General features: G+C 66.7%; 90 protein-coding genes (1 of these 90 cut by a window edge). 46 read left to right on the forward strand and 44 right to left on the reverse strand.

The window, feature by feature from the left end:
• From PMI12_RS06735 to PMI12_RS06750, 4 genes are all read right to left on the reverse strand, one after another.
• A protein-coding gene (locus PMI12_RS06735) for an efflux transporter outer membrane subunit (protein ID WP_007830432.1) crosses the window boundary here: on the reverse strand, positions 1 to 23 show its 5' end (the start). It extends 3,379 nt beyond the left edge of the window; 23 of the gene's 3,402 nt are visible here — the first part of the coding sequence; the start codon lies at positions 21 to 23; its stop codon lies off the left edge, out of view.
• The gene (locus PMI12_RS06740; protein WP_007830433.1) at positions 11 to 1,324 is read right to left on the reverse strand and encodes a hypothetical protein; all 1,314 of its coding nucleotides are present in this window, start codon (positions 1,322 to 1,324) and stop codon (positions 11 to 13) included. The genes PMI12_RS06735 and PMI12_RS06740 overlap by 13 nt, the downstream gene beginning before the upstream one ends.
• A gap of 37 nt (positions 1,325 to 1,361) precedes the next feature.
• Positions 1,362 to 2,546: an HlyD family efflux transporter periplasmic adaptor subunit gene (locus PMI12_RS06745; RefSeq protein ID WP_237726054.1), complete on the reverse strand. Its 1,185-nt coding sequence runs from the start codon at positions 2,544 to 2,546 to the stop codon at positions 1,362 to 1,364.
• Positions 2,547 to 3,201: 655 nt separating this feature from the next.
• The gene (locus PMI12_RS06750) at positions 3,202 to 9,225 is read right to left on the reverse strand and encodes an alpha-2-macroglobulin family protein (RefSeq protein WP_007830435.1); all 6,024 of its coding nucleotides are present in this window, start codon (positions 9,223 to 9,225) and stop codon (positions 3,202 to 3,204) included.
• 196 nt (positions 9,226 to 9,421) lie between these two features.
• On the opposite strand from PMI12_RS06750, the gene opgC reads away from it, so the two are divergent.
• Positions 9,422 to 10,564 carry an OpgC domain-containing protein gene (gene opgC / locus PMI12_RS06755; protein ID WP_007830436.1) on the forward strand — a complete coding sequence of 381 codons (1,143 nt, stop codon included), beginning with the start codon at positions 9,422 to 9,424 and terminating at the stop codon, positions 10,562 to 10,564.
• 106 nt (positions 10,565 to 10,670) lie between these two features.
• On the opposite strand, the gene PMI12_RS06760 is transcribed toward opgC, so the two are convergent.
• Genes PMI12_RS06760 through PMI12_RS06770 form a run of 3 tightly spaced genes read right to left on the reverse strand, consistent with a single transcriptional unit; the run spans position 10,671 to position 12,805 of the window.
• Complete coding sequence (locus tag PMI12_RS06760) at positions 10,671 to 11,402, reverse strand: SGNH/GDSL hydrolase family protein (RefSeq protein WP_007830437.1); 732 nt, start codon at positions 11,400 to 11,402, stop codon at positions 10,671 to 10,673.
• A 28-nt stretch (positions 11,403 to 11,430) separates the two neighbouring features.
• Positions 11,431 to 12,180 (reverse strand): anti-sigma factor, encoded by a 750-nt coding sequence (locus PMI12_RS06765; protein ID WP_007830438.1) that lies wholly within the window; start codon positions 12,178 to 12,180, stop codon positions 11,431 to 11,433.
• A gap of 31 nt (positions 12,181 to 12,211) precedes the next feature.
• The gene (locus PMI12_RS06770; RefSeq protein ID WP_007830439.1) at positions 12,212 to 12,805 is read right to left on the reverse strand and encodes an RNA polymerase sigma factor; all 594 of its coding nucleotides are present in this window, start codon (positions 12,803 to 12,805) and stop codon (positions 12,212 to 12,214) included.
• A gap of 142 nt (positions 12,806 to 12,947) precedes the next feature.
• Here PMI12_RS06770 and PMI12_RS06775 point away from each other — a divergent pair, with 142 nt between their 5' ends.
• Positions 12,948 to 13,487: a hypothetical protein gene (locus PMI12_RS06775; RefSeq protein WP_007830440.1), complete on the forward strand. Its 540-nt coding sequence runs from the start codon at positions 12,948 to 12,950 to the stop codon at positions 13,485 to 13,487.
• A gap of 39 nt (positions 13,488 to 13,526) precedes the next feature.
• The gene (locus PMI12_RS06780) at positions 13,527 to 14,837 is read left to right on the forward strand and encodes a hypothetical protein (RefSeq protein WP_007830441.1); all 1,311 of its coding nucleotides are present in this window, start codon (positions 13,527 to 13,529) and stop codon (positions 14,835 to 14,837) included.
• Between the two features lie 13 nt (positions 14,838 to 14,850).
• Here PMI12_RS06780 and PMI12_RS06785 read toward each other — a convergent pair whose 3' ends face one another.
• The 3 genes from PMI12_RS06785 to PMI12_RS29650 are packed head-to-tail and all read right to left on the reverse strand — an operon-like array spanning position 14,851 to position 17,924.
• Positions 14,851 to 16,320, reverse strand: coding sequence for a rhomboid family protein (locus tag PMI12_RS06785; RefSeq protein WP_042672965.1), 1,470 nt, complete (start codon positions 16,318 to 16,320; stop codon positions 14,851 to 14,853).
• Between the two features lie 19 nt (positions 16,321 to 16,339).
• Complete coding sequence (gene argH / locus PMI12_RS06790) at positions 16,340 to 17,737, reverse strand: argininosuccinate lyase (protein WP_007830443.1); 1,398 nt, start codon at positions 17,735 to 17,737, stop codon at positions 16,340 to 16,342.
• 31 nt (positions 17,738 to 17,768) lie between these two features.
• Positions 17,769 to 17,924, reverse strand: coding sequence for a hypothetical protein (locus tag PMI12_RS29650; RefSeq protein ID WP_235507842.1), 156 nt, complete (start codon positions 17,922 to 17,924; stop codon positions 17,769 to 17,771).
• Here PMI12_RS29650 and PMI12_RS06795 point away from each other — a divergent pair.
• The 3 genes from PMI12_RS06795 (at position 17,869) to PMI12_RS06805 (ending at position 20,973) form a co-directional block, all read left to right on the forward strand.
• Positions 17,869 to 18,867, forward strand: a complete 999-nt coding sequence (locus PMI12_RS06795; RefSeq protein ID WP_007830444.1) for a sensor histidine kinase — start codon at positions 17,869 to 17,871, stop codon at positions 18,865 to 18,867. The two genes, PMI12_RS29650 and PMI12_RS06795, sit on opposite strands and share 56 nt — an antisense overlap.
• 91 nt (positions 18,868 to 18,958) lie before the next feature.
• Positions 18,959 to 19,708 (forward strand): LytR/AlgR family response regulator transcription factor, encoded by a 750-nt coding sequence (locus tag PMI12_RS06800; RefSeq protein WP_007830445.1) that lies wholly within the window; start codon positions 18,959 to 18,961, stop codon positions 19,706 to 19,708.
• Positions 19,705 to 20,973: an AI-2E family transporter gene (locus PMI12_RS06805; protein ID WP_007830446.1), complete on the forward strand. Its 1,269-nt coding sequence runs from the start codon at positions 19,705 to 19,707 to the stop codon at positions 20,971 to 20,973. The genes PMI12_RS06800 and PMI12_RS06805 overlap by 4 nt, the downstream gene beginning before the upstream one ends.
• Positions 20,974 to 21,024: 51 nt before the next feature.
• Here the strand turns inward: PMI12_RS06805 and PMI12_RS06810 are convergent, their stop codons facing one another.
• Positions 21,025 to 21,549 carry a GNAT family N-acetyltransferase gene (locus tag PMI12_RS06810; RefSeq protein WP_042672967.1) on the reverse strand — a complete coding sequence of 175 codons (525 nt, stop codon included), beginning with the start codon at positions 21,547 to 21,549 and terminating at the stop codon, positions 21,025 to 21,027.
• Positions 21,550 to 21,597: 48 nt separating this feature from the next.
• On the opposite strand from PMI12_RS06810, the gene PMI12_RS06815 reads away from it, so the two are divergent.
• Entirely contained in the window at positions 21,598 to 22,521 is a 924-nt protein-coding gene (locus PMI12_RS06815; protein WP_042672968.1) for a LysR family transcriptional regulator, read from the forward strand.
• Positions 22,522 to 22,532: 11 nt separating this feature from the next.
• Here PMI12_RS06815 and PMI12_RS06820 read toward each other — a convergent pair whose 3' ends face one another.
• The 4 genes from PMI12_RS06820 to ppc all read right to left on the reverse strand — a co-directional run bounded on the left by PMI12_RS06820 (position 22,533) and on the right by ppc (position 27,815).
• Positions 22,533 to 23,780: an MFS transporter gene (locus PMI12_RS06820; protein WP_007830449.1), complete on the reverse strand. Its 1,248-nt coding sequence runs from the start codon at positions 23,778 to 23,780 to the stop codon at positions 22,533 to 22,535.
• A 177-nt stretch (positions 23,781 to 23,957) separates the two neighbouring features.
• On the reverse strand, positions 23,958 to 24,509 hold the full coding sequence (locus tag PMI12_RS06825; RefSeq protein ID WP_007830450.1) for a hypothetical protein: 552 nt from the start codon (positions 24,507 to 24,509) through the stop codon (positions 23,958 to 23,960).
• Positions 24,506 to 24,907, reverse strand: a complete 402-nt coding sequence (locus tag PMI12_RS06830) for a GFA family protein (protein WP_007830451.1) — start codon at positions 24,905 to 24,907, stop codon at positions 24,506 to 24,508. The genes PMI12_RS06825 and PMI12_RS06830 overlap by 4 nt, the downstream gene beginning before the upstream one ends.
• 64 nt (positions 24,908 to 24,971) lie before the next feature.
• Positions 24,972 to 27,815, reverse strand: coding sequence for a phosphoenolpyruvate carboxylase (gene ppc, locus PMI12_RS06835; protein WP_007830452.1), 2,844 nt, complete (start codon positions 27,813 to 27,815; stop codon positions 24,972 to 24,974).
• Positions 27,816 to 27,919: 104 nt separating this feature from the next.
• On the opposite strand from ppc, the gene hemC reads away from it, so the two are divergent.
• The 4 genes from hemC to PMI12_RS06855 all read left to right on the forward strand — a co-directional run bounded on the left by hemC (position 27,920) and on the right by PMI12_RS06855 (position 32,101).
• Complete coding sequence (hemC, locus tag PMI12_RS06840; RefSeq protein WP_007830453.1) at positions 27,920 to 28,825, forward strand: hydroxymethylbilane synthase; 906 nt, start codon at positions 27,920 to 27,922, stop codon at positions 28,823 to 28,825.
• A gap of 16 nt (positions 28,826 to 28,841) precedes the next feature.
• Positions 28,842 to 29,615, forward strand: coding sequence for a uroporphyrinogen-III synthase (locus PMI12_RS06845; protein ID WP_007830454.1), 774 nt, complete (start codon positions 28,842 to 28,844; stop codon positions 29,613 to 29,615).
• Positions 29,612 to 30,712, forward strand: a complete 1,101-nt coding sequence (locus tag PMI12_RS06850) for a uroporphyrinogen-III C-methyltransferase (protein WP_007830455.1) — start codon at positions 29,612 to 29,614, stop codon at positions 30,710 to 30,712. The genes PMI12_RS06845 and PMI12_RS06850 overlap by 4 nt, the downstream gene beginning before the upstream one ends.
• 105 nt (positions 30,713 to 30,817) lie before the next feature.
• Complete coding sequence (locus PMI12_RS06855) at positions 30,818 to 32,101, forward strand: heme biosynthesis protein HemY (protein WP_007830456.1); 1,284 nt, start codon at positions 30,818 to 30,820, stop codon at positions 32,099 to 32,101.
• A gap of 212 nt (positions 32,102 to 32,313) precedes the next feature.
• Here PMI12_RS06855 and PMI12_RS06860 read toward each other — a convergent pair whose 3' ends face one another.
• On the reverse strand, positions 32,314 to 35,520 hold the full coding sequence (locus tag PMI12_RS06860; RefSeq protein ID WP_007830457.1) for an Rne/Rng family ribonuclease: 3,207 nt from the start codon (positions 35,518 to 35,520) through the stop codon (positions 32,314 to 32,316).
• 550 nt (positions 35,521 to 36,070) lie between these two features.
• Between PMI12_RS06860 and PMI12_RS06865 the strand changes: the two genes are divergently transcribed.
• The 4 genes from PMI12_RS06865 to PMI12_RS06880 are packed head-to-tail and all read left to right on the forward strand — an operon-like array spanning position 36,071 to position 39,246.
• A complete protein-coding gene (locus tag PMI12_RS06865; RefSeq protein WP_007830458.1) occupies positions 36,071 to 37,183 on the forward strand; it encodes an RluA family pseudouridine synthase in 1,113 nt (370 codons plus the stop codon).
• Positions 37,176 to 37,847, forward strand: a complete 672-nt coding sequence (locus tag PMI12_RS06870) for an HAD family hydrolase (protein WP_007830459.1) — start codon at positions 37,176 to 37,178, stop codon at positions 37,845 to 37,847. Before PMI12_RS06865 ends, PMI12_RS06870 begins: the two co-directional genes overlap by 8 nt.
• Before the next feature lie 9 nt (positions 37,848 to 37,856).
• The gene (locus PMI12_RS06875; protein WP_007830460.1) at positions 37,857 to 38,228 is read left to right on the forward strand and encodes a Rieske (2Fe-2S) protein; all 372 of its coding nucleotides are present in this window, start codon (positions 37,857 to 37,859) and stop codon (positions 38,226 to 38,228) included.
• A gap of 1 nt (position 38,229) precedes the next feature.
• Positions 38,230 to 39,246, forward strand: a complete 1,017-nt coding sequence (locus tag PMI12_RS06880) for a S49 family peptidase (RefSeq protein ID WP_007830461.1) — start codon at positions 38,230 to 38,232, stop codon at positions 39,244 to 39,246.
• A gap of 4 nt (positions 39,247 to 39,250) precedes the next feature.
• Here PMI12_RS06880 and PMI12_RS06885 read toward each other — a convergent pair whose 3' ends face one another.
• From PMI12_RS06885 to PMI12_RS06895, 3 genes are read right to left on the reverse strand one after another with little or no spacing between them, the layout of a single operon-like run.
• Positions 39,251 to 40,405: an MFS transporter gene (locus PMI12_RS06885; protein ID WP_007830462.1), complete on the reverse strand. Its 1,155-nt coding sequence runs from the start codon at positions 40,403 to 40,405 to the stop codon at positions 39,251 to 39,253.
• Between the two features lie 2 nt (positions 40,406 to 40,407).
• Entirely contained in the window at positions 40,408 to 41,178 is a 771-nt protein-coding gene (locus tag PMI12_RS06890; protein ID WP_007830463.1) for an SAM-dependent methyltransferase, read from the reverse strand.
• Positions 41,175 to 41,756: a Maf family nucleotide pyrophosphatase gene (locus tag PMI12_RS06895; RefSeq protein ID WP_007830464.1), complete on the reverse strand. Its 582-nt coding sequence runs from the start codon at positions 41,754 to 41,756 to the stop codon at positions 41,175 to 41,177. The genes PMI12_RS06890 and PMI12_RS06895 overlap by 4 nt, the downstream gene beginning before the upstream one ends.
• An 82-nt stretch (positions 41,757 to 41,838) precedes the next feature.
• Here PMI12_RS06895 and PMI12_RS06900 point away from each other — a divergent pair, with 82 nt between their 5' ends.
• The 24 genes from PMI12_RS06900 to PMI12_RS07015 all read left to right on the forward strand — a co-directional run bounded on the left by PMI12_RS06900 (position 41,839) and on the right by PMI12_RS07015 (position 63,700).
• A complete protein-coding gene (locus PMI12_RS06900) occupies positions 41,839 to 42,396 on the forward strand; it encodes a YceD family protein (RefSeq protein ID WP_007830465.1) in 558 nt (185 codons plus the stop codon).
• 164 nt (positions 42,397 to 42,560) lie between these two features.
• Positions 42,561 to 42,743 carry a 50S ribosomal protein L32 gene (gene rpmF / locus PMI12_RS06905; RefSeq protein WP_007830466.1) on the forward strand — a complete coding sequence of 61 codons (183 nt, stop codon included), beginning with the start codon at positions 42,561 to 42,563 and terminating at the stop codon, positions 42,741 to 42,743.
• Positions 42,744 to 42,804: 61 nt separating this feature from the next.
• Positions 42,805 to 43,902, forward strand: a complete 1,098-nt coding sequence (plsX, locus tag PMI12_RS06910) for a phosphate acyltransferase PlsX (protein WP_081502619.1) — start codon at positions 42,805 to 42,807, stop codon at positions 43,900 to 43,902.
• On the forward strand, positions 43,902 to 44,882 hold the full coding sequence (locus tag PMI12_RS06915; protein ID WP_007830468.1) for a beta-ketoacyl-ACP synthase III: 981 nt from the start codon (positions 43,902 to 43,904) through the stop codon (positions 44,880 to 44,882). The genes plsX and PMI12_RS06915 overlap by 1 nt, the downstream gene beginning before the upstream one ends.
• 53 nt (positions 44,883 to 44,935) lie before the next feature.
• Entirely contained in the window at positions 44,936 to 45,889 is a 954-nt protein-coding gene (gene fabD / locus PMI12_RS06920; RefSeq protein WP_007830469.1) for an ACP S-malonyltransferase, read from the forward strand.
• A gap of 26 nt (positions 45,890 to 45,915) precedes the next feature.
• Complete coding sequence (fabG, locus tag PMI12_RS06925) at positions 45,916 to 46,659, forward strand: 3-oxoacyl-ACP reductase FabG (RefSeq protein ID WP_007830470.1); 744 nt, start codon at positions 45,916 to 45,918, stop codon at positions 46,657 to 46,659.
• A 98-nt stretch (positions 46,660 to 46,757) separates the two neighbouring features.
• Positions 46,758 to 46,997: an acyl carrier protein gene (gene acpP, locus PMI12_RS06930; RefSeq protein ID WP_007830471.1), complete on the forward strand. Its 240-nt coding sequence runs from the start codon at positions 46,758 to 46,760 to the stop codon at positions 46,995 to 46,997.
• A 99-nt stretch (positions 46,998 to 47,096) separates the two neighbouring features.
• Positions 47,097 to 48,341 carry a beta-ketoacyl-ACP synthase II gene (gene fabF / locus PMI12_RS06935; RefSeq protein ID WP_007830472.1) on the forward strand — a complete coding sequence of 415 codons (1,245 nt, stop codon included), beginning with the start codon at positions 47,097 to 47,099 and terminating at the stop codon, positions 48,339 to 48,341.
• 16 nt (positions 48,342 to 48,357) lie between these two features.
• A complete protein-coding gene (locus tag PMI12_RS06940; RefSeq protein ID WP_007830473.1) occupies positions 48,358 to 48,840 on the forward strand; it encodes a hypothetical protein in 483 nt (160 codons plus the stop codon).
• A gap of 10 nt (positions 48,841 to 48,850) precedes the next feature.
• Positions 48,851 to 49,525, forward strand: a complete 675-nt coding sequence (gene rpoE, locus PMI12_RS06945) for an RNA polymerase sigma factor RpoE (RefSeq protein ID WP_007830474.1) — start codon at positions 48,851 to 48,853, stop codon at positions 49,523 to 49,525.
• Positions 49,526 to 49,542: 17 nt separating this feature from the next.
• Positions 49,543 to 50,217, forward strand: a complete 675-nt coding sequence (locus PMI12_RS06950) for a sigma-E factor negative regulatory protein (protein WP_007830475.1) — start codon at positions 49,543 to 49,545, stop codon at positions 50,215 to 50,217.
• 29 nt (positions 50,218 to 50,246) lie between these two features.
• Positions 50,247 to 51,329, forward strand: coding sequence for a MucB/RseB C-terminal domain-containing protein (locus tag PMI12_RS06955; RefSeq protein WP_007830476.1), 1,083 nt, complete (start codon positions 50,247 to 50,249; stop codon positions 51,327 to 51,329).
• A 94-nt stretch (positions 51,330 to 51,423) separates the two neighbouring features.
• Complete coding sequence (locus PMI12_RS06960) at positions 51,424 to 52,905, forward strand: DegQ family serine endoprotease (protein WP_007830477.1); 1,482 nt, start codon at positions 51,424 to 51,426, stop codon at positions 52,903 to 52,905.
• A gap of 521 nt (positions 52,906 to 53,426) precedes the next feature.
• Positions 53,427 to 55,238, forward strand: coding sequence for a translation elongation factor 4 (gene lepA / locus PMI12_RS06965; RefSeq protein WP_007830478.1), 1,812 nt, complete (start codon positions 53,427 to 53,429; stop codon positions 55,236 to 55,238).
• A gap of 8 nt (positions 55,239 to 55,246) precedes the next feature.
• Positions 55,247 to 56,212: a signal peptidase I gene (lepB, locus tag PMI12_RS06970; RefSeq protein ID WP_007830479.1), complete on the forward strand. Its 966-nt coding sequence runs from the start codon at positions 55,247 to 55,249 to the stop codon at positions 56,210 to 56,212.
• Between the two features lie 34 nt (positions 56,213 to 56,246).
• A complete protein-coding gene (locus PMI12_RS06975; protein WP_007830480.1) occupies positions 56,247 to 56,615 on the forward strand; it encodes a DUF4845 domain-containing protein in 369 nt (122 codons plus the stop codon).
• 17 nt (positions 56,616 to 56,632) lie between these two features.
• Entirely contained in the window at positions 56,633 to 57,319 is a 687-nt protein-coding gene (gene rnc, locus PMI12_RS06980; RefSeq protein ID WP_007830481.1) for a ribonuclease III, read from the forward strand.
• Positions 57,320 to 57,326: 7 nt separating this feature from the next.
• On the forward strand, positions 57,327 to 58,292 hold the full coding sequence (gene era / locus PMI12_RS06985) for a GTPase Era (RefSeq protein WP_007830482.1): 966 nt from the start codon (positions 57,327 to 57,329) through the stop codon (positions 58,290 to 58,292).
• Between the two features lie 129 nt (positions 58,293 to 58,421).
• Positions 58,422 to 59,192: a DNA repair protein RecO gene (gene recO / locus PMI12_RS06990; RefSeq protein WP_007830483.1), complete on the forward strand. Its 771-nt coding sequence runs from the start codon at positions 58,422 to 58,424 to the stop codon at positions 59,190 to 59,192.
• Positions 59,189 to 59,965 carry a pyridoxine 5'-phosphate synthase gene (locus PMI12_RS06995; RefSeq protein WP_007830484.1) on the forward strand — a complete coding sequence of 259 codons (777 nt, stop codon included), beginning with the start codon at positions 59,189 to 59,191 and terminating at the stop codon, positions 59,963 to 59,965. The genes recO and PMI12_RS06995 overlap by 4 nt, the downstream gene beginning before the upstream one ends.
• Before the next feature lie 13 nt (positions 59,966 to 59,978).
• Entirely contained in the window at positions 59,979 to 60,371 is a 393-nt protein-coding gene (acpS, locus tag PMI12_RS07000) for a holo-ACP synthase (RefSeq protein WP_007830485.1), read from the forward strand.
• Positions 60,368 to 61,462, forward strand: coding sequence for a beta-N-acetylhexosaminidase (gene nagZ, locus PMI12_RS07005; protein ID WP_007830486.1), 1,095 nt, complete (start codon positions 60,368 to 60,370; stop codon positions 61,460 to 61,462). Before acpS ends, nagZ begins: the two co-directional genes overlap by 4 nt.
• 3 nt (positions 61,463 to 61,465) lie before the next feature.
• Positions 61,466 to 62,812 carry a galactosyl transferase GMA12/MNN10 family gene (locus tag PMI12_RS07010; RefSeq protein WP_007830487.1) on the forward strand — a complete coding sequence of 449 codons (1,347 nt, stop codon included), beginning with the start codon at positions 61,466 to 61,468 and terminating at the stop codon, positions 62,810 to 62,812.
• Between the two features lie 21 nt (positions 62,813 to 62,833).
• On the forward strand, positions 62,834 to 63,700 hold the full coding sequence (locus tag PMI12_RS07015) for a DUF7164 domain-containing protein (RefSeq protein WP_007830488.1): 867 nt from the start codon (positions 62,834 to 62,836) through the stop codon (positions 63,698 to 63,700).
• Between the two features lie 113 nt (positions 63,701 to 63,813).
• Here the strand turns inward: PMI12_RS07015 and PMI12_RS07020 are convergent, their stop codons facing one another.
• From PMI12_RS07020 to PMI12_RS07035, 4 genes are all read right to left on the reverse strand, one after another.
• Entirely contained in the window at positions 63,814 to 64,335 is a 522-nt protein-coding gene (locus PMI12_RS07020) for a M48 metallopeptidase family protein (protein WP_007830489.1), read from the reverse strand.
• A complete protein-coding gene (locus PMI12_RS07025; protein WP_007830490.1) occupies positions 64,332 to 65,609 on the reverse strand; it encodes an Hsp70 family protein in 1,278 nt (425 codons plus the stop codon). The genes PMI12_RS07020 and PMI12_RS07025 overlap by 4 nt, the downstream gene beginning before the upstream one ends.
• A complete protein-coding gene (gene lysS / locus PMI12_RS07030; protein WP_007830491.1) occupies positions 65,606 to 67,168 on the reverse strand; it encodes a lysine--tRNA ligase in 1,563 nt (520 codons plus the stop codon). Before lysS ends, PMI12_RS07025 begins: the two co-directional genes overlap by 4 nt.
• A gap of 123 nt (positions 67,169 to 67,291) precedes the next feature.
• Positions 67,292 to 67,936: an LON peptidase substrate-binding domain-containing protein gene (locus PMI12_RS07035; protein WP_007830492.1), complete on the reverse strand. Its 645-nt coding sequence runs from the start codon at positions 67,934 to 67,936 to the stop codon at positions 67,292 to 67,294.
• A gap of 49 nt (positions 67,937 to 67,985) precedes the next feature.
• Between PMI12_RS07035 and PMI12_RS07040 the strand changes: the two genes are divergently transcribed.
• Positions 67,986 to 68,546, forward strand: coding sequence for a YggT family protein (locus PMI12_RS07040; RefSeq protein ID WP_007830493.1), 561 nt, complete (start codon positions 67,986 to 67,988; stop codon positions 68,544 to 68,546).
• Between the two features lie 68 nt (positions 68,547 to 68,614).
• Here the strand turns inward: PMI12_RS07040 and accD are convergent, their stop codons facing one another.
• The 19 genes from accD to PMI12_RS07135 form a co-directional block, all read right to left on the reverse strand.
• Entirely contained in the window at positions 68,615 to 69,487 is an 873-nt protein-coding gene (accD, locus tag PMI12_RS07045; protein ID WP_007830494.1) for an acetyl-CoA carboxylase, carboxyltransferase subunit beta, read from the reverse strand.
• A 66-nt stretch (positions 69,488 to 69,553) separates the two neighbouring features.
• On the reverse strand, positions 69,554 to 70,399 hold the full coding sequence (gene trpA, locus PMI12_RS07050) for a tryptophan synthase subunit alpha (RefSeq protein ID WP_007830495.1): 846 nt from the start codon (positions 70,397 to 70,399) through the stop codon (positions 69,554 to 69,556).
• Positions 70,399 to 71,676 carry a tryptophan synthase subunit beta gene (gene trpB / locus PMI12_RS07055; protein ID WP_007830496.1) on the reverse strand — a complete coding sequence of 426 codons (1,278 nt, stop codon included), beginning with the start codon at positions 71,674 to 71,676 and terminating at the stop codon, positions 70,399 to 70,401. The genes trpA and trpB overlap by 1 nt, the downstream gene beginning before the upstream one ends.
• Positions 71,677 to 71,723: 47 nt before the next feature.
• Positions 71,724 to 72,416: a phosphoribosylanthranilate isomerase gene (locus tag PMI12_RS07060; RefSeq protein ID WP_007830497.1), complete on the reverse strand. Its 693-nt coding sequence runs from the start codon at positions 72,414 to 72,416 to the stop codon at positions 71,724 to 71,726.
• Positions 72,413 to 73,234: a tRNA pseudouridine(38-40) synthase TruA gene (truA, locus tag PMI12_RS07065; protein ID WP_007830498.1), complete on the reverse strand. Its 822-nt coding sequence runs from the start codon at positions 73,232 to 73,234 to the stop codon at positions 72,413 to 72,415. The genes PMI12_RS07060 and truA overlap by 4 nt, the downstream gene beginning before the upstream one ends.
• Positions 73,235 to 73,263: 29 nt before the next feature.
• On the reverse strand, positions 73,264 to 76,077 hold the full coding sequence (locus tag PMI12_RS07070) for a FimV/HubP family polar landmark protein (RefSeq protein WP_007830499.1): 2,814 nt from the start codon (positions 76,075 to 76,077) through the stop codon (positions 73,264 to 73,266).
• A gap of 169 nt (positions 76,078 to 76,246) precedes the next feature.
• A complete protein-coding gene (asd, locus tag PMI12_RS07075) occupies positions 76,247 to 77,392 on the reverse strand; it encodes an aspartate-semialdehyde dehydrogenase (RefSeq protein WP_007830500.1) in 1,146 nt (381 codons plus the stop codon).
• A 90-nt stretch (positions 77,393 to 77,482) separates the two neighbouring features.
• A complete protein-coding gene (gene leuB, locus PMI12_RS07080) occupies positions 77,483 to 78,571 on the reverse strand; it encodes a 3-isopropylmalate dehydrogenase (RefSeq protein ID WP_007830501.1) in 1,089 nt (362 codons plus the stop codon).
• A 43-nt stretch (positions 78,572 to 78,614) separates the two neighbouring features.
• On the reverse strand, positions 78,615 to 79,265 hold the full coding sequence (gene leuD, locus PMI12_RS07085) for a 3-isopropylmalate dehydratase small subunit (RefSeq protein WP_007830502.1): 651 nt from the start codon (positions 79,263 to 79,265) through the stop codon (positions 78,615 to 78,617).
• 16 nt (positions 79,266 to 79,281) lie between these two features.
• The gene (gene leuC, locus PMI12_RS07090; RefSeq protein WP_007830503.1) at positions 79,282 to 80,703 is read right to left on the reverse strand and encodes a 3-isopropylmalate dehydratase large subunit; all 1,422 of its coding nucleotides are present in this window, start codon (positions 80,701 to 80,703) and stop codon (positions 79,282 to 79,284) included.
• A gap of 45 nt (positions 80,704 to 80,748) precedes the next feature.
• Positions 80,749 to 81,702, reverse strand: a complete 954-nt coding sequence (locus PMI12_RS07095; protein ID WP_007830504.1) for a LysR substrate-binding domain-containing protein — start codon at positions 81,700 to 81,702, stop codon at positions 80,749 to 80,751.
• A 115-nt stretch (positions 81,703 to 81,817) separates the two neighbouring features.
• Positions 81,818 to 81,958, reverse strand: a complete 141-nt coding sequence (locus tag PMI12_RS07100; protein WP_007830505.1) for an entericidin A/B family lipoprotein — start codon at positions 81,956 to 81,958, stop codon at positions 81,818 to 81,820.
• 121 nt (positions 81,959 to 82,079) lie between these two features.
• Positions 82,080 to 83,390, reverse strand: coding sequence for a citrate synthase (gene gltA, locus PMI12_RS07105; protein WP_007830506.1), 1,311 nt, complete (start codon positions 83,388 to 83,390; stop codon positions 82,080 to 82,082).
• A 24-nt stretch (positions 83,391 to 83,414) separates the two neighbouring features.
• Positions 83,415 to 83,729 carry an FAD assembly factor SdhE gene (locus PMI12_RS07110; RefSeq protein ID WP_007830507.1) on the reverse strand — a complete coding sequence of 105 codons (315 nt, stop codon included), beginning with the start codon at positions 83,727 to 83,729 and terminating at the stop codon, positions 83,415 to 83,417.
• A gap of 23 nt (positions 83,730 to 83,752) precedes the next feature.
• Positions 83,753 to 84,454 (reverse strand): succinate dehydrogenase iron-sulfur subunit, encoded by a 702-nt coding sequence (locus PMI12_RS07115; protein WP_007830508.1) that lies wholly within the window; start codon positions 84,452 to 84,454, stop codon positions 83,753 to 83,755.
• Between the two features lie 16 nt (positions 84,455 to 84,470).
• Complete coding sequence (gene sdhA / locus PMI12_RS07120; RefSeq protein ID WP_007830509.1) at positions 84,471 to 86,279, reverse strand: succinate dehydrogenase flavoprotein subunit; 1,809 nt, start codon at positions 86,277 to 86,279, stop codon at positions 84,471 to 84,473.
• Positions 86,280 to 86,286: 7 nt separating this feature from the next.
• Positions 86,287 to 86,652 carry a succinate dehydrogenase, hydrophobic membrane anchor protein gene (gene sdhD, locus PMI12_RS07125; RefSeq protein WP_007830510.1) on the reverse strand — a complete coding sequence of 122 codons (366 nt, stop codon included), beginning with the start codon at positions 86,650 to 86,652 and terminating at the stop codon, positions 86,287 to 86,289.
• A gap of 13 nt (positions 86,653 to 86,665) precedes the next feature.
• Positions 86,666 to 87,112, reverse strand: coding sequence for a succinate dehydrogenase, cytochrome b556 subunit (gene sdhC / locus PMI12_RS07130; RefSeq protein WP_007830511.1), 447 nt, complete (start codon positions 87,110 to 87,112; stop codon positions 86,666 to 86,668).
• 233 nt (positions 87,113 to 87,345) lie between these two features.
• Complete coding sequence (locus PMI12_RS07135) at positions 87,346 to 88,104, reverse strand: GntR family transcriptional regulator (protein ID WP_007830512.1); 759 nt, start codon at positions 88,102 to 88,104, stop codon at positions 87,346 to 87,348.
• A gap of 185 nt (positions 88,105 to 88,289) precedes the next feature.
• Here PMI12_RS07135 and PMI12_RS07140 point away from each other — a divergent pair, with 185 nt between their 5' ends.
• The 5 genes from PMI12_RS07140 to PMI12_RS07160 all read left to right on the forward strand — a co-directional run bounded on the left by PMI12_RS07140 (position 88,290) and on the right by PMI12_RS07160 (position 94,321).
• Entirely contained in the window at positions 88,290 to 89,276 is a 987-nt protein-coding gene (locus PMI12_RS07140; RefSeq protein ID WP_007830514.1) for a malate dehydrogenase, read from the forward strand.
• A gap of 14 nt (positions 89,277 to 89,290) precedes the next feature.
• The gene (gene tam / locus PMI12_RS07145) at positions 89,291 to 90,079 is read left to right on the forward strand and encodes a trans-aconitate 2-methyltransferase (protein ID WP_007830515.1); all 789 of its coding nucleotides are present in this window, start codon (positions 89,291 to 89,293) and stop codon (positions 90,077 to 90,079) included.
• Positions 90,076 to 91,074: an HpcH/HpaI aldolase/citrate lyase family protein gene (locus tag PMI12_RS07150; RefSeq protein WP_007830516.1), complete on the forward strand. Its 999-nt coding sequence runs from the start codon at positions 90,076 to 90,078 to the stop codon at positions 91,072 to 91,074. Before tam ends, PMI12_RS07150 begins: the two co-directional genes overlap by 4 nt.
• A gap of 36 nt (positions 91,075 to 91,110) precedes the next feature.
• On the forward strand, positions 91,111 to 91,659 hold the full coding sequence (locus tag PMI12_RS07155) for a hypothetical protein (protein ID WP_007830517.1): 549 nt from the start codon (positions 91,111 to 91,113) through the stop codon (positions 91,657 to 91,659).
• A gap of 76 nt (positions 91,660 to 91,735) precedes the next feature.
• Positions 91,736 to 94,321, forward strand: coding sequence for a bifunctional aconitate hydratase 2/2-methylisocitrate dehydratase (locus tag PMI12_RS07160; RefSeq protein ID WP_007830518.1), 2,586 nt, complete (start codon positions 91,736 to 91,738; stop codon positions 94,319 to 94,321).
• A 74-nt stretch (positions 94,322 to 94,395) separates the two neighbouring features.
• Here PMI12_RS07160 and PMI12_RS07165 read toward each other — a convergent pair whose 3' ends face one another.
• Positions 94,396 to 95,256, reverse strand: a complete 861-nt coding sequence (locus PMI12_RS07165; RefSeq protein ID WP_007830520.1) for a hypothetical protein — start codon at positions 95,254 to 95,256, stop codon at positions 94,396 to 94,398.
• A gap of 20 nt (positions 95,257 to 95,276) precedes the next feature.
• Entirely contained in the window at positions 95,277 to 96,413 is a 1,137-nt protein-coding gene (locus tag PMI12_RS07170) for a DUF2827 domain-containing protein (RefSeq protein ID WP_007830522.1), read from the reverse strand.
• Between the two features lie 470 nt (positions 96,414 to 96,883).
• Here PMI12_RS07170 and PMI12_RS28020 point away from each other — a divergent pair.
• Positions 96,884 to 97,950: ESPR-type extended signal peptide-containing protein (locus tag PMI12_RS28020; RefSeq protein ID WP_272943556.1), on the forward strand; the 1,067-nt coding region annotated here is incomplete at its 3' end.

The following is a 97,950-nucleotide window of genomic DNA, read 5'->3' on the forward strand; positions in this document are numbered from 1 at the left end:
GGCGTGGCGATCAGGTGGGACATGATGGATTGGCTCCGGTTGCGGCGGTCTTGCCGGTGAATGGGTTGAAGCCGGTGGCGGCCAATGCGATCCACGCAGTGGCGCCCAGGTGCGGCCAGTGGTAGTAGAAGAAGTCGGCGCCCGCCGAGTCGGGCCCGATGGCCAGCCCGGTGGAGATGCGGGGAGCGGGGGTGGCGTAGTACAGGCCGTTGTCGGCGCGTTGCGACGCCAGCAGGCGCCACAGCGCTTCGGGCGCCGCGCCCTTGCGGGCCACCAGCGTGGCGGCGACCTGCGCGCTGCCTTCGGTCCAGATGCCGTCGGGGCTGCGCGAGAAGCCGTAGCCTTCGCCGAAGCGATGGTTCTTCTCCACCCATTCGAGCCCCCGCATCCAGCCGCAGGAACGGTCGGTAGCCGCCAGCAGCGGCCAGAGCTGGGCATCGAGCCCGGAGCCTTCGGTGGCGATGGTGGCGCCGTCTTCCTTGGTGCCGATGTTGAAGCGCTGCTCGGACGGGTTCCACATGCGGGTCACGAAATCGAGCGCGGTGCGCGCCTGCTGGGTCTCGGCCTCGCCTTGCCCGCCGGCGCGCGCCGCCCACGCAGCGACCACCGCGATATCGATGTTGTGCTCGGTCGACTTCCAGGTCTGGGGGCGCTGCTTGTTGTCCCAGCCGTACCAGCCGCCGTTGTAGCCGTCGGGGGCGTTCCGGGCGCGCGTGCGCTGCTCGATCCAGCCGAGCAGTTTTCGCGCGCTCGCCAGATAGGCTGGCGACGGTTCGGCCTGGTTCAGGTTCAACAGCAGCAGTGCGGCCCATGCCACGTTGCCCGTCGCGGTGCTCACCTGGTAGGCGTCGGCGATCCATTGCTTTTTGCCCGCATCCCAGTAGCCCGGCAGCGCGGCCTTGTCCTCCGTCATCGGCCCGGCGCGATAGGCGTTGCGCACGCGCCCGTCGGCCACGTTCGGGTCGCGCTCGAGCGCGCGGACGATCGCGTCGCCGATGCGCCTGGCCGAGCCCGCGTCGCCGCATGCCAGCAGCGCGATGCCGGCCAGTGCGTTGTCGTAGGTGAAGGCTGCGCCCGCCAGCGCGGGTTCCAGCGGTGGCGTGCCCTGGCCGCCTGCGGCGAGCCTGTAGCTGGCAAGGAAGAGGGGGCCGGACGCAGCGCCCTTCTGGTCTTCGGCCACCGCCCGTCGCAAACCCTCACAGCTTTGCTGTGCGAGCCGCTGCTGCGTGGCACCGGGTTGCTCGGCGAGCGCCGGCGGCGAGGCCAGCGCCGCCAGGGCGGCCGCGCAATGCGCCAGGGCCAGGCCGCGGGGGGAAAAACGCATGCTTGTCTTTCGATGCAGGGCAGTTCATTGCCTGTACTCAGGACCTGAGGCTGGCCGAGACCACCTTGCCGGGCGCGCACAGGTTGCTCTCGCCGGCGGACTGCGCCTTCGGCGGCTCGTTGCTGTCGATGCGCGCCACGGCGTAGATGGAGCCCTGCTCGGCAAAGGGGAAGGGCACGCTGTAGGTGCTCTGCAGCGCGTCCGATGCCACCGGCAGCAATTGCTCCACGCGCGCCGGCACCGATGCGACGGCCTGGCCGACCTTCACGTCAAGCACCGAACCGATGCTCAGCCGCTTGGCCAGCCGGGCCGGAAACACCGCCACCACGCCCAGCCGGCTGCAATCGGTGACGCGCACCAGCGACTGTCCCGCCGTGACGTACGCGCCTTCGGGCGCCAGCACGGTGTGGACCTGCCCCGGCTGGGTGGCCTTGATCTCGTAGGAGGACAGTTTCTCCACCCGCTGGCGCTCCTCTTCCTCGAGCGCCGCCACCTGCTTGAGTTGCTGGAGGATGGCGGTGCCGTCCTGCCGGGCACGGTCGACACTGTTGCGCAGCACGCCGCGCCGGCTCTCCAGCGTCTGGAACAGGCTGTTGCCGCCTGTTCCCACGAAGGCGCCCTGTCCGGCGCTCGCCACCGTCTGGGCCTGCCCGGCGAAGGCCTGTGCCGCCACCGCGGCGTTGGCACGCGCCGTGTTCAGCTGGGCCTCGGACGCGTTCATCACCTGCTCGCTGATCGCCCCCTGTTCCAGCAGCGCCTGGTTGGTGCGGACCTTGTTCTCCTGCTCCTCCACGACGCTCTGCGCCACGTCGCGCTGGCGCTGGGCGATCTGCCAGGCCTCCCAGGCCTGGGCCAGCGAGGCCTCGCGATGGACATTGGCCTCATGGCCGACGAACTTCATTTCCTGGCTGTCGGCCTTGAACTGGTTGCCGAGCTGCGCAAGCTGGCTCTGCAGCGCGAGGTGCTGCGATCTCAGGGTGGTCAGTAATTCCTGGCTGACGGTCGGATTGCGTACCGTGGCCACGACGGTGCCGGCTTCGACCGCATCGCGCGTGTGGACCACCATCCGGGTGACCACGCCGTTGATCGGCGAGGTGATCAGCCCTACCGGCGCCTGCAACACGGCCCGGGTGGCCTGCGAGGACAGCAGCGGCTGGATCAGCGTCTCGACCATCAGCCACAGCACGAACGCGAGCAGCCCGTAGCCCGCGAGCTTGGGCACGAAAGCGCCCCGCTGCCGGTGGCGGCCGGACGAGCCGGAAGGTCGGCGTGCCGAGGCGCGGGCATTGCGCCTTAGGGCGCGGGAAGGACGGAACGAACCGGTTTTCGAGACATGCATACCAACCTCTCGTGGCGACGGCGCACGCCGGAACGTCGGCGTACATCCATGGGATTGAAGAGACTGCCCGCGGCCCTCACGTGGCATGCTGCAGTGCAATATAAAGGTAGGGCAAAACCCGGATTTGGGCTGCTTCGAGGCGAAACAAAGTGTGCAAACTTCACATTTCAACCACAGCGCGAGTCAGGCCAAAGTCCTACAAAGGCGTCGGATTGCGCGCCGTTGACGATCAAAAGGCGCACAGGCATGCCGGCCGAGGCGGGGCCGGGCTTCTCAAGGGAATGCGCGGGGTGGCGGCGCCTAAAGACGCCGATGGGCGGCCCTTGCTCTTCCGCCATGCGGGATGGCGGGAGGCGAACCGGCGGGGTATTCAGTAACGATGCTGACCGCGGCCGCACAACCTGGCCAGGTTGCGCCGCTCGCCGATCCCCCCGCGCTGCGCTCGCCCGCGGCCGGGGCGAAACAGCCGGATGCGCCGCGGGGTGCGGAGCCGGCCGGGGCGACGAGGTAAGGAAGCCGGAAGAAGCGCGGTGGACCGCTACTTCGCCGCTTCCACCTTCACCCGCGCATTCGGCGTCTCGCCGAACATCTCGGGCGCGTACATCGCCTCGACGCGGCTCGGGGGCAATGCGAAGTCGCCGACGTTGTTCAGGCGCACCGTGTATTCCATCTTCACGACGCCCTTGGGCAGGTACTCGTAGTAGCTGCGGAAGGCCTCGAAGCTGCGCTCCTCGAATGCCGGCCAGCCGGAGCCGCTCTTCTTCTCGCCCTGCGTGGCGATCTGCGAATCGCGACCCAGACCGCTGCCGAGGATGGTGGCGCCGCCGGGGATCGGGTCGCTGATGACGACCCAGGTCATGTCGGTGCTGGCGTTGACCTCGATGCTCACGCGCAGCACGTCGCCGCGCGTGTACTTGCCGGCCACGGCCTGCTCGACCGGGGTGATGGTCTTCTTGAGCGCATAGCCGGCCGCGAACGGCGCCTTCAGCTGCACGGCCGCGATCGACTGCAGCGTGAGCCACGGCTTGCCGGTGCCCTGTTGCGTGACCAGCAGCGTGTCGCGCACGGGTGCACCCGACGGCGATGCAGCCCACGGCAGGAACATCGTGTTGTTCTTCAGGTTGCCCGGCGAGGCGGGCGCGCCGAAGAAGGTGGTCTGGTTGGGCGCGCCGGTGGTGTCGCTGGTCTTCACGCGCTCGACCTTGCTCCAGTCGACCTGCGCCTTCACCGCGCCGAGCGTGGCGGCGGTGACGCCGGCCACCGGGGTGCTCTCGAACACCTTGCTGAATTTCTCCAGCGCCAGCCCGCCCCACAGGTTGGCGGTGGTGGTGTGCCAGGCGCCGTTCTGCTGGCGGCCGATGAAGCCGTTGGCGAGCTTGCCGATGTCGTCCTTCCAGGCCGGGTCGTCCATCACGCTGAGCAGCAGGCGGGCGGTGTTGACGTCGCCGTTGGTCATCAGCCACCACCAGTAGTCGTCCTGCTCGGTGCTGAAGATCAGCTTGGTGCCCTGGTACGACAGGCGCGCCTTCAGCACGTTGTTGGCTTCGTCCAGGCGCTGCTGTCGCTGCGGCACGTCGTTCACGCGCTTGAGGATGTTGAGCCAGTCGATCACCGCGCCGGTGGGCCACTGGTTCGGCGCGATGGTGATGCTGCCGACCATGCTTCCCTTGGCCTTGCCGTAGCGCGAGAGCGCTTCGAGCGCGGCGAGCTTGCGCACGTCCAGGTCCTTGCGCGGGCTCCAGAACTCGCGCGTGATGCGGCCTTCGACGAACGCGATCAGGCCCGACTCCATCGGCGCGCGCACGTCGTCGGCGAGCGCAAAGGCGGGGTTGAGCTGCGCGGCCTCGTTCGTCGCCGCGAGCAGGTACGAGGTGAGGATGTCGCTGCCGCGGTTGGCCTCGCCGTCGCGCGGCGGGAAGTAGTTGGCCAAGCCGTCGCTGTCGAGGTACGTCGGCAGCTGGGCCAGCACGCTCTGCCACATCTTCGCGTCGCGCAGGCCGACCGACTTGCTGGTCTTCTGCTCGAGGCAAATGAAGGGGTAGTTCGCGAACCAGTCGCGCACGCCCGGCAGGCCCTCGGCCAGCTTGGGCTGCAGAGACAGCTTGAGGCCGCCGCGGCCGGGGAGGGCGTCGGCGGGCGGTGCCACGTCGAGCGTGAAGGGGCCATCGAGCTGCACCAGCGTGGCCTGCTGCACCGTGAGCGGCACCGACGGGATGATGCGCTGGCGCACCTTGAGCGCGTCGCGCGCGCCGCCGATGGTGTCCTTGGCCTCGATTTCCCACAGGATGGCTTCGGCGCGCGTCTGCGCGAGCTGCGCGGGCGCGGTAACGGTCCAGGCCACCTCGCGTGCTTCGCCGGCCGGGATGTCCACGGTCTGCGTCTCCAGCGTGAGCAGGGTGGCGCGCGGCGTGGCCTCGACCTTCATCGGCTTCTGCGTGGTGTTGCGCAAGGTGATCTGCGCGCGGAACTGGTCGTCCTCGCGCACCAGCGGCGGCAGGCCGCTGATGATCTGCAAATCCTGCGTGGCCTGGATGCTGGCCTGGCCGGTGCCGAACAGGCTGGCGCCCGAATCGGCCACGGCCACGATCTTGAAGGTGGTGAGCGCATCGTTCAGCGGCACCGTCACCACGGCCTGGCCATTGGCGTCGAGCACCACCTTCGGGTTCCACACGAGCAGGGTGTCGAGCAGTTCGCGCGTCTGGCCCTTGCCGCCGCCACCGCCTGCGGGCACGGCCTTGCGCCCGTAGTGGCGCCGGCCGACGATTTCCATCTGCGCGGTGGAGGTGCTCACGCCCCAGCTGCGCCGCTGCAGCATGGCGTTGAGCAGGTTCCAGCTGTCGTTGGGCATCAGCTCCAGCAGGGCCTGGTCGACCGCCGCAAGCGCCACTTCGGCGCCGGCGGCCGGCTTGCCGTCGGGCAGCTTGGCGCTGATGGTGACCTGCGCCTTGCTGCGGATCGGGTAGCTGGGCTTGTCGCTCGTGACGGTCACGTCGAGCTGGTGGGCGCGCGTGCCGACGCGGATCTCGGCCATGCCGAGGCGGTAGGCCGGCTTGCTCAGGTCGACCATGGCGGTCGGTGCCACGTATTCCTTGCCTTCGTACCAGAAGGCCGTCCACCACTCGCGCGGCGACTTGAAGCCCCAGGTGAAGAAGCTGTACCACGGCACTTCGCGCAGGCGGCCGCGCAGGGCGAGCACGCTCACGTAGGCGTTGGGCCCCCATTCGGGCTTGACCTGCAGGGTGACGGTCGGGTCCTTGCCGTCGAGCTGCACCACGTGCGTCTCGATGATGCCTTCGCGTTCCACTGCGACCAGCGCGGTCGCGAAGCGGAACGGGCTGCGCACCTGGAACTTGGCGACTTCGCCGGGCTGGTAGCTCTTCTTCTCGGGCAGCACGTCGATGCGGTCGTTGTCCTCGCCGCCGAACCAGAGCTCGCCCTGCTTGGTCACGTAGACCGAGCTCACGGCCTTGGCGTCGCGGCCTTCGCCGTCGGTGGCGCTGGCGATGAGTTCGACCTCGCCGGCTTCCTTCAGCTCCGACTCGCACAGCAGCAGGCCGCGCGCATCGCTCTTGCCGCTGCAGACGGTGCCGATGTCCTTGGTCTCGGTCTTGTTGTCGTAGGTGTAGAAGCCGCCCACCATGCGCTTGCGGCTGGTGGTGGTGATGCGCGCCACGGCGCGCACGTTGAGCGTCACGTTGGCCTGAGGCTTGCCCGAGAGGTCGAGCGCGAGCGCCTGGAACTTCAGCTTCTGCGCAGTGGAAACCCAGCCCTCGGTCTTGATGCCGGCGATGACGGAGGCCGGCCACAGCGTCTGCGTGCTGCGGATGGTCTGCACCTCGCCGTTCGGGTCGGCGTAGGTGGCCTCCAGCAGCAGCTCGCGTGCGGCCTTGACCTTCGGCACCTTGTCGATCGTGACCTTGCCGGCGCCGTCCTTGTTCAGCGTGAGGGGCAGCTTGTCTGCGATCACGCGGGTGTCGTTCACGCTGTTGAGGTCTTCCTCGCCCGAGCCGGCCTCGGCCGCGGCGCTGACTGCGGTGGCGGCCTCGCTGCCGTCCCCCTGCGCTGCGCGCGGCGGGTTGAAGCTGAAGGCGTCGTAGTCGGAGAAGCTCAGGCTCTTGCCGCGCACCATGGCCGACACGCGCACCGGCAGGTTGGCGGCGCCGCCGCCGGCCACGTAGTTGATCTGCACGTCGGTGGGCACGCTGGTGGCGGCCACCAGCGGCTTCTTGTCGGTGGGCGCGATGCGGCCTTCGAGCACGGGCAGGCGGAACTCCTCGACGCGGAACATGCCGGTGGAGAAGCTGCGGCCGTAGCCTTCGTCGCCATCGCTTTCGCCCTCGCCGTTGGCGTCCTTGCCGCCGCCGGTGCGCAGCATCACCTCGTACACGCCGAGCTTGGCGGCCGGCGGAATGGGGAATGTGTTCTCCGCGCTCAGGCCGCCGGTGGCGGTCTTGCGCCATTTCAGCGGCTGCGTGAAGCGCTGGCCACTGCCCACGTGGGTGATGACCAGCGTGTCGGGCCGGTTCTCGGGCAGGCCGAAGCCCTTGCTGGTCTGCGTGCGGATCAGGCTCTTCATCGACACCGTCTCGCCGGCGCGCAGCAGCGTGCGGTCGAAGATCGTGTGGGCGACGCGGTCGGCCTCGGCCTGCATGCTGGTCGGCACGTTGAAGCGCCAGGGCTCGATGCCGCGCTGCCAGTCGCTCCAGGTGAAGGCGAGATCTTCCACGCCCTTGTCGTCCTTGGCGCGGGCGCTGACGAACCAGGCCGCCGTGTCGTATTCGTTCGGACCGTTGCACGACGGCGCCTGCGGCGAGATGCCATTGAGCATGACCACGCCGTTGGCATCGGTGGTGCCGGTGGCCACGGCCTTGCCGTCGCAGCCCGACACACGCACATCGGCGCCGGCCACGACCTTGCCCTTGTCCAGCGTGGTGACCCAGGCCATCGAGTTCTCGCGGCCCAGCTTGAAGTGCACCGCCAGGTTGGTGGCCAGCGCGGTGGTGCGCACGTACATCGTGCGCCCGGCGTTGTAGCGCTCGTCGAGCAGCGCCTCACCCAGCTTCTGCGAGGCGATTTCGAGCACGTGGAAGCCCGGCGTCAGCGGGATGCCGATGACCTCGAAGGGGCGCGGATCGCCGCTGTCCGACTTGGGCATGTCCAGCGCCTTCACGCCCGACTGGCCCGCCAGCAGCGACAGCATGCGGGTCTGCAGCGTGGTGCGGTCGTCCTTGTCGATGACCGGGGGCAGCGGGCCCTTCACGTCCTTGCGGGCCTGTTCGCGCGAGATGGTGAAGCTGTCGTAGCGGCGCACCTTGCGGAACCACGCGATGATTTCCGCGTCGGTCTTCGGGTTCATGTCGCTCACCTTGCCGGGCGTGAGGGCATTCACCATCAGCTTCGGCTCCACGCGGCGCACGGTGACCGGCATCATGGCCGGGGTGTCGGGCTCGGCCAGGCGCTCGACCACGCCGAAGGGCGAGGCGGCGAACTTGGCCAGCGGCGGCATCGCGCCGGTCGCCACCTTCAGCGGAAAGCTGCCGGGCGAGGCCAGCGGGCGGCCCGAGGCGTCCTCGAACTTCGAGGGCAGCTCGATGCTGAACTGCGCGCTCTCGGCCAGCGGCGGGCCGAAGTACACGCCGTTGACCACGTCATCGTCGCTCTGCGTGCTGCCTTCGATCTGGGCCTTGACGGTCTCACCCTTGCCCTTGAGCTCGATCTGCGAAGCCAGTTTGCGCGTGACCGGCGCGTTGAAGGTCAGCTGCATCGGGCGCAGCGGCAGGCAGCCGGCCTGCGCGTTCTCGCGCTCGCAGGTGAACGACACGGCGAAGGGCTCGCGCACCTGGAAGTCGAAGCGGCGTTCCACGTTGTTGGGCACGCCCGAGGGCGTGGCCACGCCCTTGCCATAGACGATCTGCACCTTCGCACCGGGCGTCAGCGTGCGGTTGCATTGCATCGTGACGAAGCGCAGCGGGTCTTTCTCTGCCGCCTTGTCGCGGCCGAAGGCCTTGAGCAGGCCGGCGCGCTGATCGCCATCGAGCAGCTTGACCGGAATGCGCTCGCCCACGCCGTCGGCCGCGCACCAGACGTTCTGGCGCACGCTGTCGAGCGTGGCCGCGCCGTTGAGCTCCAGCATGAACATCTGCTGCTCGTCGATGCGGCTGTAGCTGCCCGGCATGTAGTTGCGCACGAACGGGCCGCCGGTGTTGAACTGGTAGCGCTCGGGTCCGGTGAGTTCGCCGGACGCGGGCTTGAAGGTGGGAATGCGGGTGACCGTGCAGCGCACGCCGGGCGGCAGGTCGTTCTCGAAGTCGTAGACCCAGGCCTTGGCGTCGGTCCAGCGGCCGGTACCCTTGGCGGCCTGCGCGTCGGTGCAACTCACCGCAAGCGGGGCAGGGGCCTTGGGGTCGCCGAAGTTGACGGCCGCCTGGTCGAACTTGGCGACGACCTGGCGCACGCGGGCGACTTCGCCTTGCGGCGTGAGGCTGGTTATCTGGAGGGCAAAGCCCGGGGCGGCCGCGAGGACACCGCCAGCCAGGAGCAATGTTGGAAAGAAACGATTCACTTTTTTGTATCTCCACCTGAAGGCAGCGCGCAGCGTATCCGATTTGCGCGACGGTTCGGGAGTGCCAACAGTCATAGGCCGTTGGCTTGATCGCCGGGCGCGGCGGGCCTTACGCGGGCTTTACGCCGGTCTTCTTACAATCGGGGCCGTCGTGCGTGCGCCGCGCGGACCGCCACCAAGACCTCGCCGCCGACCGATGAAACGCTACTGGGAAATAGACGCCTTGCGCGGGCTGATGCTCGTGCTGATGACCGTCACCCATCTGCCCACCCGCTTGACCGATCCGCTGGGCCAGCCCTTCGGTTTCGTCTCGGCCGCCGAGGGCTTCGTGCTGCTGTCGGCCTTCGTGGCCGGGCTGGTGTACAGCCGCATCGGCTACCTGCGCGGCGTCGACTCGATGCGCCAGGCCTTCTGGCGGCGCGTGGTGAAGGTCTACCTGTGCCAGGCGGCGATCCTGCTGTTCCTGTTCACGGTGATCGCGGCGGTGGGGCTGCACATCGACCAGCCAGCCGTGAAGAACCTGGTGTCGTACTACCTGGCGGAGCCGCGCGACGGCTTCCTGTTCGGGCTGCTGCTGATCTACGAGCCGGCGCTGCTCGACATCCTGCCGATGTACATCTTCTTCATGCTCATGAGTCCCTGGGTGCTGGCCTTTGCCATGCGCCACGGCTGGACGGGGGTGATGGTGGCGAGCGCGACCGTGTGGGCGGCGGCGCAGTTCGGGGTCAGCGAATGGATCTATGCATTGGCTGTGCGCTACCTGGACGTGCCGGTGCCGTTCCATGAGATGGGCGCGTTCAACACCTATGCGTGGCAGTTCCTGTGGTTCGCGGGTCTGTGCATCGGCGCCACGCGCAGCGGGCCGGAAGCCCGGCCCCTGCGTTTTCCGTGGTGGCTGCTGATGCTTGCGGCGGGCATTGCGCTCTACGGGGTCTACTGGCGCCACACCGGCATCAACGGCCAGGCGCCGTTCGGCGGCGACGTCGAGCTGAACCTGCTGTTCGACAAATGGCAACTCGGCCCGCTGCGGCTGGTGAACCTCGTGGCGCTGTGCATCCTGGCAGTGCGCTTCGGGCCGTGGCTGATGCGCCGCATTCCGCGGCTGCGCTGGCTGGAGGCGATGGGTTCCGCCTCGCTGCCGGTGTTCTGCGCGCACCTCGTGGCGGTGCTGCTGGTGCTGGCCTTCTACGGCGACAACCAGATGGCGCGGCCGTGGTGGGGCGACGGCCTGCTGCTGCTGGCGGTGCTCTCGGGGATGTACTTCGTGGCCCGCTTCACGCGCGGGGCTGATGTGCCGCCGCCGGCGGACGACATGCCGTCGGAGACCGCGCCCGCCTGAGGTCTTTTCCTGGAACACCGTGGAACCGGCTTTACCGGGCCACTGGTGTTGCCCCCGGTAGGGGGAAGGCGCGCGCGACACGAAGTGCGCGAAGCCTGGGGGCGAGTCAAGGATTCGGCAGGTGCGGCGCAATGATCGAATGCCACAGCCGGTAGCCTTCGTCCGTCATGTGCAGCCTGTCGCCCCGGAACAGCTCCGCGCGCGGGCGCCCGTCGGCGCCCAGCATCGGCGTGTAGACGTCGATGAACTCGCTGTTGGGCAGCAGGTTCAGGTAGGCCGAGATCACGTGGTTGGTCTCGCGGATCTGCGGCATCAGCTGCTCGCGCGACGGGCTGGGCTTGACCGAGATGAAGCTGATGCGCGTGTCGGGCAGCTCTGCGCGCACCGCGTTGGCGAAGCGCGCGAAGCTGTCGAGCACCTGCAGCGGGGTGCGGCCTTCGGCCAGGTCGTTGTCGCCCGCATAGACCATCACCTGGCGCGGCTTGTAGCGCACCACGAGGTCGCGTGCGAACAAGCTGCAGTCGGCCAGCGTCGAGCCGCCGAAGCCGCGGTTGACCACGCCGCCGGGCACGCGCGCGAAGTCCTGCGAGAGGCGGGTCCACATGCGCACCGTGGAGCTGCCGACGAACACCACGCCGCCGGGCGCCGGAAAACGCTCCTGGTCGGCGCGCGCGAAGGCCGCGAGCTCGTTGTGCCAGCGCTCCTTGGCGGCGAGGTAGTCGCGCGCGGACGCGGCCTCGGCGGCGGCGGTCTCCGATTCCTGGGGAAAGAAGGCGGACTGGGCATGCGAGGCGAGTGCCGCAGTCAGCAGCGCGACCGCGGCCAGCGCGGTTTTCATCGAAGGCATCGGAAGGGCAGCAAACAGGTCAGATGGTTTTTTCAATGAGGGCGCCGTGGAAGAGCACCGGGCCGGTCGGGCCGCCCTCGCTGGGCACGCCGCCCTTCGGTTCGAGACTGATCGCCAGGGCCGGCACGCGCACGTCGGATTCTGACGCAGCCAGCCGCAGCGCGGGCGCCTTGTCGAGCACGCCCAACGAACGCGGCGCGCCGCCCGGGGGCAGGGCCCAGAGCTGCAGCGACTTGTCGTTGCCTTCGTCGAAGCCACCCACGCGCTGCAGCACCAGCTGCTTCTTCTTCGGATCGAAGGTGACGAGCATCGAGGGCGCGGCCTTGTCGTCGTTCAGCACGGCCACGTACTGCACTGCCGGGGCGTTCTGCAGCTGGTCGCGCAGGTTCAGCCCGACCACCACGGCCAGCACCGTGGCCAGTGCGCCGGCGGCCGTGGCGCCGCGCCACAGCGCAAGGCTGCGCAGCCAGCCGCCTTGCGGCTGCGGCTTGCCGGCGGCGGCATTGCGCTGGCGTTCGATGGCGAGCGCGGACTGCTCGGCGGCGATCGTGTTGCGGATGCGGGTCCATACGGCCGGGTCGGGCACGACCGGGGACTGCATTTCGGTCATGCCCGCGAGCCGGCTCTGCCAGACCAGCGCGGCGGCGCGTACCGGCGCCTGTTCGCGGGCCAGGGTCTCGAAGCGGCGGCGGGCGCCACCGCGCAGCGTGCCGAGCGCGTGGTTCGCGGCCAGCAGTTCGAGCAGCTCGGGGTGTGCGAGGAGATTCATGGGAGGGCCGCCTTCTTCTTCGCCATCGCTCTCACGCAAAGCGCCCCATGCAGATGCGCAGCTTTTCCAGCCCGCGCCGGATCCATGTCTTGACCGTGCCCAGCGGCAGCCTGAGCTGCTCGGCCAGCTCGCCGTGGCTCATTTCGCGCAGGTAGGCCAGGCTGACCACCTCGCGCTGGCGGCCCTCGAGCTGGCTCAGGCACTGGTGCAGTGCCCAGGCCTGCTCGCTGGCATCGGCAGTGTCGGCGGGGCTGGGCGCATCCGATTCGAACTGGTCGGCCATGAGTTCGTCGAATTCCTGGGTCAGCCGGGTGCGGTCGGCGGCGCGGCGACGCAGCAGGTCGAGCGCCCGGCTGCGCACGATCAACCCGAGCCACGCGAGCGGAGGGCTGAGCGAGGCGCGATAGTCGCCGGCGACTCGCCAGACAGTCAGGAAGGCTTCCTGGAGCACGTCCTCGGCCCATTCGCGCTGCCGCACCACGCGCATCGCGAGGCCCATCAGCTTGGGCGAGGTGCGGTCGTACAGCTGGCGCAGGGCGGCTTCGTCGCGACGGCCGATCCGGTCGATCAGTGCCATCAGTTCGGCGTCGGGGCTGGGTGCTGGCATTCGGGGATTGTCGGGCATCGATGCACATGCCCGGTATACGGGGCTCCCGGGCGGCCGGATTCAGGGGCGCGAGCTCGTTTCGATGCCTCCAGGAAACATTCGGCAACGTATACTGCCCCGCAAAATCAAGAGGGATGCGCGCAGGCGCGGGCGGGAAGAAATGAAGCAAATTGCGATCGTGATCGCGCTCTGCGTGGGCGCGTGGTATTTCTTTATCGGCGGCCGCAAGCTCGACGAATCGATGGTGCGCGACTTCTACCAGAAGGAAGCCCACGCCATCTATTCGCGCGACGCCGAGATGCTGTGCAAGCAGCTCAGCCGCAAGGCCCGGATCGAGAGCAAGACCACCATGATGGGGAAAACGGTGGAGCGCTCCCACAACCGCGACGAGGCCTGCCAGGCGAACCGCGAGGCCTTCGAGACCTTCAGCAGGGTCGGCGAGCGCATGGGCGGCATCCTCACCATCGAGTACGACTACCACATCGACACCATCGAGGTGGCCACCGACCGCAAGAGCGCGACCGTCACGGGCACCAATGTGCTGAAGATGGGCGAGTCGCTGCTGCAATACAAGACCAGCTTCACCCAGCGCCTGGAGCGCGAGCTCGGCCAGATGCGCCTCGTTCATGCCGACGAGGTCACGGTGATGCGCATCGGCGGTGCCGGCGCCATGAGCCAGAGCGAGTTCTTCCGCAAGTAAGCGGATACAGGCACAAGAAGAAAAACAGGAGGAATTGCCATGATCGCCGTCAAGGATTCGCTGCCGCCGCCACCGCCGTTCTGGCGCCGGCTGAACAGCTTCTTCGCGTTCCCGTTCCAGATGCGGCCGCTGGCCTATGGCTTGCTGCTGTCTTTCTGCAGCCTGCTCTTCGATGCGATCTTCTTCCTGCCGGATGCGCTGGCGCTCTTCGTCATCGAGGTCGGCATCATGCTGGCGGCCAGCCGATACGGCTTCAAGATCATCGCGCTGGGCGCGCGCGGCATTCGCGATTCGGCCGACTTCGGCCGCGAATCGAGCGACGACTGGACCTACCTGCCTTGGAAGCTGTTCGCGATCACGCTGGTGCAGGCCTTCCTGATCGGCTGGCTTGCCTGGTATGCGCCGATCCTGGGCACGGTGGGGCTGTTCGTCATGTCCTTCACCTTCCCGGCGGCGGTGATCGTGCTGGTGCAGTCGGCCAGCTTCTTCCAGGCGATGAACCCCGGCCACGTGATGGACGCGATGCGCACCATCGGCTGGCCGTATGCGCTGCTGTGCTTCTTCCTGTTCCTGCTGAGCACGGGCGCGCAGGTGGCGCTGTCGCTGCTGCTGCCGATGTTCGACGGGCGCATTGCGCTGCCGGTCGTCAACTTCGCGTTCATCTACTTCGGCTGGGTCATGGCGAGCTTGCTGGGCTACGTGATGTTCCAGCACCACGACGCCTTCGGTTTCGACGCGGTGCCGGGCAGCGAACTGGGCGACGGCTCCCCGGTCGACCGCCGCACGCCCGAGCAGATCGCGGCGCAGCGCATCGACGCCGAGGTGGCCCACCTGATCACCGAGGGCGATCTCGCGGCCGCGCTGGGCACGGCCTACGAGGCCCAGCGCACGGCCGCGTCCGACGACCTCGCGGCGCAGCGCCGCTACCACCGCGTGCTGGCGCTGATGCCCGAGAAGAAGGACACCATGCTCGACCAGGCGCGGCGTTTCGTCCCGCTGCTGATGCGGCGCGACCTGGCCTCGGAGGCGCTCAAGGTCTTCAAGGCCTGCAAGGAGAAGGACAAGGCCTTCGCGCTCGACGACGCGGCGATGGTGGTCGCGATGGCGCGCGCCGAATGGCGCAGCGGCGACGCGCACGCCACGCTGGCGCTGCTGTCGGGCTTCGACAAGCGTTTTCGCGGCCACGAGGCGATTCCGCAGGCCTACGAGCTGGCGGCGCGTGCGCTGGTGCAGGGGCTGGGGCGCTCGGACATGGCGCAGCCCATCCTGGCGACGATGGAGTCGCGCTACCCCGACAGCGAGCAGACGCAGGAAGTGCGCTGGCTGCTGCGGCCGGCGGCGGCCGCCTAGTTCTTCAGGCTCCTCAGGCGCTCTGCAGTGCGCGCGTCACCATGTCGTTCGGCGCGAGGCGCAGCAGGTGCGGCAGCAGGCCGATCGCCTTGTCGCGCTCGCCCGCATGCAGCAACCCGTTCGCACAGGCCGACAGCGTGTCGGCCAGTTCCGGATGGTCGGGCGCCGTCTTCAGCAGGATGCGGCAGAGCTTGTCGGTGTCTTCGAACTGGCGGATGCGGGCAAAGCGGCGCGCGAGCCGGGCCATGTCCTCGGGCTTCAGCCGTGCGCCGGGCTTGGCCTGGTCGAGATAGGTCTTGTAGCTGGCGTGCTGCAGCGCCATCGTGCCCTCGTCGGTGGCGGGCAGGCGGAAGATGCGGCGGGCGGCCTGGTGGAAGTCGTCGCTCGCGGGCTGCAGCCGCGCGGTGTTGAACCAGGCGCGCAGCGTGTCGCTGTCGCCGGGGCGCAGCGCGGCGGCGGCGCGCCATTCGCCACACGCCTTGTCGAACTTCATCGCGGCGCCGAACTTCTGGGCCGCGGCCACATGCTCGCCGAAGCGGTCGGGCTCGGGTGCGGCGGCCGTCTCCGGCGCCTGCACCCGGCGCAGCAGCAGCGCGCCGGTCATCAATGCTGCACCGGTCAGCAGGCCGCCCAGGTGGGCCATGTAGGCGATGCCCTGGCCGCCCAGCCAATGCTGCATCAGCTCGTTGACGATCCATGCCGGCAGCAGCAGCAAGGCCGGCGCGGTGACGTAGTTGAAATAGAAGAACAGCTGGTAGAAGAAGCGGATGCGCTTGAGCCGGTACATCACCGCGTACATGCCCATCAACGCCGAGATGGCGCCCGAGGCGCCCAGCCCATAGCCGTCCTTGCCGGCATAAGCCCAGCCGGCCAGCGCCGAGGCGCCGACGGCGCCCAGCAGATAGAAGCTCAGGTAGGTGCCGCGTCCGAGCGCCAGCTCGACCGAGAAGCCGAACAGGAACAGGAACAGCATGTTGCCCAGCAGGTGGCCGGTGCTGCCATGCAGGAAGGCGGCGGTGATCCAGGTCCAGGGCTTGAACTCGGCGTCCTTGGTGTAGTCCTGCGACCAGCGCGCGGTGAAGGGCGTGGGCAGCATGGCCTCGTACTGCTGGCGGTCCCGCTTCCATTCGCCGTACTGCGGGTTGGTGGGCGTGATGATCCCGTCGGCTTGCAGCTTCGCCAGGAACTTCCTGTCGTTCTGCAGGCTTTCAAGAAGCTGGGGGTAGGTTTCCTCGTGCGGCAGCATCCGGCGAGCCAGCTTGCCGCGCTTGGGGTCCGTCTTTTCGAGCCATTCCACGAAAGGCGGCAGCTCGAGTTCGGGCAGAACGCTGTTCACGTAGTAGTGGGCGGCGCGCTCGCGTGCGTTCTCCTCGCTGCGCTGCGGCCCCCACCACACGATCATGTTCACGAGGATCAGCAGCACCGTCATCCACGGTGGATTGCGCCAGCTCGGTTTGTTCTCGAGCGGTATGGCGTAGAACACGGTGCCGCTTCGGTTGCGATCAGCCGAGGCGGGCGCGGTGGCGGACTACCTGCGCCTTCACCTGCGCGGGCGCGGTGCCACCCAGGATGTTGCGCGCGTTCAGCGAGCCGCGCAGGCTCAGCACGTCGTACACGTCCTTTTCGATGCTCGGGTTGAACTGCTGCAGCACGGACAGCGGCAGCTCGGCCAGGTCGACCTTGTGCGAGGTGGCGGCCTTCACGGCATGGGCCACGGTTTCGTGCGCGTCGCGGAAGGGCAGGCCCTTCTTCACGAGGTAGTCGGCCAGGTCGGTGGCGGTGGCGTAGCCGCGCAGCGCGGCGGCTTCCATCGCCTCGGGTTTCACGGTGATGCCGCCAATCATCTCGGCGAAGATGCGCAGTGTGTCCTTGAGCGTGTCGACGGTGTCGAACAGCGGCTCCTTGTCTTCCTGGTTGTCCTTGTTGTAGGCCAGCGGCTGGCCCTTCATCAGCGTGATGAGCGCCATCAGGTGGCCGACCACGCGGCCGGTCTTGCCGCGCGCCAGCTCGGGCACGTCGGGGTTCTTCTTCTGCGGCATGATCGACGAGCCCGTGGTGAAGCGGTCGGCGATGTTGATGAAGCCGAAGTTCTGGCTCATCCACAGGATCAGCTCTTCACTCATGCGGCTCACGTGCACCATGCACAGGCTGGCCGCAGCGGTGAATTCGATGGCGAAGTCGCGGTCGCTCACGGCGTCCAGGCTGTTCTGGCAGACGCCGTCCATGCCCAGCGTCTTGGCGACCAGCTCGCGGTCCAGCGGGTAGCTGGTGCCGGCCAGTGCGGCGGCGCCCAGCGGCAGGCGGTTGACGCGCCGGCGCACCTCGGCCACGCGTTCGGCGTCGCGGCTGAACATTTCCACGTACGCCAGCATGTGGTGGCCGAAGCTCACCGGCTGCGCCACCTGCAGGTGGGTGAAGCCCGGCAGGATCACGTCGACGTTTTTCTCGGCGATGTCCACCAGCGCCTTCTGCAGCTCGACCAGCAGGTCGCCGATGAGGTCGATCTCGCCGCGCAGCCACAGGCGCACGTCGGTGGCGACCTGGTCGTTGCGGCTGCGGCCGGTGTGCAGGCGCTTGCCGGCGTCGCCGACCAGCTGGGTCAGGCGGGCCTCGATGTTCAGGTGCACGTCTTCGAGGTCGAGCTTCCACTCGAAGGCGCCGGATTCGATCTCGGCGCGAATCTGCGCCATCCCGCGTTCGATCGCGGCGTGGTCCTGCACGCCGATGATGCCCTGCGCAGCCAGCATGCCGGCGTGGGCGAGCGAGCCCTGGATGTCGGCCTGCCACAGGCGCTTGTCGAAGAAGACGCTGGAGGTGTAGCGCTTCACCAGGTCGCTCATCGGTTCGGAGAACAGGGCCGACCAGGCTTCGGATTTCTTGTCGAGTTGGTTTTGGGTCATGGGAGCCGTCCAGGAGGCAATAATGGGTTGGTCACCCGATGTAACTGATGTCTGCGATGCGCAACCCGGCGATTTTATCGGCCAGCTCCACAACCACGCCCCCGCCATCGCCCGAAAGGGCGCGCGCGCCCTTGCGCGGCAGTCCGTCCATCTTCGACGCCTGCCAGATCGGGGTGGTGCTGCGCACCGTGGTGTTCGTCGAGGTGGTGGTGGCGATTGCGACCCTGTTCGTGGCGTCCACGCCCGGCGAATGGCTGGTGCAGGCGGCCACGGTCACGGGCGGGGCCCTGCCTGCCACGCTGCTGTGGCTGGTGAGCGCCTGCGGGCTCAAGAAGCCGCTGCAGCGCCTGCCGAAGCAATGGCAGTACGCGGCCGGCGCCGTGCTTGGCGCGGCGTCGGCGCTGTATGGCTGCGGCCTGTTGCGCCTCACGGGCGTGCTCTCCACCGCGCCCTGGCTGGCCAGCGCCCTGGCCGGCACCCTGTTCTCGGCGCTGGTGATGGCCGCGATGGTGCTGCGCGCGCGCGGCCAGACGCCCGCGGCGATGACGGCCCGGATCGAAGAGCTGCAGTCGCGCATCCGCCCGCATTTCCTGTTCAACACGCTCAACAGCGCCATCGCGCTGGTGCGCGAGGAGCCGGCCAAGGCCGAGACCATGCTCGAAGACCTGGCCGAGCTGTTCCGCCAGGCGCTGGCCGACCCGGGCGAATCGGGCACGCTGGCCGACGAGATCGCGCTGGCCGAGCGCTACCTCGCCATCGAGCAGGTGCGCTTCGGCGACCGCCTGCGCATCCGCTGGGACCTGGATGCCGCCGCCAGCAACGCGCGCCTGCCGCCGCTGCTGCTGCAGCCGCTGGTCGAGAACGCCATCAAGCACGGCGTGGAGCCCAGCCCCGAGGGCGCCAAGGTGCGCATCCGCACCGAGCGGCGCGGCGGCATGGTGGTGATCGAGGTGGTCAACAGCCTGCCGCCGCTGCGCTGGGCCGACGAGCCGCTGCCGCGCGGCCACGGCATTGCGCTGGCCAACGTGCGCGACCGTTTGCGGCTGCTGCACGACATGCAGATGCAGTTCAGCGCCGGCATGGACCAGAAAAATTACCGGGTTCGCATCGCCATTCCCGCCGAATCATGACGGATCAGGCTCGCCCCCTGCCGGGGGCAACACCTGCGGCCCGGCAAAGCCGGTTCCGCGGTGTTCACCGAAAGAGAAGAAGAGAGACTGCATGACCCTCAGGACACTGATCGTCGACGACGAAGCCCTGGCGCGTTCGCGCATGCGCACGCTGCTGCGCGACTGCACCTCGCCTGCCGCCGACGTGGTGGCCGAGGCCTCTCAGGGGGCCGAAGCGCAGCGGCATCTTGCTGCGCTGGCGCTCGACCTGGTGCTGCTCGACGTGCACATGCCCGGCGTCGACGGCATCGAGGTGGCGCGCGCACTGCGCAGCCGGCCCGACGCGCCGGCCGTGGTGTTCGTGACCGCGCATGCGAGCCATGCGGTGACGGCCTTCGATCTCGATGCGGTCGACTACCTGACCAAGCCCGTGCGCGCCGAGCGCCTGCAGCAGGCGCTGCAGAAGGCCGAGCGCTTCCTGAAGGAGCGCCGTGCACTGCAGGCCGAGGCCCAGGTACCCGAGACGGTGCTGATCCAGGACCGTGGCCGCGCCGAACGCGTGCCGCTGTCGGAGGTGCTCTACCTCAAGTCCGAATACAAGTACCTCACCGTGCGCACCGCCACGCGCAGTCACATCCTCGACGGTTCGCTCAACGAGTTCGAGGAGCGCTATCCGAACCGCTTCCTGCGCGTGCACCGCAATGCGCTGGTGGCGCGCTGGGCCATCCGCGCTTTGGAAAAGTACGACGATGGCGAGGACGCCGAAGGCTGGGCGCTGCGGCTCGACGCCATTCCCGAACCCGTGGCCGTGTCGCGCCGCCAACTTGCCGCGGTGCGCGAAGTGCTGAAGGAAACGCGATGAACGACGAGCAGAAGACCCCGGCCTCCGAAGAAAAGCCCGCACCCGCCGAAGCCTCCGCGGAGCCTCCGGCTGCCGCGCCTGCATCCGGGGCCGCGTCCGAACCCCCGCCCGAACCTTCGCCGGAGGAACTGCTCGCGCAGCCCGCGCCGACCGGGCGCGAACGCCTGGTGCTGGACATGCCGATCGACGTGCGCAGTGCCTCCCTGGTGCTGCTCGCGGTGCTGGCCACGGTCTTCACGCTGCAGTGGGCGAAGGCGGTCTTCATTCCGCTGATGCTGAGCCTGCTGCTGGCCTATGCGCTGTCGCCGCTGGTCGAGCGCCTGTATCGCTGGAAGCTGCCGCGCTGGATCGGCGCGGCGCTGATCCTCGCGGGCGTGTTCGGCGGAGTGGGCTGGACTGGCTACTCGCTCTCGGGCAATGCCTCGCAGCTGCTCGATGCACTGCCGGTCGCCGCGCAGAAGCTCGGGCAGGCGATGCGCAGGGACAGGAATGCCAGCGCCACGCCGCTCGAAAGCGTGCAGCAGGCCGCCGCCCAGCTCGAACGCGCCGCCGAGGAAAACTCGGCCCGCGTGGCGGCGCGCAAGGGCGTGGCGCGCGTCATCGTCGAACGGCCCAACTTCAACGTGCGCGACTACCTGCTGAGCGGCACCGTCGGGCTGCTCGGCGCCATGGGGCAGCTCACGCTGGTGGCCTTTCTCACCTACTTCGCGCTGTGCTCGGGCGACACCTTCCGGCGCAAGCTGATCAAGATCACGGGGCCGAGCCTGCAGAAGAAGAAAGTCACCGTGCATGTGCTCGACGACATCACGCGCAACATCGAGCGCTATCTGCTGGTGCAGATCTTCACGAGTGCGCTGGTCGGCCTCGCCACCGGCCTCTCGTTCTGGGCCATCGGCCTCGAGAACGCTGCCGTCTGGGGCATCGTCGCGGCGGTCACCAACCTCATTCCCTACATCGGCTCGGTGATCGTGCTTTCGGCGGCCGGACTCGTGGCCTTCCTGCAGTTCAACACGCTGCAGATGGGCCTGCTGGTGGCCGGCACCTCGCTGGTCATCCACACGCTGGTCGGCAACCTGCTCATGCCCTGGCTTACCAGCCGCACCAGCCGCATGAACCCGGTGGCGGTGTTCGTCGGGGTGATCTTCTGGGGCTGGCTCTGGGGTATCTGGGGGCTGCTGCTGGGGATTCCGATCACGATGGTGATCAAGTCGATCTGCGACCGGGTCGAGGACCTGCAGCCGGTCGGAGAGCTGCTGGGGGAGTAGGTCTGCGCACAGCAGTGCAAGCCAGCCGCTCCCCGGGCGCCGTCGTGTCGCTCAGCGCAAGGCGCGCTGCATCAACACGGTGTCCACCCACTGCCCGAACTTGAAGCCGACGTCGCGCAGCACGCCGACCCGATCGAAGCCCAGCTTTTCGTGCAGCCGCTGCGAGCCCATGTTCGCGCTGTTGCCGACGACCGCCACCATCTGCGTGAAGCCGCTGTCAGTGCAGCGGCGGATCACTTCGTGCAGCAGCGCCTTGCCGATGCCGTGGCCATGCATGCCGTGCGCGACGTAGATCGAGTCTTCCACCGTATGGCGGTATGCGGAGCGGGCGCGGTAGGCCGTGGCGTAGGCATAGCCGGCCACTTCGCCGCCGATCGTCGCCACGAGGTAGGGCAGGCCGCGAGCGGTTACGTCGGCACGGCGCGCCTGCATCAGCTCGATGGTGGGCACTTCTTCCTCGAAGGAGCAGAGGTCGTGCAGCACGTAGTGGCTGTAGATGGCCTGCACGGCGGCCATGTGGTGCGGTTCGGCGTCGAGGACTTCAACGGTGGTGGAAGCGATGGGTTGTGATGGCATGCCCCGATCTTGACGACCCACATTCGATAAGTGAAGCTTCGCCGAGATATGCAAGGCATGAGAAATACTTTGGACAAGTCGCTGAACCTCGACCAGCTCAGGTCCTTCGGGCTGGTGATCGAAACGGGCAGCTTTTCGGCGGCCGCCGAGCGGCTCGGGCTCTCGCAGCCGGCCGTGAGCCTGCAGGTCCGCCAACTGGAACGTCGCCTGGCGGTGCGGCTTGTCGAGCGTGTCGGCAAGCGCGCGAAGGCCACGCCCGCGGGTATGGAGTTGCTGCGCCACATGCCGCATATCGACGCCGCGGTGGAGAACGCGATCGATGCGCTGGCCGACCATGCGAGCGGCATCGCGGGCCGGGTGCGGCTGGGCACGGGCGCCACGGCCTGCCTGCATTTCCTGCCGGCCGTGCTGCGCGGCCTGCGCGAACGGTTTCCGGAACTCGGCGTGGTGGTGAGCACCGGCAACACGGAAGACCAGGCGCGCAAGGTGGAAGAGAACAGCCTCGACCTCGCGCTGGTCACGCTGCCGGTGGCGGGGCGTTCGCTGGCGGTGATGCCGGTGCTCGACGACGAGTTCGTCGCGATCGGTCGGGCGGACTTTGCGCCGCTCAAGGCGAGGGTGGCGCCGGGTGACCTGGGCGCGTTGCCGCTGGTGCTGTTCGAGCCCGGCGCCAACACGCGCAAGCTGGTCGACCGCTGGTTCGCCGCGCAGGGCCTGCATCCGCAGCCCGTGATGGAGCTGGGCAGCGTCGAGGCGATGAAGGAAATGGTGGCCGCGGGGCTGGGCCACGCCATCGTGCCCGGCATGTCGATGGCGGGCCGCGGCGCCCATCCCGAGCTGAAGACCAGCCGGTTGAATCCCCGCATGCACCGCACGCTGGCTGTGGTGATGCGGCGGGACAAGCCCGTCAGCAAGGCCTTGCGCGCGGTGCTCGATGCCATCGTGGCGGCCGGAAAGCCCGGCCGCCGCTAGCCAGGTTTTCGTTATTCGGGAATGGCGGCCAGCGCCGCGCCGCCGCGTGCCCGGCCCAGCGTGCCGACAATCAGCGCGGCGATCAGCACCAGCACGCCGCTCAGCACCATCGCGCTGGAGATGCCGAAGCTGTCGACCGTCACGCCGCCGATCAGCGCGCCCGAGGCGATCGCCACCTGGAAGCCGCTCACCAGCAGGGCCTGGCCGGCTTCGGGCGCGTCGGGCACCGCTTCCATCATCCAGCCGGTCAGCGCCACCGGGATGAGGCCGAAGGCCACGCCCCAGATCACGACCACCACTGCCCCGGGCACGAAGCCGGAGCCGATCACGGTCGTCAGCAGCAGCGCCGTCGCGAGCATCAGCGCCGCCAGCAGGGTGGTGCCGCGTACGCTGCGCGCCACCAGGCTGCCGCCGAGGAAGGTGCCGACGAAGCCCACCGCGCCGTACACGAGCAGCAGCGTCGACACCGAGTTGGGCGCCAGTCCGAACACCTGCTGCAGCAGCGGCTTCAGGTAGGTGTAGGCCGCGAAGTGGCCGGCGATGAAGAACAGCACCGCGAGCAGGCCGACCTGCGCCATGCGGCGCGTGAGCGGCGTCAGCAGGTCGCGCGCGCCGATGGCGCGCACCGGCGGAATCGATGGCAGCAGCCACAGCTGCACCAGCAGCACGAGCGCGGCGAGAGCACCGGTCACGGCGAACGAGGCGCGCCAGCCGAACAGCGTGCCGAGGAACGAGCCGGCCGGCACGCCGAGCACGGTGGCGGCCGACACGCCGGCGAGCACGTACGACATGGCCCGCGCCTGCGAGGCATGCGGCACCAGTTGCGTGGCGGCGGCGGGTGCGAAGGTCCAGAAGCCGCCGACGCACAAGCCGAGCAGCAGGCGCGCGACCAGCATGGTGGCGAAGTTGGGCGCGAAGGCGGCGAGCAGGTTCGAGGCGATCAGCAGCGTGGTGAGCGCGATCAGCACGGTGCGGCGGTCGAGCTTGCCCGAAGCGACGATCAGCGCCGGGCCGGCGAAGGCGGCCAGCACGCCGGGCATGGTGACCATCAGGCCGGCCGTGCCGTCGGACACGTTGAGCCCGCGCGCAATGTCGGTCAGCAGGCCGATGGGCATGAACTCGGTCGAGACCATGGCGAAGGTGCCGACGGCGATGGAGCCGACGGCAAGCCATGCGGAGCGGGAGGCCGAGGCCGGTGCGGGTGCCGCCGCGCTCGCGAGCTCGTCGATGCAGGGGTTGCTGCTGGGTGAATTCATCATGGAATGCGGTCCTTGGAAGCACCGGCGACGAACTCGCCGATGCTGGTGAAGAGGCATTCGAGTGTGCGAGCGGTCGCGTGCGCGACATAGGGGCCGGGAAGCAGTAGTCAGTTTCCCGAGGGCGAACAATCGGCCCTTTTTGATGGCTATCGCCATCCGCATGCCCGCTGGCGCGGCTCAGGTGAGCGTTGGCCGCAGCTGCAATATCCGGCCATCGGCGATGAACGAGTCGCCGATCAGCACGCGAAAGGCCGCACCCTGCGGAAACTTCGGTTGGGCAATGGCCGGCGAGAGAAACTCGATCTCCAGCGCCGCAGGCTTGCCGCGCTCCAGCGCATCGCCCGGCGGCACGACCCAGCGCGCCGAGAAACCTTCCTTGTCAATCACCAGCGCGCAGCGGTATTCGCCCGGCGCGATAGGAATGTCCTGCGAGGGCAGGGCCGGCTTGCGGAAGGTGAGCTCGGCGAGCACATGCGGCGCGAAGGCACCCAGCGTGTCGAAGCTCGGTGGCGCCACGGCCGCGGGCGGCGGCGCGCGGCGTGGCCGCTTGCTGATGAGCCACGCGATGACGTTGCCGATGATCGGCACCCACAGCACCATCAGCAGCGTGCCGATGTCGCGGGTGGTGGAGCCGGGTACTGCGTAGTGCCGCACGACGGCGCCGCCGATGGCCACGCACAACAGCACGGCGACGATGACCTTTCGGCGGAACTGGATCTTCGTGCTCATGCCTTGGGCGGTGCCGCTTCCGCAAAGGAGGGAATGTCGCAAGCGTGGTCCAGCCACGGCACTTCGTGCGAGGTCCAGATGTGCGCGCTTGGACGCTGGCCCGGGTCGTCGTCGAGCGAACCCAGGCGCAGGATCACCTGCGGCTGCGCCACCCATTCGGCCACGAGGTGCGTGCCGCAGCGGGTGCAGAAATGGCGCAGCTTGCCGGGCGTCGACTCGAACGAACCGATGGCGTCTTCGCCCGCGGTCCAGCGGAAGTCGGACCTGTCGACGCGAGCGGTCGTGGTGAATGCCGCGCTGTGCGCCTTGCGGCAGGTCGCGCAATGGCAGTGGGCGATGGGCCCGGCGAGGCGGGCGGCTTCGTACCGGACGGTGCCGCAGAGGCAGGAGCCTTTCATGGCGATCTCTCTTGGGTGTTGGGGCAGCGAGTCTATGCCCGCTTTCGCCTCTCCCCCGGATGCGTCATCCCGTGTTGCGCAGCCCCGCCGCCACCCCGTTGATCGAGATGTGGATGCCGCGCTGCAGCCGCTCGCCGCCGTCGCCCGCGCGGTAGCGCCGCATCAGCTCGACCTGCAGGTGATGCAGCGGATCGATGTAGGGGAAACGGTGGCGCACCGAGCGCTGCATCTCGGCGTTGCCTTCGAGCCGCTGCTTCGCGCCGGTGATGAGCGTGAGCGCATCCGACGTGCGGTGCCATTCGGCATCGATCATCGAGAACACCTTCTGGCGCAGCTTGCGGTCCGTAACCAGCTCGGCGTAGCGCGACGCCAGTGCGAGGTCGCTCTTGGCCAGCACCATGTCCATGTTCGACAGCAGCGTGCGGAAGAAGGGCCATTGCGCGTACATCCGCTGCAGCAGCGCCACGCGTTCCTTCTTGCCCGCGGCGGTGCCGGCGGCGGCCAGGAACTGTTCCACGCCCGAACCGAAACCGAACCAGCCCGGAATGGTCAGGCGGCACTGGCCCCAGCTGAAGCTCCACGGCACCGCGCGCAGGTCGTCGATCTTGTGGCTCGGGTTGCGCGACGCGGGGCGCGAACCGATGTTGAGTTCGGCGATCTCGCGGATCGGCGTGGAGCCGAAGAAGTAGTCGCCGAAGCCCGGGGTTTCGTACACCAGCTTGCGGTATGCGGCCATGCTCGCGGTCGAGAGTTCGCCGGCCGCCGAGAGGAAGGTGGCCGGCGCCAGCTTGCCCTGCGGCAGCAGCGTGGCTTCGAGCGTGGCGGCCACCAGCGTCTCGAGGTTGCGCCGGCCGATCTCGCGGTTGGCGTACTTAGAACCGATGACTTCGCCCTGCTCGGTGAGGCGGATCTGGCCGCGCACCGTGCCCGGCGGCTGCGCGAGGATCGCCTGGTAGCTCGGGCCGCCGCCGCGCCCCACCGTGCCGCCGCGGCCGTGGAACATGCGCAGGCGAATCGGGTTGGCCTTCTTCTTGTTCAGCTCGTCGAACAGCGACACCAGCGCGATGCCCGCGCGGTACAGCTCCCAGTTGCTTGTGAAGATGCCGCCGTCCTTGTTGCTGTCGCTGTAGCCGAGCATCACGTCCTGTTCGGCGCCCGAGCGTTCGATGAGCGCCTGGATGTTCGGCAGCGCGTAGAAGGCGCGCACGATGGGCGCGGCGTTGCGCAGGTCTTCGATGGTTTCGAACAGCGGCACCACGATCAGGTCGCACACCGCGTTGGTGGCCATTGCGCCGCGCAGCAGGCCCACTTCCTTCTGCAGCAGCAGCGCCTCGAGCAGGTCACTCACCGTCTCGGTGTGGCTGATGATGTAGTGGCGGATGGCCGCTGCGCCATAGCGCGCACGCGCGGTGCGGGCGGCGGCGAAGATGGCCAGCTCGCTCTTCGCGAGCGGCGAGTAGTCGGCGTCGGGCACGCGCAGCGGGCGGGCGTCGTCGAGCAGCTTGAGCAGCAGCGTCTGCTTGGCCTCTTCGGCCAGTGAGGCGTACGAAGGCTCGATGCGCGCGGTGGCCAGCAGCTCGGCGATCACGGCCTCGTGCTTGTCGGAGCTCTGGCGCAGGTCGACTGTGGCCAGGTGAAATCCGAACACCTCTACCGCACGAATCAGCGGCAGCAGGCGCGGCGCGGCGAGCACGGTGCCGTGCTTTTCTTCGAGCGACTCGGCCACGGTGCGCAGGTCGGCCAGGAACTCTTCGGCTGTGGCGTACGGGTTCTGCGGCGCGACGGCGTGGCGCGCGGCCTCGCCGCCAGTGAGCTCGCGCAGCGTGGCCGCGAGGCGCGCATACACGCCGGTGAGCGCACGGCGGTAGGGCTCGTCCTTGCGGTGTTCGCTCTTGTCGGGCGAGCGCTCGGCCAGCGCCTGCATCTCGACCGATACGTCGACCAGCGTGGCCGACAGCGACAGCTCGCTGCCGAGGTAGTGCACCTCGGTGAGGTAGTAGCGCAGCGCCAGTTCGCACTGGCGGCTCAGTGCGTATTCGAGCGTCTCGGCGGTGACGTTGGGGTTGCCGTCGCGGTCGCCGCCGATCCACTGGCCCATGCGCAGGAAGGGGGCGACCGAGGGTGTGTGGCCGCCCTGGGCCAGGGCCTTTTCGAGGTCGGCGTACACGCGCGGGATCTCGCGCAGGAAGGTGGCTTCGTAGTAGCTCAGCGCGTTCTCGATCTCGTCGGCCACGGTGAGCTTGGAAAAGCGCAGCAGGCGCGTCTGCCAGATCTGCGTGACGCGGATGCGCATCTGCGTTTCGTTCTCGGCGAATTCGAGTGGCGTGAGCGCGTCCTTTCCCCCGGCGTAGGCGCTCTGGCGCAGCTTGATCTCGTCGCGCGCGGTGAGCAGTTGCGCGATGGCGCGCTCGGCGTCGAGGATGCTCTTGCGCTGCACCTCGGTCGGATGCGCGGTGAGCACCGGCGAGACGTAGCTGTGGGCCAGCGAGGCAACGATTTCGTCGGGCTTCACGCCGGCCTTGCGGATGCGGGCGAGGGCGGTCTGCAGGTCGCCGTCGACGCTTTCGCCGGCGCGCTCGGTTTCGGTGCGGCGGCGGATCTGGTGACGGTCTTCCGCGAGGTTGGCCAGGTGGCTGAAGTAGGTGAAGGCGCGGATCACGCGCACCGTCTCGGCCGCGCTCAGGCCCTTGAGCAGGTTCTTCAACGCGCGGTCGGCGGCGTGGTCGGCATCGCGGCGAAAAGCCACGGACAAGGTGCGGATCTTCTCGACCAGCGCGTAAGTCTCGTCTCCCTCCTGCTCCCGGATCACGTCGCCGAGGATCCGGCCCAGCAGCCGGATGTCGTCGATCAACGGCTGGTCTTCGGCCTGGCGGCGCTTGGGGGGAGAAGGGGTCTTGCTGGCTTTCATTCGATGTTGGTCCTGGACTTCTTGAATGGATGCGCCGTCTGCGTTGCTGCGGCGCAACATGCTAGCATTCCAAGGGTTTGGAACACGTACTTTTGGAACAGGTCTTGAGCAATATCGTGATCGCCACGCGCGAAAGCCGCCTGGCACTCTGGCAAGCCGAACACGTGCAGGCGCTTTTGCAAGAAAAGGGCCACACGGTCAGCCTGCTCGGCCTGACCACCACCGGCGACCAGATCCTCGATCGCTCGCTCAGCAAGGTGGGCGGCAAGGGGCTCTTCGTGAAAGAGCTCGAACTCGCGCTCGAAGAAGGACGCGCCGACATCGCGGTCCATTCGCTGAAAGACGTGCCGATGGACCTGCCGGAAGGCTTTGCGCTCGCCTGCGTGCTGGAGCGCGAAGACCCGCGCGATGCGCTCGTCTCCCCGCGCTACGACTCGCTCGACGCACTGCCGCAGGGCGCGGTGGTCGGCACCTCCAGCCTGCGCCGCGTGGTGCTGCTGCGCGCGCTGCGGCCCGACCTGCGCATCGAACCGCTGCGCGGCAACCTCGACACCCGCCTGCGCAAGCTCGACGAAGGACAGTACGACGCCATCGTGCTGGCGGCGGCCGGGCTCAAGCGGCTGGGGCTCGAGAGCCGCATCCGCGTGGCCTTCGACCCCGACACCATGCTGCCGGCCGCGGGGCAGGGTGCATTGGGCATCGAGGTGCGCGCGGACCGCACCGACCTCATCGGGCTGCTGGGCTCGCTGGCCCATGACGGCGACTGGCTTTCCACCACCGCCGAGCGCGCGGTGAGCCGCGCAATGGGCGGCAGCTGCTCGATGCCGCTCGCGGCCCACGCGCGATGGCAGGCCGATGGCGCGTTGCGCATCGATGCAGCGTGGGGCGACCCGGAAGGCAACGCGCCGCTGGTGAAGGTGCATGCGTTGGCGCCCGCCGCCGGCTTCGCCGAGGCCGACGCGCTCGGCCAGCGCGCCGCGGCGCTGCTGCGCGACGCCGGAGCCCACTGACATCCGTGGTCATCGCATGACCGCCCGTCCCGTCATCGTCACGCGGCCGGCGCGAGAGGCAGTGCAATGGGTGAGGGACCTGCGCGCAGCGGGACTCGACGCAGTCGCGCTGCCGCTCATCGTGATCGAGCCGGTGGTCGATGCCGAGCCCTTGCGCACGGCGTGGCGGCAACTCGCGGACTACTCGGCGCTGATGTTCGTGAGCGCCACGGCCGTCGAGCATTTCTTCCATCACAGGGAGCCTGCCCGCGCATTGGCGGGATGCCGCTTCTGGGCCACGGGCCCGGGTACCACGCGCGCCTTGCTTCGTGCCGGCGTGCCGACCGGGTCCATCGACGCGCCGCCGCCCGAAGCCACGCGCTTCGACTCCGAAGCGCTGTGGGAGCGCGTGCAGGCCCAGGTATCGGCCGGCGTGCGCGTGCTGATCGTGCGCGGCGGCGACGAGGCCGGACGACCGACGGGGCGCGACTGGCTCGCCAACGAGATCGATGCCGCGGGCGGCCATCGCGACACCGTGGTGGCATACCGCCGGCTGTCGCCATCACTGGACGTCGTACAACGCCAGTTGGCCATCGATGGTGCCGAGGGCCGCGCGATCTGGCTCTTCAGCAGTTCCGAGGCCATCGGCAATCTCCAGCGGGCGATGCCTGGCGTCGACTGGCATGCCGCAAGCGCGGTCGCCACGCATGCACGCATCGGCGAAGCCGCGCGGGCCGCGGGTTTCGGGGCGTTGCGTGTAAGCACGCCGCTGCTGGATGCACTGATCGCGTCTATAGAATCCCTGGCATGAGCGCCGCGTCCCCGTCAGACGATCTTTCCTCTTCTTCCCCAATCGCTGCCACCGCGCCGGTGCCTGCCACGCTGGCACCGCACCAGACGCCGGCCGCGCAGGCCGCGGGCGCGCTGCTTCTCTCCCGCATGGCGTTCGGCCTGGTGGCCCTCGTGGCGCTGGCCGCATTGCTGATTGCGATCGCGCTGTGGCAGAAGGTCAGCGGCATGAAGGAGCAACTGGCGCGCCAGAGCGCTGACGCCATCGCGCAATCGATGGAGGCGCGCACGCTGGCGCGCCAGGCGAGCGACACGGTGCGCGATGCTTCGGCCCGTGTGGCCCTGGTCGAAACCCGCGTGGCCGAAGTCGCGCTGCAACGCTCGCAGCTCGAAGAACTGATTCAAAGCCTCTCGCGTTCGCGCGACGAGAACCTCGTGGTCGATATCGACTCGGCCGTGCGCCTTGCCTTGCAGCAGGCACAGGTCACGGGCAGCGTCGAGCCGCTGCTGGCCGCACTCAAGGCCGGCGACGTGCGCATCGCGCGTGCCGCGCAGCCGCGGTTGACCCCCCTGCAGCGGGCCATGCAGCGCGATGCCGACCGCTTGCGCAGCAGCGTCAGCACCGACAGCGCCGAAGCGCTGCAGAAGCTCGACGAACTGATGCGCGGCGTGGACGACCTGCCCACGCTCAACGCAGTTGCCGTGCGCGGCAACGGCACCAACGCCTGGCAGGCCGAACCGATTCCCGCCGATGCGCCGTGGTGGCAGCGCGCACTGCTTACGGTGCGCGGCGAAGCCCGCTCGCTGGTGCGCGTCGGCCGCATCCAGAGCCCGGAGGCGATCCTGCTGGCGCCCGAGCAGTCCTATTTCCTGCGCGAGAACCTCAAGCTCAAGCTGCTCAACGCGCGCCTTTCGCTGCTGTCGCGGCAGATGGAAGCCACGCGCAGCGAGCTGTCGCAGGTGACCGCGTCGCTCAACCGCTATTTCGATCCCGCATCGCGCCGCACCCAGGCTGCCGCCACGCTGCTGCAGCAATTGCAGGCCCAGCTGAAGACGACCGAGCCGGTGCGCATCGACGACACGCTGGCGGCACTGGCCACCGCGGCCGCAGGGCGCTAGAACGAATGACCCACCGGCTTTTCACTTGCTTCGCTCCGTGTAATTCGCCGTCCCCCTTGGGGAAGGCGCGGCTCGCCTTGGGGCGGCCCGGCGGCGACCGCTGACATGCGCGCCGCAATCTGGCTCCTCGCCCTGTTCGCCGTCGCCGCGGCGGTCGCCCTGTTCGCGGGCAACAACCAGGGCACGATCACCGTGTTCTGGCCGCCATGGCGCGTCGATCTGTCGCTGAACCTCGTGCTCGTGATCCTGCTCGTGGCCTTCGTGCTGCTGCACGCGGCGCTGCGGGCGCTGGCGGCGCTGTTCTCGCTGCCGACGCAGGCGCGCCAGTGGCGGCTGCAGCAGAAGGAGCGCACGCTGCATGCGGCGCTGCTCGATGCGATGGTGCAGCTGATCGCGGGCCGTTTCTCGCGCGCACGCAAGGCCGCGCAGGCCGCGCTCACGCAGGAGAAGACGCTGGCGGCACTCGGCGCCGGCCTGCCGCAGGCGCAGCAGGTGCGCGTGCTGTCGCACCTGCTGGCCGCCGAGAGCGCGCAGGCCCTGCAGGACAAGCCGGCGCGCGACGCGCATCTGCAGCAGGCCCTCAACGAAAGTGTGGACCGCGCCGTGCTCGCCAGCCCGGAGACGCGTGAAGGCGTGCAGCTGCGCGCGGCGCGCTGGGCGCTCGAAGACCGCGATGCGGCGGCAGCGCTCGCGCGGCTCGAAGAGCTGCCGCAAGGCGCGCAGCGCCGCACGCTGGCCCTGCGGCTGCGGCTCAAGGCGGCGCGGCAGGATCGCCGCACGCTCGAGGCGCTCGAAACCGCGCGCCTGCTGGCCAAGCACCGGGCGTTCTCGGAAGCCGCGGCGCAGAGCATCGTGCGCGGCCTCGCGACCGAGTTGCTGTCGGGCGCGCACGATCCTGCGCAGTTGCTTCGCGCCTGGACCGAACTCGATGCCAACGAACGCGGAATGCCCGAGGTGGCGATCCATGCCGCACAACGCATGGTCGCGTTGCGCGGCGACCTCGCGCTGGCACGCGGCTGGCTGCTGCCGGCCTGGGAGCGCATGGTGGCCAATCCGCGTGGGCTGGGCGACGCGTTGCGCGTCAAGCTCGCGCGCGCGCTCGAAGCCGGGCTCGATTCGGTGGACGCTGACTGGCTGGCGCGCATTGAAAGTGCACAGCGCAACAACCCGCGCGACCCGAACCTGCAATACCTTGCGGGCATGGCCTGCATGAAGCGCCAGCTGTGGGGCAAGGCCCAGCAGTTGCTGACGCAGGCCGGCCTGGGACTGCAGGACACCGAGCTGTACCGCCGCGCCTGGCTCGCACTGGCCAGGCTGGCCGAAGACCGCAACGACACCGAGCAGGCTGCCGAGGCGTGGAAGCGCGCGGCGCAGGTCGAGAACAGCTGAGCGTCTGCAGCGGCGGGTGCAATGAGCGCGGGCGGGGCGCACTCCCGGAGTCCCGAGCGGGCCGCCATGACCGCGTCGTAGCCCGACGCGCCCTGAAGATATCCCGGCGATCCAGCCATGGCATTCGCGCGGCGATGCGAGCTGCCGGCTCATTGCAAGGCATAAAAAAACGGCGCCAGATGGCGCCGTTTTTGGTTGCGGGCGTGTGTCGCTCAGAGCGTGCGTTGCTGCTGCTCGAACGGCAGCGACATCGAGCCGAGGTCGCGGCGGGTTTCGACCAGCACCAGCGGACCTTCGTCGAGCACGACCACCGGCGGGCGTTCGCGCGGCACATGCACCGGCTTCGGCTCGGCCTCGATGGCGGCGCGGGCCTGGGCGATGCGCTCGGCGTCCGAGTTGACCCACTGCAGGCCCGAGTTCTCGGCGATCTGCGCGAGTTCTGCCAGCGGCAGCTCGAAGGACTGGACCTTGGGCAGTGCGCGGCCGTTGGCGGCTGCGGGCGCCTTGGAGCTTTCGACCACGATCGGTGCGGACACCGGTGCCGGGCGCTCGCTGCGGACCTGCTGTGGTGCGGCAACTTCTTGAGCTGCTTCGGCACGTTCCGACACCAGCGGCAGTTGCTGCTGCGGACGGGACTCCGGGGCTTCCGCCGCGGCGCCTTCGGCGACCGGCGCGCCGGCCGTGTTGCCGGCTTCGGCTTCGTCGCGCGGGCCGCGTTCGCGGCGGTCACGGCCGTAGCGGTCGCGCGAACGGCCGCGGCGCTCGTCGCCTTCGCGGCGGGGCATCTGCTCGTTGTTGCCGTTGATGGCTTCATTGCCTTGCGCTGCATCGGAAACCGCGGCTTCGGCGCCGCGTGCATCCGCTTCGGCTTGCGGCGCATCGTTGCGGCGTTCGCGGCGGCCGTCGTTGCGGTCGCCACGATCGCCACCACGGTCACCACGCGGAGCGCGCTGTTCGTCGCGGCCGTTGCGGGGCTGGCGCTCGCCTTGTGCGGCTTCGTCGCCAGCGGGTGCCGCGTCGCCGCGCGGCTGGCCGTTGTCGCTGTTGCGCTCGGCGCGTTCGCCGCCACGGTCGTTGCCGCGTTCAGCACGTTCGCCACGCTCATTGCGCTCGCCACGTTCACGGCGTTCGCCGCGGGCGCGGGGTGCGCGTTCAACTGCGTTGCCTTCGTCGCCTGCGACGGCGCCGGATGCCAGTTGCTGGGCTTCCAGGCTGATGTTGCCGTCGAGGGCCTCGACTGGCGCGTTGTTGCGGCCTTCACGGCCTTCGCCTTCGCGGCGCTCGCCACGGCCGTTGCGGCGCTGTTCGCCGTCACGCGGTGCGCGCGCTTCACGCGGCTCGCGGGGCTCACGCTGCTCGCGCGGTTCGCGTTGTTCACGCGGCTGGTTGATGCCGTCGTTGCGCTGCTCGCTGCCACGACCTTCGCGACCTTCTCGACCTTCACGGCGCTCGCCGCCACGGCCACCACGGCGTTCGCCATCGCGGCCACCGGAGCGCCCGCCGCTCTCGCCACGGCCTTCACCGCGACCTTCGCCACCACGGCCGCCGCGGCGCTGTTCGCCGTCACGTGCGCCGCCGCGTTGTTCGCCATCGCGGCCCGGACGGCCGTCGCGGCGGGGCTTCGGCGCCTCGACCGGAATCGCAGCCGGCGCAGGTGCTGCAGCGGGTGCCGGCGTGCTGCCGAACAGGTTCTTGATCCAGCCGAAGAAGCCGGTCTGCGCCGGAACCGGCGCACTCACCACGGGTGGAGCGACCGGCGCGGGCGCGGCGACAGGCGTGCGCACCGCTTCGGGCTTGGGTGGCACCACCGGCGCGGGAGCGTCGGGCAGCACGCCCTTGATCACCGGCGTCTGCTTGTTGGTGGGCTCCTGCGAACGGCGCGTGACCGAGGTCGGGTCTTCGATCTCGTCGGCCATCTTGTAGCTGGCCTCGATGTGGTCGAGGCGCGGATCGTCGTGCTTCAGGCGCTCGAGCTTGTAGTTGGGCGTTTCGAGCGTCTTGTTGGGCACCATCAGCACGGTGACGCGCTGCTTGAGTTCGATCTTGGCGATTTCGGGGCGCTTTTCGTTCAGCAGGAACGAGGCGACTTCCACGGGCACCTGCACGTGCACGGCGGCCGTGTTGTCCTTCAGGCACTCTTCCTGAATGATGCGCAGGATCTGCAGCGCGCTCGACTCGGTGTCGCGGATGTGGCCCGAGCCGCCGCAGCGGGGGCAGGGGATCGACGAGCCTTCGCTGAGCGCGGGCTTCAGGCGCTGGCGGCTCATTTCCATCAGGCCGAACTTGCTGATCGAGCCGAACTGCACACGGGCGCGGTCTTGCCGCAGCGCGTCGCGCAGGCGGCTTTCGACCTCGCGGCGGTTCTTCGACTCGTCCATGTCGATGAAGTCGATGACGATCAGGCCGCCCAGGTCGCGCAGGCGCATCTGGCGGGCCACTTCGTCGGCGGCTTCGAGGTTGGTGCGGGTGGCGGTTTCTTCGATGTCGCCGCCCTTGATAGCGCGGGCCGAGTTCACGTCGACCGAGACCAGCGCTTCGGTGTGGTCGATCACGATGGCGCCGCCCGAGGGCAGCTGCACGGTGCGTGCGTAGGCCGATTCGATCTGGTGCTCGATCTGGAAGCGGCTGAACAGCGCCGCGTCGTCGCGGTAGCGCTTCACGCGGGCGGCATGCTCGGGCATAACGTGCGCCATGAACTGCTGCGCCTGGTCGTAGATATCGTCGGTGTCGATCAGGATGTCGCCAATGTCGTGATTGAAGTAATCACGAATGGCGCGGATGACGAGCGACGATTCCTGATAGATCAGGAAGGCGCCCTTGCCGCCCTTGGCCGCGCCGTCGATGGCGCTCCAGAGCTTGAGCAGGTAGTTCAGGTCCCACTGGAGTTCGGACGCGATGCGGCCGATGCCGGCGGTGCGCGCGATGATGCTCATGCCCTTGGGGTACTCGAGCTGGTCCATCGCCTCCTTGAGCTCGGCGCGGTCGTCGCCCTCGATGCGGCGAGAGACGCCGCCGCCACGGGGGTTGTTCGGCATCAGCACGACGTAGCGGCCGGCCAGCGAGATGAAGGTGGTGAGGGCTGCGCCCTTGTTGCCGCGTTCTTCCTTCTCGACCTGGACGGTGAGTTCCTGGCCTTCGCGGATCGCGTCCTGGATGCGGGCCTGGCTGGCCGACACGCCTTCGGCGAAGTACTGCTTGGAGATTTCCTTGAACGGCAGGAAGCCGTGGCGGTCTTCGCCGTAGTCGACGAAACAGGCTTCGAGCGAGGGCTCGACGCGGGTCACGACCGCCTTGTAGATGTTGCCCTTGCGCTGTTCGCGCCCTTCGATTTCGATTTCGTAGTCGAGCAGTTTCTGCCCGTCGACGATGGCCAGGCGGCGTTCTTCGGCCTGCGTGGCATTGATCAGCATCCGCTTCATGATGCGTTGTCCTTATATGTATCGTTCTACCGGCTCTTGACGAGCCAACGATGCACGGACGACGCCCGCGAAACCAGGGGAATTGCCGCTTGGGCCCCGGATGCTGTGACTGCCGCGCCAAGCGCGAGCAGGCCTCTCGAGCTTTAGCTCAAGAAGACAGCCGGGGTGGGGGCGCGTGGATGGGCGCGAGCCAGATTCGGTGTTGAGTGGCTATCTTTTTGATAGCCGGTTGCGCAAGGGTGGCGCGCGCCGCAGACGATTCAATGCCTGAGGCCGCTGGTCGAAACCAGGTCGGCCAGCGCAGGCACATTTGAATCAGCAGCATCAACACAACAAGGGACTCGCTTCGATCCGCCGGCAGCTTGGAAGCTGCAGGCTGGGTATTCCGTATCGGTGTTTCGTGGGTGTCGGCTTGACTTGGGTGCCTGGTCTGCCACTTTGCGCCATTGCGCGGGGTTTGCAGCTCGGCGCCAAAGCGGCATCGACCTCGCAGCGCTGTCCTGGGTATTTGATGGCAGTGGACTAAACTTCTGTCTAATCAAGCACTTACATGACCGCGCTGGTGAAAAACATTATAGGTGCGAAGCAGGGCCCGGCGGCTGCTCCAAATCCCGCAGACCCAAAAGCCCCAACCCAAACCGGGGCGCCGCATTCGGCCATCAAATTCCTCACGGTCGACGCCGAATCTGCCGGGCAGCGGCTCGACAACTTCCTGTTCCGCCATCTGAAAGGCGTCCCGAAGACGCACGTCTATCGGATCATCCGGTCCGGCGAGGTGCGCATCAACAAGGGCCGGGCGCAGGCCGAAACCCGCATCGAGGTGGGCGACGTGCTGCGGCTGCCGCCGATCCGCATCTCGCCCCGCGCGGAAGAGGGCGCGGCCCCGCCCGCACCGGCGCGCGAGTTTCCGGTGCTGCTGGAAGACGATGCCGTGCTGGCCATCGACAAGCCGGCCGGCGTGGCCGTCCATGGCGGCAGCGGCGTGAGCTTTGGCGTGATCGAGCAATTGCGCACGGCGCGGCCCGCCGCCAAATTCCTGGAACTGGTGCATCGGCTGGACCGCGAAACCTCCGGCATCCTGCTGGTCGCCAAGAAGCGCAGCGCGCTGGTCGCGCTGCAGGACCAGTTCCGCGAACGCGAGACCGGCAAGACCTACCTGGCGCTGGTCGAGGGAGCCTGGCCCGCCAACAAGAAGGTGCTCGATGCGCCGCTCGCCAAATATCTGCTGCCCGACGGCTCCGGTGCGGGCGCCGGCGAGCGCCGTGTGCGCGTGGTCGCCAAGGACCATCCGGATGCCATGCGCGCCGTCACGCTGGTGCGCGTGCTGGCACGGTTGTCGCTGCCGGGGGATGCCACGCCGCTGTCATTGCTTGCGGTGACGATCAAGACCGGCCGCACGCACCAGATCCGCGTCCATCTCGCGTCGGCCGGCCATCCGATTGCGGGCGACGACAAATACGGCGAGTCCGAACGTCAGCGTGCGCTGCAGAAACTCGGCCTCAAGCGCATGTTCCTGCATGCCTGGCGGCTGCAATTCAACCACCCGGCCAGCGGTGATCGCGTGGCGCTGCAGGCCGGCCTGCCGCCCGAGTTGCACGCGCTCATGCCGCCTGCTGCCCTCGAGGCACTGGCCCAACACCCCGTTCCGACGCTCCATGACTGATTCCCCCAGCCCCCTTCGCTTCGACCTGATCGCCTTCGACTGGGACGGCACGCTCTACGACTCCACGCGCCTGATCGTGCGCTGCATCCAGGCGGCGGTGATCGACGTCGGTGGTGCCAAGCCGAGCGAGAACGACGCCGCCTGGGTGATCGGCCTGGGCCTGGCCGAGGCGCTCGCCCGCGCGGCGCCCGACGTGCCGAAGGAAAAATATGCCGAACTCGGCGCGCGCTACCGCTATCACTACCTCCAGCACCAGGACGACCTCGTGCTTTTCGACGGCGTGCTGCAGATGCTCGATGCGCTGCGCGCGCGCGGCCACAAGCTGGCCGTGGCCACGGGCAAGTCGCGCCGCGGCCTCAACGAAGCGCTCAGGTCGGTCGCGCTGCGCGACCGCTTCGACGCCTCGCGCACGGCCGACGAAACCTTCGGCAAGCCGCATCCGCGCATGCTGCTGGAGCTGATGGAAGAACTCGACGTGCCGCCGGAACGCACCCTGATGATCGGCGACACCACGCACGACCTGCAGCTCGCCCAGAACGCGGGCGCCGCCAGCGTGGGCGTGAGCTACGGCGCGCACGAACCGGCCAGCTTCGACGAATTCAAGCCGCTGCACATCGCGCATTCGGTGGCCGGGCTGGAAGCCTGGCTTCTCGACAACGCCTGAGACCCCGCCATGAGCGACGAAGAACGCATTCCGCTGTGCAATGCCTCGGACCTGGTCGAAGGTGGCCTGGCCGTGCCTTTCGACGTGGTCTACGGCGGGGAAACATGCCGCGCTTTCGCGGTGCGTTTCGAGGGGCGGCCGCATGCGTTTCTCAACCGGTGCAGCCATGTCGCGATGGAGCTCGACTTCCAGCCCGACCGCTTCTTCGACGACACCGGGCAGTGGCTGCTGTGCGCCACGCACGGCGCGGTCTACAAGCCCGACACCGGTGAATGCATGGGCGGCCCATGCCGCGGTGGCCTCGTGAAGATCGCCCTGAGCGAGCATGACGGCGTGGTGCACTGGCATACTGACTGGAACCTTCACCCCCTGACCTTCTGACATGACCGACCCGAACCGAACGGAACCCGAAGGGTTCGAGCCATTTGAGCCGGCCCCCTCCAAGAACATGGCCAAAGATCCCACGCAGCGCCCCGGATGGGAGCGCGCCACGCTCGAAAAGCTCGCCTTCGCTTCGCTGAACGAACAGAGGGCCACGCGCCGCTGGAAGACCTTCGTACGCCTGTCGTGGCTGGCTTTCTTCGTCTTCCTGGCGTGGTTCGCGCTCTCGCGCGGCACGCCGAGCGCGGCCAAGACCACGGCCCACACGGCCGTCGTCGAGATCAAGGGCGAAATCGCCAACGGCGGGGATGCGAGCGCGGAATTCGTGGTCGCTGCGATGAAGACGGCCTTCGAGGACGAGGGCGCCAAGGGCGTGGTCTTGCTGATCAACTCGCCTGGCGGCAGTCCGGTGCAGGCCGGCATCATCAACGACGAGATCAAGCGCCTGAAGGCCAAGTACAAGAAGCCGGTCTATGCCGTGGTCGAGGAAACCTGCGCTTCGGCTGCCTATTACATCGCTGCTGCCACCGACAAGATCTTCGTCGACAAGGCCAGCATCGTCGGCAGCATCGGCGTGCTGATGGACGGCTTCGGCTTCACGGGCGTGATGGAGAAGGTTGGCGTCGAGCGCCGCCTGCTGACCGCCGGCGAGAACAAGGGCTTCCTCGATCCCTTCAGCCCGATGAGCGATGCGCAGCGCGCCCATGCGCAGACGATGCTGAACCAGATCCACACGCAGTTCATCAACGTGGTCAAGGCCGGCCGCGGCGACCGCCTGAAGCTCGACACTCCGGGCCTGTTCAGCGGCCTGTTCTGGAGCGGCGAGCAGGCGGTCGAATTCGGCCTTGCCGACCAGCTGGGCAACGTCGACTTCGTGGCGCGCGAAGTCATCAAGGCCGAAGAGGTGATCGACTACACGCGGCGCGACAACGTGGCCGAGAAGCTGGCCAAGAAATTCGGCGCCGCGATGGCCGAAACCACGGTGCGCCTCATGCACACGGCTCCGGCCCTGCGCTGATTTTCTATTTGTTGTTCTCGCCGCTGGCGGTGTAGCGCGCCGACGCCGCCAGCGCCGCGGCGAAGGCCACGACCACATAGAGCGCCGCAGTCAGCGAGGTCGCCCGCGCCAGCAGCCCGATTGCCGCCGGGCCTGCCATGAATCCCAGGTACGCCAGGGCCGAGACCGATGCAATGCCTCGCGCAGGCTCGATGCCCGGCGCCTTCGCCGAAGCCGAGAACAGGATCGGCACCACGTTCGCAAAGCCGACGCCCACTCCCGCGAAGCCGATCAGCGCCAGCCACGGCAGGTCGGTGGCCAGTACCAGCGTCATCGCTAGCGCTGCCAGGAGGCCGCTGCCGAGCAGCAGGGTGGTTGGTGCGAAGCGGGCGCGCATCGCGTCGCCGCCGAAACGCGCCGCCGCCATTGCGGCCGAGAAGCTCGCATAAGCCAGCGCGGCCTGTTGTTGCGGGCTGCCGATTTCCTGCTGCATGTAGAGCACGCTCCAGTCGTAGATGGCGCCCTCGGCGATCAGTCCCAGCGCGGCCAGCACGCCCAGTACCGCGAGTGCGCCGCGGGGCAGCAGGAAGCCATGATCGGCCTCGGTGGCTCCGCTGGTGGCGGCTCTGGGCAGCATGCGTGTCGAGGCCGCGGCGACGAGCAGCGCCATTGCTGCGGCGACCAGCAGCAGGTGCGCCTGCGCGCCGAGTCCGGCTGCCAGCGCGGCGCTGCCGCTCGCGGCGCCGGCCATGCCGCCCAGGCTGAACATGCCGTGCATGCCGCTCATCAAGGGCGCGTCTCCGTGCAGTTCGAGCTGCGCCGCCTCGGTGTTGATCGACACGTCGAACACGCTGGTCACGAGGCCGAAGGCGGCCAGCAGGCCCAGCAGGGCGGCATAGCCGGGCATCGCGATCAGGCCGGCCAGCAGCAGCGCGTAGATGCAGCCGCAGATGCCGGCCACGCGGCGCGGGCCGTGGCGTCCGATCCAGCGGCCCGCGCTGGTCAGGCCGAACATCGCGCCGGCACCGGCCGCGAGCATCGCCAGGCCGAGCTGCGCCTCGTCGATGCCGTAGTGCGCCTTGACCGTCGGCACGTGCACGCCCCAGGTCGCGAAGATGAAGCCGGCGCAAAAGAACTGCGCGCGCGATGCCCAGCGCGTGGCTGCGGTAACGCCGCCCATCGTCAGCGGCCGATGGCGAACACGGCGGGCAGGCGTTCGTCTGTCGTGGCTTGCGGCTTGGCGGCGCGCCAGGACTTGATCGTCTCGCTGCGCACGTGGGCAGTGGCGAGCGTCAGGCCGCGCGCCACGGCGAGCCGGGTGTTGTGCTGCAGGGTCTGCACGAGCGCCTGCAGCAGCGCGGCGTTGCGGTAGGGCGTTTCGATGAACAGCTGCGTCTGGCCGGACTTGAGCGCGAGCGCTTCGAGCTCGCGGATGCGGGTCTGGCGTTCCACGGCGTCCTGCGGCAGGTAGCCGACAAAGGCGAAGTTCTGGCCATTGAGCCCGCTTGCTGCAAGCGCCAGCAGCAGTGAAACGGGGCCGGTCAGCGGCACCACCGTGATGCCCAGGTCGTGAGCGGCGCGCGCCACCGAGGAGCCCGGATCGGCCACCGCCGGCATGCCGGCTTCGCTCAGCAGGCCGATGTCGTGGCCTTCGAGCGCGTCGGCCAGCAGGGGGCGGGCATCGAACTGGCCTGCATGATCGCCTTTCTTGTGCACTTCGCGCGGCAGCTCCTGGATGGCTTGAGCCTGCAGTGGTGCAGCCAGCGGTGCGACTGCGTCGATGCGCTTGAGGTAGGCGCGCGCGGACTTCGCGTTCTCGCAGATCCAGTGGGTGATGCCGGCGGCCGCCTGCAGCGTGCCCAGCGGCAGGGCGTCCTGCAGCGGGGCTTGCACATCGCAGCCGAAGTCGAGCGGCGCGGGTACGAGGTAGAGCTTGCCCTTTTGTCGTGTCACAGCAGATCGACCCCCGCGGCGCGCAGCATCTGGCAGGTGCGGATCAGCGGCAGGCCGACCAGTGCGGTCGGGTCGTCGCTGTCGATGGCGCTCAGCAATGCGATGCCCAGGCCTTCACTCTTGGCGCTGCCGGCGCAGTCGTAGGGCTGCTCGGCTTGCAGATAGTGTTCGATGGCGGTGTCGGTGAGGTCGCGAAACACCACGCGCACGGGTGCGATGTCGCGCTGGGCGAAGCCGGTGGCGTGACAGACGACGGCCACGGCTGTCTGAAAGATCAGCGTCTGGCCGCGCATGCGGCGCAGCTGGGCGGTGGCGCGGGCATGGTCGCCGGGCTTGCCGAGCGCTTCGCCCGCCAGGTCGGCCACCTGGTCGGAACCGATGACCACGGCGTCGGGAAAGCGGGCGGCCACGGCGTTCGCCTTTTCCAGCGCGAGGCGAACGGCGAGGTCATGCGGTGTTTCGCCGGCAAGAGGTGTTTCATCGACTTCCGGCGAGTGCACATCGAAGGGCAGGCGCAGGCGGGAGAGCAATTCGCGGCGGTAGCGCGAGGTCGAGGCGAGGATCACGGTGCGTTGCATGGGGACGATTGTGCGTGAGCCGCTCAAGACCCTCCGCCATGCCCCGCGCCGGGGGAACGTCCGGCGCGCTAGACTGCCGCGGATGAAGAGAGAATTTGCCCCCGAACGGCTCAATGTGCCGGGCTTTGCCGCCGCTGCCGCCACCCTGGAAGCCACCGACCCGGTTCCTGACTACGAACGCCTGGCCGCCGAACTGGCCGTTCCGGCGCCCGATGCGCTGGTCCGGTGGGCGGCCCATGGGGAAGAACGCCCCGGCGCGGATGGCAAGGCAACGCCCTGGCTGCACCTGGAGGCCGAAGCCGTGGTGCCACTGGTTTGCCAGCGCTGCCTGTCGCCCGTCGATTCCCTGCTGTCGGTGGATCGCTGGTTCCGCTTCGTGGCCGATGAGGCCACCGCCGAGGCGCAGGACGAGGAATCCGAGGAAGACCTGCTCGTCGTAAGCCGGGATTTCGACCTGCACGCCCTGATCGAGGACGAACTGCTGATGGAAATCCCCGTCATGCCCGCCCACGATGTCTGCCCGACGCCGGTACAGCTTTCGTCCAGCGACGAAGACTTCAAGGCGGCCGAAGAGGCCAAGCCGAACCCTTTTGCGGTGCTCGGTGCGTTGCGTTCGCGCAAGCCGGAAGATGGGAAATAGCTCTTTCCTGCCGGCTGGGCTATAATCGTGGGCTTCGCGCGCGCCGCCGTGAGCAGCGATACAGGTAGCAACGAGAGGGGCATTCCATACATGCCGCTGAAGTTTCTGTATTGCCACCGCTTGAGCCCGCATCCAATCACTCACCTAACAGTCCAGGAGCCATCATGGCCGTCCAGCAAAACAAGAAGTCGCCTTCCAAGCGCGGCATGCACCGTTCCCACAATGCGCTGGTCGTTCCCGGCATCGCCGTGGAGCCGACCACCGGCGAAACGCACCTGCGCCACCACATCAGCCCCAACGGTTTCTACCGTGGCCGCCAGGTGCTCAAGAACAAGTCCGAAGCCTGATTCCGCATCCCAAGGCCAAGGCCCGAAGCTACTTCTGCCGTAGCGTCGGGCCTTTGTTTTGATGGCTACGCCTTCTTCTCCCGAAATCACTGCTGCGCCTTCCGCAATCACGCTCGCCGTGGATTGCATGGGGGGCGACCATGGGCCGCGCGTCACGCTCGCGGCCTGCCGCGCATTTCTCGAGCGGCACAGCGAGGCCTCGTTGCTGCTGGTCGGTGCGCCGGCCGCGCTGGCGGGATTTGCCGCGCATCCGCGTGCCCGCATCGTCGCTGCCAGCGAAGTGGTGGGCATGGACGACCCGATTGAAATCGCCCTGCGCAAGAAGAAAGACTCTTCGATGCGCGTGGCAATCCAGCAGGTAAAGGACGGCGCTGCCCAGGCAGCGGTCTCGGCCGGCAACACCGGTGCCTTGATGGCAATTGCCCGCTATCTGCTCAAGACGCTGGAAGGCATCGACCGCCCGGCCATCGCGCCACAGTTGCCGAACGCGAAGGGCGGGGCGACAACGGTGCTCGACCTGGGCGCAAATGTCGATTGCGATGCTGAGGACCTGCTTCAGTTCGCGGTGCTCGGTTCGGCGCTGGTCTCGGCGTTGACCGGTAACGAGGCGCCTTCGGTCGGCTTGCTCAACATTGGCGAAGAAGCCATCAAGGGCAGCGAAACCATCAAAAAAGCAAGCCAACTGCTGCGTACGGCTGCCAATTCCAAGGATCTGAACTTCTACGGCAACGTGGAAGGCAACGATATCTTCAAGGGCACCACCGATATCGTCGTTTGCGACGGGTTCGTCGGAAACGTGGCTTTGAAGGCCAGCGAAGGCGTGGCCTCCATGATTGGCGAGTTCATTCGAGTCGAGTTTTCGCGAAGCGTTTTCACGAAACTTGCTGCAATTGTTGCCTATCCGGTCCTAAAAGCATTTAAAACTCGCCTGGATCATCGGCGGTACAATGGTGCAGCGCTGCTGGGCCTGCGTGGCCTGGTTTTCAAGAGCCATGGCTCGGCTGACGAAGTGGCTTTCGGCCATGCGCTGGATCGCGCTTATGATGCCGCTCGCAACAACCTGCTCGATCGCGTGCGGGCCCGCATCGCCCACGCCGCGCCTTTGCTCGCGCGGCAGGACCCGGCGGCGCCGGTCGACGCGACGGCCCTTCACGTTTGATGACCCCTCCTTACTCACGCATTACCGGCACCGGCAGCTACCTGCCTCCACGCCGCGTGACCAATGACGATCTCGCCAAGGATCTGGCGACGCGCGGCATCGAAACCTCCGACCAATGGATTGTCGAACGCACCGGCATCCATGCGCGGCACTTCGCCGCGCCGGACGTCACGAGCAGCGACCTTGGTTTCGAAGCGGCCCGGCACGCCCTGGAAGCCGCCGGCCGCAAGGCCAGCGACGTCGACCTGATCATCGTCGCGACCTCGACCCCCGACATGGTGTTCCCGTCGTCGGCCGCCATCCTGCAGAACAAGCTCGGCATTGCCGGCTGCCCGGCATTCGACGTCCAGGCGGTCTGCAGCGGCTTCGTCTATGCGCTCACCGTTGCCGACGCGATGATCCGCACCGGCTCCGCGCGCTGCGCACTGGTGGTGGGCGCCGAAGTGTTCTCCCGCATCCTCGACTTCAATGACCGCACCACCTGCGTGCTGTTCGGCGACGGCGCGGGCGCGGTGGTGCTCGAAGCCAGTCAAGAGCCCGGCATCCTGGCCAGCGACCTGCATGCGGACGGAAAGCACGTCGGCATTCTTTGCGTGCCGGGCCACGTGTCCGGCGGCAACGTGCTGGGCACGCCGCTGCTGCACATGGATGGCCAGGCCGTCTTCAAGCTCGCAGTGCGCGTGCTCGAGGAAGCTGCGCGCACCACGCTGGCCAAGGCCGGCAAGACCGATGCCGATATCGACTGGCTCATCCCGCACCAGGCCAACATCCGCATCATGGAAGGTACGGCGAAGAAGCTGAAGCTTCCGCGCGAGAGATTGATCGTCACGGTGAACGAGCACGGCAACACCTCCGCTGCATCGATTCCGCTGGCGCTCGATGAGGGCGTGCGCTCCGGCAAGGTGAAAAAGGGCCAGACACTCATGCTCGAGGGCGTGGGCGGCGGCTTCACCTGGGGCGCGGTGCTGTTGAATCTGTAGTGCGTTGCAGCGCCCGGAAGAGGGTGCTGCGATGCAAGATGACGCTTGAAACAATGAAATCCTTTGCTTTTGTCTTTCCGGGTCAGGGCTCGCAGGCCGTCGGCATGCTCGACGCCTGGGGCGATCATCCGGCTGTGGCCGAAACGCTTCGCGAAGCTTCCGAAGCGCTCGGCGAAGACATCGGTGCGTTGATCAAGAATGGTCCCAAGGAAGAGCTGGCGCTCACCACCAACACCCAGCCCGTGATGCTGGTTGCCGGCGTGGCCGCGTGGCGTGCCTGGCTGGCAGAGGGAGGCGCGACGCCTTCCGCCGTGGCCGGCCATTCGCTTGGCGAGTATTCCGCGCTGGTGGCTTCGGGCGTGCTCACGCTCGCGCAGGCTGCGCCGCTGGTGCGTTTTCGCGCGCAGGCGATGCAGCAGGCGGTGCCTGTCGGTGTCGGCGCAATGGCTGCGGTGCTTGGCATGGAGTCGGGCAAGGTAGTGGCCGGGTGTGCGGAAGCCACGGCCAGTTTTGGCGCCGGCAGTGCGGAAATCGTCGAGGCGGTGAATTTCAACGACCCGATGCAGACCGTGATCGCCGGCAGCAAGGCCGCGGTCGACAAGGCCTGCGAACTGCTCAAGGCCAACGGCGCCAAGCGCGCGCTGCTGCTGCCGGTTTCGGCTCCGTTCCATTCGAGCCTCATGAAACCCGCGGCGCAAGCATTGCGCGAGAAGCTGGCTTCCATTGAACTGGCCGCGCCACAGATTCCCGTGCTGAACAATATCGACGTTGCCGTTGAAACCGATGCCAACCGCATTCGCGACGCCCTGGTGCGGCAGGCTGCCGGCCCGGTGCGCTGGGTCGAGAGCGTGCAGGCCTTGAAACTGCGCGGTATAGCCGCCATCATCGAATGCGGTCCCGGCAAGGTGCTGGCCGGGATGGTGAAGCGCATCGCCCCCGATCTGGAAGCCGCGTCGGTGTACGACCCGGCCACGCTCGCGGACACCCGACAATCGCTCGCCGGCTGAACCGGCAAGGCCCCGACACTTTTTCTATGAGCATTCCTAAATTCGAAGGGCAAGTCGCCCTGGTCACCGGCGCGACGCGCGGCATCGGCGCGGCGATCGCGCTGGAACTTGCCCAGCGCGGCCTCAAGGTCGTGGGCACCGGCACCACCGATGACGGCGCGGCCAAGATCACCTCGGCCCTCAGTGCCTTCGACGGCCGCGGCCGTGCACTCGACGTGAATGACAGCGCCGCCGTCGAGGCCCTGATCGACGAGATCGTGCAGGCCTACGGCGCAATCCACGTGCTGGTGAACAACGCCGGCATCACGCGCGACACGCTCGCCATGCGCATGAAGGACAGCGACTGGGATGCGGTGCTCGACACCAACCTCAAGGCCGTCTTCTCGCTCTCGCGCGCGGTGATCCGGCCGATGATGAAGCAGCGCTACGGCCGCATCATCAGCATCACCAGCGTGGTTGGCGCTTCCGGCAACGCCGGCCAGGCCAACTACGCGGCCGCCAAGGCCGGCGTCGCGGGCATGACCCGTGCGCTGGCCCGCGAACTGGGCAGCCGCAACATCACCGTCAACTGCGTCGCACCCGGTTTCATCGAGACGGACATGACGGCCAGCCTTCCCGAAGCCCAGCAACAGGCGCTGCTCCAGCAGATCCCGCTGGGCCACCTGGGCAAGCCGGCCGACATCGCGCACGCGGTGGCTTACCTCGCATCGCCCCAGGCGTCCTACGTCACGGGGCAGGAGCTGCACGTCAACGGCGGCATGCACATGTAGCCGCAAGGCGCAAATTTCCCCGTACCGGGTGCACGGCAAATGCCACAATGCGCCCGGCTAAAATCCACCGATTACCTACAACCCTCAGAGGGAACCAAATGAGCGATATCGAAGCACGTGTCAAGAAAATCATCGCCGAGCAGCTCGGCGTGGAAGAGTCCCAAGTGACGAATGAAAAGGCCTTCGTGGCCGACCTCGGCGCGGACTCGCTCGACACGGTCGAACTCGTGATGGCACTCGAAGACGAATTCGGCATCGAAATTCCCGACGAAGATGCCGAGAAGATCACCACGGTGCAAAACGCCGTCGACTACGCCACCAAGAATCAAAAGGCCTGATAGGCCAGCTGACAACACTGCAACTGCGGCCGGCGGCTTTTACTTGAACCGCTCGCGCCGACAGGCAACTGTTCAGCGCTTCCAGAAAGGTTTGCCGGCATGACCAAACGCCGCGTCGTCGTGACCGGACTCGGTTGCATCGCTCCTGTCGGAAACACCGCAACCGAATCCTGGGCCAACCTGTTGGCCGGGAAGTCGGGTATTGCGAACATCACCGCATTCGATGCAAGCGCCTTCGCCTGCAAGTTCGCCGGTGAGGTCAAAGGTTTCGACATCACCCAATACATCTCGGAGAAAGAAGCGCGTCATATGGACCGCTTCATTCATCTGGGACTCGCCGCCGCCATCCAGGCGGTGCAGGACAGCGGACTGCCGACCGGCGAAGCGCTGTCCTATGAAAAAGCCGTGCGCATCGGCTGCAACATCGGCTCCGGCATCGGCGGTCTGCCGATGATCGAAGAAACGCACGGCGAATACGCGAATCGCGGCCCGCGCCGCATCTCGCCGTTCTTCGTGCCGGCGTCGATCATCAACATGATCTCGGGCCACGTCTCGATCAAGTACGGCTTCAAGGGCCCGAACATTGCTGTCGTCACGGCCTGTACCACCGGCCTGCATGCCATTGGCACGTCGGCACGCATGATCGAGTACGGCGATGCCGACGTGATGATCGCGGGCGGTGCGGAATCGACCATTTCCCCGCTCGGCATCGGCGGCTTCACCGCGCCTCGCGCATTGAGCACGCGCAACGACGATCCCGCCACGGCCTCGCGCCCGTGGGACAAGGACCGCGATGGTTTCGTGCTGGGCGAGGGCGCCGGCGTGCTGGTGCTTGAAGAGTACGAACACGCCAAGGCGCGCGGCGCCAAGATCTATGCCGAAGTCGCGGGCTTCGGCCTGACGGGCGACGCGTACCACATGACCGCGCCGGACGTCGACGGCCCGCGCCGCTCGATGGCCATGGCGCTGGCCAATGCCGGCGTCAATGCCGACCAGGTGCAGTACCTCAACGCGCACGGCACCTCGACGCAGATCGGCGACCTCAACGAGACCAACGCGGTCAAGCTGGCATTCGGCGATCACGCGAAGAAGCTCGTCGTGAATTCGACCAAGTCCATGACCGGCCACCTGCTGGGCGGCGCGGGTGGCATCGAATCGGTGTTCACGGTGATGGCGCTGCACGAGCAGAAGAGCCCGCCGACCATCAACATCTTCAACCAGGATCCGGAGTGCGATCTCGACTACTGCGCCAACGAGGCGCGCGATCTGAAGATCGATGTCGCGGTCAAGAACAACTTCGGCTTCGGCGGCACCAACGGCACGCTGGTGTTCAAGCGCGCTTGAGCAGCATTGCTCTTTCATGCACAGCGCGCCGTCGGTGACCTATCCGGTGGGGCGCTCGCGTGGCGCAACCCGGATTCTCGTTGTTCTCTGGGCCCTGGGCGCTTGCTGTGCGGGCGCATCCTGCTATCTCTTCGATAGCGTCGGATGGCGCCAGCTGCTGCTGGTTTTCAGTGTCGTGTTCGCGGGCGTCGCTGCGGGCTTCGGCTTGCGGCGCGATGGCGCGGGCGTGCTGCATTTCGACGGCCTCCATTGGTCGCTGACGGGAGCCCCTGCCTCCCGCACCGTGCATGCCGCCCGGGCATTTGCAGCGCTCGATTTCCAGTCGCTGATGCTGGTCGGCCTCACCGAGCCGGGCCGCGCCAGGCGCTGGCTCTGGATCGAGCAGAGGGCCATGCCGGAGCGCTGGCGCGACGTGCGCCGCGCGATCTATGCGCGCGCCCCGTCCGCGGCATCTGCGGGCGATCCCTGGCGCGCGACGGCGCCGGCAGACGCGCCCTGAACTCCCGTCGATGACCACTTCCGTGCCTCCCGTGCCGCCGGAATCCGGCCTGACCGATGTGCCCGCCGCGGCGCCGCGTCCGGGCGAGGTCGATTTCCAACTGGTCCAGCGTACCGTCGCGGGTGACCAGAAGGCATTCGAACTGCTGGTCATCAAATACCAGCGTCGCATCGAGCGGCTGATCGGGCGGATGGTGCGCGACGTCGACCTGATCGAGGACATCGCGCAGGAAACCTTCATTCGTGCCTACCGCGCGTTGCATCAGTTCCGCGGCGAGGCGCAGTTCTACACCTGGCTCTACCGGATCGCCGTCAACACCGCCAAGAAGGCGCTGGTGGACATGAAGCGCGATCCAACCATTTCCGAGGCTGCCCTGAGGCCTTCTTCTGAGGACGACGATGAAACTTACCGTCCCGGAAACGAACCAACCACCGACGAAACCCCCGAATCGGTCATGGCGGCGAACGAAATCGCCGGTGCCGTCGAGGCAGCCATGGAAGCACTCCCTGTCGAGCTGCGCCAGGCGGTCACGCTGCGTGAAATCGAGGGCATGAGTTACGAAGAGATTGCCGAGGTCATGGATTGCCCCATCGGTACGGTGCGTTCGCGTATTTTCCGGGCGCGCGAGGCCATTTCGGCCAGGGTCAAGCCACTGCTGGACAACCAGTCCGGCAAGCGTTGGTAAGTAAGCAGGTGAATGAAATGAATCAGACGATGACGGTTCGGGAACAGGTGTCCGCACTTGCGGATGGTCATTTGCAGGGCGAGGCGTTCGCGCAAGCGATCCAAGCAATCTGCGCCGATGGCGAGGCGCGGGCGGCATGGCAGGCCTTCCACGTCGCGGGCGACGTGCTGCGTTCGGGTTCGCATTCGCCGTGCAGCGACACCTCCACATTCTTGGCGCGCTTCCAACAGCGATTGGCGGCGGAGCCCGTGATGGTCGCCCCTGCGTCGACGCCGGTCGCCGCATCGGTGGCACAGCCTGTGCAGCGCAGGGCGGAAGCGGCCAACGAGCCGGTGTTCCGCTGGAAGCTGGTGGCCGGCGCTGCGTCGCTGATGGCCGTGGCCGCCATCAGTTGGACCCTGGTCGGCAACGGCACCGCGGTTCCGCAGGGAGGCGCGCAGCTGGCGTCGGTCCCGCAGCAACAGCAGCCGGCGGTGAATTCGGTGCTGGCGGCAGCAGCGATCAACAGCCCGCAGCCCGCCGGCAGCGTGCTGACCCCGACGCGCGTGCTCGTGGGCAATGGCAATCCTCAAGTCATGTTGCGCGATCCGCGGCTCGACCAACTGCTCGAGGCGCATCAGCAGGCCGGCGGCGCATCGCAAATGCCTTCCGGTTTCCTGCGCAATGCCACTTTCGAGGGACCGACGCGCTGAGCGCGCGCAACTCCTACCCGCCGCCCGCAATGACCGTTCAGATGCCGATCTCCGCACGCGCCTGCGTGCTTGTGTTTGCCGCTTTCTGCCTTGCGCAGGCTGCCACCGCGCAGACCCGCTCGGGCGCTGCAAATGCGAAGAGTGCGGCCACCGCACAGACGGACGAGCCGCCGGCCATGGGCGTGACCGAGTGGCTGCAGCGCATGCACGCGGGGGCCCGGCAGCGCAACTATGTGGGCACCTTCGTGGTGTCGGCGCCGGGCGGCGATCTGTCGAGCGCGCGCATCTGGCATGTGCGCGACGGCGAGCACCAGATCGAACGCATCGAAGCCTTGTCGGGGCCGCAGCGCTCGACCTTCCGGCGCAACCGCAATGTCATGACCTTCCTGCCGGAAGCAAAAGTTGTGAAGGTCGAGAAGCGCGAGAACCTCGATCTCTTCCCGAACCTGCCGGACCAGCCCGATTCATCGATCGGCGATTTCTACGACGTGCGCGCGATCGGCAAGGACCGCGTGGCCGGTTTCGACGCCGACGTGGTGCAGTTGGTGCCGCACGACGGGCTGCGCTTCGGCTATCGCATCTGGAGCGAGCGCCGCTCGGGACTGGTGGTGAAGCTGCAGACCGTCGACAGCGAATCCCGCGTGGTGGAGCAATCGGCCTTCTCCGAACTGCAGCTCGACGCGCCGGTGAAGGCGCAGGCGCTCTCGCAGATGATGTCCAACACCTCGGGCTACCGCGTCGAGAAGCTGGAGCTCGAGCGCAGCAACGCGCAGGACGAAGGCTGGATGCTGCGAACACCCGTGGCCGGATTCAAGCCCCGAAGCTTCTTCCGCCGTCCGACAGCAGGCAGCGAAGGCAGCGGCGGCAAGCCGAAGCAGGACGCGGCCACGGTCCAGTGGACCTTCTCCGATGGCCTGGCCTCGGTGTCGCTCTTCATCGAGCGCTACGACGCGGCGCGCGCGCCCCGCGACGGCGTGCTGACCATCGGCGCGACCAATGCCATCCGCCGGCGTCTGCCCGAACCGGCCGGCGACTGGTGGCTGACCGCGGTCGGCGAGGTGCCGCAGCAGACGCTCAATGCATTCGCCCAAAGCCTCGCGCGTACGCGCTGACGGGCCGCACAAGCGCCAATTGCGCTGAACCAAGCGGACGATGCAGACTCACAGCACTTGTTTTCAGCCGCTCTGTTCTTTTGAAAGAAAGCCGATGATCTTCAAAGTCGAGGGACACAAGTTTCGTTCCTGCCTGCTGGCTCTTGCGCTCGCAGTGACAGCTGGCGCCACATTCCTGCCGGTCGAGCCGGCCCATGCGCAGACGCGCACACTGCCCGATTTCACCGACCTGGTCGATCAGGTGGGCCCCTCCGTGGTCAACATCCGCACCGTCGAGAAGGTCGCACAGCGCGGCAGCAACGGCGAGATGGACGAGGAAATGCAGGAGTTCTTCCGCCGCTTCTTCGGCCAGCCGCTGCCCGGCACACCGCGCTCGACCCCGCGGCCGAACCGGCCGCAGCAGCCGCAGGAAGAGGAGCGTCCGCGCGGCGTCGGCTCCGGTTTCATCCTCACGGCCGACGGCTACGTGATGACCAATGCGCACGTGGTCGAGGACGCCTCCGAAGTGCTGGTCACGCTGACCGACAAGCGCGAGTTCAAGGCCAAGATCATCGGCGCCGACAAGCGCACCGACGTCGCGGTCGTCAAGATCGAGGCCGCGGGCCTGCCCGCGGTGAAGATCGGCGACATCTCCAAGCTGCGTGTCGGCGAATGGGTGATGGCCATCGGCTCGCCCTTCGGCCTCGAGAACACCGTCACCGCCGGCATCGTGAGCGCCAAGCAGCGCGACACCGGCGAATACCTGCCGTTCATCCAGACCGACGTGGCCATCAACCCCGGCAACTCGGGTGGCCCGCTGATCAACATGCGCGGCGAAGTGGTCGGCATCAACAGCCAGATCTACTCGCGCTCGGGCGGTTTCATGGGTATCTCGTTCTCGATCCCGATCGACGAGGCGATCCGCGTGAGCGAGCAGCTGCGCACGTCGGGGCGCGTTTCGCGCGGCCGCATCGGCGTGCAGATCGACCAGGTGACCAAGGACGTGGCCGAAGCCATCGGCCTGGGCAAGGCGCAGGGTGCACTGGTGCGCGGCGTCGAAGCCGGTTCGCCGGGCGAGAAGGCCGGCGTGGAGCCGGGCGACGTCATCACCAAGTTCGACGGCAAGGCCATCGAGAAGCCGAGCGACCTGCCGCGCCTGGTGGGCAACACCAAGCCGGGCACCAAGAGCACGCTCACGGTGTTTCGCCGCGGTGCTTCGCGCGAGCTCAACGTGACCATTGCCGAGATCGAGCCCGACAAGCCCGGCAAGCGCGCGAGCGACCGCGACGAGCCGGCACCGAAGCCGTCGGCATCCGCTGCCCTCAAGTCGCTCGGCCTGGCCGTGAGCGATCTCACCGATGCGCAGAAGAAAGAACTCAAGCTGAAGGGCGGCGTGAAGGTCGATGCCGCCAACGACGCCGCGGCTCGTGCGGGCCTGCGCGAAGGCGACGTCATCCTGGCGGTGGCGAATGTCGAGGTTTCGAGTGTGCGCGAATTCGAGTCGGCCGTCGGCAAGGCCGACAAGAGCAAGCCGCTCAGTGTGCTGTTCCGTCGCGGCGACTGGGCGCAGTACGCTCTGATTCGTCCCGCACGCTGATCCGGCGTTGGCGTCAAGTGGCCCCACCCGGCAGTCGGGTTTGGGGCCATTTTTTGAGGTGTTTGCGACGTTCTGGGGCCAGCCTCGAAAAAAATCTGACGGCCTGGAAATGCCAATATTTGTTTGCGATTACTAACTTATCGGAAGGCTAAGGACGGATTTCGGTAGAATAGGGCACCCTCGGCGGGCGGTCAGCGCATAAGGAGTGCCCTGACCTTCACGATGCGAGATGTCAGACGGCAGTCCACCGGTGCTCCACAGATCGCCCACAAGTTGTTCAGCAACTGCTCCACCGATCCTGTGGATAACCTGTTCGTATCTTTGATGTTGTGGACCTGCAACGACCCCTTTGGACCCTGTTCCCGGATGTACGTGCTTCCCTTTTTGCCTACAATGAAGTTCCAACTACTGCAGTTGCCATTGCTTGTTGGTTCAGGGCGCGTCTCCAGAAGACGCGCCCTTTTTTCTTGCCTGTCGCACTCTGCGCACGAGCCAATTCAAGTACTTAAGCGTTCCCGTTGATGAATCACATCAGAAACTTTTCGATCATTGCGCACATCGACCACGGCAAGTCGACGCTCGCAGACCGTTTGATCCAGCGTTGCGGCGGCCTCGCAGAACGCGAGATGGAAGCGCAGGTGCTCGACTCGATGGACATCGAAAAAGAGCGTGGGATAACCATCAAGGCACAGACCGCTGCGCTGCACTACAAGGCACGCGATGGGCAGGTCTACAACCTCAATCTGATCGACACGCCAGGCCACGTCGACTTCTCGTATGAAGTGAGCCGCTCGCTGTCGGCATGCGAAGGCGCATTGCTCGTCGTCGATGCATCGCAAGGCGTCGAAGCGCAGACAGTGGCCAACTGCTACACCGCGCTCGACCTCGGCGTCGAAGTGGTGCCCGTGCTCAACAAGATCGATTTGCCCAACGCGGATCTCGACAACGCACGCACCGAGATCGAAGACGTGATCGGCATCGACGCGACCGATGCGATCCCGTGCTCGGCCAAGACCGGCGTGGGCATCGACGACATTCTCGAAGCCATCGTCGCCAAAATGCCCGCGCCGCGCGGCAATCCCGACGGTCCGCTGCGCGCGATGATCGTCGACAGCTGGTTCGATGCGTACGTCGGCGTCGTCATGCTGGTGCGCGTGGTCGACGGCCGGCTCGCGAAGGGCGATCGCATCAAGATGATGGCGTCGGGTGCGATGTACAACGCCGACAGCGTCGGCGTCTTCACGCCCGCCAACGAAGCGCGTGCGTCGCTCGAGGCGGGCGAGGTGGGCTACATCATCGCGGGCATCAAGGAACTGCAGGCGGCCAAGGTCGGCGACACGGTCACGCTGATCAAGCCCGGCAGCGGCGGCGCGGCGGCCACGGCCACCGAGGCGCTGCCCGGCTTCAAGGAGATCCAGCCGCAGGTGTTTGCGGGCCTCTACCCGACCGAAGCGAGCGAGTACGACTCGCTGCGCGACGCCCTCGAAAAGCTCAAGCTCAACGATTCGTCGCTGCGCTACGAGCCCGAGGTGAGCCAGGCGCTCGGCTTCGGCTTTCGCTGCGGCTTCCTCGGCCTGCTGCACATGGAGATCGTGCAGGAGCGCCTGGAGCGCGAGTTCGACCAGGACCTGATCACGACCGCGCCGAGCGTGGTCTATCAGGTGGTCAAGAACGACGGCGAAGTGCTCATGGTCGAGAACCCGTCCAAGATGCCCGACGTCGGCAGGATGGCGGAGATCCGCGAGCCCATCGTCACCGTGCATCTCTATATGCCGCAGGAATACGTCGGCTCCGTCATGACGCTGGCCAACCAGAAGCGCGGCGTGCAGATGAACATGGCCTACCACGGCCGCCAGGTCATGCTGACCTACGAGATGCCGCTCGGCGAGATCGTGCTCGACTTCTTCGACAAGCTGAAATCGGTGAGCCGCGGCTACGCCTCGATGGACTACGAGTTCAAGGAGTACCGCGCTTCGGACGTGGTCAAGGTCGACATCCTGCTCAACGGCGACAAGGTCGACGCGCTGTCGATCATCGTGCACCGCAGCCAGTCGCAGTACCGCGGCCGGGCGGTGGTGTCGAAGATGCGCGAGATCATTTCGCGCCAGATGTACGACGTGGCGATCCAGGCGGCCATTGGGGTCACCATCATTGCGCGTGAGACAATCAAGGCGCTTCGCAAGAACGTGCTGGCCAAATGCTATGGCGGCGACATCACCCGCAAGAAGAAGCTCCTCGAGAAGCAGAAGGCGGGCAAGAAAAGAATGAAGCAGATCGGCTCCGTCGAGGTCCCGCAAGAGGCCTTCCTCGCGATTCTGCAAGTCGAAGACTGATCAAAAAAATGGCATTCATCACCACCCTGGTCCTCGCGGCCTTCGCCGCCTATGTCGGCGCCTGGTATTTCAACGCGATCGAAGGCAACTTTGCCTTGCTGCTGTTCCTGGCCACAGTGGTCACCGGGCTGTACTGGCTGGCCGAGCGCTTCTATTTCCTGCCCCGGCGCGAACGGGCCGCCGCCAGGCTCGAAGACTCGCTGACCGAGCGCAATGCGCGCCTGGCCGAGCAGGGCATCAGGCAGGTCGATACGGCCGACGCGAAGGCGAGCGAGCGGCTGTTGATGCAGCCCTGGTGGCTCGACTGGACCGCGGGCCTGTTCCCCGTGATCCTGGTGGTGTTCCTGCTGCGCTCGTTTCTCTACGAGCCCTTCAAGATTCCCTCGGGCTCGATGATGCCCACGCTGCTGACCGGTGACCTGATTCTGGTCAACAAGTTCACCTACGGCCTGCGCCTGCCCGTGATCAACACCAAGATCACCGACGGAACGCCGCTGGCGCGCGGCGACGTGGTGGTGTTCCGCTACCCGCCCAAGCCGAGCATGGACTACATCAAGCGCGTGGTCGGTATTCCCGGCGACGAAGTGGCCTACCTGAACAAGAAGCTGACGATCAACGGCCAGCCGGTGTCCAAGGTGGCGGATGCCGACTACCTCGACAGCGAGTCGATGCGCCTGCTCAAGCAATATGGGGAGGACCTGGGCGGCAAGCAGCACAAGCTGCTCAACGACGAGGCCGCGCCGTCCTTCGTTCCGGGCGCCAGCGACTTTCCGTTTCGCGAAAACTGCCGTTACTCGGTCGAAGGCGTGGTCTGCAAGGTGCCGGCCGGCAACTATTTCATGATGGGCGACAACCGCGATAATTCGGCGGACTCGCGTTTCTGGGGCTTCGTTCCAGACAAGAACATCGTGGGCAGAGCGTTCTTCGTCTGGATGAACTTCGGCGATCTGGGTCGCATCGGTCCGTTTCAATAAGCATTCATCAGCATAGTTCGAGGGGTATGAGGGCATGAGAACACATCGGTTCGTTCGCAGCAGGGCTGCGCAGCAACGCGGCATTTCGTTCATCGGCTTGGTGTTCGTCGCGGTGGTGCTCGGGTGCCTGGGCGTGGTCGTCGCGCAGGTCATCCCGACGCTGATCGAATGGCAGGCCATCGACAAGGCCGCCAACAAGGCCAAGGAGGGGGCAACCGTGCCCGAAGTGCGCGCGATTTTCGATCGCGCCCAGGCCATCGACGACTTCAAGTCGGTCAGCGGCAGGGACCTCGAGATCAAGAAGGTCGGCGACAAGGTGGTCGTGTCGTATTCGTACGAGCGCGAGATCCCCCTGTTCGGCCCCGCCTTCCTGACGCTCAAGTACAAGGGCGAAACCCGCTGAACACGGCGCCAAAAAAGGTGGACGGCAGCCTCGCCGCGCTGCAGGCGCGCCTCCAGCACACCTTCTCCGACCCGCGGCTGCTCCAGCTCGCGCTCACGCACCGCAGTTTCTCGGCCGACCACAACGAGCGCCTCGAGTTTCTCGGCGACTCGGTGCTGAACCTGGCGGTCTCGCATCTGCTCTACATGCGCCTGTCGGCTTTGCCCGAAGGCGACCTGTCGCGCGTGCGTGCCAACCTCGTCAAGCAGGACACGCTGCATCGCCTGGCGGTAGGACTGGCGCTGTCGCCGCTGCTGCGGCTCGGCGAGGGCGAGGCGCGCTCGGGCGGGCCCAACCGGCCGTCGATCCTGGCCGATGCGCTCGAGGCGCTGATCGGCGCGGTCTATCTGGACGCCGGCTTTGCCGCCGCCGAGGCGCTGGTGCACCGGCTCTACGAGTCGGTCGAAATCAACCCGCGCATGGAAGCTGCGGCCAAGGATCCGAAGACCGAATTGCAGGAATGGCTGCAGGGTCACAAAATGAAGCTGCCGGTGTATCGCGTGGCTGCCACACTGGGCGCGGCGCACAAGCAGACTTTCGATGTCGAGTGCGAGGTGCCCGAGTTGGGGCTTCGCGAACGCGGCATCGGCGGCTCGCGCCGCGCCGGTGAGCAGGCGGCCGCGGCTGCCATGTTGATCCGGCTCAAGGCACGCGGTGCCGCGTGAAATCACTATGAACGATGCTATCAATCCCGTAGCCGGGCCCGAAGACGCAGAAGGCGGCGCGGGTACCGGCGGTCCCCAGCACTGTGGGCTCATCGCCATTGTCGGCAAGCCCAATGTGGGCAAGTCGACGCTGCTCAACGCGCTGGTCGGCCAGAAGATCAGCATCACCTCGCGCAAGGCGCAGACCACGCGCCACCGGATCACCGGCATGCGCACGCTGGGCGCCACGCAGTTCGTGTTCGTCGACACGCCGGGTTTCCAGACCCTGCACGCCAACGCGCTGAACAAGTCGCTCAACAAGACCGTGCAGGGCGCGGTCGGCGACGTGGACCTGATCCTGTTCGTGGTCGAGGCCGGCAGCTTCACGCCGGCCGACGAGCGCGTGCTCAAGCTGCTCGGCAAGGGCATCCCGACCGTGCTGCTGGCCAACAAGCTCGACAACGTGCACCGCCGCGGTGACATCGCGCCCTGGCTGAAGACCATGCAGGAGAAGCACAGCTTCGCCGAGTTCGTACCGATGTCGGCGAAGAACGCCAAGGATGTCGAGCGCCTGTTCGGCATCTGCGAGAAGTACCTGCCCGAACAGCCCTGGTTCTACGACGAGGACGAGCTGACCGACCGCAGCGAGAAATTCCTCGCCGGCGAGCTGGTGCGCGAGAAGCTGTTCCGCCTCACCGGCGACGAGCTGCCCTACACCTCGACCGTCATCATCGACAAGTTCGAGGAAGAGCCGCCCCAGAAGAAGGGCCAGAAGCGCCTGCTGCGCATTGCCGCCACCATCGTGGTCGAGCGCGACGGCCACAAGGCCATGGTGATCGGCGACAAGGGCGAGCGCATCAAGCGCATCGGCATGGAAACGCGCGTCGAGCTCGAAAAGCTGGCCGACGCCAAGGTGTTCCTCGAACTGTGGGTGAAGGTGCGCTCGGGCTGGGCCGATGACGAAGCCCGCGTGCGTTCCTTCGGCTATGAGTAGGCAAACCCCCAGGCTTGCTCGCTTCGCGTAGCCGCCAACCCCCTTGCAGGGGGCAACGCCAGTGGCCCGGCGAAGCCGGTTCCACGGCGTTTGCCGCCTTCAAGCCTCGATGCTCCATAGCGCACTGACATGGCCACCCACCGCGTTTCGCACGAGCCGGCTTACGTCCTCCATCGCTACGACTGGAGCGAGTCAAGCCTGATCCTCGAGGTATTCACCCGCCACCACGGGCGCATGGCGCTCGTGGCCAAGGGGGCGAAGCGGCCGAGCTCCAACTTCCGTCCCGTGCTGCTGCCGCTGCAGCCGCTGCAGCTCAACTACGGTGGCGACGCCGAGATCCGCACGCTCAAGGGCGCCGAATGGATGGGCGGCCACGTCATGCCGACCGGCGAGGCGCTGCTGTCGGGCTACTACGTCAACGAACTGCTGCTGCGACTGCTGGCGCGCGATGACGCCCACGAAGCGCTGTTCGACGCCTACGCCGGGGTTGTTCAGGTGCTGGCGGGCGATCACGCCGAGGCCCAGGCGGCCACCCAGGCGGCGGCGCTGCGCGCTTTCGAACTGCTGCTGCTGCGCGGGGTTGGCCTGCTGCCCTCGCTCGATGCGCAGACCCTCACGCTGGAACCGCTCGCCGCCCGGGAGCGCTACAGCCTCGTGCCCGAAGCCGGATTGCGCCAGGCCGCCGCCGACGAGGCAGCACTGACCGGTACCGAGTGGCAGGCTCTGCAGGCCGTTCTCGACGACCGGGCTCCTTTTACCGCCACGTTGCGTGAAATTGCCACCATGAACGCCGGTAGCAACAGTGCCCTGCGCAACCAGTTGCGCGCCTTGCTCAACTACCATTGCGGCGTGTCCACGCTGCGCACGCGGCAAATGATGAGAGATCTGCAAGCACTATGAGCACTTCAGGCCATGCCGGCATCGCCACTGCCACCTCGCTGTCGGTCAACCTCAACAAGGTCGCCCTGGTCCGCAACACGCGCCACCTGGGCATTCCGAGCGTGGTGAAGGCTGCCCAGGCCTGCCTGGCCGCCGGTGCGCACGGCATCACGGTGCATCCGCGGCCCGATGCACGCCACATCCGCGCGCACGACGTCAGCGACCTGTCGGCGCTGCTCGCCAAGGACTGGCCGGCCATCGAGTTCAACATCGAGGGCAACCCGTTCCAGAACCTGATGGATTTCGTGCGCACGCTGAAGCCGCACCAGGCCACCTTCGTGCCCGACAGCGAAACCCAGTCGACCAGCGACCACGGCTGGACCTTCCCCGACGACGCCGACCGCCTTCGCCCGCTGATCGCCGAAGCCAAGGCGCTGGGCGTACGCGTCAGCCTGTTCATGGACCCGATCCCCGAGATGATGGCCGCGGTCCAGGCCGTGGGCGCCGACCGCGTCGAGCTCTACACCGAAGGCTACGCGGCATCACGCGGCACGCCCGACGAGCAAGCGGTGCTGGCGCGCTATGCCGATTCGGCGCGCGCGGCGCTGGCCGCGGGTTTGGGCGTCAATGCCGGGCACGACCTGAGCCGCGACAACCTCACCGCCTTCCTGCGCGCGGTGCCCGGCGTGCAGGAAGTCTCGATCGGCCATGCCTTCGTGGCCGACGCGCTCGAGCTTGGCTACACGGCCGCCACGCGCGACTACCTGCGCTGCATCGACGAGGCGCAGCAATGAACGCCAGCGCCGCATGATCTACGGCATTGGCACCGACATCTGCGACTTGCGTCGCATTGCAGCGACCTTCGAGCGGCAGGGTGAACGCTTTGCCCGCAAGGTGCTGAGCGATGCCGAGTTCAAGGTCTGGGAAGCCCGCCGCGCTCGCTGGCCCAAGCGCGGCCTGAGCTACCTTGCGACCCGGTTCTCCGCCAAGGAGGCCTTCAGCAAGGCTATCGGCCTGGGCATGCGTTCGCCCATGAGCTGGCGGCTGTGCGAAATCGCGAACCTGCGCAGCGGCAAGCCCGTCATCGTGCTGCATGGCGACCTGAAGGATTGGTTCGAGGCGCAGGGCCTCACGGCCCACGTGACCGTGACCGACGAAACCGAATACGCCGCGAGCTTCGTGGTGGTGGAGAAAACATGACCGCCGGGCTTGCCGATCGCCCCCACGCGCCGCTGATCATCGATGTGGCGGCCACCGAACTCAACGACGCCGACCGCCGGCGCCTCGCCAATCCGCTTGTCGGCGGCGTGATCCATTTCGCCCGCAACTGGCGGGATCGCGCCCAGATGACCGCGCTCAATGCCGAGATCAAGGCAATCCGGCCCGACCTGCTGATCTGCGTCGACCACGAAGGTGGCCGCGTGCAGCGCTTTCGCACCGACGGCTTCACGCGCCTGCCGTCGATGCGCGCGCTGGGCGAGCTGTGGATGCGCGACGCCATGCGCGCCACCCAGGCCGCGACCGCTGCCGGACAGGTGCTGGCGGGCGAGCTGCGCGCCTGCGGCGTCGACTTCAGCTTCGCACCGGTGCTCGACCTGGACTACGGCGGCAGCAGCGTCATCGGCGACCGCAGCTTCCACCGCGACCCGCGCGTGGTCGCGCTGCTGGCCAAGAGCGTGATGCACGGCATGCTGCAGATGGGCATGCGCAACTGCGGCAAGCACTTCCCGGGACACGGGTTCGTGCATGCGGATTCGCACGTCGAGATTCCGGTGGATGAGCGCGGCCTCAAGGCCATCCTGGACGACGATGCCAAGCCGTACGACTGGCTGTCGGGCACGCTCGCTGCGGTGATGCCTGCGCACGTGATCTATCCGAAGGTCGACAAGCGGCCGGCGGGGTTTTCGTCGAAGTGGCTCAAGGCAATCCTGCGCCAGCGCCTTGCCTTCGGCGGCACCGTGTTCAGCGACGACCTGAGCATGGAGGCGGGCCGCTATATCGATGGCCGGTTGCTCAGCTACGCCGATGCGGCGCTGGCTGCGCTCGAAGCCGGGTGCGATCTGGCGATGCTGTGCAACAAGAGCGTTGGCGACGGCGCGCCGCTGGATGAAATGCTCGAAGACTTCGCTCTCGCGGCGCGTACTGAGCGCTGGAAGCCTGACATGCGCAGCGAAGCGCGCCGCAGGGGCCTGTTGCCAAGTGGCCCCTCGATTGCCTGGGACGCACTGGTGGCTTCCACGGCCTACCGTGACGCCAAGCGTGCGTTGGCCCAGCCCGGCCTTGCGGAGTAAGCCATGCCCTTGTGCCTCAGTATCCTTCAGCGCCAGGACGAAGCGGTGCTGCGCAACCACGCGCACTACTGCAGGCTCTACGGCTATCCCCACAAATGGATCGAGAGCGACCGCATCCTTCACCCGGCGCTTCGCGCCAGCGCCAAGTACAGCGAGATCCTGCGCCATCTGCGCACGCTGACCGAAGGAGACTGGCTGTTCTTCATCGATGGCGATTCGGTGGTCTTCCACCCCGTGGCGATCGACGTCCTGATGCAGGGACGTGACCTGCTCGCGGTCGAGAGTCCTCCCGTGGGCAGCCAGACGGGCCTGGCCATGACCAACATGATGGTCGTGCGCAACACGGCTGCCAACCGGTCGATGCTGCACCAGTTGATCGTCGATTCAGGGCACGTGATCGCGCTGGCGGCGAAACGCATCGACGAGGCCGCGCGCCTGCGGCCTGCGGGCCTGCTGGGATGCAATGCCATGGAGCAGGGGTTCTACGTCAACGTGTCCTGGCGCATTGCGCAGTGGTACCAGGCGTCGATCTTCGTGGTCAACCTGGGACCGCTGCCGGTCGAGGTGGAGGGCGAACTGCGCGAGGACATGCTGCACGATCTGAACCTGCAGCGCTTGCTGGCAGAGCAGGTCGACGAGGCGTTGACCCAGGGGCGTCCGGTCCTGCAGGAGCCGGCGTACCCGGAGGTATCGCCGGCGGCGGTGGACAGCTACAACCCGGAGGCGCCCGTCGCCTTTCTGACGCTCTATACGCCGCATATCCGGAGCTACGCGCGGGTGTCCGAGCACAACGTGCGCCGCTATTGCGACAGGCATGGCCATGCGTACCACGTGTACCGCGACATTCCCGCATCCATCGGTCCGAACATCAACGGCTCCTGGATCCGGAGCTGGCTCATCAACCAGCACCTGACCCGTCATGAGTGGGTCATCTGGGTGGATGCGGATGTCGTCTTCTACAACCAGGCGAAACGCATCGAGCCACTGCTCGAAGGCCGCGACCTGCTGCTTGCCAAGGACGTCGGCGCCTGGCAGTTCAACTCTGGCGTCATGGGTTTTCGGAACACGCCCGGCAACTCGCGCCTGCTCGACCGCATCTGGGAGCGCATCGGCGGCGTGGCTGACAAGTCGGCGGTCTACAGCAGCCAGGGCGACCAGTACTACACGAACGAGGTGCTGATGGAAGAGGGCCTTGTCGGCGAGCAGAACATCCTTGACAACCTCAGCATCAACACGCCGCCGCATCTGGCCAGCGAGGACTCCTTGCTGGTGCATTTCATCAATCTCGGCGAGCCTTACCGCTCCGTGTACATGGCCGCGATGGATGCCCGCTCGCAACGGATCCGATAGCAGTTGGCGAAAGGAAACGACATGACGATGGGCGTGCTGGTCTACATCGACAACAAACGGGAAATCATCGACGAGTTTTCATGGCTCTACAAAAGCATGATCTTCTCGAACCTGTTCTCGCGTGCAAGGATCATCGCCGTCTGCCATCCGGACGCCGTCGGCGCACTGCCTCAGGACGAGCGGATCGTCGTGATTCCGAGCGAGCCCTACGCGCAGCGCAATGCCGACTGGAACGGCTATGGCTACATCAATTCCGTGGCGAACCTGTGCGAGCCGGCCGTGATCGAGGAGTGCAGGAAGTACGACACCCTGCTGAAGACCGATTGCGATACCTTCGTCACGCCGGCGCTCACGAACTTCACGCCGACCGGCCTGTGCTTCGGCTTCGGCGCGTACGCCTATGAAGAAGAGGTTCGCCGCAAGCTGTCCGAGTGCAGCCAGCGCTGGGGTTTTCCGCATTCCGGCCTGCACAACGTCGGCGCTTCGGTGCTCGGGCCGTCCGAGTTCGTCTGCAATTTCGTGGAGTCCCAGCTCGACTACTGCAACAAGCTGCTCGACGAGGAGTTTCGCCACTTCCAGGGTACATGGCCGGGCTGGTGCAAGAACGTCGTCACGATGTACGCGGGCGAACTGGCCTTGCGTCGCACCTACCCCCAGCAATGCTCGCTGGGACTGCTTGACCATCTGCCCTATGCGAACCGCGCGCTGGGCAGCGACGTCCTGCACATCCATGCGTGGCACACCGACCAGTACTGGTCCAAGCACCAGTACCGCGCTGGCAAATATGCCGGCATGGCGCTCGACGAAATCGACCGGCGCACCTCGGGCGGCTACTGCCACTGGCTGGCCGTCGCCGACGTCGAGCAGGTAAGGGCCGCGGTGGACTGAGGAAGACGCGGGAAGTCTTCAGCGTCCGATGCGTGCCAGCGTCTCGCGGACGGCTTCGGTCGGCGGGGTGGACATGGGTGCGGTCGATCCGTGGAAAAGGGAAAGGCGGGCGGTCACGGCGCCTTCGAGGCCGTCGACCAGAGCGGTTCGCCGCCGGTGTCCAGGTGGGTCAGGTAGAGCCGCAGGTCAAATTCGAGCTGATGGTAGTCGGGCTCCATGTGCGCGCATAGCGCGTAGAAGGCCTTGTCGTGACTCTTTTCCTTGGTATGTGCGAGTTCGTGCACAACGATCATCCGCAACCAAGCCAGGGGCACGCCCTTGAACAGGCTCGCCACCCGGATTTCACGCTTTGCCTTGAGCTTTCCGCCCTGCACGCGCGAAACTGTTGTGTGCGTCCCGAGCGCGTTGCGGATCACATGCAGCTTGTTGTCGAACATGACCTTCGACAGCGGCTCGGCCTTGCGCATGAACTCGCTCTTGAGGTCACTCACGTAGTCGTAGAGCGCGCGGTCGGTCTGCACGCTGTGCATCCCGTCGGGATAGCGCTTGCCGAGCATCGCGGCCAGCTTGTCCTCGGCCATCAGCTGGCGGACCTGATCCAGCAGGGGCGCCGGATAGCCCGCCAGGTATTTCATGCCCGGTACCCGGTGCGCGCCGCGCAGGCGAGCCCCGTAGCCACGCCGCCGAACAGGTCACCCTCGACCAGATTCACGCCCGCGAAGCTCCTGCGCAGAGCGTGCTGGAACGGCCGAAGGGCGGAAGAGCCGCCGGTGAGATAGATCGCGTCGAGGTCACCGCTGCGCAGGCCCGCGCGCTTGACGCAGGCGTGCGCGCAGGCGATCACGTTCTCGAGCGAACCTGCCAATTGTTGAGCCATGTCGGCCGGCGTGAGCGAGGCCACCAGCCCGCGCTCGGCACAACCGAGGTCGATGGCGGTTTCGGCGTCGGTGATCGACGCATCGATCTTGGCCGCTTCCACCGCACTCGCGATGCGATGCCCGTGCCGTTCCTCGAGCACGGTCATCAGCCGGTCGTGCAGCCGCGTGTCGCTGTAGCTCGTGCGCAGGTCTTTCGCCTGGCGCACCGCCTTGGCGGCGTAGAGCCAGTTGATCAGGTGCCAGGAGGAGAGTTCGAAGAACACCTTGCTCGGCACTTCGCGCCCCTGCGGGCCGTGGTGCCGGAAGCCGAACTGCGGCATCACGCGCTCGAGGTTCAGGCGTTGGTCGAAATCGGTGCCGCCGATGTGCACGCCGCTGGTGGCCAGCACGTCGTCGCTGCGGTCCTCGCGGGTCGCGCGCTCGGGTCCGACGCGCACCACGGTGAAGTCGGAGGTGCCGCCGCCGATGTCGACGATGAGCACGATCGACTCCTTGGCGATGTGCTGCTCGTAGTCGAACGCGGCTGCGATCGGCTCGAGCTGGAAAGCGATCTCGCGGAACCCCGCTGCGTGTGCCGCGTGGCGCAGGCTTTCCTCGGCACGCTCGTCGCGCTTCGGATCGTCGTCCACGAAGTGCACGGGCCGGCCGATCACCACGCGCTCGGGCATCTGGCCGAGTTCACGGCTGGCGCGCATGGCCAGCTCTCGCAGGAAGCGCGCGATGATGTCCTCGAAGCTCACGAGGCCGTCGTAAATGGCGGTCTTCTCCTGCATCAGCGCGCTGCCGAGCAGGCTCTTCAGCGAGCGCATCAGCCGGCCTTCGGTGCCCGAGAGGTACTGGCCGATGGCGTCGCGGCCGAAATGCGTGGTTCGGTCTTCGGCATTGAAGAAGATCGCGGTGGGCAGGGTGGTGGCCGCGCCTTCGATGGGCAACAAGCGGGCCTCGCCGTCGACCCGGCAGGCCACGGCGGAGTTGGAGGTGCCGAAGTCGATGCCGATCGTCGGCAGCGACGACGGTAACTGCACGTTCAAGATTCCCTGCGCAGCGCCGGGAACAGAATCACATCGCGGATGCTCGGCGAATCGGTCAGCAGCATCATCAGCCGGTCGATGCCGATGCCGCAGCCGCCGGTGGGCGGCATGCCGTATTCGAGGGCGCGAACGAAGTCGTGGTCGTAGAACATGGCTTCGTCGTCGCCGCTGTCCTTGGCGGCCACCTGGGCGTTGAAGCGCGCGGCCTGATCTTCGGCGTCGTTGAGCTCGCTGAAGCCATTGCCGAATTCGCGGCCCGTGATGTAGAGCTCGAAGCGCTCGGTGACTTCGGGGCGCTCGTCGTTGGCGCGCGCCAGCGGCGAGATCTCGGTCGGGTGCTCCATGATGAAGGTCGGCTGCCAGAGCTTTTCTTCGACGGTTTCCTCGAAGTACATCACCTGCAGGCTCGCGAGGCTGCGCTGCGAGAGCTTGTCCTTCTCTTCGCTGAGGCCGATCTTGCGCAGTGCATTGATCAGCCAGGCGCTGTCGTCCACACCGTCGCCGGCGTCGGTGTGCTTGAGGATCGCTTCGCGGATCGTCAGGCGTTCGAAGGGCTGTGTCAGATCGACGGCCTTGCCGCCGTACGTGAGCTGCTGCGTGCCCACGGCCTTGTCGGCGATGGTGCGGATCAGCGTCTCGGTGAAGTCCATCAGGTCGCGGTAGTTCCAGTAGGCCGCGTAGAACTCCATCATCGTGAACTCGGGGTTGTGCCGCACCGAGATGCCCTCGTTGCGGTAGCTCCGGTTGATCTCGAACACGCGCTCGAAACCGCCGACGATCAGGCGCTTGAGGTAGAGCTCGGGCGCGATGCGCAGGAACATTTCCTGGTCGAGCGCGTTGTGGTGCGTCTTGAAAGGCTTGGCGTTCGCGCCGCCCGGAATCGGGTGGAGCATGGGCGTCTCGACTTCGAGGAAATCATTGGCCACCATGAATTCGCGCAGCGCGCTCACTGCCTTGCTGCGAGCGGTGAAGCGCGCACGGGCGGTTTCGTCGGTGATCAGGTCGACGTAGCGCTGGCGGTACTTCTGCTCCTGGTCGGCCATGCCGTGGAACTTGTCGGGCAGCGGGCGCAGGCTCTTGGTAAGCAGGCGCAGCTTCGTGACCTTGACCGACAACTCGCCGGTCTTGGTCTTCATCAGCGTGCCTTCGGCGCCCACGATGTCGCCGAGGTCCCAGCGCTTGAAATCGGCGTAGACGTCTTCGCCGACCGCGTCGCGCGTCACGTAGAGCTGGATGCGGCTCGTGGCGTCCTGTACGGTCGCGAAGCTGGCCTTGCCCATCACGCGCTTGAGCATCATGCGGCCGGCCACGCTCACGGAAACGGCTTGCGCTTCGAGGGCCTCGGCCTCGGTGGCGCCATGTGCCTCGACGAGTGCCGCGGCGCGGTGGCCCGGCTTGAAGTCGTTCGGGAACGCAACCCCCTTGCCCTCGGTCTGCGCTGTGCGCAGCAGCTTGAGTTTCTCGCGGCGTTCGGCGATGAGCTGGTTGTCGTCGACGGCTGGCGCAGAGGCGGGCGCTGCAGCGGGCGTGGGAATGGGAGGGGTCAGGTGATCGGACATGGGGAGCGGGTGAGGCGCAACGGGAGCGTGCGCGAGCCCGGCATTTTAGCCGATCGGATTCAGGCGAAGCCGCTGTCCAATGCCCGCCGATCCTGCGTAATGCGCTACGAAAAATATAGCGATCTATTGAGCAATGCCCGTGCGTGCGAGCAGATCGCTGACCAGCTCGAGGCGCATCAGCGGGCTGTCGAGCTCCATCAGGCGCTGCTTCAGTTCGAGCTGCATCGGCACCAGTTCGCACCAGCGGTTCGCCACCCAGCCGCAATCGTCGAGCAGGTAGGGCATGCCGATGGGCAACCGTACCGATCCGCCCTGTTCGCGGCGCCGCTCCTCGAGCGTGTCGATCAGGCGTTGCAGTGCCGTGGCGGTGTGTTTCAGGTCGTCGGGAATTTCCAGCGCGACGTCGTCGGCCACGGCCTCCACTTCGGCGACCCACAGACCGTGCTTCTGCAACTCGGTGTCGCGCACCCGGAAGCGTTGCGTGCCCACGCATTCGATCTGCAGCAGCCCGCTTTGCGGCGATTCGAACTCGCGAATCATCGCCAACGTCCCGATGGCGGCGAAGCTCTCCGCATCGGCGCCGGCCTTGCGCACTTCGCTGCCGCTGGTGAGGCTCACCACGCCGAAGGGCGCGTCGGCCTTTCGGCATTTGCCGATCATGTCGAGATAGCGGACCTCGAAGATGCGCAGCGGAAGAAGGCCGCCCGGAAACAGGACCGTACCGAGCGGAAACAATGGCAGTGAATGCAAAAGGGGTAGTGTCGTCATCGAAGAGCCTTGCGTGGCTATCATCGCATTCCGCTCACGGCTGCGCCCCATGCTCTATCAGATTCCCTCGTTCCTCCTCGACGTGATCGTCGGCCTGCTCGGCGGCGCCTGCCTGCTGCGCCTCTACATGCAGTACCACCGGGTGCCGTTCGGCAATCCGCTCGGGCGCTTCGTGTTCGCCATCACCGACTGGATCGTGCTGCCGCTGCGGCGCATCGTGCCGTCGGTGAAGCGCTGGGACCTTGCCAGCCTGATAGCGGCCTGGCTGCTGGTGTTGCTGAAGTTCCTGCTGCTGTGGCTGCTTGCCGGCAACCTGGGGCGGATCGCGACCCTTCCCCTGGTGTCGCTGGTCGGGCTGATGCAGCTGGCCGTCTCAGGCCTGACCGCACTGCTGGTGGTTTATGCGGTGCTGTCCTGGATTCCGGGCGCGTCGCCGATGCTGCTTGACCTGATCTCCCGTTTGGCCGAGCCGCTGGTGCGGCCCTTCAGGCGCTTCATCCCGCTGATCGGTGGCGTCGATCTCTCGCCGCTGGCGGCCATCGTGGTACTGCAGGTGATCGCGATCGTGCTGGGCAACCTGCTGGTGTTTGCCTATCAACTGACGTTCTGAGCCTCACAAGCAAAAGAGCCCGGGTGCGATGCACCCGGGCTCTTTTGCATTGGCTTGCTGTTCGTTCCTCAGCTGACCGCGTCGGCCGGCTGGCGCAGCAGCATGGCCAGCGAGCTGGCAATGGTCTTGCGCAGTTCGCGGCGGTCGCTGATGAAGTCGATGGCGCCCTTGGTCTGCAGGAACTCGGCGCGCTGGAAGCCTTCGGGCAGCGTCACGCGCACGGTCGACTCGATCACGCGCGGGCCGGCGAAGCCGATCAGCGCCTTGGGCTCGGCAATGACCACGTCGCCCACGAAGGCGAAGCCGGCCGACACGCCACCCATGGTCGGGTCGGTCAGCACGCTGATGTAGGGCAGGCCCTTCTTCGCGAGGCGCGTGAGCGCGGCGTTGGTCTTGGCCATCTGCATGAGCGAGAGCAGGCCTTCCTGCATGCGCGCGCCGCCGGTGGCGGTGAAGCAGATGAAGGGCACCTTCTGCTCGATGGCGGTTTCGACGCCGCGCACGAAGCGCTCGCCGACCACGCTGCCCATGGAGCCGCCCATGAACTCGAACTCGAAGCAGGCCACGACCACGCTGATGCTGTGCACCGAGCCGCCCATGACGACCAGCGCGTCGGTCTCGCCGGTGTTCTCCAGCGCTTCCTTGAGCCGCTCGGGGTACTTGCGGCTGTCCTTGAATTTCAGGGCGTCGACCGGCAGCACTTCCTGGCCGACTTCGTAGCGGCCCTCGGCGTCGAGGAACGCGTCGAGCCGCGCGCGGGCACCGATGCGGTGGTGGTGGCTGCAGCTGGGGCAGACGTTCTGGTTGTGCTCGAGGTCGGTCTTGTAGAGGACGGTCTCGCAGGCGGGGCACTTGATCCACAGGCCCTCGGGCACCTGGCGGCGCTCCGATGGGTCGGTTTGTGCGATCTTGGCGGGTAGCAGTTTTTCAAGCCAGCTCATAGGACTCCGAATTAGCTCCCCTCTCCCGCATGCGGGAGAGGGGCTGGGGGTGAGGGGCAGCAGCGATTATCGGCCAGCCGCATTCTTCGGGATAGCCGCCGGCAGCGCATCGAGCGCCTCGCGGATGCCGGCGAGGAATTCGCGCACCACGGGCACGACCTTTTCGCGGGGCTGGTCTTCGATCAACTGGATGATCTTCGTACCGATCACGACCGCATCGGCGGCCGAGCCGACCGCCTGCGCGGTGCGCGCGTCGCGAATGCCGAAACCCACGCCGACCGGAATGCTCACGTGCTGGCGGATGCGCGGAATCATCTGCCCGACCGCCTCGGTGTCGAGGTGGCCGGCGCCGGTCACGCCCTTGAGCGACACGTAGTAGACGTAGCCGCTCGCGATGCGCGCGACCTGCGCCATGCGCTCGTCGGTGCTCGTTGGCGCGAGCAGGAAGATCAGGTCGATGCCGGCCGCCTTCAGGTCCGCAGCGAAAGCTTCGCATTCCTCGGGCGGGTAGTCGACCACCAGCAGGCCGTCGACGCCGGCCGCGGCCGCATCGCGGATGAAGGCCTTCTTTCCGTGCACGAGGTCGTAGCGCTCGACCGGGTTGGCATAGCCCATCAGCACCACGGGCGTGGTCGCGTCCTTCTGGCGGAAGGCGGCGACGATGGCCAGCACCTGCTTCATGCCGATGCCCAACGCCAGCGCGGCCTCGCCGGCCTTCTGGATCACGGGCCCGTCGGCCATGGGGTCGGAGAAGGGCACGCCCAGCTCGATCACGTCGGCGCCGGCCTCGACCATGCCGTGCATCAGCTCGGGCGTGATGTCTGCGAACGGGAAACCGGCGGTGACGTAGGGAATGAGGGCGCGGCGGCCGTCTTTTTTCAGTGCGTCGAAGGTGGTTGCAATGCGGCTCATCACTTGCCTCCCTTCACGCTGAGGCCGCGCATCGAGGGGCGGTCATAGAAGTCGACGCCCGACAGGTCGGCCACGGTGCCGATGTCCTTGTCGCCACGGCCCGAGAGGTTCACCAGGATGGATTGATCGGGGCGCATGGTCTTCGCGAGCTTCATCGCGTGGGCCACGGCATGGCTGGATTCGAGCGCGGGAATGATGCCCTCCGTTCGGCACAAATAATGGAAGGCTTCGAGCGCCTCGGTGTCGGTGATGCCGACGTATTCGGCCCGGCCGATGTCGGCCAAGTACGCGTGCTCGGGGCCCACGCCGGGGTAGTCGAGCCCCGCGCTGATGCTGTGCGTCTCGGTGATCTGGCCGTCGTCGTTCTGCAGCAGGTAGGTGCGGTTGCCGTGCAGCACGCCCGGGCTGCCGCGCAGGATCGAGGCCGAGTGCTTGCCGCTGTCGAGTCCTTCGCCTGCCGCCTCGACGCCGATCAGGCGCGTGCCCGTGAACGGAATGTACGGATGGAAGATGCCCATCGCATTGCTGCCGCCGCCCACGCAGGCGACCACCACGTCGGGCTGTTTGCCCTCGGCCTCGCCGGTAATGCCGTCGGCCGCGAGCATGGCGGGCATCTGCTCGATGCACTCGGTGCCGATCACGCTCTGGAAGTCTCGCACCATGGTCGGGTAGGGGTGCGGACCGGCCACGGTGCCGATGATGTAGAAAGTGTTTTCCACGTTCGTGACCCAGTCGCGCATCGCCTCGTTGAGCGCGTCCTTCAGCGTCTTGCTGCCCGATTCGACGGGCACCACGGTCGCGCCGAGCAGGTTCATGCGGTAGACGTTCGGGCTCTGGCGCTTCACGTCCTGGCTGCCCATGTAGACCACGCATTCGAGGCCGTAGCGTGCGCAGATGGTGGCGGTGGCCACGCCGTGCTGGCCGGCGCCGGTCTCGGCGATGACGCGGGGCTTGCCCATGCGGCGCGCGAGCATCGCCTGGCCGATCACGTTGTTGATCTTGTGGGCGCCGGTGTGATTCAGGTCCTCGCGCTTCAGGTAGATCTGCGCGCCGCCCATTTCGCGGCTGGTGCGCGCGGCGTGGTAGATCGGCGAGGGACGGCCGACGAAGTGCTTCAGCTCGTAGTGGAATTCGGCAAGGAAGGCCGGATCGTCCTTGAACCTGGCGTACGCGTCGCGCAGTTCGTTGATCGCGTGGGTGAGCGTTTCGCTCGCGAAGGTGCCGCCGTAATTGCCGAAATGGCCGGTCGCGTCGGGTTGCTGGTAGTTGCTTTGCATGGTTCTCGATCGGTGGGCCGCAGCCCGACATCGATCGGCTGCGGCGGCTAGCTGGAGAAGGACGCGTCGGCCGCCCTGACGGCTGCGACGAATTGCCGGATCTTTCCGGCGTCCTTGAGGCCCTTGTTCCCGGGACCGTCGATTTCGACGCCCGAGCTCACATCAACGGACAGCGTCTTGCAGCGCGTCCGCAGGATGCGAATGCCATCGCTCACGTTTGCAGGTGTGAGCCCACCACTCAAGACGAGGTGAGCGTCGACGGCGGGTGGAAGAAGTGACCAATCGAATGCCTTGCCGCCACCGCCATAACCTTCGACATGCGCGTCGAGCAGGATGGCCTGGGCGTGGGAGTAATCGGAAGCGTATTTTACGAGGTCGAAGCCGGCGCCGGCAGCCCCCAGTGGAATGCGGGCGGCGCGCATGTAGCGGAAGCGGCCTGGGCCGGTGGCTTCCTCGCACCGTTCGGGCGTTTCCTCGCCGTGGAACTGGGCGATCGCGCCCTTCACGTGGGCGAGTGCTGCTATGACTTCAGGAGCATCCTCGTTCACGAACAGCAGCACCGGTGTGATGAACGGGGGCAGGCGCGAAGCGAGTTCGGCAGCGCGTTCGGCCGTCACTGCGCGGGGGCTTTTCGCATAGAGCACGAAGCCGATGGCATCGGCACCCGCTTCGACCGCGGCATCCACGTCGGCCTCGCGTGTGAGGCCGCAGATCTTGATGCGGGTGCGGGGAGACGTCATGGAGGTCCATCATACGGAGCGCCGCCGGCCTGCAGCGTCGCCTCGGCCGGCAGACCCCACTTGGCGTCGTACAACGGGCCCAGGAAGTACAGGCCGTCCGCGGAGAAGGTCGGCGCCGCCGCCTTGCGGCTGCGCGCCTCGAGCACCTCGGCAATCCATTCGGGCCGCTCGTCGCCGCGGCCGATGCGCACGAGGCAGCCCATCAGGTTGCGGATCATGTGGTGCAGGAACGCGTCGGCCTCGAACTCGAAATGCCAGCGGCAGCGTTCGCCTTCGCCAACCCGCGTGACTTGGATGCGGCGCAGGTTCTTCACGGGCGACTTGGCCTGGCAGGCCGAGGCACGGAACGAACTGAAATCATGCGTGCCGATGAGCACGGCGGCGGCTTTGCGCATTGCATCGCCGTCGAGCGCATGCATCGACCAGCCGACCCGGCCCGAATCCAGGCTGGGCCGCACCGGCGACTGCGAGAGCACATAGAGGTAGCGGCGTGCCAGCGCGCTGGCGCGGCAATGGAATTCATCGGGCACCGGGTGCGCCCACTGCACCGCGATGTCGTCGGGCAGGAAGCGGTTGGTGCCGCGCGTCCAGGAGAAGGGTTCGCGCTCGACGTCGGTGTCGAAGTGCACCACCTGCATCAGCGCGTGGACGCCGGCGTCGGTGCGGCCGGCGCACAGCGTGCCGATCTTGCCGGATGGCTGCGCGGCGAACTTCGTGAGGGCCGCTTCGAGCTTGTCCTGCACCGTGCGGCCCGAGCGCTGGCTTTGCCAGCCCTCGTACGCCTGGCCGTTGTACCGGATGCCGAGCGCCAGCCTCACGAATTCAGGGACGGTACAACAACAACCGCTCAGCGCAGTTCTGCGAGCAGCTGACGGGCTTGCGACTTGAGATCGCCGGCGCTTTCGGCTTCGACTTCCTCGACCAGCGAACGGGCACCTTCGACGTCGCCGATGGCTTGCAGTTCGCGAGCCAGCGACAGCTTGACGGCGTGCGGGCTGTCGTCGCCTTCATCGTCATCGTGCGTGGCGGTTGCGGCGGGCTTCGCGGTTTCGGCGGGGCGGGCTGGCAGGCCTGCCAGCGCGCTCATGTCGAACTCGATGAAGCCCGAGTCGGCCGGCAGCGCATTGCGCAGCATGGCGGGGCGGGTGTTGTCCGCATCGCTCAGCGAACCGGGGAGCGTGTCGACCGTCAGCGCGCCGGGGGCGGTGTCGAAATCGTTTTCGAGATCGACAGGCGTGGCGGCGTGGCCATTCGACAGGGGGGCTGGGGGGCGTGCGGTCGTCGGAGCGGACGCGTAGATCGACTTCGGCAGGCTGGCGCTGACCGGTGCATGTTGCTGGGCCGGTGCGGGGGCGGGTGCCGGCGGCGTGGTCAGGTCGAGGTCGAAGTCCAGCGGTGCCACCGAGGGCACGAAGGCGGGCGGAGCAACGGCAACCGGCGGCGCAACGGGAGTAGGTGCTGCCGGCTTGGCGGCCGCGGCGAGGGCGCCCGCGAAGGCGGCCGTCTCGGCCGCGCTGGCGCCGCCGCTGCGGGGAGCGCCCGATTCGTACAGCGGGTTGCCCGGATCGAGATCCTTGCCCATGTCGACCACACGGTTCCAGTCGGAGCCGAGGCCGCCCGTCAGCTTGTGCACTTCGGTGGCGAGGCCTTCGTAGGCACGCACGTCGCGGCGCTTGGCGTGGATCTCGAGCAGCTTGAGGTGGATGGCGGTGCGGTCCGGGTTCAGGCGCAGCGCTTCGCGCAGGATTTCCTCGGCCTGCAGGTCGCGGCCATAGGCCAGGTAGACGTCGGCTTCGGCCACGGGATCGACGTCGCCCGCGTCGAGCTGGCTCGGCGAGTACGACAGCGACGAGACGGTGGAGTCGCCACGATGCTTGGTGTCGACCGATTCGCCGCCGCTGGCGCCGAAGAACGAGTCCTTCGGGATGCGGCTTTCGAGGAACACGCTCTCGCTCATTTCCTCGCGCCGGCGGCCCAGCACGCGGTACAGCAGGAAGCCGATGAGCAGCGCGATCAGCGCCGCGCCGGCCAGCATCAGCGGGTTGTCCAGGAGCTCTTCGAGGAAGGTGGGCTCCGGCGGGGGCGGCGGTGCCGGCTTCTTCACGGCCGGCTTGGGTGCCGTGGCAGCCACGGCGGCGCTCGCAGCCGGAGTTGCGGGAGCAGCAGCTGCATCGGTTGCGGCTGCTGCCGGTGCGGCAGCGGCGGCCTCTGCCGTCGGGGCAGCAGCAGGAGCGGCAGCAGTTGCCTCGGTCGTGGGCGCGGCGGGGCTCGGTGCTGCCGTTGCCGCTGCAGGAACTGCGGGTGCGGCCGCGACGACAGGAGCCGGGGCCGGGGCTGGCGCCGGCGCAGCAATGGGGGCAGGGCTTGCGGCGACTGGAGGCGCGACCGTCGCGCTGGTGGCCGGTGTCGGAACCGGGATGCCCGGCTTTGCCGGTGCCGGTGCAGCCGCACCGGCAGCAGCAGGTGCCGACGAACCGGTGCCCGTTGCAGCCTTGAGCTTGTTCAGCTCGCTGATGTTCTTCGACAGTTCCGCGACGCGGTTGCTGCTGTCCTGCGCCTGGCGGCTCTGGGCGACCTTCTCGTCGGCGGCGCGGGAGGCCGCGCTGCCTTGCGAGATCGTGAGCTTGTCGGGCGTGCTGGCCGCCGCGTTGCGGTCTTCGACGTTGGCCTGCAGCTTGCCCGAGGCCTTGCGGCTCGCGGCCGCGACGTTCGAGGTCGGCGCGTTGTCGGCCAGCCGCTGGCGATAGGCGCCGAAGTCGCGGCTTTGTGCCGTGACCGTGCGGCGGGCTTCGTCCGGCAGGACGGCGGCCGCCTCGGCGCTGCTCGGCAGATCGAGCACGGCGCCGGCGCGCATGCGGTTGATGTTGCCGCCCGAGAACGCATCCGGATTGGCGAGCAGCAACGCGACCAGCATCTGGTCCAGGGACACGTCGGCGGGCTTGTGGGCGGCCGCGATCTTGCTGGCGGTGTCGCCGCGCTGCACCGTAACCTGTTCGCCGCCACTGCTGCGAGCAGGTGCGGCCGCAGTGACCGGCGCGGGCGCTGCTGCGGCCGGCGCAGGCGCCGCGGGTGCTGCCGATGGCGCCGCCACAGGGGCGCGCTCGCGGCGCGCACGCGCTGCCGGGGCAGTGCGTTCGGTCGGCGTGGCGATCCGGGGTGCAATGGGCGTGGCCGGCGCGCTGGTCGTTGGCTGGCGCGTGGCCGGCGGATCGAGCAGCACGGTGTAGTCGCGCACGATCCGGCCGGAGGCGCCGTTGGCTTCGAGCAGCAGGTCGACGAACGGGTCGTTCAATGGGCGGTTGCCGCTCAGACGCACCACGTACTGGCCGCCGGCGCGACGCTGCAGCGTCGCCTTGACGTCGCTCAGTGCCGAGTTGTACGGAACGCCCGCGTTTTTGAAGGCTTCGGCCGTGGCGATGTTGATCTTCAGACCGTCCGCCTCGTTGGCGGCGATTTCGGTCACGTCGATCTCGGCGCGCAACGGTTCGCCCAAGGCCGATTGCACCTTCAGCTGACCCAGCGCAAAAGCGCTGGCGTCGGTGCTGGCGATGCCCAGGGCCACGGCTGCCGCCGCGCCGAGGATGGAAAGCCGCCAGCCATTCGATGGCAGAAGCGGGCGAGCGGCCGATGGGCTGGCCGCAGGCAACAGATGTCTTGTCATGCTGATAGGGGGCGGCTCAGGCCCAGAATTTGTAAGAGGACGTTAGCACCATCACCGGGTACTGACAAGGCAGTGCGCGTGTTCTACCCAGTGCGCGCATACTTACGATCACATCTTCCGTTGCCGGAAGGCAACAGTTTGTGTTTCAAAAGGCCCTGAGCTGCCTGCATCAAGCTTCGAGCAGGATGCGCAGCATGCGGCGCAGGGGTTCGGCGGCGCCCCACAGCAGCTGGTCGCCGATGGTGAAGGCACCGACGTACTCAGGGCCCATCGCCAGCTTGCGGATGCGGCCGACCGGAATGTTCATGGTGCCCGTCACGGCCACCGGCGTCAGGTCCTTCACGGTGGCTTCGCGCGTGTTGGGCACCACGCTGGCCCACGGGTTGTCCGCGGCGATCATCGCTTCGATGTCGGCCAGGGGGACATCCTTCTTGAGCTTGAAGGTCAGGGCCTGGCTGTGGCAGCGCATCGCACCGACGCGCACGCAGAAGCCATCGACGGGTACGGCGGCAGTGCCGAAGCCCGCACCCTGGCCGAGGATCTTGTTGGTTTCTGCACCGGCCTTCCACTCTTCCTTGGACATGCCGTCGCCCAGGTCCTTATCGATCCAGGGGATCAGCGAGCCGCCCAGCGGCGCGCCGAAATTGGCCGTTTCGGCTGCGCTCAGGTTCTGCTGCTTGTGCAGCACCTTGCGGTCGATCTCGAGAATGGCCGACTTCGGGTCGTCGAGCAGCGCGCGCACTTCGGCGTTCAGGGTGCCGAACTGGGTCAGCAGCTCGCGCATGTGCTGAGCGCCGCCGCCAGAGGCTGCCTGGTAGGTCATGCTGGTCATCCACTCGACAAGGCCGGCCTTGTAGAGGGCGCCAACGCCCATGAGCATGCAGCTCACGGTGCAGTTGCCGCCGATCCAGTTCTTGCCGCCGTTGGCGAGCGCGTTCTGGATCACCGGCAGGTTGACCGGGTCAAGCACGATGACCGCGTCGTCCTGCATGCGCAGGGTGGAGGCGGCGTCGATCCAGTGGCCGGCCCAGCCCGCGGCGCGCAGCTTGGGGAAGACCTCGCTGGTGTAGTCCCCGCCCTGGCAGGTGATGACGATGTCGCACTTCTTCAGTGCCTCGATGTCGTTCGCATCCTTCAGCGCGGTTTCGTTCCTGGCCATTGCCGGAGCCTTGCCGCCAGCGTTGGAGGTCGAGAAGAAGACCGGCTCGATGAGACCGAAGTCGCCTTCGGCCTGCATGCGGTCCATCAGGACCGAGCCGACCATGCCGCGCCAGCCTACGAGGCCGACCAGAGGTTGATTGGATGCGTTCGCCATTTCAGTTTGCCCTTGTGAAAAAAGAAAAAGTTGTCTTTTTTTGCCCCCGACTCGTCGAGCCGGGGAGGGGCGTGACGAAGCGGGCTGCGGTTAGCCGGTAATCGTCTTTTTGGTGATTGCTGCAACGACCGCGTCGCCCATCTCGCGGGTGCCGACGCGCTTCGTGCCTTCCGACCAGATGTCGCCCGTGCGCAGCCCCGAAGCGAGCACGTCCTTGACCGCCGACTCGATACGGTCGGCAGCTTCGGGCTGGTTGAGTGAAAAGCGAAGCATCATGGCAGCAGACAGGATTGTAGCCAAAGGATTGGCAACCCCTTTGCCGGCAATGTCCGGCGCGCTGCCGTGGCTGGGCTCGTACAGGCCCTGGTTGCTCGAATTGAGCGATGCCGAGGGCAGCATGCCGATCGAGCCGGTGAGCATCGCGGCTTCGTCCGAGAGGATGTCGCCGAACATGTTGCCGGTGACGACCACGTCGAATTTCTTGGGCGCCTTCACGAGCTGCATGGCTGCGTTGTCGACGTACATGTGGTCGAGCTCGACGTCCGGATAGTCCTTGTGCACCTCCGTGACGACGTCCTTCCAGAACTGGAAGGTCTCGAGCACATTGGCCTTGTCCACGCTGGTCACGCGCTTGCTGCGCTTGCGGGCGGCCTCGAAGGCCACGCGGGCGATGCGTTCGATCTCGGGGCGCGAGTAGCGCATCGTGTCGAAGGCTTCCTCGGCGCCCGGGAAGTGGCCGTCGACCGCAGTGCGGCGCCCGCGCGGTTGGCCGAAGTAGATGTCGCCGGTCAGTTCGCGGATGATCAGGATGTCCAGGCCCGCGATCAGCTCGGGCTTCAGGCTCGATGCGCCCACCAGCTGCTCGTAGCAGATGGCCGGGCGGAAGTTCGCGAACAGGCCCAGGTTCTTGCGCAGCCCCAGGATGGCCTGCTCGGGGCGCAGCGGCCGGTCGAGCTTGTCGTACTTCCAGTCGCCGACCGCACCGAACAGCACCGCGTCGGATTCCTTTGCCAGCTTCAGCGTCGAATCGGGCAGGGGATGGCCGTGGGCCTCGTAGGCGGCACCGCCGACCAGCGCCGACTCCATCTCGAACTTCAGGTCGAGGACTTCGAGCACCCTGACGGCTTCCGCCACGATTTCGGTGCCGATGCCGTCACCGGGGAGAACTGCGATTTTCATAAGTTGGTCCGAGGTTTTTTCTTGAAAACGGAAATGCGGTCGATCACGAGATCATCGTGTGCGCCAGCCAAGGCTTCGATGCCAGGCGCTCGGCCTCGAAGGCCTTGATCTTGTCCTTGTGGCGCAGCGTCAGGCCGATGTCGTCCAGCCCGTTGATCAGGCAGTACTTGCGGAAGGCCTGCACGTCGAACGCAAACTCCTGGCCGTCAGGCTTCACGACCACCTGGCGCTCCAGGTCGATGGTCAGCGTGTAGCCCGGAAAGGCGAAGGTCTCGTCGAACAGCTGGGCCACCTGCGCTTCGGGCAGCACGATCGGCAGCAGGCCGTTCTTGAAGCTGTTGTTGAAGAAGATGTCCGCGTAGCTCGGCGCGATGATCGCGCGGAAGCCGTACTGGTCGAGCGCCCACGGCGCATGTTCGCGCGACGAGCCGCAGCCGAAGTTCTTGCGCGTCAGCAGCACCGAGGCGCCGGCGTAGCGCGGCTGGTTCAGCACGAAGTCGGGGTTCGGCTTGCGGCTGGCCGGGTCCTGGCCCGGAAAGCCGGCGTCCAGGTAGCGCCATTCGTCGAACAGGTTCACGCCGAAGCCGGTCTTCTTGATCGACTTGAGGAACTGCTTCGGAATGATCGCGTCGGTGTCGACGTTCTCGCGGTCCATCGGGGCCACGAGGCCCTTGTGCACGGTGAATTTCTGCATGTGAATCTCTTTGGGGTCAGGCGAACGTACGGACGTCGACGAAGTGGCCGTGCACCGCGGCGGCGGCGGCCATGGCCGGGCTCACGAGGTGGGTGCGGCCACCGGCGCCCTGGCGGCCTTCGAAGTTGCGGTTGCTGGTGGATGCGCAGCGCTCGCCGGGTTCCAGGCGGTCGGCGTTCATCGCCAGGCACATCGAGCAGCCGGGCTCGCGCCATTCGAAGCCCGCGGCCTTGAAGATCAGGTCGAGTCCTTCGCGCTCGGCCTGTTCCTTCACCACGCCCGAGCCGGGCACGACCAGCGCGAGCTTCACGTTCTTGGCGACCTTCTGGCCCAGCTTCTTCACCACGGCAGCGGCTTCGCGCATGTCCTCGATGCGGCTATTGGTGCACGAGCCGATGAACACCTTGTCGATGAAGATGTCGTTCATGGCCTTGTTCGGCTCCAGGCCCATGTAGACGAGCGCGCGCTCGATGGCGCTGCGCTTGCTGGCGTCCTTTTCCTTGTCGGGATCGGGCACGCGGCCGTTGATGTCGACCACCATCTCGGGCGAGGTGCCCCAGGTCACCTGGGGCTGGATCTGCGTGGCGTCGAGTTCGACCACGGCATCGAACTTCGCACCCGGGTCGGACTGCAGCGTGCGCCAGTAGGCCACGGCCTGGTCCCATTCAACGCCGGTGGGCGCGAGCGGGCGGCCCTTCACGTAGGCGATGGTCTTCTCGTCGACCGCCACCAGCCCGGCGCGCGCGCCGGCCTCGATGGCCATGTTGCAGACCGTCATGCGGCCCTCCATGCTCAGGTCGCGAATGGCCGAGCCCGCGAATTCGATGGTGTAGCCCGTGCCGCCGGCCGTGCCGATCTTGCCGATGATGGCCAGCACGATGTCCTTGGCCGTGCAGCCCAAAGGCAGCTTGCCCTCGACCTTCACGAGCATGTTCTTTGCCTTCTTGCCGAGCAGCGTCTGCGTGGCCATCACGTGCTCGACCTCGCTGGTGCCGATGCCGTGCGCCAGCGCGCCGAAGGCTCCGTGCGTGGAGGTGTGCGAGTCGCCGCAGACGACCGTCATGCCCGGCAGCGTCGCGCCCGATTCAGGGCCGATCACGTGCACGATGCCCTGGCGCTTGCTCAGGAACGGGAAGAACGCGGCGGCGCCGAATTCGGCGATGTTGTGGTCCAGCGTGGTGACCTGTTCCTTGCTGGTCGGGTCGGCAATGCCTTCGTAGCCGCGCTCCCAGCCGGTGGTCGGTGTGTTGTGGTCGGCCGTGGCCACGACCGAGCTGATGCGCCACAGCTTGCGGCCGGCTTCGCGCAAGCCTTCGAAGGCCTGCGGGCTGGTCACTTCGTGCACCAGGTGGCGGTCGATGTAGAGGATCGCGGTGCCGTCTTCCTCGGTGTGGACGACGTGTTCGTCCCAGATCTTGTCGTAGAGCGTGCGTGCCATGTCGGTCTCTTCTGTCTTTCGTGGGGAGGTGAATTGTCTTGCGTTCTATGCGGCGAGAGGCTCGGCGGCATCGGCGGCGGCCGCCGACGTGCGCAGATGGTTGACCAATGTGCGCGCGGCCACCGGCAAGGTGGAGAAGTCGCGTGCCACCAGTCGGATCTCGCGCCTGGACCAGGTGTCGTTCAGCGCCACGCTGCGCAGGCGGCTGCCGATGCCTGCCTGCAACAGTTCGAATGCGCGCTGCGGCATCACGCCGATGCCCAGTCCGTTGTCGATCATGCGGCACATGGCGTCGAGCCCCGTCACGTGAATGCGCAGCTTGACGCCGCGGCCCGCCTCCAGCGCGGCCTGGTGCATGGCCACGTAGATCGAGCTGTTGGTGTGCAGGCCGACGTGGTCGAAGTCCAGCGAGGCGGAGAAATCGATCGGCCCCTGTGTGGCCAGCGGGTGCCCGGCCGGCACGATCAGCACGAGCCGGTCGTGGCGGTAGGGAAGCGTCTGCAACTCGTTGGTGCCGTCGGGAATGTGGCAGATGCCAAGGTCGGCGGCGCCTTCCTGGATCGCGCGCACCACCTCGTTGCTCAGATGCTCTTCGAGGTCGATCTTGATCGCGTCGTGCTCGCGCGTGAAGGCGCCGAGATCCTCGGGGAGGAACTGCACGATGGCCGAGATGTTGGCGTGCACACGGACATGGCCGCGCACGCCCTCGGCGTATTCGCTGAGTTCGCCCTGCATTTTCTCGAGGCTGTAGAGCACCGAGCGCGCATGGTGCAGCAGGCTCTCGCCCGCGGGGGAAAGATCGACGCCTCGCGCGTGGCGGTAGAGCAGGGTGGTGCCCAGGGTGGCTTCCAGGTCCGAAAGCCGCTTGCTGATGGCCGAAGCGGCAATGAATTCGCGTTCCGCCGCCCGCCCGATGCTGCCCAGTTCGCAAACGGCCACGAACAGTTGCAGCGACGTGAGGTCGATGCGCCGGGCGAAGTTGCGTTCGGAAGAGGTCATACGGGTTTGGCATCTCATATGGAGATGGAATCCCGTATTTTCCCCTTGTTTTCAGGTCTTGGTCATCGCCATGCGCGATGGCATTACTGTCGTCGCGCGATGAGCGAAGGAGGCGTCACTGACGCTTCTTGGCCGAATCCTCCATCTTTTCCCCTGCCTTCTGGATGTCCTGGCCGGCTCCTCTCCAGGTGTTGCAACCCGACAGTGGCACGGCAAGAGTAAACGCGACCGCGAACAATGCGACGAGCGACTTCATGATGAAACTCCTTCGACTAAGCGCGTTGCAGGCTATCGCCGATTTCCGCGCGCTGCATGTCGGCCAAGACGCAAAAAAGCTGCCCGAGGGCAGCTTTCCGTATTGAGCGCAGGCAGCGCGATCAGCGCTTGCCGATGGGCTGCACGTCGCGCTTGGGCGAGCCTTCGAACAGCTGGCGCGGGCGGCCGATCTTGTACTCGGGGTCGCCGATCATTTCGTTCAGCTGGGCGATCCAGCCGACCGTGCGGGCCAGTGCGAAGATCGCGGTGAACAGCGGCACCGGGATGCCGATGGCGCGCTGCACGATGCCCGAGTAGAAGTCGACGTTCGGGTAGAGCTTGCGCGACACGAAGTACTCGTCTTCCAGCGCGATCTTCTCGAGTTCCTTGGCCAGCTTGAACAGCGGATCCTGCTCCAGGCCCAGCTCGGTCAGCACTTCGTTGCAGGTTTCCTGCATCAGCTTGGCGCGCGGGTCGTAGTTCTTGTACACGCGGTGGCCGAAGCCCATCAGCTTGACGTTCGAGTTCTTGTCCTTGACCTTCTTGATGAACTCGCCGATCTTCTCCACGCCACCTTCCTTCTGGATGTCGTAGAGCATGTTGAGCGCCGCTTCGTTGGCGCCGCCGTGGGCCGGGCCCCAGAGGCAGGCCACGCCGGCCGCGATGGCCGCGAAGGGGTTGGTGCCCGACGAGCCGCACAGGCGCACGGTCGAGGTCGAGGCGTTCTGCTCGTGGTCTGCGTGCAGGATGAAGATGCGGTCGAGCGCGCGCTCGAGCACCGGGTTCACCTTGTACTCCTCGCACGGCGTGGCGAACATCATGTGCAGGAAGTTGCCCGCATAGCTCAGGTCGTTCTTCGGGTACATGTAGGGCTGGCCGACGGTGTACTTGTAGGCCATGGCCACGAGCGTGGGCATCTTCGCGATCAGGCGGATCGCGGCGATCTCGCGGTGCTCGGGATTGTTGATGTCCGTGCTGTCGTGATAGAAGGCCGACAGCGCACCCACGAGGCCGGTCATGATGGCCATCGGGTGCGCATCGCGGCGGAAGCCGCGCAGGAAGAACTGCATCTGCTCGTTCACCATCGTGTGGTTGGTCACGATCTTGGTGAAGTTGGCCTTCTTGGCGGCGTCCGGCAGTTCGCCGTACAGCAGCAGGTGGCAGGTCTCGAGGAAGTCGCAGTTGGTTGCGAGCTGCTCGATGGGGTAGCCGCGGTACAGCAGTTCGCCCTTGTCGCCATCGATGTACGTGATGGCCGATTGGCAAGCCGCCGTCGACATGAAGCCTGGGTCGTACGTGAACATGCCGGTCTGCGCATACAGCTTGCGGATGTCGATCACGTCAGGGCCCACGGTGCCCTTGTAGATCGGCAGGTCGACGCTGTCGCCGCCGTTGCTGAACGACAGCGTGGCCTTGGTATCGGATGCTTTCATTTCGGTTTACTTTCAGAGGTGGATTCAGGACGAAGGAGAGATGGCGGGACGCTGTGCGCCGTCGGTTCGCATCAGCTGCAGCAATGCGACCACCTCGGCCCCGGCCCATTCGGGCTCGGGCTCCTTTCTGCGCAGAAGGAGGTCGAGGAGATCGTTGTCCGACAGGTCCATCAATGTCTCCATCGCTCCCGCCTGACCCACGGTCATGCGGGATTCGTGCCGCTCGAAGAAGCGGGCGATGAACAGGTCGTTCTCGAGCAGTCCGCGCCGGCAGCGCCATTTCAGCTTGCTCAGCGCACGTTCGCTGAGCGGCTGGTCGGAGTCGGCGGCGGTTTGCATGGTGACTTCTTGCAGGACGGGCGTCAGATGGCGCGGCGCACCATCAGTTCCTTGATCTTGCCGATGGCCTTGGTCGGGTTCAGGCTCTTCGGGCACACGTCCACGCAGTTCATGATCGTGTGGCAGCGGAACAGGCGGTACGGGTCTTCCAGGTTGTCCAGGCGCTCAGCGGTGGCTTCGTCGCGGCTGTCGGCGATGAAACGGTAGGCCTGCAGCAGGCCGGCCGGGCCCACGAACTTGTCGGGGTTCCACCAGAAGCTCGGGCAGCTCGTGGAGCAGCTCGCGCACAGGATGCACTCGTACAGGCCGTTGAGCTCGTCGCGCTCCTCGGGCGACTGCAGGCGCTCCTTCTCGGGCGGCACGCTGTCGTTCTGCAGGTAGGGCTTGATCGAGTTGTACTGCTTGAAGAACTGCGTCATGTCCACGATCAGGTCGCGGATGACGGGCAGGCCCGGCAGCGGCTTGAGCACCACGGTGCCCTTGAGCGTGTTCATGTTGGTCAGGCAGGCCAGACCGTTCTTGCCGTTGATGTTCATCGCGTCGGAACCGCAGACGCCTTCGCGGCACGAGCGGCGAAACGACAGCGTCGGGTCCTGCGCCTTGAGCTTCATCAGGGCGTCGAGCAGCATGCGCTCATGGCCGTCGAGTTCGATCTCGACAGTCTGCATGTAGGGCTTGGCGTCCTTGTCCGGGTCGTAGCGGTAGATCTGGAATGTGCGCTTCATCGTGTGTTCCTAATTTTTAGAATGTCCGGACCTTCGGGGGCACCGATGCGACCGTCAGGGGCTGCAGCTTGACCGGCTTGTACGAGAGGCGGTTGTCCGCGCTGTACCAGAGCGTGTGCTTCATCCAGTTGGCGTCGTCGCGGCCGAGCGGCGCGACAGGATCGTCCGCCGGGCGTTCGTAGTCTTCTACGGTGTGGGCGCCGCGGCATTCCTTGCGGGCGGCGGCAGAGACCATCGTGGCCTGCGCCACTTCGATCAGGTTGTCGACTTCCAGCGCTTCGATGCGGGCGGTGTTGAACACCTTGGACTTGTCCTTCAGGCCGATGGCCTTGACGCGTTCGCGCACGGCGGCGATCTTGGTCACACCTTCGTCCATCGAGGCCTGCTTGCGGAACACGGCCGCGTGCTGCTGCATGACGGCTCGGATCTCGCCGGCCACGTCCTGCGCGTATTCGCCGCCGGTGGTCGACTCGAGGCGGTTCAGGCGCTCCAGCGTGCGGTCGGCCGCATCCTTGGGCAGTTCCTTGTGTTCCTTGAGCTTGTCGTTGAACTCGACGATATGGTTGCCGGCCGCGCGGCCGAACACCAAGAGGTCGAGCAGCGAGTTGGTGCCCAGGCGGTTGGCGCCGTGCACGCTCACGCAGGAGCATTCGCCCACGGCGTAGAGACCGTTCACCACGGCGCTGTTCTCTTCACCCTTCTGGATGACGACCTGGCCGTGGATGTTGGTCGGAATGCCGCCCATCTGGTAGTGGATGGTCGGCACCACGGGAATCGGCTCCTTCGTGATGTCGACGTTGGCGAAGTTGACGCCGATTTCGTACACCGAAGGCAGGCGCTTGTGGATGGTGTCGGCGCCCAGGTGGTCGAGCTTGAGCAGCACGTAGTCCTTGTTGGGACCGCAGCCGCGCCCTTCCTTGATTTCCTGGTCCATCGAGCGCGAGACGAAGTCGCGCGGCGCCAGGTCCTTCAGCGTGGGCGCATAGCGCTCCATGAAGCGTTCGCCGTTGCTGTTCAGCAGGATCGCGCCTTCGCCGCGGCAGCCTTCGGTCAGCAGCACGCCCGCGCCGGCTACGCCGGTCGGGTGGAACTGCCAGAACTCCATGTCCTGCAGCGGAATGCCCGAGCGGGCCGCCATGCCGAGGCCGTCGCCGGTGTTGATGAAGGCGTTGGTTGAGGCCTGGAAGATGCGGCCCGCGCCGCCGGTGGCCAGCAGCACGGTCTTGGCCTGCAGGATGTGCAGGTCGCCGGTTTCCATTTCGAGCGCGGTCACGCCGACCACGTCGCCCTCGTCGTCACGGATGAGGTCCAGCGCCATCCATTCGACGAAGAATTGCGTGCGCGCTTCGACGTTCTTTTGATAGAGCGTGTGCAGCATCGCGTGGCCGGTGCGGTCGGCCGCGGCACAGGCGCGCTGCACGGGCTTCTCGCCGTAGTTGGCCGTGTGGCCGCCGAACGGACGCTGGTAGATGGTGCCGTCGGGGTTGCGGTCGAACGGCATGCCGAAGTGCTCGAGCTCGTACACGACCTTCGGTGCTTCGCGGCACATGAACTCGATCGCGTCCTGGTCGCCGAGCCAGTCGGAGCCCTTGATCGTGTCGTAGAAGTGGTAGTGCCAGTTGTCCTCGCTCATGTTGCCGAGCGAGGCGCCGACGCCGCCCTGCGCAGCAACGGTGTGCGAACGCGTGGGGAACACCTTCGAGAGCACGGCCACGTTGAGGCCGGCGCGTGCGAGTTGCAGCGAAGCGCGCATGCCGGAACCGCCGGCACCGACGATCACGACGTCGAACTTGCGCTTGGTGATTTTTTCTTTTGTGTAGGTCATGGTGGGGTCAGATCTTCCAAAGCACTTGAATGGCCCAACCCGCACAACCGACAAGCCAGACGATGGTGAAAATTTGCAGGGCGAGGCGAATACCGACGGGCTGGACGTAGTCCATCCACACGTCGCGCATGCCGACCCACACGTGATAGAGCAGGGCAGCGATCACGGAGAAGGTCAGCACCTTCATCCACTGCGCGGCGAAGATGCCGGCCCAGAGGTCGTAGCCGATGGGGCCGCGCGAGAAGATCAGCTGTGCGAGCAGGATGATCGTGAAGAGCGCCATCAGGCCGCCCGTGATGCGCTGGCTGAGCCAGTCGCGCAAACCGTAATGAGCGCCGACGACGATGCGCTTGGAGCCGTAATTCACAGACATGGTTGGCTCCTTCTCAGTACAGGCCGAACAGCTTGGCGCCGAGCACCACGGTGAGCAGGATGCTCAGTGCCAGCGTGACGACGGCCGAGGTATGGCCGAACTCCTTGGTCACCGCGGCGTGGCTCACGTCCATCCAGAGATGGCGCAGGCCGGCGATGAAGTGGTGCAGGTAGGCCCAGATGAGCGCGAGCGCGACGAGCTTGAAGAACCACCCCGGAGCGAAGCCGATGCCGACGTTGAAGGCGCTCTTGAATCTCGCGAACGAATAGTCGGATGACAGCGACGTGTCGAACATCCAGATGATGAACGGCAGCAGCAGGAACATCAGCACGCCGCTGACGCGATGCAGGATCGACACGATGCCCGCCGGCGGCAGCCGATAGGTCGTGAGGTCCGTGAAGGCATTGATGTTGCGGAATTCGCGACGCGGTGGCCGGGGAGGGGTTGCAAGCTCTGTCATTGGGGGGATTGCTTTCGTGGCTTTGTGACTTGTTGGCTTGTTCTGAGAGCGAACGCTTTTGTTTCTTCTGCGGAAATGCAAACAACGCAAAATTCTATTGCAATGCACCATCGGGCAGCGGACGCATGCGAGTCAGTGCACCGTTGCAGTCGGATGCTCTTGACTTCGCTGCGCTTCGCACGCGTTGTGTGCGCACGCTGGCGCACCGGTATCCGGCTTTCGTCTGCATCGGGTCAGCCCAGCTGGTTTCTGTAGTGGTGGGTGTCGGTGCGATAGAGCCCGCGACGCAGTTCCATCGGCATGTCATGGTAGGTGTGCGCCACGCGCTCCACGCTCAGCAGGGGCATCTGCGGTGTCACGTCGAGCAGCGCGGCCTGTTCGGCATCGGGCAGCACGGCGCGGATCTTTTCTTCGGCACGCACCATGCGCACGCCGAACTCCGTCTCGAACAGCGCGTACATCGGGCCGGGCCACGCGCGCAGCCGCTCGGCGGTGAGTCCCTTGAAGGGTGTGCCGGGCAGCCAGAGGTCTTCGAGGATGGTCGGCACGCCGCCGTAGGCGAGCACGCGCCGCACCTGCAGCACCGCGTCGCCCGTGCGCAGGCCGAGGGCACGCGCCACGTCGGCCGATGCGCGCAGGCGCTTGCAGTCGACGATGGTGCGTACCGCGGGGCCTTCGGTGTTCGGGTCGCCCGCATCGGGCACGAGCTTGAGGAAGCGGTACTGCACATGCTGCTCGGCATGCGTGGCGACGAAGGTGCCCTTGCCTTGGCGGCGCACCACCAGGTTTTCGGCCGAGAGTTCGTCGATGGCCTTGCGCACCGTGCCCTGGCTCACGCGAAAGCGCACGGCCAGTTCCATCTCGCTCGGGATGGGCTCGCCCGGCTTCCACTCGCCCGCCTGCAGGCTCTGCAGGATCAGGGTCTTGATCTGCTGATAGAGCGGACTGAAGGACGGCGTCGAGGGCTCGTCGAGTGTGGTGGGCGTGTTCATGGCAGCGGTGGGGTGCGCCTTGGCGGACCCCAGGAGGATATCTTATATAAGACATAAGACAAGGCTCATTGAATCGGCTTAAAATGCGGCCGGTCCCGCGCTGCGGGAAGGTATTCCGATCCCGCAGGACCCTGGCGCCCCACGAGAGCGCCAACACCGTTTTCATCACCTTCTGGAGTCTTCCCATGAGCAAAAAGCCCGTCCGCGTTGCCGTCACCGGTGCAGCCGGTCAAATCGGTTACGCCCTGTTGTTCCGTATCGCCTCCGGTGAAATGCTCGGCAAAGACCAGCCGGTCATTCTTCAGCTGCTCGAAATCCCCGACGAGAAGGCCCAGAAGGCGCTCAAGGGCGTGATGATGGAACTCGACGACTGCGCCTTCCCGCTGCTGGCCGGCATGGAAGCCCACGGCGACCCGATGACCGCCTTCAAGGACGCCGACTACGCACTGCTCGTCGGCTCGCGTCCCCGAGGCCCCGGCATGGAACGTGCCGAACTGCTGGCCGTCAACGGTGCCATCTTCACCGCACAGGGCAAGGCACTGAACGCCGTCGCCAGCCGCAACGTCAAGGTGCTGGTGGTCGGCAACCCGGCCAACACCAACGCCTACATCGCCATGAAGAGCGCACCGGACCTGCCGCGCAAGAACTTCACCGCCATGCTGCGCCTGGACCACAACCGCGCTGCCAGCCAGATCGCCGCCAAGACCGGCAAGCCCGTGGCCGACATCGAAAAGCTCACCGTCTGGGGCAACCACTCGCCCACGATGTACGCCGACTACCGTTTCGCCACGATCAAGGGCGAGTCCGTCGCCAAGATGATCAACGACCAGGAATGGAACGCGAACACCTTCCTGCCGACCGTCGGCAAGCGCGGCGCGGCCATCATCGAAGCTCGCGGCCTGTCGTCTGCCGCCTCGGCCGCCAACGCCGCCATCGACCACATGCGCGACTGGGCCCTGGGCACCAACGGCAAGTGGGTCACGATGGGTATCCCGTCGGATGGCCAGTACGGCATTCCGAAGGACGTGATGTTCGGCTTTCCGGTCACCTGCGAAAACGGTGAGTACAAGCTGGTCGAAGGCCTCGAGATCGATGCATTCAGCCAGGAACGCATCAACAAGACGCTCGAAGAGCTCGAAGGCGAACGCGCCGGCGTCGCCCACCTGCTGTAAGCAACTCGATCAGCATGCTCGACTGGAATCCCGCGCTCTACCGTCGCTACGAGGACGAGCGCACACGACCCGCGCAGGAGCTCCTCGCGCGGGTGCCGCTAACCGCAGCCGACCGCGTGGTCGACCTCGGTTGCGGGCCGGGCAATTCCACCGAGCTGCTGGTGCAGCGGTTCCCGAAGGCGCAAGTCCTCGGAACCGACAACTCCGAAGCCATGCTGGTCAGCGCGCGCGAGCGGCTGCCGAAGGCAGGCTTCGAGTTGAGCGACATCGCGACCTGGGCGCCGCAGTCTTCGGAACAAGCGCCCGACCTCATTTACGCCAATGCGTCCCTGCAATGGGTGCCCGATCACAAAAAGCTGATCCCGCGCCTGTTCGACGCGCTGGCCCCGGGTGGCGTGCTCGCCATCCAGATGCCCGACAACCGTCAGGAACCTACACACCGCCTGATGCGCGCGCTGGCGGCCGAAGCGCCGTGGGCCGAGCCCATCGGCGATGCCGACAGGCTGCGCACCCTGCTGCTGCCGCTCGGCGGCTACTACGACCTGCTGGCGCCCCATGCCGCCAGCGTCGATGTCTGGCACACGATCTACCAGCACCGCATGGCCGATGCCGCCTCCATCGTCGAATGGGTGCGCAGCACCGGCCTGAAGCCTTTCGTCGACCGCTTGCCGGTCGACCTGCAGGCGAGCTACCTCGCCGAGTACCAGCGCCGCGTGGACGAGGCATATCCCGCCCGCGCCGACGGCAAGCGGCTGCTCGCCTTCCCGCGCATGTTCATCGTGGCGCAAAAGGGCAGGGCATGACCCACACCGCCCATCCCGCCGAAGTGCTGCTGGGTGCACAGGCCGGCGCCGTGACGCTGCCCGTGTGCGATCACTACAGCGGCGTCGAGGCGCGCATGAAGAAGAGCCTCGCGCTCCAGGCCGAGATGGCCGAGGAGTTCGGCGCCTGCGTATTCGACGTCACCCTCGATTGCGAAGACGGCGCCCCCGTGGGTGGCGAAGCCGAGCATGCCGCGCTCGTTACCGAACTGGCGCTGGCCGCGAAACCCGGCATGCGCGTCGGCGTGCGCGTGCACCCCGTCGATCACCCCGCCTTTGCCGGCGACGTGATCACCATTGCCGGCCGTGCCGCCCAACGCCTGAGCCACCTGATGGTGCCGAAGGTCGAATCGGTGGCCGATGTGTTGCAGGCTGTTGCGGCGCTCGAGGCGGCGGATGCCGGCGCATTGCCGCTGCACGTGCTGATCGAATCGCCGCTCGCCGTGCACAACGCCTTCGAGATTGCGGCCCATCCGCGCGTGCAGTCGCTGAGCTTCGGCCTCATGGATTTCGTCTCGGCGCATGCTGGTGCGATCCCCGCCGATGGCATGGGGGCGGCAGGGCAGTTCAGCCACCCGCTGGTGGTGCGCGCCAAGCTGGCCATCGCGTCGGCCGCACATGCCTATGGCAAGGTGCCGTCGCACTGCGTGGTTACCGAGTTCAACAACGCCGATGCCATGCGTACGGCGGCGCGCAAGGCGGCCGACGAATTCGGCTACACGCGCATGTGGAGCATCCACCCGAACCAGATCCGCCCCATCCTCGAGGCCTTTGCGCCGGATGAGGCGCAGATTCAGATCGCCTCACAAATCATTGCAAAAGCCGCGGCCGCGGATTGGGCTCCGACACAAATTGATGGCACATTGCACGACCGCGCGAGCTACCGCCACTTTTGGCAGGTCTTGACGCGTGCCCACGCAACAGGGCGCGCGTTGCCCCCCGAGGCGAAAGCCTGGTTTGCGCTCGCGGCCTCCTGAAACCACCCCTGAATCCAGCCTCAAGGAAACCCACACATGAAGAAAATTGCCCTGATTGCCGCCGTCGCGTTGGCGCTGCCGTTCGCCGCACTGGCCCAGGATGCGGCCAAGCCCGCCGCCAAGACGACGGCCAAGAAGGCGCCGGCCAAGCATCAAGTCACCCGCCGCGCCGCCAAGGCCGTCGAGGAAGTCACGCCGGTCAACACCGATACCGACGTGACGCTCAACGACGCTGACCTGGCCGTGGCCCAGCGCGTGTCGACCGGCCGTGCCCAGTGCGAACTCGGCGCCGACGTGACCGTCACGCCCGACGAGAAGAAGCCCGGCTTCTTCACCGTGACCACCAAGGGCTTGAAGTACCGGATGCACCCGGTCGAAAGCCGCACCGGCGCCATCCGCCTCGAAGACCCGCGTGCCGGCGCCATGTGGCTGCAGCTTGGCAACAAGTCGATGCTGATGAACCAGAAGGCCGGCCTGCGCATCGCCGACGAATGCCAGACGGCCGCCCAGGTCGCGTTTGCAGAAGAAATGAAGAAAAACCCGCCGAAGAGCCTTTTCGAAGGCGCCGACCCGGCCAAGAAGTAAGTAACGAAACGGCGTGCGGCGCGGCTCTTGCTTGCTGCGTTGCACGCCCGCCAGCCCAGTTTCCGGAGAAAAGAAGATGTTGCAAGCCTACGTTGACCATGTTGCCGAACGCGCCGCGCTCGGTATCCCGCCGCTGCCTTTGAGCGCGAAGCAGACTTCTGAAGCGATCGAGCTCCTCAAGAGCGCGAATGCAAAAGACGGCGCCTTCCTGCTCGATCTGCTCACCCATCGTGTGCCTGCCGGCGTCGACGACGCGGCCAAGGTCAAGGCGAGCTACCTTGCGGCCGTGGCCCACGGCACCGAGAAGAGCGAGTTCCTGTCGCGCGCCCGCGCCACCGAACTGCTCGGCACCATGCTCGGCGGCTACAACATCAGCCCCATGATCGACCTGCTCGACGACGCCGAAGTCGGCGCCGTGGCGGCCGAAGGCCTGAAGAAAACCCTGTTGATGTTCGACCAGTTCCACGACGTCAAGGAAAAGGCCGACAAGGGCAACGTGCACGCCAAGGGCGTGCTGCAAAGCTGGGCCGACGCCGAGTGGTTCACCAGCCGCCCCGAAGTGCCGAAGAGCATCACCGTCAGCATCTTCAAGGTGGCTGGCGAAATCAACACCGACGACCTGTCGCCCGCCCCCGACGCGACGACCCGTCCCGACATTCCGATGCACGCCCTGGCGATGCACAAGAACGCGCGCCCCGGCATCGTGCCCGAGGAAGACGGCAAGCGCGGCCCGGTGAAGTTCATCGAAGACCTGCGCGCGCGCGGCCACCTCGTGGCCTACGCGGGCGACGTGGTCGGCACGGGTTCGTCGCGCAAGAGCGCCACCAACTCGGTGCTCTGGTTCACCGGCGAAGACATTCCCTTCGTTCCTAACAAGCGTTTCGGCGGCGTCTGCCTCGGCGGCAAGATCGCCCCGATCTTCTACAACACGATGGAAGACTCGGGCGCGCTGCCGATCGAACTCGACGTCACGCAGATGAACATGGGCGACGTGGTCGAACTGCGTCCCTACGAGGGCAAGGCGCTGAAGGACGGCAAGGTCATCGCCGAATTCCAGGTCAAGAGCGACGTGCTGTTCGACGAAGTGCGCGCCGGCGGCCGCATTCCGCTGATCATCGGCCGCGGCCTGACGGCCAAGGCGCGCGAGGCACTGGGCCTGCCCGTGTCGACGCTGTTCCGCCTGCCGACCAGCCCCGTCGACACCAAGAAGGGCTTCTCGCTCGCGCAGAAGATGGTCGGCCGCGCCTGCGGCCTGCCCGAAGGCCAGGGCGTGCGCCCGGGCACGTATTGCGAACCCAAGATGACCTCGGTCGGCTCGCAGGACACCACCGGCCCGATGACGCGCGACGAACTGAAGGACCTGGCTTGCCTGGGCTTCTCGGCCGACCTTGTGATGCAGTCGTTCTGCCACACGGCCGCGTACCCGAAGAAGGTCGACGTCAAGATGCACCACGAACTCCCCGAGTTCATGGCCAACCGCGGCGGCGTGTCGCTGCGCCCGGGCGACGGCGTGATCCATTCCTGGCTCAACCGCCTGCTGACGCCCGACACCGTCGGCACCGGCGGCGACAGCCACACCCGCTTCCCCATCGGCATCAGCTTCCCGGCCGGCTCCGGCCTCGTGGCCTTCGCGGCTGCCACCGGCGTGATGCCGCTGGACATGCCCGAGTCGGTGCTCGTGCGCTTCAAGGGCAAGATGCAGCCCGGCGTCACGCTGCGCGACCTGGTCAACGCCATTCCGCTGTACGCCATCAAGGCGGGCCTGCTGACCGTGGCCAAGCAAGGCAAGAAGAACATCTTCTCGGGCCGCATCCTCGAAATCGAAGGCCTGCCCGACCTGAAGGTGGAGCAAGCCTTCGAGCTGAGCGACGCTTCGGCCGAACGCTCGGCCGCTGGTTGCACCGTGCACCTGAACAAGGAGCCGATCGCCGAGTACATCAACAGCAACATCACGCTGATGAAGTGGATGATTGCCGAAGGCTATACCGACGCGCGCACGCTGCAACGCCGCATCGCCGCGCAAGAGGCATGGCTGGCCGACCAGCAACTGCTCAAGGGCGACGCTGACGCCGAATACGCCGCTGTCATCGAAATCGACCTGGCCGAGATCCACGAGCCCATCGTGGCCTGCCCGAACGACCCCGACGACGTGAAGACGCTCAGCGACGTGGCCGGAGCCCAGATCGACGAAGTGTTCATCGGCTCGTGCATGACCAACATCGGCCACTTCCGCGCCGCGTCGAAGCTGCTCGAGGGCAAGCGCGACATTCCGGTCAAGCTCTGGATCGCGCCGCCTACCAAGATGGACGCACACCAGCTCACCGAAGAAGGCCATTACGGCGTGTTCGGCAATGCCGGTGCCCGCACCGAAATGCCGGGCTGCTCGCTGTGCATGGGCAATCAGGCGCAGGTGCGCGAAGGCGCCACGGTGATGTCGACCAGCACCCGCAACTTCCCGAACCGCCTGGGCAAGAACACCAACGTGTACCTCGGCTCGGCCGAACTGGCCGCCATCTGCTCGCGCCTGGGGCGCATCCCGACGCGTGAAGAATACATGGCTGCCACGGGCGTGCTCGATGCGTCCAGCGCACAGATCTACCAGTACCTGAACTTCGACAAGATCGAAGACTACAAGGGTGTGGCGGACACGGTCGCGGCCTGATCTTCTTCGGATCGCTCCAATCAAAAAGCCCCGCTTCGGCGGGGCTTTTTTGTGGGCGATGCGCCCCTCGTTGCTCAGAGCGATGGCACGTTGGGCTGCAGGTACTCCTGGCCCGTGAGCACCATCTTCGCGCCGACCGGGCCGCCCACTGCATGGGGCAGGGAGGTCAGCAACGAGTTGGCGAAGTCGCCGCGGTACAGCTTGGCGCCCTGGTGCGTCAGGTTGGAATTGGCATCGATGTAGATCGACTCGCCCAGCCCCGACCACAGGCGGCAGAAGCCGTAGTCTTCCGAGAGATAGCGACGCGTCTGCGGGTCGACCATGACATCGAAGAAGCGGTAGTGCAGGCCGAGGTCGGCCTCGCCGATGCTGTCGGGTACGTAGCGGAGATCAGGGTAGCTCGCCATGAGCCGCTCGAACACGGCACGCTTGATCACCATGAAGCCGGTCGGCGCCTCGGTCATCTCCATGAAGCCGTCAGGCTGGATCGTGAGCTCGACCTGCGAAGTGGTCTCCGAAGCTTTGGCGTTGACCGTGTAGCGGGTGAAGGTGGCCTCGAACTGCTGCTGCGTCGTGCCCGCGGCCACGCCGCCATCGGGCCAGTTCTCCCGCTTCAACGGGTAGACGCCGGCCGCGATGTCGTAGCCCGACAGCAGCAGCCGGAAGGCCGCCTGCGCCGAGAAGCCGATGTCGGCGTCAATCCAGAACAGGTGGGTCCATTGCGGATTGGCGAGGAACTGGGCCACGCAGTTGTTCCGCGCGCGCGTCACCAGGCTCTCGCCCTGGTGCATCAGCACCTGCATCCGCATGCCGGCGCGCTCGGCCTGGACCGTGAAGTTCAGCATCGAGGCGACGTAGTTCTGGAAGAACTTGCCGTCGTGACTCGGCGTCACGACCACGGGAAAGAACTGCCCGAGTTCGGACGGGTCAAGCATTGAGGACTCCGTGTGCCTGTCTATCGGGCGGGGCGCTGCATCAGGCCGAGCAGCAGGTTGTTGTAGACCTCGGTGGCCGCGGCGTTGCCGGGGAGGTAGCGGTCGATCAGGCTGCGCTGGCGCTCGCGATAGGCGGCTGCCTGCGCATCATGCGTGTCGATGGCTTCGAGCACCCGGTCGCTGCCACCGGCCACATCGTTGCCCTCGTAGTAGTAGCCGAGGTCCGCGCACAGGTGCGCGTTGTGCACCAGCGGATAGCCCTGCCAGCAGGTTTCCAGGTAGAAGTAGTTGAGCGGGTTCTCCCACTGGTGCGAGACCACGATGTCCGTGTTCTGCGCCAGGAAAACAGGCGTTTCGTGCCGCCCGAGGAACACCGCCTTGTGCTCGCGGACGAGGTCGAGCTGGTTCATCAGCGTGATGAATTCCATGTTCTCCCTGGCCAGGCGTTCGGCGTTGGTGACCTGCAGCAGTGCGATGGAGCCGGGCCGCGCGCGGTAGGCCAGTTCGGCGATCAGGACGGGGTAGAGGCAGAACTTCACTACGTTGATGTTCGGCTCCATCACGCTCAGCCGGCGCGGCCCGGCGTGCGGCTGATAGACGCCGGCATCGGGCAGGGCGCGCGTGCGTTCATCGAGAAACACGGGGCTCCAGACGAAGGGCACGGGGCGCGCTTCGGCCCGTCGCAGCACCTCGAAGTAGGGCTGGCTGATGTTTGCCACCTGCGGAACCATCCAGATGTCGTCGTAGCGCTGGTTCACGAACAGGTTTTGCCCCCAGAGCGGCTTGTTGAACAGCATCGACTCCATGGCGTGCACGTATTCGAAGCCGCAGCAGTAGGACACCAGCCGCGCGCCTCGTCGCTTCAGGTAGTCGGTCTGCGCCGGGTCGATCTGGCCACCGAGCTCGATCAGCACGTCCACGCCGTCTTTGGCGCCATCGAAGGTGATGGTGGGCCAGCGCGCCTGATCCCAGGGCAGGGAAGGAGTGATGGGGGTCGCCGTGGTGTTGACCAACACCACCGAGGCCACGCCCGGGCAGTGCTTCAGCGCTTCTGCAAGGAACACGGCGTTCTGCTTGATGCCGTTGTTCCAGAGGGTTTCGGCCTCGTGGTGGAGGCCGATGGTGATGCCGATGCGAAGCTTGGAAGCGGGTGGCATTAAATTGTTTCGTAAATGTTAATTGCCTAGGCAGACCATTTAAGACCGTATTCGTATATCGAATTCGTCCGGATTTTTGTGATGAATTTCATACTTTTCCGGGTAGTCGCCCTTGAATCTTGCGAAAAAGAGAGGGGGTCGCCGGTCGTCCAGAACGCAGCAGTAAGGGCGGCGATGAGCGAAGTTACTCCCTGTTGGCATTCTAGAAGTTGCTTTTCTGGCCGTAGTACTCCGACAACTACCGCCTCCGGGAAAAGTAACTCTTCTCCTGGTTTTGTGAACTAAATCATCAGGATTAGTTTTCCTGGTCCCGGCGATTACTCCTAAATGTAAACAAGTCCGTACATTCCAGCATTCCTGCAATCAAGGCGCCCGCGTGTGCCTTCAGCGATGAAACCTGGCGCAGGGCGCATCGCACTTTCGGTCGATTTCAACCTGCCCGTTTCTCACCGCGAGCCGAATCAAAGTAAATGAACAAGTCCTACAGAAGCATCTGGAACGAAGCACTTGGTGCATGGGTGGCTACGTCCGAAATCACTTCGGCACGGGGTAAACGGAGTAGCGGGACGACAAGATCCATGCCTGTATTGGCTGCGATCGCTGCCGCATTTGGATTGATGCAGGGGTGGCCGACTGCATCGCTAGCCAATGTTGTCAAAACGAACGACACGTGCACCACCTTTTCGAGCGGTGTGGTCGGTCGAATCAATCCCGGTACCACAACTGACGGGCCTTCTGGCAACGGTTCGCCGGCGCAAGACGGCTCAGGCACGTACTCGGTCGTCGAGGGGTGTAACGCCGTTGGTGGGGGGTTTATTGGCGTTACTGTGGTGGGCGCCTTTGCAAAGGCTGGCGGAGACGGTGCTGCGGCGTTCGGTTTTCTCAGCAACGCGAATAAATGGAGCACTGCCTTTGGCCTCGAGTCCAGCGCAACGGGCATCTCGAGTATCGCGATGGGCTTCGGGAGCAACGCTTCAGCTATCAATGCTGTTGCGATAGGAGGCTCAGGGGGAAATGGGACTACACCGTTGAGCGTTGCCAATTCCACGACCGCCTCGGGCGCTGGAGCTGTTGCCATCGGCAGCAATGCGACCAAGGGAGCGCAGGCAGGTGCATCCGATGCCATCGCCATTGGCGGCGAGTCATCCGTGGTTGCGGCTGCAACATCCGGCATTGCCATCGGGCGCGGTGCCGTTGCGAGCACCGCGCGCAGCGTCGCGCTCGGTGATGGCAGTACGACGGCTGCGGCGACCGCCGTTCCCAGTGCAACCATCGGAAGCGTCACTTATGGGGGCTTCGCAGGCGCTGCACCGATCGGAGTGGTCAGCGTCGGTGGTGGAGTGGGTTCGGAGCGCCAAGTCACCAATGTGGCCGCGGGCCGCGTGACATCCAGCTCGACGGATGCGATCAACGGCAGTCAGCTGTTTTCCGGGCTGAGCACGACCGGCAGCAGCATCGGCAGCTTGTCGACGTCGACGTCGACGGGTCTGAGCACTGCGACCAGTAGCATCAGCAGTCTTTCTACCGGACTGAGCAC

The sequence above is a fragment of the Variovorax sp. CF313 genome (genome assembly GCF_000282635.1).
Taxonomy (GTDB): domain Bacteria; phylum Pseudomonadota; class Gammaproteobacteria; order Burkholderiales; family Burkholderiaceae_C; genus Variovorax.

Excerpts from the sequence above, each read along its gene's own strand:
- PMI12_RS07110 (WP_007830507.1), bottom strand. The coding sequence starts at position 83,729 with ATGCAAACCGCCGCCGACTCCGACCAGCCGCTCAGCGAACGTGCGCTG.
- PMI12_RS06820 (WP_007830449.1), bottom strand. The coding sequence starts at position 23,780 with ATGATGAATTCACCCAGCAGCAACCCCTGCATCGACGAGCTCGCGAGC.
- rpoE (WP_007830474.1), top strand. The coding sequence starts at position 48,851 with ATGACCACTTCCGTGCCTCCCGTGCCGCCGGAATCCGGCCTGACCGAT.
- PMI12_RS06825 (WP_007830450.1), bottom strand. The coding sequence starts at position 24,509 with ATGAGCACGAAGATCCAGTTCCGCCGAAAGGTCATCGTCGCCGTGCTG.
- PMI12_RS06855 (WP_007830456.1), top strand. The coding sequence starts at position 30,818 with ATGCGCGCCGCAATCTGGCTCCTCGCCCTGTTCGCCGTCGCCGCGGCG.
- sdhA (WP_007830509.1), bottom strand. The coding sequence starts at position 86,279 with ATGACCTACACAAAAGAAAAAATCACCAAGCGCAAGTTCGACGTCGTG.
- PMI12_RS06860 (WP_007830457.1), bottom strand. The coding sequence starts at position 35,520 with ATGAAGCGGATGCTGATCAATGCCACGCAGGCCGAAGAACGCCGCCTG.
- PMI12_RS07095 (WP_007830504.1), bottom strand. The coding sequence starts at position 81,702 with ATGACCTCTTCCGAACGCAACTTCGCCCGGCGCATCGACCTCACGTCG.
- PMI12_RS06960 (WP_007830477.1), top strand. The coding sequence starts at position 51,424 with ATGATCTTCAAAGTCGAGGGACACAAGTTTCGTTCCTGCCTGCTGGCT.
- PMI12_RS07060 (WP_007830497.1), bottom strand. The coding sequence starts at position 72,416 with ATGACGTCTCCCCGCACCCGCATCAAGATCTGCGGCCTCACACGCGAG.
- fabD (WP_007830469.1), top strand. The coding sequence starts at position 44,936 with ATGAAATCCTTTGCTTTTGTCTTTCCGGGTCAGGGCTCGCAGGCCGTC.
- PMI12_RS07020 (WP_007830489.1), bottom strand. The coding sequence starts at position 64,335 with ATGAAATACCTGGCGGGCTATCCGGCGCCCCTGCTGGATCAGGTCCGC.
- PMI12_RS06810 (WP_042672967.1), bottom strand. The coding sequence starts at position 21,549 with ATGCCATCACAACCCATCGCTTCCACCACCGTTGAAGTCCTCGACGCC.
- PMI12_RS06940 (WP_007830473.1), top strand. The coding sequence starts at position 48,358 with ATGCACAGCGCGCCGTCGGTGACCTATCCGGTGGGGCGCTCGCGTGGC.
- leuB (WP_007830501.1), bottom strand. The coding sequence starts at position 78,571 with ATGAAAATCGCAGTTCTCCCCGGTGACGGCATCGGCACCGAAATCGTG.
- trpA (WP_007830495.1), bottom strand. The coding sequence starts at position 70,399 with ATGAGCCGCATTGCAACCACCTTCGACGCACTGAAAAAAGACGGCCGC.
- lepA (WP_007830478.1), top strand. The coding sequence starts at position 53,427 with ATGAATCACATCAGAAACTTTTCGATCATTGCGCACATCGACCACGGC.
- trpB (WP_007830496.1), bottom strand. The coding sequence starts at position 71,676 with ATGCAAAGCAACTACCAGCAACCCGACGCGACCGGCCATTTCGGCAAT.
- lepB (WP_007830479.1), top strand. The coding sequence starts at position 55,247 with ATGGCATTCATCACCACCCTGGTCCTCGCGGCCTTCGCCGCCTATGTC.
- PMI12_RS06765 (WP_007830438.1), bottom strand. The coding sequence starts at position 12,180 with ATGAATCTCCTCGCACACCCCGAGCTGCTCGAACTGCTGGCCGCGAAC.
- PMI12_RS06770 (WP_007830439.1), bottom strand. The coding sequence starts at position 12,805 with ATGCCCGACAATCCCCGAATGCCAGCACCCAGCCCCGACGCCGAACTG.
- fabF (WP_007830472.1), top strand. The coding sequence starts at position 47,097 with ATGACCAAACGCCGCGTCGTCGTGACCGGACTCGGTTGCATCGCTCCT.
- PMI12_RS06865 (WP_007830458.1), top strand. The coding sequence starts at position 36,071 with ATGACCGCGCTGGTGAAAAACATTATAGGTGCGAAGCAGGGCCCGGCG.
- PMI12_RS06845 (WP_007830454.1), top strand. The coding sequence starts at position 28,842 with ATGACCGCCCGTCCCGTCATCGTCACGCGGCCGGCGCGAGAGGCAGTG.
- PMI12_RS06895 (WP_007830464.1), bottom strand. The coding sequence starts at position 41,756 with ATGCAACGCACCGTGATCCTCGCCTCGACCTCGCGCTACCGCCGCGAA.
- PMI12_RS07165 (WP_007830520.1), bottom strand. The coding sequence starts at position 95,256 with ATGCTTGACCCGTCCGAACTCGGGCAGTTCTTTCCCGTGGTCGTGACG.
- PMI12_RS06830 (WP_007830451.1), bottom strand. The coding sequence starts at position 24,907 with ATGAAAGGCTCCTGCCTCTGCGGCACCGTCCGGTACGAAGCCGCCCGC.
- gltA (WP_007830506.1), bottom strand. The coding sequence starts at position 83,390 with ATGAAAGCATCCGATACCAAGGCCACGCTGTCGTTCAGCAACGGCGGC.
- PMI12_RS06915 (WP_007830468.1), top strand. The coding sequence starts at position 43,902 with ATGACCCCTCCTTACTCACGCATTACCGGCACCGGCAGCTACCTGCCT.
- PMI12_RS06740 (WP_007830433.1), bottom strand. The coding sequence starts at position 1,324 with ATGCGTTTTTCCCCCCGCGGCCTGGCCCTGGCGCATTGCGCGGCCGCC.
- PMI12_RS07170 (WP_007830522.1), bottom strand. The coding sequence starts at position 96,413 with ATGCCACCCGCTTCCAAGCTTCGCATCGGCATCACCATCGGCCTCCAC.
- rpmF (WP_007830466.1), top strand. The coding sequence starts at position 42,561 with ATGGCCGTCCAGCAAAACAAGAAGTCGCCTTCCAAGCGCGGCATGCAC.
- PMI12_RS06950 (WP_007830475.1), top strand. The coding sequence starts at position 49,543 with ATGAATCAGACGATGACGGTTCGGGAACAGGTGTCCGCACTTGCGGAT.
- PMI12_RS06885 (WP_007830462.1), bottom strand. The coding sequence starts at position 40,405 with ATGGGCGGCGTTACCGCAGCCACGCGCTGGGCATCGCGCGCGCAGTTC.
- PMI12_RS07160 (WP_007830518.1), top strand. The coding sequence starts at position 91,736 with ATGTTGCAAGCCTACGTTGACCATGTTGCCGAACGCGCCGCGCTCGGT.
- argH (WP_007830443.1), bottom strand. The coding sequence starts at position 17,737 with ATGACCCAAAACCAACTCGACAAGAAATCCGAAGCCTGGTCGGCCCTG.
- ppc (WP_007830452.1), bottom strand. The coding sequence starts at position 27,815 with ATGAAAGCCAGCAAGACCCCTTCTCCCCCCAAGCGCCGCCAGGCCGAA.
- PMI12_RS06815 (WP_042672968.1), top strand. The coding sequence starts at position 21,598 with ATGCAAGGCATGAGAAATACTTTGGACAAGTCGCTGAACCTCGACCAG.
- PMI12_RS07140 (WP_007830514.1), top strand. The coding sequence starts at position 88,290 with ATGAGCAAAAAGCCCGTCCGCGTTGCCGTCACCGGTGCAGCCGGTCAA.
- acpP (WP_007830471.1), top strand. The coding sequence starts at position 46,758 with ATGAGCGATATCGAAGCACGTGTCAAGAAAATCATCGCCGAGCAGCTC.
- PMI12_RS06775 (WP_007830440.1), top strand. The coding sequence starts at position 12,948 with ATGAAGCAAATTGCGATCGTGATCGCGCTCTGCGTGGGCGCGTGGTAT.
- PMI12_RS07150 (WP_007830516.1), top strand. The coding sequence starts at position 90,076 with ATGACCCACACCGCCCATCCCGCCGAAGTGCTGCTGGGTGCACAGGCC.
- PMI12_RS06875 (WP_007830460.1), top strand. The coding sequence starts at position 37,857 with ATGAGCGACGAAGAACGCATTCCGCTGTGCAATGCCTCGGACCTGGTC.
- nagZ (WP_007830486.1), top strand. The coding sequence starts at position 60,368 with ATGACCGCCGGGCTTGCCGATCGCCCCCACGCGCCGCTGATCATCGAT.
- PMI12_RS06955 (WP_007830476.1), top strand. The coding sequence starts at position 50,247 with ATGACCGTTCAGATGCCGATCTCCGCACGCGCCTGCGTGCTTGTGTTT.
- PMI12_RS06995 (WP_007830484.1), top strand. The coding sequence starts at position 59,189 with ATGAGCACTTCAGGCCATGCCGGCATCGCCACTGCCACCTCGCTGTCG.
- PMI12_RS07100 (WP_007830505.1), bottom strand. The coding sequence starts at position 81,958 with ATGAAGTCGCTCGTCGCATTGTTCGCGGTCGCGTTTACTCTTGCCGTG.
- PMI12_RS07010 (WP_007830487.1), top strand. The coding sequence starts at position 61,466 with ATGCCCTTGTGCCTCAGTATCCTTCAGCGCCAGGACGAAGCGGTGCTG.
- opgC (WP_007830436.1), top strand. The coding sequence starts at position 9,422 with ATGAAACGCTACTGGGAAATAGACGCCTTGCGCGGGCTGATGCTCGTG.
- PMI12_RS06975 (WP_007830480.1), top strand. The coding sequence starts at position 56,247 with ATGAGAACACATCGGTTCGTTCGCAGCAGGGCTGCGCAGCAACGCGGC.
- era (WP_007830482.1), top strand. The coding sequence starts at position 57,327 with ATGAACGATGCTATCAATCCCGTAGCCGGGCCCGAAGACGCAGAAGGC.
- plsX (WP_081502619.1), top strand. The coding sequence starts at position 42,805 with ATGGCTACGCCTTCTTCTCCCGAAATCACTGCTGCGCCTTCCGCAATC.
- PMI12_RS07070 (WP_007830499.1), bottom strand. The coding sequence starts at position 76,077 with ATGACAAGACATCTGTTGCCTGCGGCCAGCCCATCGGCCGCTCGCCCG.
- accD (WP_007830494.1), bottom strand. The coding sequence starts at position 69,487 with ATGAGCTGGCTTGAAAAACTGCTACCCGCCAAGATCGCACAAACCGAC.
- PMI12_RS07135 (WP_007830512.1), bottom strand. The coding sequence starts at position 88,104 with ATGAACACGCCCACCACACTCGACGAGCCCTCGACGCCGTCCTTCAGT.
- PMI12_RS07155 (WP_007830517.1), top strand. The coding sequence starts at position 91,111 with ATGAAGAAAATTGCCCTGATTGCCGCCGTCGCGTTGGCGCTGCCGTTC.
- lysS (WP_007830491.1), bottom strand. The coding sequence starts at position 67,168 with ATGTCCGATCACCTGACCCCTCCCATTCCCACGCCCGCTGCAGCGCCC.
- leuD (WP_007830502.1), bottom strand. The coding sequence starts at position 79,265 with ATGCAGAAATTCACCGTGCACAAGGGCCTCGTGGCCCCGATGGACCGC.
- leuC (WP_007830503.1), bottom strand. The coding sequence starts at position 80,703 with ATGGCACGCACGCTCTACGACAAGATCTGGGACGAACACGTCGTCCAC.
- recO (WP_007830483.1), top strand. The coding sequence starts at position 58,422 with ATGGCCACCCACCGCGTTTCGCACGAGCCGGCTTACGTCCTCCATCGC.
- acpS (WP_007830485.1), top strand. The coding sequence starts at position 59,979 with ATGATCTACGGCATTGGCACCGACATCTGCGACTTGCGTCGCATTGCA.
- PMI12_RS06870 (WP_007830459.1), top strand. The coding sequence starts at position 37,176 with ATGACTGATTCCCCCAGCCCCCTTCGCTTCGACCTGATCGCCTTCGAC.
- sdhD (WP_007830510.1), bottom strand. The coding sequence starts at position 86,652 with ATGTCTGTGAATTACGGCTCCAAGCGCATCGTCGTCGGCGCTCATTAC.
- PMI12_RS07035 (WP_007830492.1), bottom strand. The coding sequence starts at position 67,936 with ATGACGACACTACCCCTTTTGCATTCACTGCCATTGTTTCCGCTCGGT.
- PMI12_RS07040 (WP_007830493.1), top strand. The coding sequence starts at position 67,986 with ATGCTCTATCAGATTCCCTCGTTCCTCCTCGACGTGATCGTCGGCCTG.
- PMI12_RS06760 (WP_007830437.1), bottom strand. The coding sequence starts at position 11,402 with ATGAAAACCGCGCTGGCCGCGGTCGCGCTGCTGACTGCGGCACTCGCC.
- PMI12_RS07015 (WP_007830488.1), top strand. The coding sequence starts at position 62,834 with ATGACGATGGGCGTGCTGGTCTACATCGACAACAAACGGGAAATCATC.
- PMI12_RS06800 (WP_007830445.1), top strand. The coding sequence starts at position 18,959 with ATGACCCTCAGGACACTGATCGTCGACGACGAAGCCCTGGCGCGTTCG.
- PMI12_RS06900 (WP_007830465.1), top strand. The coding sequence starts at position 41,839 with ATGAAGAGAGAATTTGCCCCCGAACGGCTCAATGTGCCGGGCTTTGCC.
- fabG (WP_007830470.1), top strand. The coding sequence starts at position 45,916 with ATGAGCATTCCTAAATTCGAAGGGCAAGTCGCCCTGGTCACCGGCGCG.
- PMI12_RS07115 (WP_007830508.1), bottom strand. The coding sequence starts at position 84,454 with ATGAAGCGCACATTCCAGATCTACCGCTACGACCCGGACAAGGACGCC.
- tam (WP_007830515.1), top strand. The coding sequence starts at position 89,291 with ATGCTCGACTGGAATCCCGCGCTCTACCGTCGCTACGAGGACGAGCGC.
- PMI12_RS06850 (WP_007830455.1), top strand. The coding sequence starts at position 29,612 with ATGAGCGCCGCGTCCCCGTCAGACGATCTTTCCTCTTCTTCCCCAATC.
- PMI12_RS06805 (WP_007830446.1), top strand. The coding sequence starts at position 19,705 with ATGAACGACGAGCAGAAGACCCCGGCCTCCGAAGAAAAGCCCGCACCC.
- sdhC (WP_007830511.1), bottom strand. The coding sequence starts at position 87,112 with ATGACAGAGCTTGCAACCCCTCCCCGGCCACCGCGTCGCGAATTCCGC.
- asd (WP_007830500.1), bottom strand. The coding sequence starts at position 77,392 with ATGGCGAACGCATCCAATCAACCTCTGGTCGGCCTCGTAGGCTGGCGC.
- PMI12_RS06880 (WP_007830461.1), top strand. The coding sequence starts at position 38,230 with ATGACCGACCCGAACCGAACGGAACCCGAAGGGTTCGAGCCATTTGAG.
- PMI12_RS06780 (WP_007830441.1), top strand. The coding sequence starts at position 13,527 with ATGATCGCCGTCAAGGATTCGCTGCCGCCGCCACCGCCGTTCTGGCGC.